Here is an 84,572-nt window from a genome sequence, read left to right as displayed (position 1 = left end):
CCGCCTCCTGTAGGATCGAGCGCCACCTTAAGGTGGCTCCGAAGGCCGCTCGCGAGCGGCCCGTAAATCAGCCGCTTTTAGCGGCTCACACATCGAAACCCCCCGGCTTTGCCGGGGGATTGTTAGTGTTCGAGGATCGCACAGAAAAGTTCCTGCAGGGTGGACCGTGATAGCGTCCCTCCAGGATGCTCGCCGAGTCTGTTTCTACCATCCTCCCTTCCTGGTTGGTCCGGCTCGATTCCCCACCCTCGAGCCGCGACCCTCTGGGGCTCCAGGCACACGCGATGACGCAGGCCGATCGGCTGTTACCCGGCCTCAACGTGTTCACGTCGCGGGCGCGCTACTACACCTTTCTTTGCTGGGCCCTCGACCGCGCGCAGGCGGCGGAATCGAAGCGTACACACCTCGAGCGCGTGCTCCGGCTCGAACGCCTCCTCGTCCTCTGCGAGGCCCTCCGGCACGAGGACGATCCCAAGGCGTGCAGCTATATCGGCCGGCGGCGCGGCCGGCGATTCGTGAGTGAACGTCGCGGCGCCGGGCTCTGGGAGCTGCCGACGAAGATCCTCAAGAACCAAGCATCGAGCGGCGCCTTGCGGCTTTATCGCACCTCGCTCGCAAGCCTCGGGCTCATCGAGGAGGACGATTTCGACGACGGGCTCGGGCTCCACCTGACGGTTCGAGGCAAGCAGCTCGCCGGGCGGATCAGCCGCGTCGACGAGGGGGTCGTGGCCTGGGCGCTCGAGGGAGGCGCGCGCACGCAAAAGCGCCGCAATACGATCGAGGGCTCGGCGGAGCGGCTCTGCTTGAGCCATCGCCCGGGGGTCCTCGAGCGGCGGTATCTCGTCGACGCGTTGCTCGGCAACGGGGGCGAGCAGGACGCCCTGTCGCGCCGGGACACCGTCCAGATCCTCTTCGAGCACGACCTTCTGAAGGGCGGCTCCACGGGTGACGATGCCACGGACAACGAACCCGTGACGGACGGCGACGAGGAAGCGGAGAAGGCTGGCGGCGCCCTCGAGACACACACGAACTGGAAGGTCCTCCGGCCCGCGCTCGAGCGAGCTCCTTCGAATCGATTGCACCCCATCCAGACCACGGGCGCCTATCAGCTCGTGGCCCTTGGCCTCAATGCGTTGTTCGCGTCGGCGCTCGAGCCCGTCGAGACGCGCGGGCGCATCTCCCTCTCGAAGTGGCGCAAGGAGATCGCCACGCATGCGGGCCGGGACTTCAACTCCGTTCGCGCTGTGACCTGGGCCGCCCGGCAGGATTCCCCCACGGACATCGCCGCCGAGCTCCTCGCGCCCGTGGAGCGTCCGTGGGCCGAGGTCGGCGTGCTCGCTACCCAGCTCTTGTTACGGCTCGGGCTCGAGGATCGATACGTGGAGTGGCTCGGCCTGGAGGCGCCGGCCCTCGTCGAGCGTGTCCTGCTTTGGGCGCGCGACGCGAACCGCGAGCGCGCGGGGGACATGATCGAAAAGCTCCTGCCCGAGCTCGTCGAGCATCACGTCGAGGTATCGGCGAAGAAGGGAAAGGGCGAGTGGATGGTGATGGAGGGGGACGTCGTCGTGCGGCGATCGCCGCGCCCGCTCCGGCTGCTTTTGCACTCGCTCCGCTTCGCCCAGCTCGGCCAGCTCGCCGCCGATCTCGATCTCGGGCCGGAGGACGTCGCCGATGAAGCGTGAGATCAAGCTCTTCGACGAGCTCGACCGTTTTGCCCGCGGCAGCGAGATCACCCACGCGCTCGGCCTCTCGTTCGGGTATGACGGCGACCTCGCGAACGAACGGTTGTGGAAGCCGCTCGTCGAGAAGTACGGGTTGCGGCACCCGCTCGTCATCGCCGGCGAAGTTGGCCGAAACGTCGACGAGGGGACAGCCCGCTGGGTCACGGTCCTTCGCGCGGGAAGAAAGCGCGGTGTCTTTCACCCCAAGCTCTTCCTCGCGGTGCGCGAGGACGCGGTCTTCGCGGCCCTCGGGAGTGCCAACCTGACGAAGGGAGGGCTCGGGCAAAACCTCGAGCTGCTCACGCCGCTCGTATTTTCGCAGGACGCAGAACGGCCCGTGCCGAAGGGCGTCCTCGCCGGCATTCTGGAGTTTCTCGGCGACGTCGTGGAGGGGCTCCCGGTGGCGGACGACTCCGCAGCTCGGGTGCGTGACGTCGTGACGCAAGCCCGGATCGTCCTGGAGGAGCTCCCGGAAGCGCCGCGTCGTGGCCCCGATCTGCGCTTCGTGCATTCGTATCAGGCGTCGATATGGGGTCAGGTGTGCGTCATCCACGATGATGACGCCGTGGAGCACGTGCTCGTCGTGAGCCCTTTCCTGGAGACCGACGCGGACGTCGCAGACGAGGCGGATTCTCTTTTGCGCCACGCGCTCGGAGGGGGGCTCCCTTGGGCGGCGCGCGCGGTCGTACCCCGGATGACGTTGTGCACGGTCTTGGAGCCGAACAAGCTCGCGCCTTTGCCGCGTCTCGCCCTCCAGGAGCTTGGAGCCAAGGTCGCGCTCCGAACCCAGTCGTTCAGCGAGGAAGAGCGGCCATTACACGGAAAGATCGTGGTCGTCTTCGGACGAAAGAGGACCACGATGCTCTGGGGATCACCGAATTTCACGAACGCGGCGCTCCTGCGGTCCGTCGTGCAGGGGGGGAACGTCGAATGCGCGCTCGTCCTTTCGGCCCCGGCCGCCGGTGCGAGCATGGAGTCGGTGCACGAGGAGTTCGAGATCGACAGGCTCTTTTTACGACATCGGGGAGCCTTGCCCCCGGCGTACGTCGCGCCTCCTCCGCCCGAAGTGCTTTTCGAGGTCGGCGAGGCGATCTACGACACGAGGACGCGTGTGCTTTCGGTCCACGGCGCGATCTGGAGCAAAAAGGTCCACCACATCCGCGTCTCCATCGAGGCGGAGGGCGTCGTGCTTCACGAGAGCGGGAGGCTCGGGGTCGGCACTTTTTCCATCCCGATCGAAGACGCTCCCCTCGAGGAGGAGGATCCCGAGACGGGAAAGCGGAGATTGCGCGCGGTTTCCCTCCGCATCGAGGCGCGGAGCGCCGACGGCCGGGTCCTCGACACGCGAATCATGCGGTACAACGTGAGGTTCGAGGAGGCGCTCGGGATTTGGAACAATCTGATCATCGAGACGGAGGTGTTCACGGCGGATGCGCTGCTCGCACAAGCCGCCACGCCGGAGCAACGTGTCGCCGCCGTCGACGCGCAGATCGCGGCATGGAAAGCCGCGCGACGGGAAGAGAAGAGCGCGCCGCAGCAGCACCAGGCGTCCCTCGATCAGTTCTTCCGGCAAGTCCGGGCGGGGCTCGACGGGCACTGGCGTAGGCTCGAGGCGCGCAAGATGTCGCGTTTCGCGCTGCGATGGTGGTCGACCAAGCTTTGCCGTTCGCTCGACTCCGCGTCCGCCGGCTCCATCGACGGGATCCGGCGGACGTATTTCGTGGCGAGGGTCGCCGAGCACGTAGCGCGCGTCGTCTCGGCCGTCGCAGATCGGCACGACGACGCGACGGCGGCGTTCGCCGCGCTCGAACCGGCGAAGCTGGCGGTTGCGCTCGAGGGCGTTCCGCTCGCGAGCGACGCCCGGCACGACATCCTGGACGAGGTGTGGAGCCTGCGCGTACGCGTGGTCGAAATGCTTCAGGAGCGCGCGTGATGGTGGATATCGACAAGCTCCTTTCTCACATCAGCCTCGCGCGCGACAATCAGATGCTGGCGGTGCGCGCCGCGCTCGACGCGCTCCTCGTGCGGGAGCAGAGCGGCATCGTGCTGGCGGACGAGGTCGGTTGCGGGAAGACGTACGAGGCGCTCGGGATCACGGCGCTGCTCTGGCGGCATTTTCGCGGCACACGACAGCCCATCCAGCGCGTGCTCGTGGTGGCCGAGCGCGCGCTCATGAGCAAGTGGCGCCGCGAGATCACGAGCACGAGCGGCGAGGCGGGCTTCCAGCAATACGTCTCGACGGCCGACTGGAAGGCCTTCAGCGACATGCTCCGCCACGTCGAGGAGATCGGAAAACGCTCGGACGGGAAGGGGAGCGGCGTACTCGAAGGCGGGAAGCACCAGGTCCCTCGAGGCCGCATGTATCTCGTGAAGCCGCTCCTGCTCACGGAGAGCAATTCGCACGACGCTTCCCCGATCGTCCGCTGGCTCCGGCAGACGGACTGGGACGTCGTCATCGTCGACGAGGCGCACCATTTCACCAACCTGAAGACCGAGCGCAGCCGCGTCTTTTTCCCCGAGCAGACCGCCGAGAGCCGGAGGGAAGGGCTTTCGGCGAGGTTCACGCTCGCGCTCACGGCCACGCCGTTCCAGCTCGAGATCAAGGAAATGGTCAACCTCCTGCGCATCGCGGGCGCTTGCGACGAGGACCTCGACCGGATCGAGGACGGACTTTCGCGATACGAGAGAGCGCTCGGGCATTTCCACAACAAGCGAAACTTCCTGCCCGCGCACGAGGGCAGGAGGGAGGTCGTGGAGCGCCTGAACGAGCTGCGGCTGCGTGACGCGTCCTGCGGGCAGCGCCCGGGGACACCGGGCTTGCAGCCGCTCTTGCGGCGTTACCTGATCCGGAACGTCAAGGACGAGAACCTCCGTCGTTATGCCCTGACGGAGAAACGGAACGGTGGGTACGTCGCCCGTGGATTTAAGAAGCTCGACGATATGCGTCCCGTGGTGAAGGAGAGCCCGCTCATCCCCCTCGAAGGGGAGGACACCTGGGTCTACCTGCACCTCCGGGACGTGCTCGTGGACGCCCAGCAAGCCTCGAAAAAGGAGAAGGAGGACTCCTCGTTCGTCGCGGGAGATCTCCGGCAGTGCCTCTCGAGTTACGAACAGCTCGGAGGGAGCTCGATCCTCAAAAAAGAAACGCTGCCTCGCGTCGCCGAGACCCGAGCGGCTCTCGACCGACTTCAAGCGACGGGGCACGTCCACCCGAAGATCGCCGCCCTCCGCAGCGTGGTGGAGGGGATCCTCGACCGGGAAATCGAGCGGGTGCGCAGGCAGCCCGGCGCGACGTTGAACAAGATCCTCGTGTTCAACACGCTGATGCGCACGGCCGGAGCGCTGAAGGCGGCGCTGGAGGAGGTCGTCGCCGATCAAGTCAAGCCGTTCGTCGAGGAGCAAGTGAGGGCCGCGGGCTGGGCGAAGCCCTCGGCGGCGCAGGCTGCGGTCCGAAGAGCCCTCGACGAGGAGCGCCGCCTGACACACGACGAGCTACGCAAGAAGTTCGGTCGAGACACCCTGGACAGGACGCGCGTGTTGCTCGACGCCTCAGCGGACGAGGCGCAGGACGACAAGGGGGATCTCATCGACGCCATGTTCCGGAGAGCGTCCAGGCATTGCGCGCAGCCGCTCTTCTTGCTGCACCTCGCGAGGTCGATGAAGCCGAGCCGCGGTGCGCGGCCGGCGGACGCGGACGTGCGGACATTCGTGCGGACACAGGTGGGCGACAGGCTGCGAGAGAAGCTCGACGAGATCGTACGCATCCTCGCGGGCACGGAGCAGGGAGAGGCGAGCGGAGAGGACGACCCCGTCGAGCAGGCGCGCCGAGCATGGGGCGGCATCAAAGAGGTGTACTCGGCGCATGACTATGTCGCGCGTTTCGATGGCGAGCAGGCGAGCGCGGAGCGCGAGGCGCGGCGCGAGAACTTCAACCATCCCTACGCGCCGCTCGTGCTGCTCGTGAGCCGCGTCGGCGAGGAGGGGATCGATCTCCAGAGGCACACCCGTTACGTGCTGCACTACGACGTGGAGTGGAACCCCGCGAAGATGGAGCAGCGCGAGGGACGCGTCGACCGCGAGGGACGAACGACGGCGAACGAGGGCCCGGTCGAGGTGCACTTCTTTCTGCTGAAGGACACGTACGAGGAGCGGATCTTCCACACGGTGATGCAGCGAGACGCGTGGTTTCAGGTGCTCATCGGGTCGAAACGCAAGGCGCTCCTGAAAGGGCCTGCGGAGGAGGACCCGGAGCAAACGGCAGCCGACGTGGATGCGGTTGAGGAGAAGGGGCGAATGACGCCCGAGGAGAGGGAGATGGTGATGATCGATCTGCGACCTCTCGACCCATCACAGCGCCCCCGGCGGGCCGAGCCTCGTACTATCGGGCTCCGGCGCTAGAACCTCCCTGTGAGCCGCCCCGTCTTCGCCGATCCCAAGACCGGCTTCGTCTTCCAGCGGATCTTCGGGACCGAGGAGCACAAGCCCGCCCTGATCGGCTTCCTGAACGACGTGTTTGGTCTCGACCATGCGCATCGCATCACGGACGTCTCGTTCTTGCCGGCCGAGCAGCGCCCCAAGGTGAGCGAGCTCAAGTACTCGATCGTCGACGTGAAGTGCGTCGACGCGCGCGGCACCACGTACGTCGTCGAGATGCAGGTGCTCAACGTCGAGGCCTTCGAGAAGCGCGTCGTCTACAACGTCGCGAAGGCGTACACGAACCAGCTCGAGGTCGGCGACGACTACCCCGAGCTCGACGACGTCATCGGCATCAGCATCTGCGACTTCGAGCTCTGGCCGCGCCTGGATGGAACGTCGGTCCCGATGCTCAGCCGGTGGCGCATGCAAGAGCAGACGAGCGGCGTGCGGGGGTTATCCGAGCTCCAGTTCGTCTTTCTGGAACTGCCCAAGTACGACACGTCGCGCGAGCCCGAGACGCTCGTCGAGAAGTGGGCCTACTTCTTCCGCGAAGCGCGCAACCTGACGATGATCCCGCCGTCGCTCCAGCACCCGCCGCTCGTCGCGGCCCTGGAGGCTGCACGCACGGCGAGCTTCACGCGCGAGGAGTGGGACGCGTACATCGCCTCGGGCATGGCCATCCAGAACGAGCGTGGCGCGCTCTCGCTCGCGCGCAGAGAGGGGCTCGAAGAAGGGATTCGTCAGGGCATCGTCGCCACGTGCGACGTGCTCGGCATCGGGATGGATGATGAGCGTCGAGCCCGGCTCGCCGCGCTCGACGCAGCCGGGCTCGAAGCGTTGCTCGCACATCTGCGTCGCGAGCGTCGTTGGCCTTGAATCAGCGGGCGGTCTGCTTGCGGATCGCCCGATCGATCACCTTGGCGATCTCCACGGCAGGCACGACGAGCGCCGACAGGACCAGGAGCAGCATCCACTCGTTCGGGGACATCGCGTAGGTCCGGAACACCGGCCGCAGGCTCGGCACCAGGATCGCGACCAGGTGGATCGCCGCGCTCGCCGCGCACGCGAGGAAGAGCGGGAGGCTCACGAGCGGCTTCGACGAGAATGCCGAGAGGATCGGGCTCCGGCAGCTCCACGCGTGGAAGAGCGGCGAGAGCGCGAGCAGCGAGAAGGCCAAGGCCCGCGTCTGGAGCAGGCCCTGCTCGTCTTGCGGCGACATCACGTAGAGCGCCACCGCGGCGGCGCCCATGATCCCGCCGACGTAGAGGATTCCGAGGTAGTCGCGGCGGTTCAGCAGGCCCTCGGCCGTGTCGCGCGGCGGCTCGCGCATGAGGTGCGGATCCGGCGGATCGATGCCCAGCGCCAGGGCCGGCAGGCCGTTGGTGACCAGGTTGATCCACAGGATCATGAGCGGCGTCAGCGGAGGCCACTTGCCGAAGAACGACACCACGAACACGGCCACGAGCAGGCCCATGTTCGACGACAGCAAGAAGAAGATGAACTTCTGGATGTTGCGGTAGATCGCGCGGCCCTCGCGCACGGCCTCGACGATCGTGGCGAAGTTGTCGTCCGCGAGCACGAGGTCGGCGGCCTGCCGCGCGACGTCCGTGCCCCCGAGGCCCATCGCCACGCCGATGTGCGACTCGCGCAGCGCCGGCGCGTCGTTCACGCCGTCGCCCGTCATCGCCACCACGTGCCCCTTCGCCTTGAACGCCCGCACGATGCGGAGCTTCTGCTCGGCCGTGGTCCGCGCGAAGACGCGCAGATGCTCCACGCGCTTCGTGAGCTCCTCGTCCGTCATCTTCGCGAGCTCGGAGCCCGTGATCGCCTCGTCGCCCTCGTCCCAGAGGCCGATCTCCTTGGCGATCGCCGTGGCCGTGAGCTTGTGATCGCCGGTGATCATCACCGCGCGGATGCCCGCCGCCTTGCAGGTCGCGACGGCCTCCTTCACGCCCGCGCGCGGCGGATCCATCATGCCCACGAGGCCGAGGAACGTGAGCTCTCGCTCGACGTCGCCGTCCTCCGCAGAGTCCTTGCGCACGCGGCGGCAGATCGCGAGCACGCGCAGCGCTTGCCCGCTCATCTCCTCGGCGACATGGGTGATCGTGCGCCGATCCTCCTCGGTCAGGCCACGAACGCCGTCGTCGGTCGCGTACTTGACGCAGAGCGGGAGCAGCACGTCGACGCTGCCCTTCACGTGCGCGATCTCGCGGCCGTTCTTGTCGCGCGTGATCACGGTCATGCGCTTGCGGTCGCTGTCGAAGGGCAACTCGTGGACGAACTGGTGCGAGGGAGCGACGGACTCGCGGGCGAGGTTGCCCTTGGCCGCGAGCGCGAGCAGCGCGCCTTCCGTCGGATCCCCGACGATGCGCCACTTCTTCGTCTCCTTGTCCTGGTCGAGGTGCGCGTTGTTGCAGAGCGCGGCCGTCGCGAGCGTGTACGTGAGCGGCGCCGGGAGCCTTTCGAGGTCGAGGTCGATCTCGCCCTCGTGCCGGAAGCCGCCGTGCGGATCGTAGCCCTCGCCCGTGACCTGGTAGCGCTTGCCGCCCGCGTAGACGACACGCACGGTCATCTCGTTCTGCGTCAGCGTGCCGGTCTTGTCCGAGGCGATGACCGTCGCTGCGCCGAGCGTCTCGACCGCCGGCAGCTTGCGCACGATGGCCCCACGCCGCGCCATGCGCTGCATGCCGAGCGCGAGCGTGATCGTGGTGATCGCGGGCAAGCCCTCGGGGATCGCGGCGACTGCGAGGCTCACGGCTTCCAGCAAGAGCTCGTGCCACGGCCGCCCGCCGCGGAGAAAGCCCCAGCCGAGGAGCACGGCCGAGAGCACGAGGCAGACACGCAGGATCGTCGTGCCGAACGATTCGAGGCGCTCTTCGAGGGGCGTCTTCGTCTCGCCGACGGAGCTGATCATCTCGCCGATCCGGCCGAGCTCCGTGCCGCTGCCCGTCGTGGTGACGACGGCGCGCGCCTTGCCGCGCACGACCGTCGTCCCCGTGAAGACCATGTTCACGCGATCGCCGAGCGGCGCGTCGGCCCCCACCGGCGAGAGCGCGTCCTTCATCGAGGCCGTGCTCTCGCCCGTCAGCGCCGCCTCTTCGGTCGCGAGGTCGATCGTCTGCACGAGCCGCGCGTCGGCCGCGATCGCGTCGCCCGCTTCGAGCTCGAGGAGATCACCCGGGACCACCTCCTCGGCCGGGATGACCCGGACCTTGCCGCCGCGACGCACGCGCGCAGCCGGCGCGCTGAGCTTCTGCAGGGCGTCGAGCGCAGCCTCGGCGCGGCGCTCCTGGTAGTAGCCGAGGAACGCGTTGAGGATGACGATGAGCAGGATCGCGATCGCGTCGCCAAAGCGGCTCAGGAACCCGCCCTCGTGGTCCGTGAAGCCCACGACGACCGCGATTGCGGCGGCGGCGAGGAGCGTCAGGACGAGCGGGTTCGCGAACTGCTCGAGCAGCCTCCGCAGCGTGCTCTTCCGTGGCGGATCGGGGAGCCGATTCTTGCCGTACTTCTCGAGCCGCGCCGCGGCCTCGGCTTCGTCGAGCCCATCGATCGAGCTCGCGCCGAGCCGACCCAAAAGGGTGTCGATGTCCTCTGTGTAAACGAGCCCGTCCTTCCCCTCCGTCGCTGGCGGCTTTGCCTTGCTGGCAGGCGCGCGCTGCTCCGGAGGGGGGCGGACGGATCCCGTGCCCGTCGTCCCAGCTTCACTCATGGCAGGTACTATTCGACTAGCGCTTCATGCGGGCTTGCTCGCGTTGCTCTTCTGCTTCGAGCTCGGCGAGCGCGGCGGCGAGCTCATCTTGCTCGGCCTGCGTCGGCGGGGCGGGGGCCGGGCCCGCGACGCGCACTTGCGCGGGGGCGACCTCCTTCGGCGGCTCGGGCGGCACGACGCCCATCTTGCGCTTCAGCGCCATGAGGTCGTCCTCGGCGCCTTGCGTGGCCTCGAGCTGACCGAAGCGGTGCGCGAGCGTGTCGCCCGTGTACTGCTCCTGGATCTCGCCTGCGGCCTCGGCCTCGGCCTCGATCTGGTCGATCTTGGCCGACATGCGATCGAACGTCTCGAAGGCGGAGGCGTTGTTCAGGCCGGAGAGCGTCTCCTGGATGGCCTTCTGCGCCTCTGCGCGCTTCTTGCGCGCGATGAGCACGTTCTTCTTGCGCTTGGCCTCTTCGATCTTGTTGTTGAGCAGGCGGAGCGCGGTCTTGAGCTGCTCGACCGCTTGCTTCTGCTTCTGCCACTGGTCCTTGTAGGACGCGGCGAGCTGGTCGTGCTCCTTTTTCCGGGCCAGCGCTTCCTTCGCGAGGTTGTCGTCGCCGGCCTTGATCGCGAGCATCGCGCGCCGCTCCCACTCGGCGGCGTTCGCGGCCTCTTGCTCGGCTTGCTTCGCGAGCCGCTTCTCGTCGGCGATCGAGACGGCCACCTGCTTCTTCGCCTCGATGAGCTGGTTGGACATGTCGATGACGACCTGGTTCAGCATCTTCTCGGGGTCCTCCGAGCGGCTGATGAGGTCGTTCAGGTTCGACTTGATGAGGGTGGCGAGTCGCGCGAAAATTCCCATCTCGATTGGCCTCTCGTCCGAGAACTGGTCTCGCGAGCTAGGTGAGCTAGGTGGTGGCGAGATCGTGAAGCGTCGGCACGTGCTGCGCCAACGCGAGATCGAGGTCGCTCAGCGTGGCCTCGAGCTCGTTAGGGTCGAGGTTGTCGAGGGGCAACGCGGCCGAGAGCACGACGGTGTGATCGGCGATGCCGTAGGCGGCGTGCATCAGGTCCGTCGCGTTGTACTCGAGCAACCGGCGGAACAGCTTGTTCTGGTGCTCGGGATCCTTGGGCAGCGGGCCGATCGACACGCGCACGGCGAGGATCGGCGGCGCCACGCGGATCGCGATCGGCGGCTTGTTCTCGCCTGCGGAGACGAGGTAGGTCTCGCCGTCCTTCTCGAAGGGGCGGCTCAGTTGCAGGAGGAAGTTCTCTACGTCCTCGGCGGTTCGCGGCATGGCCGGCCGGAGCGTACAGGCAGTGCAAGGCAGGGTCGAGGGGATCCGAACACTTTTCCGGCGCCCGCGCGAGCAAGCGTTTCCCGAGAAACAAGCGCCGCGTTTCTCCCTTCCAATCGCCGGGCCTTCGCTGGTACGGTCTTTGGTGCAGGTCAACGCTTGGGGGCTACGCTCGGATGACCCGAGCTTCGCCCCCAAACCCCCGGTCCGTGGCGATCCACCCTGGCGACATCCTCGCGGGCTACCGAGTGACCCGCCTCCTCGGCCGCGGCGGTATGGGCGAGGTGTGGGCTGCTCGCAGCGATACGACCGGGCGTGAGGTGGCCATCAAGGTGCTCCTCGCCCGCGCCGCCGTGAAGCCCGACCTCGTGCAGCGCTTCCAGCGCGAGGCCAAGATCGCCTCGGCCATCCAGAGCCCCTACGTCTGCAGCCTGCTCGACGTGGGCCAGACGCCCGACGGGGCGCATTTGCTGGTCTTCGAGCGGCTCGACGGCGAGAGCCTGGCCGACCGGCTGAAGCGCGAGCAATACCTGCCGTTCACCGAGGTCTTCCCGATCATCGAAGACGTGCTCTGCGGGCTCGGTGCGGCCCATGCCGCCGACGTGATCCATCGGGATCTGAAGCCCGGAAACATCTTCCTGGAGCGCACGGCGTTCCCCGAGCGGCCCGAGCGCGCGAAGATCCTGGACTTCGGAATCTCGAAGCTGAAGCGCGGCGACGGCGAGCAAAACGAGCCGACGCTCACGGCCTTCGATGCGACGCTGGGCTCGTTCGCATACATGGCGCCCGAGCAGGTGCGTGGCGCGGCGCGCGCGGACGAACGGGCGGACATCTACGCGGTCGGCGCGGTCGCGTTCCGCTCGCTCTCGGGGCGGCTGCCTTTCGAGGGGACGACGGCGGCGCTGCTCGTGGCGATGAAGCTCGAACGACAAGCGCCGAGCCTGGCCGAGGCGACCGGAGACCGCTGGCCCGCGGGGATCGAGCGGTTCCTCGAGCGCGCGCTCGAGCGCAAGCGCGAGAACCGGTGGAACTCGGCGCGCGAGGCGCTCGACGCATGGCGCACGCTCGCGCCGGGAGGACGCGCGATCCAGCCGCCACCGCCGCCGCGGGCGCCCGAGCCCTCGTCGCTCAACCTCGCGCCGCCCGATCCGCCGACGGTCGCGGACGAATCGGATGTGGCGGGGAGCCAGGACGATCAGCCCACGTGGGTCGATCATCCGCCCACGGAGACGGTGGACACGCCGCTGCTCGGGCAGGCGCCCGACGTTTCCTTCGAGCTGGGGCGAGGACGCAGGACCGGCAGGTGACGAATCGGGTGACGCCGTGAACGACGCGACCGTCCTTTCACGAAACAAGGTCGAAGTCCGCGGAGGCCGCATCAAGGCCGGCAAGGCGGGCTGGGTGGAAGTGGGCACCGAGCCGGTGATCGTCGGCCGCAACGCCCAGTGCAGCATCGTGCTCGACGACGCGAAGATCAGCGCCGTGCACGCCGAGCTCGTGGCCACCGAGCAAGGCGTGCGCGTGCGGGATCTCGGCAGCCGCAACGGCACGTTCGCGGGCGGCGTGCGCGTCGGCGAGGTCTTCCTGCTCGCCGCGTGCAAGCTCCGGCTCGGCGAGACCGAGCTCTCGTTCGAGCCCGCGCGGCCCGAGCGGATCACGGTGCCCGCGATCCCGGCCTTCGGGCCGCTCGTCGCGCAGAGCGCCGGGATGCGCGGCATCTTCGAAAAACTCTCCAAGGTCGCGCCGACGGACCTCACCGTGCTGATCACGGGCGAGACGGGCACGGGCAAGGAGGTCGTGGCGCAGGCGATCCACCAGGCGAGCGCGCGCGCGAAAAAACCGTTCGTCGTCGTCGACTGCGGCTCGATCCCGTCGAGCCTCGCCGAGGCGACGCTCTTCGGCCACGAGCGCGGCGCGTTCACGGGCGCGGTCGACAAGCGCCTCTCGCCGTTCGTGGAAGCGGAGGGTGGGACGATCTTCCTCGACGAGCTCGGCGAGCTGCCGATCGAGGTGCAGCCGAAGCTGCTCCGCGCGCTGGCGGAGCGCCGCATCAAGAGCGTGGGCGGCTCCTCGTACCGTGAGGTCGACGTCCGCGTGCTCGCGGCGACGCGGCGGGATCTCGTGCGGGCCGTGAACACCGGCGCCTTCCGCAGCGACCTCTACTTCCGTGTGGCGCAGGTGCGCGTGGAGCTACCCGCGTTGCGCCAGCGGCTCGAGGACATCCCGGTGCTCGTGCGCCGCATGCTGCGGGATCTCGGCGGCGACGAGGGTGCATTCGATCGGGTCAGTAACTCCACGCTCGAACGGCTCATGCGCCACGACTGGCCTGGCAACGTGCGCGAGCTGAAGAACGCGGTCGCGGTGGCGTACGCGCTCGCGGGCGAAGGCGAGGAGCTCGACGTCGCGGCGCACCTGGGAGCGCTGACGGAGATCCACGAGCCGCATGTCGCAGGCCCGCCGCCTTCGAGCGCAGGCGGACCGGTCTCGACCGGCGCAGGCGCATCGTTCAAGGGCAAGGCGTTCCAGGAGGCCAAGCACGACGTGCTCGCGCGGTTCGAGCGCGAGTACTTCGCAGCGCTCTTCGACGAGGCGAAAGGCAACATCTCGGAGATCGCGCGCCGCGCTGGCATGGAGCGCGCCCATGTCCGCACCTACCTCAAGCGGCACGGCATCCACGGCAAGACCGAGGGCGGCGACGCCTGAGAGGGCCTCACCCGTAAATCGTTCCCCGGTGCATCGGCCGCATCGCGGCCGATGCACCAAGGGTCCAGCGCTTGCGCAGGCCCCGGGTCCAGGGGCGGACAGCCCCTGGTCGGGCCCGGGGTGAAACCCCGGCGCTACGCGGCTCCATCGAAAACGACGGAAGCGCACAGGAATCGAACCTGCCCAGGACAGCGGAACTGCCCCGCACCGATTTTGAAGACCGGGGGTGGCACCAGCCGACCGCGCGCTTCCACCTGCCCTTCTAGCGGGTTTTGTCGCGTAGGGCTACCCTCGCGCCGTGCGTCGCTTCGTCCTTGGCACTGCGGGTCACGTCGACCACGGCAAGACCACCCTCGTCCGCGCCTTGACGGGCATCGACACGGATCGCCTGCCCGAGGAGAAGCGCCGCGGCATCACGATCGAGCTCGGCTTTGCGCCGTGGAGCCTCGGGGACGGCATCGAGGTCAGCATCATCGACGTCCCGGGCCACCGCCGCCTCGTGCACACCATGATCGCCGGCGCGATCGGCATGGAGGTTGTGATGCTCGTCGTCGCCGCGGACGAGGGCGTCATGCCGCAGACCCGGGAGCACATCGCGGCGTGCGAGCTGCTCGGCATTCGCCGCGCCGTCGTGGTCGTCACGAAGATGGATCGCGTGGGCGAAGAGCTCGCGCGCCTCGCGGGCGACGAGGCCGTCGAGCTCCTCGCCGGCCGCATGCTGGCCGAGGTCGTGCTCTGCTCGGCGCGCACGGGCGAAGGCCTCGATGCGGTGCGCGACGCGGTCCGGCGCGCTTTGACCGCGCTCCCGCCGCTTGCGGCCGCGCCGCGCGCGCGCATCGGCGTCGACCGCGTCTTCTCCGTGCGCGGCGCCGGCACCGTCGTCACGGGCACGCTCGTCGAAGGCAAAATCCCGCTCGGCGCGCCGCTCTTCGTCGTCGGCACCGGCCGCGCGGGCGAGCGCGGCGCCGAGGGCGCGGTCCACAAGACGAGCGCGCGTGGCCTCCACATCCACGATCGCGCCGTCGACGTTGCCGAAGCCCCGACTCGCCTCGCCTTGAACCTCGCGGGTTTGCCGCTCGAATCCGTGCACCGCGGCGACCTCGTCACCGACGATCCCAGTGTCGTCCCCACGCGCCGCCTCGACGTCTCGCTCCGGGCCACGGCCCCTGTGCGCAGCGGCATGAGCGTCTCCGTGTACATCGGCACCGCGCGCTCCTCGGGCAAGCTCGACCTCCTCGGCGAACTGCTCGAAGACGGCCGCCGCCTCGCCCGTTTGCGCCTCGCCGACGCGCTCGCTGTCGTCGGCGGCGACAGATTTGTCCTCCGCGGTTCCGACGTCGACGGCCCCGCGGGCGCCGTGCTCGGCGGCGGCGAAGTCCTCGACGCGCGCCCGCCCCAGAGCTTGCGCAAGCGTGGCCGCGCCGCGCGCCTCGCCGTCCTCGAAGCCCTCTTCGTCACGCGCGAGCCGCAGGCTGTCATGCGCGCGCTTGCCCTCGAAGCCTCGCCGCGCACGCTCCCGCGTGACGCCTTGCCCTCGCGCTTCTCCTTGCCTGCGGCCGAGCTCGAACGCGCGGCCGACAAGCTCGGCGACAAGGGCGAGCTCGCGCGCATCAAGCGCCTCGGCTGGGTGCCTCGTACCGCGCTCGTCGAGCTCGCCGTGGAGGCGCGTGGGCTCGTCGTTGCACATCAAAAGAAAAACCCGCTCGATCGCGGCATGGTCCTCGAAACCTTGCGGGCGCGCCTCGCCGCGCGGGCTGGGGCCGAGGCGGCCGACGAGATCATCAAGCTCGCGGCTTCGAAGAGCGGCAGCGTCGCGGGCGAGCCCATCGTCGTCGAGGGGGACGTCGTGCGCGCCCCGCAGATCACGGCTGCGTCGGCTTCGGGCGCGCTCGGCGCGCTCGGCGCGGCGCTCACGGCGCTGGAGAAGGCGCAGCTCAAGGGGTTGACCGAGTTCGGCGTCAAGGAGGCCTCGGGCGCGTCGCCCAAGGAAGTGAAGGCGATCCTGGCGAAGCTCGTGCGCGAGGGGCACGCGATCCACGCCGGCGAGCTTTGGTTTTTCCGGGCGGAGATCGACGCGCTGCGGACCAAGGTGAAGGATCACCTCGACAAACACGGCCGCATGTCGATTGCCGATTTCAAAGATCTATCGGGCCTCGGCCGGAGGCAGGCGATTCCGCTGCTCGAATTGTTCGATCGGGAGGGCATCACGCGGCGCGAGGCCGATGACAGCCGCGTGAGGGGAAAATGACGTTCCAGCGCCCAAAAATGCACTCCGTCGTATTTCTGTGCGTGAAAAACTCCGCGCGAAGCCAGATGGCCGAGGGGCTCGGGCGAGCCATCTTCGGAGACGGCATCCGCGTCCAGAGCGCGGGCAGCGAGCCCTCCCACGTGAACCCGTGGGCGATCGAGGTTTGCCGTGAGATCGGCATCGACATCAGCGGAAATACCTCGAAATTCGTGGGCGCGATCGAGCCCGACTCCGTGGACACGGTGATCCGCCTCTGCGACGAGGAGGTCTGTCCGGCGACCTTGGGCGACAAGCAGCACTATTACTTGCCGATCGAGGATCCCGCGAGCGACGATCCGAGCCTCGGCCGCGAGCAGATGCTCGCGCGCTTCCGCCGCGCGCGCGACGAGATCAAAGGGCAGCTCGAGTCCCTCGCGGCGATCCTCGACCGGACCTGAAGGACCGCCCGAGCGCGGCCGCGAGGAGCGTCAGGAAAAACCAGCCGGCGCGTTCGCCCGTGCCGTGTTGCATCTGGCAAGCGCCGCCGGAGAGGCGAACGGCTTCGTCCGCGGGGGCTTCCGCGTCTGCCTCCGCGTCCGGTGCCGCATCCGCGCCCGCGTCCGCCTCCGCATCCGGACCCGCGTCCGCTTCCGTCATGCATTGGCCATCCACACACGCCGCGCCGCCACAATCTTTGGGCGCTCCGCTCGTGCATACGCCTTCCGCGCAGATATCGCTGACCGTACACGCGTCCCCATCGTCACAAGCCGTCCCCGTGAACCGCGTGCATGCCCCATCCACGCTCGCGCCCGCGGCCATCGCGCATGCATCGCACACGCCGAGATCACACGCGCTGTCACAACATACGCCATCCACGCAGAACCCACTCGCGCACGCCGCGCCCGTCGTGCAGGCCTCCCCATTCTCGCTTTTCAGGACGAACACGTACGCCGACCCCGCGTTCGTCCCGGCGTCGTCCTCCAGATACGCGCCCACGAACGCCGTCTCCCCCTCCATGGCCACCGAAAACCCGAAGGCGTCGCCCGCCGTTCCGTCACCCGCCACGAGCAGGAGATCCAGGGCCCATCCAGCCCCATTCTCCGTGAACACGTAGGCCGCGCCCGCATTCGACCCCTTCGTATCGTCGAGGAGCGCGCCCAGGATCACTCGACCTTTCGTGATCGCCACGCTCGTCCCCAGCCGATCGTCCGACCCGAGCCCCTCCGGCACGAGCTTGCCCGTCGCCGCCCACGTGAGCCCAGCGCGCGCGAATGCATACGCCGCCCCCGCGTCACTCCCGACCGCATTCGCGAGCGGCGCGCCCACAATCGCCGCATCCCCCTCGATGGCCACCGCCGAACCAAACGCATCCCCCGCCTGACCATCCGCCGCGACGAACTTCTTTTGCTGGCTCCACACCGGCCCCGCGCCCACGAAAACATACGCCGCGCCCGCATCCGACCCCGCATCGTCCTCCCCCGGTGCACCAGCGATCACTGTCTGCCCCGACAAACCAACCGACGCCCCCAATCGATCCCCCGCCTGCCCATCCGCCGCGAGGATCTTCTTTTGCTGCGTGAACGCACCACCATTCTCGCCGAATACGTACACCGCCCCCGCGTCCACGCCTTTCGTGTCCTCGGTCGGCGCCCCCGCGACGAGCGTCCCGCCCACGAGCGCCACCGCCTGCCCCATCGTATCCCCCGGCTTCCCGTCGCTCCCGAACACCTTTTGCTGCTGTGTCCACACGCCGTTCGTTCGGGCAAACACGTACACGACGCCCGACGCCGGCGCCCCGCCGTCGCCCCTCGGCGATCCCACGACGGCCACGTCCCCGTCGACGTCCACCGCATGCCCGAACCATTTCCCCGGCCCGCCATCACTCGCCACGAGCTTCTGCTCGAACGCCCACCCGCCGTTCGTCCGAACGAACACGTACGCCGCGCCCGCATCCGTGCCTTTCGTGTCCTCGTCAGGCGCGCCGACGATCGCCGTGTCCCCCGAGAGCGCCACGGAGAAGCCAAAGAAGTCACTCGGATCGCCGTCCGGCGCCAAAAGCTCGATCACCTCGGTCGCGACGAGCGCCGCGGCAGTGCGAGTGACATGCTCCAGCGCCGCGGTACCCAGATCGCAGGCAGCGAGGGGCAGGAGCAGGGCAAGCCAAGCGGGGGCGTTCGATCGGGGCGCCTTGGGCATGGGTAGGCCGGTATCGTATCGCCCCCGCGCCGGAAGGGCGTGGACAATGCCGCCGCTCACGTGCGAAGGTCCCTGCCCGAAAGAAAGGGAGGTCATCATGGCGGAAGTGAAGCGGCTGGGAAGCCTCGGGAACGTCGCAGCGGTGCAGGAGGCCCTCGCGCAGGCAGACGCGTACAAGGAAATGCTCGAGCGCGAGGCCGCCGCGAAGGCCGAGGCCGAAGCCCAGCACGCCGCCGCAGAGGCGCACGTGGGCGCCCAGATCAGCGCGCTCGTCGAGGCCGCCTATCTGGTCGCATCCGCGGACGGGCGCTACACGAGCAGCGAATCCGATCGTCTCGTCGAGCGCGTCGGTGCACTCACGGAGAACAAGTTCGCCGCAGACCATCTCGCCGCCATGGCGAACGACGCCCAAGGCCGCGCCTCCGAGGGCATCGACGCCCGCGCCCACGCCATCGCCGAGATCCTGCCCGATCCGGAGCTCCGCCGCGCGACCCTGCTCGTCGCCTCGGCCGTCGCATGGCTCGACGGCGGCGTCGGTCAGAAGGAAGGTCTCGCGCTGCAGTCACTCGCCCGCGCCTTCGGCTTCTCGATCGACGAGCTGCACAAGATCATGGGCCAGGCCCACGGCTGATTGGGGGCGCCGCGCCGGGGCGCTGCCCCGGACCCCGCGGGGGCTGTTCGCCCCTCGACCCGAACCAGGGCAAGCCCTGGACTCGGGGTGGAAGAACTGCGCGATGCGCAGTTCTTCCAACGGGCCGATGGCAAGATCAAGGACGGCGTTGCCGGTCGAAATAGCAGCGCGGCTGTCTTGATGGGCAGGGTCGCTCCTGTTCGATGAACTGCGCATCGCGCAGTTCATCGACCCTGAGTCCAGCGCTTGCGCTGGTCCGGGTCCCGGGGCGGACAGCCCCGGGTGGGGCCTGGGGCAACGCCCCAGCTCAGCGCCTCCTCAACCAAACGCCGGCTCGAATGCGGCTGCGCGCTCGCGTCCCCAGGCTTCGCGCTCGGCCCTGCGCGTCTCGTAGAGGCCAAGCGACGTGATCGGGAAATAACTTCGGTACAGCGTGTAATGCAGGAGTGCCGTGCGGAAGAAGAGGCCGGCCGGCTCTTCTGCGGGCCACGTGCCGTCGTCGCGTTGCGCGGCGGCGAGGAACCGCGCGCCTCGATCGATCGCGTCCCAGTCTGGATCCTTCGCTTCGAGCAGCGCTGCGAGTGCCCAGGCTGTCTGGATGACCTGGCTCCGATCGTTCTCGCGGTATTGCCCGCGGAGCGCGCTCTCGTGGTGCTCGCCCCAGCCGCCGTCCGGACGTTGCCGCGCCTTGATCCACGTGCATGCCTTGCGAATGGCGTGGTCGTGCGGCGGTGCGCCTGCCGCGAGCAGGCCACGCACGCCGAACAGCGTGCCGTAGATGAAGCACACGCCCCAGGCTGCGGGGAACGAGCCGTCCGCGTGCTGGAGCGCGCGCAGGCTCGCTGCGGCGCGGCGGATCGCGGTGTCGACCTCGCTCCGTAGGATCTCCGGGTAATGCTTCTGGAATGCCGCGAGCGCTGCGATGCACGAGGCCGTGCATTCGGCGTACGCCGCTTCGCTCATCGAATCCCCGAACATCTCCGCGGGGTTCAGCCATTCGAGGGGCATCATCGTCCGGCGCGCCTCGTAGCTGCCGAACGAACCGTCTGGGTTCTGGCACCGGAGCACGAACCGCACCGCCGCTGCCATGTCCTCGGCCGAGGCCCGCGCGTGTGGTGATTCGAGCCGCGCGAGCATCGCCTCGGCTGTGCAATCACTCACCGGCCAGCCGTGCCAGACCCCGGCGAAGCAATACCCGCCGCGTGGATCGAGCCGGTCGTGCGCCGCCGCGTCCCCGACCACCTCGCGGATCTGTTGGTCCTCCAAGAATCGATCGGCTCGCGTGAGCGCCTCGGCGACGTCCACGTGCTTCGAGGCGGCCACGAGCGCCTGCGCCGCGAAGGACGTGTCCCACGTCGCGCTGCGCGCCCCGGCGACCCGCACGCCGTCCGTGTCGTCCTCCCAGATCCAGCCCTCGAACCGCTCGAGCGCGAGCATCGCGTCCGGATCCTTTGGATCGTTCATCCAGAGCGCCAGGATCCCGAGCAGCCCACTCACCGGCGACAATGCGGTGTGCCCACTCGCGCGCAGATCGTAACGCACCTCCTCGCGGAGCGCCGAGAGCAGGCCCGCCCGCGATTTCGGCGTCCGAAACCGATCGACGACCTCGAACGCCTGATACGCGAATTCGACCGCCAGGCTCGGCGGCGTCTGGAGCTCCGCCGCGCGCCTTTGCCGCCGTGCCGCCGCGAAATCGACCGCGCCAAACCCGCCCGGATACAGCTCGTTCCGCAGCGCCCGCGTGATCGCCGTCTCGGGCGCGCTCCGCCGCGCGGCGACGAGCAGCGACATGCCGAGGTAGATGTACCGCGTGTGGCAATAATACTTCGACGGGTGCAGGGCCCACGATCGCGGCAAGAGCCACGCCTCGGGCAGCACCTTCGGCACGCCCTCCCAGCCATAAAGACCCGAGAGCGCCAGCCACAACTTGCCCCAGCTCGGGATCGCCGCCGCGCCGCCCTCTTTCCGGATGAACCCGAGCCCCTTCGCGAGAAGCGGATCCTCCGCCGGCACGCCGAGCAGGCGCGCCGCCACGTACACGAGCGTCGTGACGAACAGGTAGGGCTGCGAGAGCTCGTGCATGCCCCACGTTCCATCGGGCAAACGCGTCCGCGCGAACTGGAGCAAGATCCGCTCCCGGCGCACCGGATCGATCGGCAAGCCCATCACGTGGCACGCCATGACGTACTGGGCCGCGAGCATCGGGTTCCAGATGACCTCGCCCTCCCACGACCCGTCCTCGGCCTGCTCGGCCACGAGCGCGCGCACGCCCCGCGCGAGCGCCGTCCGCGGCTCGAGACGCGCCTTTCCGAGCCGCGTCGCGCGCTCCGCCGCCGGATGCTCGAGCACCTCCGCGCGCCCGGCCGCCGCCTTCAGCGCCGCGCCATATCGATCCTCGGCCGACCGCGGGAAATCCCGCGTGGGCTCGGCCGGCGTGAGGTGCAGTGTCGCCCGCATGAGCCAGCGCAGCCGCATGCCGAGCTCGCCCGCGACCTCCGCCGCGTGCCGCGGATCCCGCCGCACCACGCCGTCGCGCACGATCGCGCTCGACGCGCGGAGCAGCGCCTTCAGGAACGATCCGCCGAAATGCAGCGGATTCGTGTCCTCGCACGAGAGGAAGCCCATCGTGCGCATCCGCTCCGCGGGTTGCTCGCGCCAGAGGTCGTAGATCCCGCTGCGGATCGCCGCCGTCTCGTCCGACGTATCGGCGAAGACCTCGTAGAGCGCGACGGCGAGCATCTCCGGCGCGCGGCTCTGGATCGTGCGCCCGCGGCTATAGGCGCGGAAGTTCTTCGCCTCGGCGAGCGCGATCGCGTCCTGGAAGCCGAGCGTCATGCCGAGCGCCGTCAGCGGATGGTGGTGGCCCACCGCGTCGCCCACGAGCGCGAGCCCCTCGCGGCCGTAATCGACGCGCGGGCGGATCTGGTTCGTCGCCCACGCGATCTCGCCGCTCTCGAGCGCCTTGCGGAATGCACCCCGCATCGCCTCGGGCAGGATGCGCGAGAACGCCTCCCAGAGCGTCGCCGCCTTGCTGCGCTGCACGCGCATCGAGAGAGGCACGTCGAGGCAGAGCCGCACGTGTCGATTGTCGATCCGATATGCGAGCGCAGGCCCCGGCCCGCCGAGGAACACGTGCCCGTGCCCTTCGAGCGGCATGCGCACGCCTTCGAGCAAAAGCCCCGCCATGCGCGAGTACGTCGCCGCGCTCCGGTCGATCGAGAGCGCCGCGTGGGCCACGCCGCTGCGGCCGCTCGCGCCCACGACGAGCCCGGCGCGGACCATCCGCGTCCCGCCGCCCTTTTGCTGGTACGAGAGGGTTTGATCGACGATGTTCGTCGCGCGCGACCCGGGCTGATAGTCGATCCGCGCCTCGCTCATCACGCGCTCGCGCAGCCGCTCGACGAGCCGGACGTGCTCGATCGCGTGGCCGACATTTCCGGCGCGATAGGGGAGCGCGATCGGGTTCGTGCCGTCGTCGGGGTACAGGACGAACCCGCGGCCCGACTCGTACGTCGTGCCGGCCTTGAGATCCACGCCGAGCCCGCGGAGGATCTCCACGGCGGGCGGGTGCAGCCATTCGCCGGCGAGCCGCTCGACCGCGCGTGGATTCGACTCGAGCAAGAGTACCTGGGCGCCTCGCTCCGCGAACGCGAGCGCCGACACGCAGCCGACCGGACCTGCGCCGATCACGGCGATGTCGTAGTCGAGCCTCTCTGCCTTCCCATTCATGCTAAGGACCTCGTTCGTCATTCACAGCCGCGGCATTCACCGGCGGCACCCCTGAACTGGTCCCCCCCTATCGAAGCGAGGGCGGCCCGGACGCCCGGACAAACCGTGCGTCACGACCACCCCTGGTCTCACGCGTTCACGGACGCGCGACGTGCGCCCCGCGCGATGCGGGGCCCTCGGGCACGAGCGCCCGACGGAAGAAATCGGCGTATGCGTCGTAAATCGCGCTCCGCACGCACGTGGGCACGAAGCCGAGCTCGCGCTCCGCCTTCGAGGTATCCGCGCGCCGCGGCGAGGACGCGGGCGCCGGCGCGCCGGGCGGGCGCTCGCCCCCGAGCATACGCGCCGCCGCGAGCTTTTGCGCGAGGGACGTCCGCGCGAGCAGCGCCGGCACGGCGAACGGCGGGCGACGCCGCGCGCTCGCTTCCTCGAAGAACGAGAGCAGATCGTCGATCGACACGAGCTCGGTCGCGACCACGTACTTCTGCCCCTTGCGCCCGTTCCGCATGGCCGCGAGGTGGGCCTCCACCGCGTCACGCGTCGACGTGAGCAGGAGCGCGCCGCGCGCGAATGCGCGGAGCCTTCCGTTCGCGTGATCCACGAGCGCCCGGCCGATCGCGCTCGGCCGATCGTCGAAGGGCCCGACGAGCGTCGTCGGCGCGACCACGACCACGTCGAGCCCGTCGGCCACGGCCTTCAAGCATTCGTGCTCCGCGAGCGCCTTCGTCCGCGCGTGCGGCGAGTGCGCGGAGAACGGGTCGAGCGGCGTCGCCTCGTCGATCGGCGCGCCGCGTGTATCGTCGTACCGCACGGCGTCGAGCGAGCTCGTCACGACGACCCGCCGCACGCCCGCCTCGCGACACGCGTCGAGCAGCACGCGTGTCCCAAGCACGTTCGTCTCGAAAAACGCCCGCTCGTCGCCCTCGGCCACCATGGCCGCCGCGTGATAGACCTCCGTGACGCCGCGCGTCGCCGCGCCGAGCGCGTCCGCGTCTCGCACGTCGCAGGTCACGACCTCGACGGGCAGCCCCGCGAGCGCCGCCGCGCCGCGCGCGCCTCGCACGAGCACGCGGACCTCCTTGCCCTCGGCGACGAGCCGCCGCACGAGGTTTTGCCCGAGGTGCCCCGCGCCGCCCGTCACGAGCACGCGCCCCTCGCGGGTCCGCGCGTCATTCCGGGACGCATCGTTACCTGACGACTTTTTCGCGCCCGCGCCGCCGCGAATCACGGTCATCGACGCGCGCCGCTCGGGCGGAACCGGCGGCCTCCGCGCGCGGAGCAGCGGCATCGCCACGCGACCCGTCCCGCCCGCGGGCGCGCTTGGCCTGGCCTCGGCCGCGCGGGCAAACAGGGCGGTGAGCGCGGAATCACTCTCGGCCGCGCGCCGCGCGCCGGCGAGCACCTCGGCCACGAGGCGTTTGTCGATCTTCGGCTCGCGCCCGCGGACGAGCGTGTCCTCGCCACGCTCCACCTCGCGCAGCGTGGCGATCGCCAGCGCGAGCGGCACCGCGCAGAACGCGCGCACTTCCGCGCCCTCGCGGCCCGGCCAGCAAAGCGTGTACTCCACCGCGGCGTCGAGGTGCCCGCGCGCGATCGTGCACACCTCGGACACGGCCGCGAGACCACCCGCGCGCGCCTCGGGCGAGAGCAGTGCGTCGCGACGAACCCCGTGCCGGGCGAGCACGTCTTCCGGCAGGAAACACGCGCCGCGATCGAGATCCTCGGCGACGTCTTTCAGCACGTTCACCATCTGCAGGCCGAGCCCGAATCGCGTCGCGCGGCTCCACGCCGCTTTGCGGACCTCCTCGCTCGCCGTGGGCACCGCGCGCTCGAAGAGCGCGGTGAGCAGCTCGCCCACCGTGCCGGCCACGAAATAACAATATCGCTCGAGGTCGGCCACGTCGCGGATGCGCGTCTTGCCTTCGGCGTCCGCGCGTCCCGCGTACTCGCGCATCCCCCGGCTCATCTCGAGCACCCACGGCCGGATCGCCTCCTGATCGGCCGCGGGCAGCGCGCGGTATACGCGAAACACCGCACCCGCGCCCTTGCAGAGCGCGCGATCGGCCTCGGACATCCCGATGGCCTCGTCCGTGAATCGGGCCTCGAATTCGGACAGAGAGCCCGCCTCGCCCCGCATGAGCGCGTCGAACGCGTCGAAGAGCGAAACGCGGGTCTCGGGCGCGATCGGATTCGCGTCCTCGATGCTGTCGACGATCCTGCAGAGCAGATACGCGGCGCAGAGGGAATCGGAGAGCCCCTCGGGCAACGACAGGATCGAGAGCGCGAACGTCCGCGAGACGCGCGGCAGCGTCCGTACGCAGAAATCGCGATCGGCGACCCTCTGCGCGGCGAGCGCCTCCAGAGCGGCGGCCATGGCCCCGCTCCCGTCTTCGGACAAACCAATCCGTAGCCCCGCGTCGCGGAGCCCAGAAACGTCATGCCTCGCCATTCCGTGCCGCTCCCTTACCGCCGGCGCCTCGTGGTCTCGGCTGTCAACGAAGTAATCGAAGAATCAGTGTCCAGTGCTTGTGTACTGCATTGCCGTCCTGACCGTTCAGCCCGATCGTTCGACTTTGCAGCGAGGCCGTACATGGCGCATGGAGGGCAATCGTGTCAAGGGGCGCCCGCCTACGTTCGCGTGCTTTTTCTTGCTGAGGCGGCGGGGCGCGAAGTCGACTTCGCATCGGTCTGCCTCTCTGGTGTTGCTTTTCGGCAACGTCGTGTTCTCGCCCGACCATTGCATGCGTGGACGGACATGAGCACGAGGGGAGCCTTGATCTGGGCTGCGCTCGTCGCCTCGCTCGCCTCCTGCGAGCGCGACGCGCCCACCATTTCCCGTGAACCCGAAGGCGCGCACCCGCAAAATGCGGCGTTCCTCCCGGTGCAGGCGGACGAGGCGTTCCCTGCGCTCGGCTGTTACCAGCGCGCGCGGGAGCGAACGCTGCTCACGCAGTACGACGCTTATCTCCTGTGCGCGGGCGCGACGTCGGATGCGCCGATCGCCTGCTACGAGCGCGCCTCGGCCGCACTCCTGCTCTCCGCGCAGGCGCTCGCGCTCTGCCGCTGCGCCGAGTCGGTCGCGCCGATCGAGTGTTATGAGCGCGCTTCGCGAGAGACCACGCTCACGCAGCCCGAGATCGTCGCGCTCTGCAGCGCGGCCTCGATGCAGCGGCTTTACCCGAATTGCACGCCGGTTCGCTGAGCGTCACATGCCGCAGCGCTCCCAGTGCGCGATCGTCGTCATCGCGCCCGCGCCTCCGGCGCCCACGCGCGTGTATTGCACGACGATCGGCACGTCCGACTCGATCACGGTCGCGAAATCCGTTCCGATCGGCAGCGGCTCCGGGCCTTCGAGCTCGTGCCAGCGGATGCGCCGGCTCCGTTCGGGCAGGAGCGTGAGCCGGTAGGGCCCGGCCGGCACGCGGTGCTCGAAGTACACCATGATCTCCACGTGCGCCTCGTGCGCGGAGGCATTGAGCAGCCAGAGCACGTCGTTCGTGCCATCGCCGTCCGCTCGCTTCGCCACGTGCCCCTCCGCGACCGACCACCGTTTGCACCCCGCCGGCTTGCTCATCCAGGTCCCCCTCGTCCGGGCGCTTCCGCCCCGAAAAACACCGCTGCAGAGCCCGTGCCGACGAGGCGCCGTTCCCTTCGCCCGGGCTTGCCTGTATGCTGCTCGCGAATGTTCGTCCGCGTCGGGATGGTCGCCCTTTCGCTCGTCCTCGGGACCGGTTGTCGGGACGAAAGCGCGTCCCCGACGAAAGCCCCCGAGACCGCGCCCTCCGCCGCACCGCCCGCGAGCGCGGCCCTCACGCCCTCGCGTGTTGAAAGCGCCGCGCCGTCACCCGCCGCGCCGAGCCTCCCTGCGCTCCCGTCCCGCAAAGTGCCGAGCAAGACGCTCGCGGACGGGAGCCTCCTCGGCGAGTTTTCCTTCGAGCGCGCGGCGGGCGACGAGGGCATGGCCTGGCTCGCCGCGGAGGACGCCTGCGTCGCCGCGGGCAAACACCTCTGCACGGCCACGCAATGGCAGGCCGCCTGCGAGGCCGATCCGGCCATCTCCGCCGTCGAGACCTGGACCCTCACGCCCGAGCGCGACGCGGGGTTTTTCGTGCGCGGTGGCGGGGTGGGGTGTGGCCGAAAGACCGTCGCTCCCGGGGCGCAGGCGAGCCCGTTCCGCGCCGGCGCCTGCTGCACGCCCGCGCTCGCCGCGGCCGGCCGCGACATCCAGCCGGCGATGCTCCGGGCCATGGCGAAAAACGTCCTCGACCTCGAGCGGACCTTGAATGCGCGCCGCGCCTCCGCGCTCACGGGCTTCTTCGACGAGCGCGTGCGCGTCTTCCTCAAGGAAAAATCACGCGCCGAGGCGGTCGCCGTCTTCGAGTACGAGTTTGGCAAATATGAAGATTACGCTGCCGTGCACGAGCTCTGCGATTTCTCGGTGCCGGCGGACAACGAGACCTATACCGCCGATTGCCGCAAGATCTCGCGGTTCGGCGGCAAGGTGGGACACGTGCTCACGCGTTACGTCTTCGTGGCCGGCTCGGGCAAGCTGCGCTCGATCACGGATCCGGCGATTTACCGCGCATTCGCCGAGCCCTGACGGGCTCTCTCAACCGTCCGGCCAGCGCACGTCCGGAAACCTCTCTTCATCCAGGCCGATGACCGATACGATTTCCACCAGCGCGCCGCTCGCGTCGATCCCCCAGTACGTCGGGACCACCTGATCTCCGCCGAGCCCGAACGCGACGAGGTTCCCGAGCGTCCCTTTCCACTCGGCATGACCGAGGCTCCCGCCCGGCGCGTCGCGGGTCGCTCGGAGCGCCTGCATGAGCTCGCCGCTGTTTCGCTCGGCGCGACCATCGTTGATGTATTCCTTGTGCACGATGCCGCCGCGGATGGATTGGCGCACCTGGGGCGGCGGCGTGTATTCGGCGAACACGCTCGCATCCACGAAGCAGCCCGTCGCGGCGTCGGACGGATACCCCGTGCGTACTCCGGGGCGGGACGGCGCGGGATTCTGGCCCGCGACCGCCGCCGTCTCCCATCGCGTCGGGCGGCCGGCGCCGAAGACGACACGCGCGAGGAGCAGCTCATTGGCACGGCCTCGCTCGTCGTCATGGAGGAGCAACTCGACGGGGTAACGCCCCGGCGGGACGGTGCGCGAAAGCACGTGGTTGGCCGAGAGGTTCGCGAGCGGATCACCCGCCATGAGTTTTCCTGTCGGCACCACGAGCATTCCGATGCCCAAGCGACGCGCGGGCACGGCGACGAGTTGGTCCGCCTCCTCGTCGCGCACACGCAGCGGCGCGCCCGCGAAGAGGTCGTGGAAATCGAGCTGCGACGGCGCAGGTACGCTCGCCTTGGGGCGCTCCTGGGACGCCGAGGAATGGCCCGGAGGCGTGGGCACCGCGGCCACGGCCGGCGAAGTTTCCCGAGGCGCGGGCGTGGACGAGGTACTGCATCCGGAGAGCGGGAACAGCACCAAACTTGTGGCGAGCGATAACGTCGGCGGAAGGGCGCGTCGAGGGGGAAACACGGCGGGCGAGGGTAGCTGGAAATGGGGGGATATCAACCGGCGGCGCGCGCGGCCCGCACGAACCTGCGCACGCGTTCTACGTCGACAGGCTCCTCGATGCGCCCGTTCTCCTTGATGCTCGATCCCACGATCACGCCGTCGGCCGCGCCGAGGAAGGCCGTCACATTCTCCTCGGTCGCGCCGCTGCCGATGAGCACCGGCGAATCCCCGGCGAGCGCCTTCGCCTCCCGCACCTTCGCGAGATCCGGCGCGTCCCCCGTCATCTTCCCGGACACGATGAGCGCGTCGGCTCCGGAAAAACGCGTCCATTCGATGTGCGTCGCGAGATCGATACCCGGGAACCGCACCGAATGTTTCTTGTCGACGTCGGCGAACAGCTTGATGTGTTCGGCGCCGAGCTCCTTGCGCCGCCGCAAGAGCTCCGCCGCACACCCCTCGTCCCACGACCCCGCCTCCCACACGCCCGCGCCCGCGAGCATGCATACCCGGACGAACTTCGCGCCCGCGGCGATCGCGATTCCGAGCAGCGCGACGCCGCCGTTGTGCACGAGGTTGATGCCGAGCGGCAAGGGCACGACCTGCCCCACGGCCCGCGCCACGACCGCGTGCGCCGCGATGCTCTCGGGCGCGATGTGGGATCCTGCGCGGAAGGGGATGTCCCACATGTTCTCCACGATGATCCCGTCCACGCCGCCCTCCGCGAGCGCGCGTGCGTCGCGGATTGCGTGTTCGAGGATCACGTCCATCCCGTAACCCGAATATCCCGGCGCGCCGGGCAGCGGCCAGCAATGCACCATTCCGAGGACGGGCTTTTTCGTGCCGAAGAGGTCCCCGAGATCCTGGAGCTTGAGCGCGTCGAGGCGCGCTTTCCACGGAGGCGTCATGTCTCCCTTCCGATCGTTGGGTTTTTGTTTGCGAACAAGAATGATTCCAGCTCGATTCCATGCCCCGAGAGCAGGAGGGAAAGCTCCTCCCGCCCCGGCAGCGATGTCGCCGCGCCGAGCCGGCTCACGACGAGCGCGCCTGCGGCATTGCCCAGCCTGCCTGCGTTTGCCACGGAGGCGCCGCGGCGCCACGCGTAAAGGAATGCCGCGACGAACCCATCTCCGGCGCCCGTCGTATCACGCACGTCGGCGGGAAAAGAAGGCAGGAACGTTCGTGCGGGCCCTTCGGCCACGACGGCGCCCTGCGCGCCGAGCTTGCCCACGACGAGCGGCACGCCCGCGGCGAGGAGCTCCGCGATGGCGGCCTCGCAGGAGGTGGCGATGGGGTTCTCCGGGGCAAACCCGCCGAGCGCGCCGAGCTCGCTTTGGTTGCCGAAGAGCACCGAGAACTGCGGGGCGAGCGCGAAGAGCTCCGCGGCCCGGGCGCGGACGAGCGGCAGGCAAATGTCGAGTGAAATGGGGATTTCGCGGCGAAGCGCTTCCTCCATCAACGCGAGCGTCGTCGTCCACTGCTCGCCTTCGAGAAGCGCGTGCCCTGCCACGTGCAGGTGCACGACGTCCTGGAACACCGCCGCGAAATCGGGGCACGAGACCACGGCATTCGCGCCGCGGAAGCTCAGGAACGTCCGCTCGCCGCCGGGGGAAATGGCCACGACGCAGTGCCCGGTGGCCACCGCCTCGTGTGTCTCGACGAACGAAAGATCGACGCCCGCCTCCTTGGCGGCCCGGAGCGCGATCTCCGCCCCGGGATCACTTCCGACCGCCGTGACGAGCCGGGCGCGCGCGCCGAGCTTCGCGAGCGCCGTCGCCACGTTCGCGCCCGAGCCGCCGCTGCTGTACCCGAGCGACGTCATCGGCACGTCGTCGCCCTCGTCCGGAAAACGCACGAGCGTGCTCGAGAGGTCTGCGTTCGCGTCGCCGACGACGAGGAAAACCATGCCGACAGACTCTAGCCCGGACGGTCTCCGAAAGCCATCATGGGCACGCCATATCGCGAGCTGACCGCAAGGTGGCTGGCGAAGGTCCTCGGCTAAGCTCCGCGGATAGAGATCCGCGAGGGGATCACGTGTAGGATGAACGAGGTTCGGCAGGGGAGCGGAACATGAAGATCCTGCAGGTCATTCACGGGTACCCGATGCGGTACAACGCCGGCTCGGAAGTGTACACGCAGACCCTCTGCCACGCGCTCGCGCCGCGCCACGAGGTGCACGTCTTCACGCGCGAGGAGGACTCGTTCGCCCCCGATTTCGCGCTCCGGCGCGAGCACGACGTGTCCGATTCGCGCGTCACCCTGCACGTCGTCAACATGCCGCGGAGCCGCGACAGGTACAGGCACGTCGAGGTGGATCAGCGGTTCGCCGAGCTCTGCGACGAGCTTCGCCCCGACGTGGTCCACGTGGGCCACCTCAATCACCTCTCCACGTCGCTCCTCGTCGTCCCGGCCACGCGACAGATCCCCATCGTTTACACGCTGCACGATTACTGGCTCATGTGTCCGCGCGGCCAGTTCATGCAGATGCACCCGGAAGATCCGAACAACCTCTGGGCCGCCTGCGACGGGCAGGAAGATCGAACATGCGCCGAGCGCTGCTACGCGCGGTATTTCTCCGGCGCGCCCGACGAGCGTGCCGAGGACGTCGCCTACTGGACGGGCTGGGTGTCGCGGCGCATGAAACACGTGCGCGAAATGGTCGAGCTCGTGGACGTCTTCGTTGCGCCTTCGCGGTATCTCCACGATCGGTACCGTGATCATTTCGGAATCCCGCCACGGAAGCTCACGTACCTCGATTACGGGTTCGAACTCGAAAGACTTCGGGGACGCCGCCGGGAGCGCGGCGAGCCGTTCACGTTCGGGTACATCGGGACGCACATCCCGGCCAAAGGAATTCACCATTTGATCGAGGCCTTCGGCGCGGTTCGTGGGGACGCGCGCCTGCGGATCTGGGGGCGACCGCGGGGGCAGGACACGGATGCGTTGCGGGAGCTCGGAAGGCGGCTGCCCGGCGACGCGCCCGGCCGCATCGAATGGCTTCCCGAATATCGCAACCAGGACATGGTGCGCGACGTCTTCGATCGGGTCGATGCGATCATCGTACCGAGCGTGTGGGTGGAGAACTCTCCGCTCGTCATTCACGAGGCCCTCGCGGCCGGCGTCCCCGTGATCACGGCGGATGTCGGCGGAATGGCAGAGTACGTCCATCACGAGGAGAATGGCCTCCTGTTCGCGCACCGCGATCCCTCGGCGCTCGCGAAGCAGATGCAGCGCCTCGTTGACGAGCCGGACCTCGCGCGGCGCCTCGGGAGCCGAGGGTACGTGCAGGATCCGGAAGGTCGCGTCCCCGACATCGATTCGCACGTGCGCGCGGTCGAGGCCATGTACGAAAAAGCCCTCGCGCGCAGGGACACGGCCCGGCTCGATCCGCGGCCGGGGCCGTGGCGCATCACGTTCGACACGAACCCGGACACCTGCAACCTGCAATGCGTGATGTGCGAGGAGCACTCCCCGCACAGCGACAAGCAGGACAAACGCCGGCTCCTCGGCAAACCTCGCCGGGTCATGCCGATCGAGCTCGTTCGCAAGGTGGTCGAAGAGGCCGCGGGCAAGGGCCTCCGCGAGATCATCCCCTCCACCATGGGCGAGCCGCTCCTCTACGAGCATTTCGAGGAGATCATCGAGCTCTGCCGCAAGTACGGCGTGAAGATGAACCTCACCACGAACGGGACGTTCCCGCGCCTCGGCGCCCGCGCCTGGGCCGAGCGTATCGTGCCCGTGACGTCGGACGTCAAAATCTCCTGGAACGGCGCCACGAAGGGGACACAGGAGCGCGTCATGATCGGCGCGCGATGGGAGAAGATGCTCGACGACGTGCGCACCTTCGTCGATGTGCGCGACACGCATGCCCGGACGAACCCCGACCGGTGCCGCGTCACGTTTCAGCTCACGTTCCTGGAGACGAACGTCCACGAACTCGCCGATATCGTGCGGCTCGCGATCGAGCTCGGCGTCGATCGCGTCAAAGGCCACCACCTCTGGGCGCATTTCCCGGAGATCGAAGAGCTCTCGATGCGGCGGAGCCCCGAAGCGATCCAGCGGTGGAACGCGGCCGTGCTCGACGCGCGTGCCGCGGCGTCGGCGAAGACGTTGTCCAATGGAAAATACCTCCTGCTGGAGAACATTTTCCTCCTCTCGGAATCCGCGTCGGAAGACCTCGCGCCGGGCGGGCCTTGTCCCTTTTTGGGGCAAGAGGCGTGGGTGAGCGCGGAGGGCCGGTTCGATCCGTGCTGCGCCCCGGACGAGCAGCGACGCACGCTCGGCGAGTTCGGGTCGCTGCGTGCCCAGGGGCTTTTGGAAATCTGGAACGGAGAACCGTATCGGCGCCTCGTCGCGACCTATCGAACGCGAGGCCTTTGCCTCGGCTGCAACATGCGCAAACCGGTGGGAACGCCATGACGATGGAATGGCAACGCGCGCGCGTGGCCGAGGAGGGCACGCACCACGTCGTCTCTGGCGAGCCCCTTTACGACGAGCGGTTCGACGAGGTCCTCGCGTTCCATGCGCCGGGCCTCGCGCCCGTGCGCCGCGCGGACGAGGCCTTTCACATCGACGTGTTTGGACGGGCCGCATATCCGCGGCGCTTCGAGCGCACGTTCGGCTTTTACGAGGGCCGAGCCGCCGTGCGCGGGCGGGATGGATGGCACCATATCCTGCCGGAGGGGACCGACCTCTATCACGACCGTCACGCCTGGTGCGGGAACTATCAGCACGATCGATGCGCCTTCCGTGACGATCGCGGGCTCTACGGCCACCTCGATCCCGGGGGTCGTCCGATTTCCGCGACGCGATGGCGTTATGCCGGCGATTTTCGCGAGGGCTCGGCCGTGGTGCAGGCCGAGGACGGGCGTTCGACCCACGTTCGCGCGGACGGCACGCTTTGGCATGGCCTCTGGTTCGTGGACCTCGACGTGTTCCACAAGGGGTTTGCCCGCGCGCGGGACGAATCCGGGTGGATGCACGTGGATCGGGGAGGGCGGGCCATGTACGCGCGCCGATTCGAGGCGGTCGAGCCGTTCTACAATGGCCAGGCGCGCGTCGAGCGATTCGACGGGGGACGCGAGGTCATCGACGAGCGAGGCGATACGATCGTGGAGATTCGGCCCGCCCGCGCGACCGATTTCGCCGCGCTCTCCGCGGACCTCGTGGGGCACTGGAGGACGGATACGCTCGCCGCGGCCGTGTCCCTCGGCGTATTCGACGGTTTGCCCGGCACGGAAAACGCTCTCGCGGAGCATTGCGGGACGCCCGTCGACAAGATGCGGCGTTTGCTCCGGGCCCTCGCGGAACTCGGCGTGGCCACGCGGCGACCCGACGGCGACTGGATCGCCACACCCAAAGGCGCGTTTCTCCGCGCGGATCATCCGCTCACGCTCACCGGCGCCGCGCTCGAATACGCGGGACCGCTCCGGGAGCGGTGGACCTCTCTCGCGAGGGCATTACGCGCCGAGGTCCATCGGCCCGACGACATCTTCCGCGAGGTCGCGCGCTTGCCGGAACGATGCCGCACGCACCACCGCATGCTGGAGAGCTACGCCCGGTACGATTACGAGCCCCTGGTTGCGTGTTTGCCCATTCAGGCCGGCGATGTCGTCGTCGACGCGGGCGGAGGCACGGGCACGCTTGCATCTCTCGTCGCCGCGACGTGGCCTTCGAGCCAGGTCCTCGTGCTCGATCTCCCGGGCGTCGTGGCGGCAGCCGAGCCGAGGGCCTCCGTTCGGTTCGTCGAAACGAACCTCTTCGAGCCCTGGCCTGTCTCGGCCGACGTCGTGCTCCTCGCGCGTGTGCTCCACGACTGGGACGACCCCGACGCGATCCGCCTTCTCGCCCGCGCGCGTGATGCATTAAAACCAGGCGGCCGCATTGCCATCGTGGAAATGGTGCTCGACGAAGTCGGACCCGGCGGTGGGCTCTGTGACCTCCACCTCCTTGCCGTGACGGGCGGCCGTGAGCGGACGCGCCACGATTTCGAGCGAATCCTCGACGCCGCGGGGCTCCAGCTCACGCGCGTGCAAGCGACGCCGTCCCTGCCGCAAATCCTCGTGGCGTCGCCCGCCTGACGGCTCTTGGTAGGCCCTTCCCACGGAGCCCCCATCCGATCCATCATCCGACGCATGAAGCTCTGCGGCTTTCGCATCAGCAATTACCACAACAAGGTCCGCCTCGCTCTCCTGGAGAAGGGCATCCCGCACGAAGAGGATCCGAGCTGTTTTCCCTCCCAGGATCCCGAGTATCTCGCGCGATCTCCCATGGGCCGGGTGCCCGTCCTGGAGACGCCGCACGGCGTCGTCTGCGAGTCGCAGGTGATCTGCGAGTACCTGGAGGAGGTGTACCCGGACAACCCTCTCTATCCGCGTGATCCGTTCGCCCGCGCCAAGGTCCGCGAACTCATCCAGATCTTCGAGCTCAACATCGAGCTCGTCGCGCGGCGTACCTACCCTTCTGCGTTCATGGGCGCTTCGCTCACCGACGAGGCCAAGGCCGCGATCAAGGCCGATCTCGCCAAGGGCGTCCGGGCCTTCTTGCAGCTCGCGAAGTTCGATCCGTTCGTCGCCGGCTCCGCGTTCACCCTCGCCGACTGCGCGGTGGCCGTGCACTACCCGCTCGTCTCGCTGGCCACCCAGCGCGTGTTCGGCGCGGACGTCTTCGCCGAGGTGCCCCAGGTCGTTGCGTACGTCGAGAGGATCGGCCAGCGGCCGCACGTCGCGCGGGTCCGCGAAGACAGCCGCGAGGCGTTTGCCCAGCTCATGGCAAAACGCCGCGGCTGAGCCCTCTTTCCAATCGACGACGGCGGGGGCGTTCGTGTTATAAGCCCCTCGCCATGCCTCTCGTCCCGCCGAAGAGCGCCCGCCCTCCGCGTGAAGCCCACCGCCTCGACGAACCCTCGCTCGCGCGCTGGCTCGCGGCGAACGTCGACGCGTGTCGCGGCGGCGGCGTGGTCACCGCGCTCCAGTTCCAGGGCGGTCAGTCGAACCCGACGTACTGGATCGGCTTTTCGGGCCCCGATGGAGACGTCGAGCTCGTTCTGCGCAAGAAGCCGCCGGGGGAGCTCCTGCCTTCGGCGCACGCGGTCGAGCGCGAATACCGCGTCATGCGCGCGCTCGCCGGCTCGGACGTACCCGTGCCCGACGCCCTCGCGCTCTGCGAGGATCCGGCCGTGATCGGCACACCGTTTTTCGTCATGCGCCACGTCCCGGGCAGGATCTTCTGGGATCCGCAGCTTCCGGGGACGAGCGGCCCGGACGAACGCCGCGCGATCTACGACGACCTCGTCCGCGCGCTCGCCGCCCTCCACCGCGTGGATTACGCGGCCGTTGGCCTTGGCGATTATGGCAAGGTCGGCGGGTTCGTCCCGCGCCAGGTGCAGCGCTGGTCGCGCCAGTACGAGGCCTCGCGCACGGGTGATGTGCCCGCGATGGAGGCGCTCATGGCCTTCCTCGGAAAGAGCGCGCCCAAGCATGACGAGACCACGCTCGTCCACGGCGATTATCGCATCGACAACGTGATCATCGCGGCGAACGAGCCTCGCGCGCTCGCGCTCATCGACTGGGAGCTCTCGACGCTGGGGCATCCGGTGAGTGATCTCGCGTATCTCTGCATGGGGTATCACCTCGCGCTGCCGGGGCGCGGCAGCCTCGTCGGTGCGGATTTCGGGGCGCTTGGCATTCCCGACGAGAAGGGGCTCGTCGAGATGTATTGCAAGCTCACGGGCCGGGGCGAGATCGAGGACTGGCCTTATTTCATGGCGTTCGGCATTTTTCGGTTGGCGGCGATCGCGCAGGGCGTCTACAAGCGCAGCTTGCAAGGCAACGCGAGCTCGGAGAGCGCGGGCGCTTTTGGGGCCGCGGTTTTTGCGCTGGCCGATCTTGGATGCAACATCGCCGGGGTTCGCGCGGGCTAGTCATCATGGGAGCACGGAGGAACATCATGCGGGGGTTTTTCGCGGCAATGCTCGGGATCGGTCTCCTCGGATGCGGGGCCTCGGAGGCCACGCTGGACGGCCCGGATGCGCCCACGCAGGCGTCGATGGAATGCGAGGGCCCGCAGCCGCCCGTCGTGCAGAACGTGCGCTGGCTTGGCCCCGCAAAGGACCCGGGCAAGGCGCCGCTCGCTGGCGTGGCCGTCGAGGTGAACAAGGCCTTTGCTTTCGAGCAAGGCGTGGAGATCACGGTGCGGGAGGTCAAATACACGCCCGTTGCCGCGGATCGGAACCTCGCCATGGCGCGGGTCACGGTGCGTCACGGGAGCGAGACGAAAGACGTCAGCCTCGGGCGTGAATTGCCGGGCGGGAAGGTGTGTTATCAGCAGGCGACGGGGGTCTGGGTCGGCCTCGTGGAGACCGTGCCGAACAAGGCCATGCTCCGCGTGGGTTTGCCCCCGGCCGAGCCCTGAATGTCTTTGCATCGGCCGCATCGCGGCCGATGCACCAACAGTCCAGCGCTTGCGCTGGTCCGGGTCCAGGGGTGGACAACCCCTGGTCGGGCCCGGGGTGAAACCCCGGCGCTACGCCATCAGAGCCGCCCGTCGACGACGCTCCAGCTCACGTTCGCGAAGAAGTCCTCGAGGTACTTCGCGCGCTCGGTGGGCTTGAGGTACGCGCTCCAGGCGTGCTCCCAGAGGTCGAGCACCACGATCGGGCGGTGGCCTGCGGGGTGGCCGACGTCGTGGCGGTCGATCCAGTAATTGTCGAATTGGCCGCGCGTGGGGTCGAAATACGTGATGGCCCAGCCGACGCCTGGCATCTTGGCGACGCCGAGGAAGTCCTTCTTCCAGTCGTCGAAGCTGCCGTACTGGCGCGCGATGGCCTCGGCGAACCGCGAGTCCTTGCCGTCCGTGGCCTTTGCCGTGAGGTTGTCGAAGTAATACTCGTGGAGCAGGACGCCGTTGATCTCCCAGCCTGCGCGGCGTTTCAGCTCGTTGTACTCGAACGTGCTCGCCTTGTTCTCGGCGACCATCGACGCGAGCGTCTCGTTCAGCTTGTTCGAGCGCGTGACGTATCCATTGTAAAGCGTGAGGTGGACGGCGACCTGATCGTCGGTGATGCCCTGCAGACCCTTGAGCGCCGAATAATCTTTCGCCGTGTACTTCGCCGGGATGATGGCCATGTTCGCCTCCTCTTTCGCGTCTTTTCGTAGGTGCGAAAGGGAAGCGGCGCAAGGAAGCCTCCAATGCGTCGGCAGCTCTCCAACACGTTGGCAGCCGTGCCGAAAGATCGGCCGCTTCAGTCTGCGGCCTTCGCGCAACGCACGCCCGTGCTGACGTGGCCCGTGGCGCGGTCGAATGCGTACCGTGTCGTCGTCTTAGCGGCGCTCGACACGAAATCCCAGGAGCCGCCGCGGATCACGCCCTTCGCGCCTGTGGGAACGAGTGGGTCCTTGCGCTCGGCTTTGGTGTAGGCGCCCGGATCGAAGGCGTCCGCGACCCATTCCCAGACGTTGCCGGCCATGTCGAGCGCGCCGAAGGGGCTTGCGTGATCGGGGAACGAGCCCACGGGCATCGTGCCTTTCGCTCGTCCTGGGCACTGGCCCGCCGCGCGCGAGAAATTGCCGAGCGTGCACGTGGCGGGCTCCTCGCCCCAGGGATAGAGACGCTCGTCCTTGCCACGCGCGGCGTATTCCCATTCGGCCTCCGTCGGCAATCGTTTGCCGAGGAATGCGCAGAGCTTTGCCGCCTGCCCTTGGTCGATGCAATTGATGGGGTGGCGCGCCTTCGCCGGATCGGGCTCCGTGCAGAAGGGCGCGAACTTCGTGGCGTCGGCCTCGTCCACGCCTGGCCCGTGCACGCCGCTCCGCGTGCATTTCCCCGCGGCCACGCAGCGCGTGTACTCCTCCGCTGCGACCTCGGTGCGGTCGATGTAAAACGGCTTCGAGATCGTCACGGTGTGCGCCGGTTTTTCGGTTTTGCCTTCCTTCGCGTGCCCCATCGTGAAGCTGCCTGCGGGCACGAGGACCATGTCCGCCGTCGGGCTCGGGAGCTCCACGTGGCCAAACTCGGGGCCCATGCGGGAGACCGTCGGAATGGGCTCGATCTCGCCTCGATTCTTGATCACGAAGGACGCCGTGAGCGCGGCCGCGACGAACATGAATGCGCCGGTCGCCGCGAAAAGAGAGCGCCGCGAGGAGACGGGTTTGCTCGTGCGGGCTTCGGTGATCTGGGGCGAGGTCGTGAGCGAATCGTGGATGTCTCCGCGGACCACGGTGGTGCCCGGCGCGTCGTCCTCGATGGGCGAGGGGAGCGCCTCGCGCAGCGCGTCCCAGAACAGCCGCGCCGAGGTGTATCGGCCGCGTGGCTCGATTGCGAGCGCCTTCTGGAAGACGGCCTCGATGGCGTGGCTCGTGCGTACGCCGTGGGTGCGGGGCGTGGGCCGGAGCGAGACGTCGGTCGTGGCGATGTAGAGCTGCGTGACGTCGTCGCCGACGAGCGCGCTTTTGCCCGAGCAGAGCTCGACGAGCACGAGCGCGAGCGCATACACGTCGGTCCACGGCCCGGTCGCGCCGAACCTCCGATTGAATTGCTCGGGCGCACCATAAAAGGGCGTGAAAATCGACGGCGCGTGCCCGGTCTGCTCCATCGCGCGGGTGATCGAGGCATTGTCGGCGATGACCTTGGCGATGCCGAAATCGAGCACCTTCATCGTGGGCGCGCCGGCGGGGGTGTGCGGGGCTGCGCCCCCCACGTCGCTCAGGAAGAGGTTCGCGGGTTTGATGTCTCGATGCGCGATGCCCTCGTCGTGCGCCGCGGCGAGCGCGAGCGCCGCGGGTTCGAGCAGCGCCGCGGCGTCGGCGAGGGGCATGCCTCCCTGTTTGTCCGCGTTCCGGCGCGCGAGGAATGCTTCGAGTGTCTCGCCGTGGAGCCATTCGAGCACGAGATACGGCGCCCAGACCCCGCTCGGGGCGACGGCCGCGCCGACGTCGAGGGCCTGGACGACCGAAGGTGTGGCGCGCGAGAGCTTGCGGAGCAGGCGCCCTTCTTCGAGGAAGCTCTGCTGGAAACGTTCGCGTTCGTCCGGGGCGAGGGTAGGGGGAATCTTCAGGCACTTGACGGCGACCGGCTCGCCGAGCCCGAGGTGCTGGGCGCGGTACACGATGCCGAACCCGCCTTCGCCGACGACCGCCTCGATGCGGAACTTGCCGTCGATGGTTTGGCCCACCCAGGCGAAGGGATCGGCGAGAGCAGCAGACGCCATGCAGGTGCCGAGGATAACGCGAAGGCGAGCACCGGGGGAAGGGGAAGCTTTCGCTTATTCGGTCTCGGACGGCGACGAACAGGCCCGGGGTCCACCGGTCCCCTCGGGGGGACGAAGGCGGAGGCTTCGGCTACCCTGAGGACCCATGCAGACGCGCTCACCGCTTCCCCCGGGACCCGAGGAGCCGCCTTTCCTCCAGGCGATGCGCTTCGGCCGCGACCCTTACGCCTATCTCGAAGACTGCGTCCGCCGCTACGGCGACGTATTCACGTTACGTTTGCCCGGCGACCCGCCGCGCGTGGTCAGCAGCGATCCCGCGATCGTGCGGCAGATCTTCGCGCTCAAGCCCGACGATTATGCCCAGGGCAAGCAATCGTTCCCGATGAACATCGGCGAGAACTCGCTGCTCTTCCTCGACGGCGATCGGCACCACCGCGAGCGCCAGCTCATGATGCCGCACCTGCACGGCGAGCGATTGCGCAGTTATGCCGCCTCGATGTGCGCGTGCACGGACCGCGTCGTCGATCGCTGGAAGCCCGGCGCCGAGCTCGCCATTCACAGCGAGCTGCAGGACATCACGCTCGACGTCATTCTTCGATGCGTCTTCGGCGCAGAAGACGACAAGCGCGCGGCGCGTATTCGTGGCCCGCTGCTCACGTGGCTCAATGGGGCCATGACGCCGGCGCTTTTTTTCGCCTCGGCGCTCCTCAATGCGAACCGCGTGCGCGCCATGCTCGACACGGTCGTGCGCCGTCGCCTCGCGGGCGGGCCCGTGCCGCGGCGGCCCTTGCTCCCGTGGGAGAAATGGGGCGCGGCCAAGGCCGAGGTGCTCGAATACCTGCGCGAGGACGTCGAGCGCTGCCGCAAAGAGGGCACCGCGGGGCGCTCCGACGTGCTCGCCTTGCTCTCGGAGGCCCGTTACGAGGACGGCGGGCTCATGGACATGGAGCACGTGCAGGACGAGCTCGTCACGTTGCTCGTCGGGGGCCACGAGACCACGGCGAATTCGCTCACCTGGGCGCTCTGGCACGTGCTCTCGCGGCCGGAGGTGCTCGCCGAGATCCGCGCCGAGAGGAAACGTGTCTTCGGGGACAACCCTTTCGATCCGGCGCGCGCGGGTGAGCTCGTTTATCTCGACGCGTGCATCAAGGAGGCGATGCGCATCACGCCGATCGCGCCGGCGGTGGGCCGCCATCTGAGGCGCCCGATGCGCATTCGCGAGTACGAGATCCCGTCGGACACGATCGTGTGGGCTTGCGTCGCCCTCGCGCACCGGCGCACGGATACGTGGGGCGACCCCGCGCGCTTCCGGCCCGAGCGGTTCCTCGAGCCCGGCGCGGCCCCGACGAACCATTTTTTCCCGTTCGGCGGCGGAAGGCGGACCTGCCTCGGGATGGCGTTCGCCGGCGTCGAAATGCGGATCGTGCTCGGGCGGATCCTCGAACGCGTGGAGCTCCGGATCACGCCCGGGTCGAATGCCCAGGCCGAGATCCGGGGGATCACGATCACGCCCTCGAAGGCGCTCGAGATCTCGGTGGAGCGGCGGCTACCCTCGCGGAGCTCGTAGCTCGGCCAATGCGCCGTGCAGGAACGCCGTGACGTTCTCGGCGCTCCACGTATTTCCCGGCAAGAGCCCTGGGGTCTTCGTCGTCAACGTCCCCTGCGCATCGATCGTCACGCGTCGCCCCGCGTCGAAGGACTCGCCCTTCACGCGGGCGACCGCGATCTCGCCCGGCCACGTGCGCTGCAGGAACGTCACGACTTGCGCGGCCATTTCGTCCAGGTTCTCGATCCGCGCGACGACGGCTCGATCCGCGGTGAGCACGATCTCGGTGATCTCACTTCCGGCCAGGTAAAACACGATCGACTTCGCCCGCGCTTCCGATCGCGCGAGCACGGCAAACTCCGGCGCCACGGCGACGGCCAGGGCTTGCATCAGGTCTTCCTTGAAGTGATACGTACCCGGCCGCTCGGCCGGCGTGAGCCAGCCGTGCTCGTTCAGCTTGGCCACGAGCCGCGGAAGGTTCTCCTCGGAGAACACGCGAAACAGCGATTCGTCGAGCCCCACGAGCTTCTTTGCATTCAGGAAGCCGACGAGGGCCGCGAGCTCCTCGATTTCGAGCGTATGAGCTTTCATCGTTTGCCCTAATCCCACAGGCCGTTCCAGGTGTCGGAGGCCCAATCCTTCGCGCCCTCCCAGGCGTCGGACACCGTCTCTTTGGTGGCCTCCCAGGCGTTCGAGACCCCGTCGATCCCGCCGACGACCCCATCCATGATGACATCGCCCGCGCCGTCGGTGAACTTCTGCCCGCCGCTGCGATCGGGCAGTTGGTCACGCCAGTACGAGATTCCGGACCGCTGACCGGAGAGCGGGCTCGACGTGTCGCGCCCCTCCTGGCCGAGATAATCGTATCCCGGGCCCTGGTTGTGATAATTGTACAGATATCCCCCGGCATCGTGTACGGCGCCGTGATACCCGATCGCCGAGTCGTTGCCGTCGACCGCCGCATTGCCCGGACCGACGAGCCCTCCGGTCGGATTGAGGAGCGCGCCGAATACGGGATCCATCCCCAGCGCATCGCCGGCGACCTGGCCATACCGGAGCTGCGAGGTGCTCCCCATGTGGTCCCCGTGGAGCCAGCCGTTGACCCCGGGGGGCGGATCCATGCCCTTCTCCGCGGCGATCCGCTCCTGCTCGGCGAGCGCGGCCTGATACCTCTGCCAATCCTGCTGGATCTGCTCGAGCGGCTTGCCGCGCGCCTCCGCGATTTGCCGGAGCGCCTCCTGGACATCGGGGTGGTTCGGGTCGTGGCGATGCTCCCAGAGCGTTTGCATCGCCTCCTTCAATTGCTCGGAGTTCGCCCCTTGCCATTCCTTGCCCACGAGCGTGGACAGATATTCGTCCGTGAAGAGCGCCGCCACCGCGTCGCCGGGTGCGAGAGGCCCGATGAGGACCGTGGGAAACCCCATGGCGACGACGCCATCGTGCCGCGTCAGATCGCCCTTGCGCGCCGCGGGTTTGCCGCCGATGAGCACGGTGGGCGCGCCCGTCTTGATCACGTCGGTCGGGCCCTCGCATTGGCAGAGGTCGTCGATCCGCGCGGCCGCCTGTCCCCCAATGACGACGGTCGGACACCCCGGCGGGAGAATCGGCCCCCCGACATGCGCCGGACAGGTGTGCGCATCACCAACACGTGCGGCAAGCTGGGTCATGGCTCGCACGCGATGGTATCAGAGGAGGGCCGGCGAGCGCAGCAAAAAGTAAATGAGTGGTTTCGAGGGGTTGGGGGCGCGGGAGATCCGCCCTGCACAAATCCCCCTTCCCCTCCCACCCCCGCTTCCCGTACTCTCCCCCACCATGTCCCTCGATCCCCCGGATCCCACTCTCTACGTCCGCGCCCCCATCATGACCGCCGAGGGGGGCATCACCCTCTGCCGCGCCCTCTTCGCGGCCTGCCCCAAGGACGCCTCCACGGCCCTCCTGAAATCCGCCGCCAAGATCAACACCGCAGCCGACAAAGCCCAAACCGCCCTCGCCATCCGCCAGAAAGCCCTCGGCAAAGTCTCCGACGACGCCGCGCGCCTCGTCGATCAAGCCGGCGACACCTCCTGGAGCGCCCTGCGCATGCGCCTCCTCGCATTCGCCGACCTCCCGATCGCCAAATACCAGGACGCCAAGCGCGCCGCCGAGCTCGTGACCATTCTCTTTGGGCCCGACGGTCTCTCCTTCCTCAAGGAGACCTATCCCGTGCAATGGTCCACCGCCGACACCATCCTCAAGCGGATCGACGAGGAGGGGCTCGAAAAGGACATCGATCGTATCGCCGGCAAAGTCTTCCTCGACAACGTCCGCGCCCAGCACGAGCAGTATGGCGCCATGGTGCAAGGCATCCTCCTCCGCGAGCAGGCCGAAGGCGTCAACCTCGCCGACCACGTCCGCGCCATGGGCCGCGCCATCGTCGAATACGCCACCAAGGTCTGCGCCTCCGTCGACGAGGACGACGAATCCAGCATCGCCTCCGCCCGCTCCGCCCTCCGCCCCCTCGACGCGTATCGCGAAGCCGCCGCCCGCCGCGGGAGCAACGAAAAACCACCCGCCGGCACTGAATCCATACAGCCAGACTGATCAAAACCACCCGCGCAAGGTCGATCGACCTCCCGAACCGCCTTCGAACCGCCCCCAAACCCCTCCCTCGACCCACCGGATTGTAAGGCAAACAAGATTCAGGCACTTCGGCGACCCCGAGGAAGTGCTTTCATCGACGCCGCCGAGGTCGAAGGACCTCTCCCATTGTCCTTCCAAGCCGTTCGGGGAGGTCCGTCCAGGTCGGGAAGCCCGTCGCATCCGGGCTCTTTGGCATATTCCGATGGATCGGCTCGAGTGAACCTTGGTAAGAGGGAAGCTCGGGCGGGCCATGAAGCTACGTTACGATGTGCTCCTCGGCGAGGCGCGGGACATCATCCTCTTCATCGGTGACGACGGCCGGATCCTCGAAGCGAATCCGGCAGCTTCCCACGCCTACGGATATTCGCAGGACGAGCTCCAGACGCTCACCATCCGCGATCTCCGCGACCCCGACACCCAGGCCGAGATCGGCCCGCAACTGGCGCGCGCCCTCCACGAGGGCTTGCTCTTCGAAACGTCGCATCGCCGCAAGGATGGGTCCACGTTCCCCGTCGAGGTGAGCACGAAGCACATCGACGAGGGCAAGACGCTCGTCAGCGTCATTCGCGACATCACCGAGCGAAAACACGCCGAAGCCGAGCTCGTCCGCGCCCGCGAGGAGCTCGAAGAGCGCGTGCAAGAACGGACCGCCGAGCTCGAACACGCAAACGCCAAGCTGCGCGAGCAGGTCGAGGCCCTCGAAGCCGCCCGTCGTATCATCGAGCAACAAGCCGAGGAGCTGCTCGACCGGGGCGCGCCAATTCTTTGCATCCGGGAAGGGCTGCTCCTTTCGCCCCTCGTCGGCCCTTTCGACGCACCACGCGCCTCGCGTTTTTCCGGGCGCGTGCTCGCCGCCATCGCCGAGCTCCGCGCACGGCTGCTCCTGCTCGACGTGACCGGGGTGCCCCGGCTCGATTCCGTCGCCGTGCGCGCCCTGCTCGACGTGATCGCCGCCGCAAAGCTCGTCGGCGCGAGCGTGATCGTGACGGGGATTCGCGCGGCCGCGGCAAGGGAGCTCGCGACGGGCGGGTTCGACGTGTCGGGGTTGTCCACCTATTCGACACTCGCGCGCGGGCTCACGGAGGCCTTGCGCAGGATGAGCGCAGAGGCCATCACGAGGCGCTGAATCCCGCAGGACCGCCGAGGAGACGGAAGGTGAACGACTACCTGGCCACGACGGACATCATTGATTGGCAGCATCCCGAGGTCGCCGCGCTTTCGGCCGCGCTGGCGAAGGGCGCCACCGGGCCGGTCGAGACCGCACGGCGCTGCTTCACCTGGGTGCGCGACGAGGTCCGCCATACCCTCGACATCCAGGCCGGGCCGCTCACGTGCACGGCCTCGGAGGTGCTGCGCCACCGCGTCGGCTTCTGCTACGCCAAGAGCCATCTGCTGGCAGCCCTCTTGCGCGCGAATGGCCTGCCTGCCGGGCTCTGTTATCAGCGGCTCGCCCACGAATCAGGCTTTTGCCTGCACGGCTTCAATGCCGTCCATCTGCCAGGTCTCGGCTGGTACCGGATCGACGCGCGCGGCAACAAGCCCGGCATCGATACCGTCTTCGAGCCGCCAAGCGTTCGGCTGGCCTACGCCGCGACGGCGCCCGGGGAGGCGACCGATCCGACCGTGTATGCGCATCCGCTGCCGGTCGTCGTGGCCAAGCTGCGCGCGCATGCGGACTGGCAAAGCTTCGCCGCGGATCTGCCGGATCAAACGCTTGCGACCGTATGAGGATCGAGAAGAGACATGAGGGGACGAAAAGATCGGATTGGAAACATCATCCGGATCAAGATCGACGACAACACCTTCGCATATGGTCGTGTCATCGACAGCGGCTTCCTGGAATTCTACGATCCGAAGATCGCCGCAAACGAATCAGGGGACGGCTGGCGCGAGCTTGCGGGCTCGAAGCCGATCTTCACGCTGTCCGTGCACAAGAGCTGGAAGAAGAACGAGAACTGGGTGGTCGTGGGAAACGAGCCGCGGGACGTCCCGGGAATTCCTTCGCAGTTCATGCAGAACATCGCCGATCCATCGGACATCAAAATCATCGATTCTGCCGGGCAAGCGAGACCTGCCAGCATCGAGGAGGTCCAGGGGATCGAAAGGCTCGCGGTCTGGGAAGACAATCACGTCGAAGACAGGCTGCGTGATCATCTCGTCGGCCGACCGAACGTCTGGGTCGAACAACTGAAACCCAAGCGTCCTTCCTGAGACGCCGAGGGCTTGCCCTCGGCGGAATCTTCTTCACCGCTTCCGCGCAATCGTGAGCCCGAGCTGGTCGAGCGCGTCCCTTAGCCCGCTCGCGAGATCCGCGCGGGAGCGCAATGTCCCGAGATCGACGCCGGCCTCGACCATCGCGCGCGCCATGTGCGGGCGTACGCCCACGAGGATCGCCGTGGCGCCGAGCAATTCGACGCCCCGCGCCGCGCCCATCAAATGCTCGGCCGTCTCCGCGCCGACCGAGGGCAAACCCGTCACGTCGAGCAGCACGACGCGTGATTGGTTCTCCACGACCGCCTGGAGCAGGAGGGGCGTGAGGTGCGCCGCGCGCGCGGCGTCGAGCGCTCCCACGAGTGGGAGCACGAGGATGCCCGGGTAGAGTGGGAGCACCCGCGCGGAGAGCTTCACGATTTCCTCGGCCTGCGCGCGCACGAGCTTCTCGCGCGCCGCGAGGTACGCGTCCGCGAGCGCCGCCGCGCCCATGTAGCTCACGCGGGCCCGGAGCTGCTCCCAGTGGACGCGCGCTTCGAGGTCGTCGCCAAAAAAGATGGCAAAATCCTCGGTGACCACCTCGAAGCCGATGAGCATGCCTCGCAGGATGTCCGTGATGGTCACGCCGAGCCCCGAGCGTTGCTCGCCGATCGCTCGGAGCAGAGCCGGGAACGCTTGCGATTCGCTCGCTCGAAGGTCCTGACCCATCGCCTCGAACGCGCGCTTGAAGGCCCCGCGCCGCGCCTCTTTCGGTAGGTCCCGGTAAAAGGGGATGTACGCGGCTTCCACGCGCGCGCACGACGCCGTGACGTTGTCCTCGAGCCGCTCCCAGAAGGCTTCGATCACGCGCTGCATGCACCTGCTCCGCCCGCCATGTTGCACGAGGGTGGGCAGCGAAGGAAAGGTCGCGTGGAGAGTCCCGTTACGTCAGGCGGGGACGTCGACCGGCGACACCATCGTGTCGATCAGCGAGATCAGTCGATCGTGGTCGACGGGTTTCGTGAGGTGATGATCGAAGCCGGCCTTCCGTGCGCGTTTTCGATCCTCTTCCTGCCCGTACCCCGTGATCGCGACGAGGATGGCCACGCGCGTCTCGCGCTGCGCGCGCAGGCGGCGCGCGACCTCGTATCCATCGAACCCCGGCAAGCCGATGTCGAGCAGGACGAGCTCGGGCTGGAACGATGTGGCGATCTGGAGCGTGCTCGGCCCGTCGTGCGCGACGCGGGTCTCGTGCCCCAGGTACCCGAGCATCAAGGCCAGGCTCTCCGCGGCGTCGACGTTGTCGTCCACGACCAGGATGCGCCGCGGCTCGCCTCGGCACATGAGCCCCCGCTCCTCGCTCGTCGGCGCGGGCAGCTCCTCCGCGGGCGCGGCGCGGTGGATCGGCAAACGCACGGTGAACTCGGCGCCCTGGCCCGCGCCGCCGCTCTGCGCCGCGACCTTGCCGCCGTGCATTTCCACGATCGTGCGTACGAGCGTGAGGCCGATGCCGAGGCCGCCCTGCGCGCGGTCGATGGCGCGGCTCGATTGCGTGAAGAGGTCGAAGACGTGGGGCAGGACGTCGGGGGCGATGCCCATTCCATTGTCCTCGACGCGGATCTGGACCTCGTCGCCCTGGACCTCGGCGGAGAGCCGGACCTGGCCCCGGCTCTCCGTGTACTTCGCCGCGTTGTTGAGCAGGTTCGAGAGGACCTGCGAGAGCCGGCCGAGGTCTCCTTCGAGCATGACGTTGCCCGGGGGCAGCTTGATCGAGAGCGTGTGCCCGGCCGCGTCGATGAGCGGGCGGCTCGTTTCCACCGCGCGGCTCACGATCGCGGCGAGGTCGATGCGCTCCTTGCGCAGGCCGAGCTTGCCCTGCGTGATACGAGCGACGTCGAGCAGGTCGTCGACCATGCGCGCAAGCTGCTCGGATTGGCGATCGATCATGTCGTGGAGCCGCTCGATGCGCGGGTTGTCCGAGCGTATGCAGTGGAGCACGCCCACCGCATTGCGGATCGTCGCCAGGGGGTTTCTGAGCTCGTGCGAGAGCATGGCCAGAAATTCGTCTTTGCGTCGGTCGGCGGCCCGGAGCGCCTCTTCCGTCCGCTGCCTTTCGTCGTGCAGCGCCGCCTCGGCCCTCTTGAACGCCGTGATGTCGACGAAGGCCCCGATCGAGCCGCGTAGCTCGCCGTTCGGGCCGAGCAGCGGGACGGCGCTGCCGAAGATGGTGATGCGGTCTCCGTCATCGAAGACGAGCTCCTCCTCCCAATCACGCGCGGGCTCTCCGCGCGCGGCTTTTTGGATGGGCAGATTTTCGGGGCGGAGCTCCTTGCCGTCGCGGAAGATGCGTATGTGCGGCACGGTGTCGCCTTCCGCCCCCGTCTTCGAGATGTTCGTCTGCGTGAGGGGCACGCGCATCATCTCGTACGCGGTGCGGCTGGCGGTGATGACGTGGCATTGCGGGTCGTGGGCGATCCAGATGGCGGCCGGCGTCGCATCCATCATCGCCTCGATCTCCTGGGCCCGCGCCCGCGCGCGCTCCTCGCTCTTCCGGAGGCCGTCTTCGAGTTGCTTGCGATCGCTGATGTCCATCACCGACCCGACATAGCCGCAAAAATCGCCCCGCGGGCCGAAGCGCGGGGTCGCCGAGTCGAGCGCCCAGCAATATTCGCCGTCCTTTCGTCGCAAGCGATATTCGAGCCGCATGGATTCGCGCAGGCGGGAGGCCGTGAGGAATTTCGTCCAGATCTCCTCGCGGTCGTCCGGGTGGACCGCGTCGAGCCAGCCGCGGCCCAGGGCGCGCTCCAGGGGTTGGCCGGTGAAGTCGTACCAGCGCTGGCTCAGGAAGGTGCAGGCGCAGTCCGTGCCCGTGACCCAGATCATCACCGGGGCGGTGTCCGCCATGTTGCGGAAGCGCAATTCGCTCTCGCGGAGGGCCTCCTCGACGCGTTTTCGATCCGTGATGTCCGTCGATACCCCGCAGACGGCGTAGGGGTTGCCGTGGCGATCCCGGAGGGGAAACTTGAGCGAGAGGAAGGTATGGACCTTGCCGTTGATGACCATTTCCTCCTCGCCCTCGAGAACACGCTCGGTGCGGAGCACCTCGAGGTCGTTCCGGCGGAAGACGTCGGCGCTTTCGGGATCGAGGAGATCGTGATCGGTCTTTCCGAGGATCTGGCTCTGGGGTAGGCCGAAGTTCGCCTGCACGCGCGGGTTCGCGAGGAGGAAACGCCCGCTCGCGTCCTTGACGAAGATGGCGGCGGCGGAGTTGTTGATCAGCGCCTCCAGCATCTCCTTGGTCTCGCGGACCTCGTGCTCGGTTCGCACGCGATCGGTGATGTCGCGCCACGTCGCCATGAATCCGTCGCCCATCCGGACCGCGCGCACGTCGTAGGCACGCTGCAAGCGCCCGTCAGGGTCGTCGTTCTCGTTTTCGTAATGGAGGGCCTCGTTGAAGAGGGGCTCGCCCGTCTCGACGACCCGCGCATAACGCTTGATGCCCCGCGCGGCGCGCGGAGCGGGGTAGAGCTCGCGGAGCGTCTTGCCGATCTGCGCCTCGCGCGGGATCCGGTGGAACTCGCAGGCGGCGGCGTTCACATAGTCGGTGCGAAAATCGACGATGGCGCCGGACGCATCGCGGACGGCCGAATAAATGCCCACCGCGTCGAGCGAGCTCTCGACGGTCGTCCGGAAGCGCTCCTCGCTCGCACGGAGCCGGGCTTCCTGGGTTTTTTCCGCCGTCACGTCGAGCGATACGCCGACCATACGCGGCCGCCCGGCGTCGTCCACGAGCACACGGCCGCGGGAGCGAATCCACCGGATGGTGTCGTCGGATCGGCGAATGCGGTATTCGGCAATGAAGTCTTTCCTCTCCGCGAACGCGGCCGCGAAGCGCGCTTGCGTGGGCGCGAGATCTTCCGGATGGACGGCCTTGCGCCAGGTTTCGCCCGACACCGGGCCCCCGTCCGGGTCGGGGCGCTCGCCGAACATGCGGTACACCTCGTCGGACCAGGAGCCGTGCTGCGCCCCCAGATCCCAGGACCAATGTCCTGCCCCGGACGCTCGGAGCGCGAGGTCGAGGAGCGCCCCGCTCTCGTCGTGCGGTCGGCAAGACGATCCCAACCCCGTGTCCATCCCGTCCTCCCGTGCTCGCCACGGCGCCAGCGACTCGACTGTGTCCGACGACATTACGTGACATATCGCCACCATGTCAACCAGCCGATGCAACAAGTCCAACCTTTGCGAGTCATAGATTTATTCAAATGGTCAGGGTTCTCCTGATTGCTCGGGTGTTCCTGAGCGCTTGCCCGGGTCCTCCACGGCTGAAACTCCCTCTTTTCGTCCACACGCCCCGCCCGGCGGCCCGCTGCATGCATCTGGCGGCCATTCGCAGGAGGCGATGCGCATGAAAAAGGTTCGCTCTTCTCTCCTCGCCGGACTCTCCCTGGCCGCCGCGCTCTCGATTCCAGCGCTATGCGCGGCGCCCATGGGCTGCAAGAAAGCCCCGACCTCGCAGCCGGAGCAAAGCGCGCCCGAGAAGCCCACCACGGAGCTCATGCAGCGCACGTGGGACGCGTGGAGCACCCTCGATCCGCAGAAGGCCGCCCCGTTCTACGCAAAGGACGAGGGCCTCGTCTTTTTCGATTTCGCGCCGCTCCAGTATCGAGGCTGGAATGCCTACGAGAACGGTGTGAAGAAACTTCTCGCGCAGTTCAGCACCATGAAAGCCAAGGTCCGCGACGACACCCGGATCGAGGCCCATGGCAACCACGCATTGGTCGCAGGTATCGTGCATTTCGACGTCACGTTCCAGGACGGGATGACGGAGTCCTTCGACGCGCGCTGGTCCGTGGTGTGGGAGTGGCGCGAGGGGCAATGGCTCATCATCCACGAGCACCTGTCGGTGCCGATCCACGACGGGCCACCGGAAGCAGAGCCCCCGCAGGGCGGGTAGTTCGATTCTGTCAGCGCCGCGCCGGGGCGCCGCCCCGGACCCCGCGGGGGCTGTTCGCCCCTCGACCCGAACCAGCGCAAGCGCTGGACCTTTCGGGGAAGAACTGCGCGATGCGCAGTTCTTCCCACAGGCCGGTGGGACGGCGTTGCCAGTCGAAACGACAGCGCGGCTGTCTTGATTGGCAGGATCGTTCCTGGTCTTGACTCGGCCTGTTCGATGAACTGCGCATCGCGCAGTTCATCGACCCCGGGTCCAGCGCTTGCGCTGGTCCGGGTCCAGGGGCGGATAGCCCCTGGTGGGGCCTGGGGCAACGCCCCAGCGCAGCGGCTTCATTCGGGATGAGCTGAATGCTCAATCGTCGCCGCGGCCGGCGCGAGACCGTTTGCGTTCCCCTGCGCGCTTTTTTTCGTCGAGGCGTCGCTCGACTGCGCCGCGGCTCGGGCGTGTGGGCTTGCGAGGCTTGGGCGCGATGAGTGCTGCTGCGACGAGTGCGCGGATCTTGTCGTGGGCGTCGGCCAGGTTTTTCAACTGGTCCCGCGTCCTCTGGCTTGTGACGCGCAGCTTGCCTTCGGCGTCGAGGCGCGTGCGCACCGACGCGAGCAGACGCGCTTGCGCTCCGTCGTCGAGGCCCACGATCGCGGCGAGATCGACCCGGACGTCTACCTTCGACTCCACCTTGTTCACGTTCTGACCGCCGGGGCCGGATGAGCGCGCTGTCGTGACGGTGAGGGCCGATGCCGGGATGTGAACACGATCGTTCACCACGATGGCGCCTTCCGGGGGCGTGCGGCTTTCTCGGGGATCCACGGCTCGTCTCCTTCTCTTGCGTGTTGCTGCGCGGAGGTAAGCACCAAGGCAGCCGTTCGTCGAGATACCGGGCTTGAAGCCGCGCATCATTGCCTGGAAGAGCGCTCACCGACGCGGGGGGTCTATTGCCAGGCGACACCTGCGTCCGGTAGAGTCCGGGCCCCGTTGAATTCCTGGGTGCGGGATGGAAGCGGGGACGAGGGCGGCGTGAGCGATCGGCAGGGGATCATCGTCGGGCTCGCTTCGGCACGCGGAGGCGTCGGGCGCGCGATGGCCGTCGCCAATGTTGGGGCGCTGCTCGCGCAGAAAGGGAAACGCGTCCTCGTCGTGGATCTGGCCGTCGACGAGCCTGCCCTGGAGCGTTATTTCCAGGGGCGGGGCGAGGGGCGGAAGGGCGCGGGCGTCGTCCATTTCTTCGAGGGCGTGCGTGCTGCGGCGCTGCCGCTCGTGTCCGGACGCGGGCGGGACGTCCCGCCCGAGGCGGCTGTGCGCGCGGGGATCACGCAGTTCCTCGACGGCGGGGCGGGGATCCGCGTGGTGCCCCTCAAGCTCGGCGGAGCGCCCGCCGAGATGTTTTACTGGCCCGCCGAAGGGGCGCGATCGGCTGTGACACGAGCGCGCGTGATCGAGGAGTGCTCGTGGCTGCTCGCGCCGCTCGCGCAGGCGCTTCGGGCCCGGTACGACGAGGTGCTCGTGAACATGCCCTCGGGGAGGACCGAAGCGACGGCGCTGCTCGCTGCGCACCTCGTGGACAAACTCGTGCTTCTCGTGGATGACGCGTCGCTGGAGGAGGCGATCGATCTCGGACGGTTCGCGCACGCGCGGCGCGCGCTCGTGGACGCGAGTCGGCCGCTCCCGCTGTTTCCGCTGCTCGTGCGCGTGGAGGAGGGCGCGAGTGGGCGCGCGTTCGTGCAGGAGGCGAAGGAGCAGCTCGAAGGGCTGATCTACGAGACGACGAACGTGATGGGCCGGGATCTCGGGCCTTACCTCGGGCTTGCGACGATCCCTTGGAACGAGCGCGCCGCGCGGGGCGCGGCGATCGCGGCGGAGATCGAGTCGGCCGCGGATCCGAAGAGCCTCGCGCACGCTTATCTGCGATTCGTGCAATGCCTCCGGCGCCAGAGCCCGCTCGACGTGGGCGAGGCGGCGCGGCCGAGCTCGCGGGATCTGTGGGCCGCGATCGAGGCGCGGCGCGGGCGATCCGGGCCGGATTCGTCGCCGCCGCCGTCGTCGCGGCTCGTCGTGGAGGACAGGGGCTCGTCGCCGCCCTCCGGGAACCTGCCGCAGAGCGTGCGGCTCATCGAGGGGGATCCGTTCGCCCGCGCGGCGGTGCTGCGGGCTGAGGGGAATTTTCGGGCGGCGAGGAAGGCGTACCTGGAGATCGCGCGCGGCGAGATCCGCGACGAGGGAGGATCACGGGACGCGGCGCGGGCGCTCCTCGCGCTCGGGGATCTCTCGATCGAGTCGGGGGATACGAGCGTCTCCGATTACGGCGAGGTGATCCGGCGCTTCTTCCCGCGGCGATTCGAGGACCCGGAGTTCCTCACGGCCGTGCTGCTCGCGTCGTATCGTCAGGGCAAATTCCACGCGGGCCGCGAGGCGTGGGCCGAGGCGTGCAAGCACCTCGGGATGGCGCTCGAGCTCGCCGAGGAGATGCGCCTCACGGGCGAGCCGCCGTGGCTCCGGGCCGTGCACGCCGATGCGGCCCATGCGGCGGGCGTCTGCTGCCAGGAGCTCGGCTGGGACGATACCGCGGCGAACCATTTTTCAATGGCCTGCGCCGCGGGCGTGGGCGTCACGGGCAGCGGCTATCGCGCCGTGGAGGCGGCGTCGCTCGCGGGGTCGGTGTTTTCGTTCGGGCGCATGGGCGCGTTGGATCGGGCGCTCGATGCGGCGAGGGAGCTCGCGCGAAAGGCGGCCGCGCCCGCCGCGGAGACGCTCTCCGCGTGGTTTGCCCTGGGGGCCGCGAATGCGGCGGCGACGCTCGCGCTCGCGGGTCATCCCGTCAAGGCCGCCACGGCGCTCGCGGGGCTGCGCGAGCGGCTCGCGGGCGCCACGGAGACGCCCTATTTCGAGATCGCCGCCGCTGTCGCCTGCAACGAGGTGACGGCGCTCGACGCCGCGGGGCGGCACGAGGAGGCGGACGCGCGGATCGCCGAGGTGCGCGCGCGTTTCGCGGGGAGCCTTCACCTGCCCATCCTGGAGGCGCTCTGCGCGGCGGAGTGCTCGCACGCGATCACGCGCGCCGCGCGCGGACAGGCGCGGGAGGCGAGCGAGACGCTTTCCGTCCTGCGGGATCGGCTGATGCGCGCGTGGCTCCGGCTCGAAGCGGGGCCGAGCCTGCTCGCGCTGGTCGCGGGGGTGTCGTATTCGCTCGCGCACGTGCTCGAGCGGGAAGGTCGCGTGGACGAGGCGCGCGCGGCGCTCGCGGAAGCGTCCTTGCGCGCGCGCTGGGACGATCCACGGAGGCCGCGGATCCTGGGGCGCGCTGGGCTTGCGCTCTTGCGGGTCGCGTCGATGCTGCAGGGGTTTGGCGTGCCGGCGAGCGAGGCTTCGTTCGAGGTCGCCCGGAAGCACCTGCGGGAGGCCGCGGAGCACGGCGGGTCGGATCCATTTCTGCTTGGTTGCGCCGGGATCCTCGCGCTTTTCCGCGCGGACGAGGAGGAGGCGCGCGGGTTTCTGGAAAAATCGTTCACGCGAGGCGGAGAAGCGGCGCTCGCGCGGGCGTGGGGCGCGGTGCGGGCGGCCATGAAGCCCCATGAGGGCTGGTTCGTCCGCGAGATCGGGGCGCGGATTTCGTCGCTCTCCGGCGAGACGCGCGACGCGCTCGGCGCGCGGGATCCCTCGGGCCTCGGCTGGATTCTCGCGCTCGCCGGCGCCCCCGTCGCCGCGCGGAAGGAGGGCGCTGCCCCAAGCGCGACGCCGCCGGAGGTCGCGTCGGGCGGGGGGCTCGGTCGGGCGAATACGCGGGCGATACGTACCCACGCGGCGGCAGTTTGTCGTCCAGACACATTGCTCTCCACGGAGCCTCCGGTCCCGTGGCTCTCGTGCCCGCTGCTCCTCCTCGAGCAGCAGGACGAGGGCGCGAGCACATCGGCGAGCGGAGCCTCGGGGCGCGCGCGGGGCGAGGTGCCCGAGGTCGCGCTGCCGGAGATCACGTTGCCTGTGCCGAGGACGGGGCCCGAGGGCAATCTCCTCGGGATGCTCGCGGCGCTGTACACGGGCACGTCGGCTTACCGTGCGGCATTGCGGCGGACGACCGTGCACGCGGGGGGCGTGGAGGAGGTGGCGGAGCTCGTGGATGCGTGGCGCGGCGAGGACGGCGAGCCGCTCGTGCGGATTTTCCCGGACGATCCAGCGGAGGAGGTCCTGCTTGCCCATGGGAGCGAGACCTCGCTCGTGCGTCGAGGGCACGTGATCGCGAAATCGACGCTGGAGGATTCGCCCTATGTCGCGCTCGCCGCGGTGCTCTCGGAGGGCCTCGGTGCGGCATTCGACGTCGTCATCTCGGGCGAGGAGGGGCGCGCGTGGATGGCGGTGATCTCGGCGGTTCCGCGCAAGCCGCGCGCGGGATGCGCGCGGGCCCGGATCGAGGTCGACCGGGTGCTCGTCGCGCGGGGGGATCTCGGGGCGATCCGGCGCGTGGTGATCTGGGACGCGCGCGGGGACGAGCATCGATTCACGATGGAGGGCACGACCCGGCTCTTGCCGTCCGCCGCGGCATTCGCGCAACGAGATGCGAGTGCTCCGGCGACGAAGCGGTAACCGTTAGGAGCGCCGAACCTGTTCGGCGCTGCGAGATCGCGAAGCGAACTCGCCTCGGGGGGTGAATCGTCCAGGCTTTGCCTGGATGCTGAGCATTGGTCTCATCGCAAACCGCCGCGCCGGGGCGCTGCCCCGGGCCCCGCGGGGGCTGTTCGCCCCTCGACCCGAACCAGGGCAAGCCCTGGACCGTTCGTGGAAGAACTGCGCATCGCGCAGTTCTTCCAACAGGCCGGTGGCAAGACCAGGAAGGTGCGTTGCCCGCTGGTGACGAGCACGTTGCCTGTTGAATCGTCAGCGCCGCGGTCTTGATGGGCGGGGTCGTCGCTGGTCTTGACCTGGCCTGTTCGATGAACTGCGCGTTGCGCAGTTCATCGACCCCGGGTCCAGCGCTTGCGCTGGTCCAGGTCCAGGGGCGGATAGCCCCGGTGGGGCCTGGGGCAACGCCCCAGCGAAGCGGCTCCCAGATGAGACCAATGATCAGGCCTGGATGAGAGGGGGACGCGAGGCGTCCCCCTCAGGAAGACGGCCAGCGATAGGCCTTGAGCCGCCATTTCGTTTTGGCGAAGCTCGATTCCTTCACGGAGTTCGACTGGTTTCCGCCGAGGAGCACGTAATGGGTGTTCGTCTCGCGAACCAGGAATCCGACGTGATTGCCGGAGGTCGACAAGGACGAATTTGCGGCGCTGGCATTGTAGATGACGGTGATCGCGCCCTGGCGCGCGGTCGTGGGCGAACCCCATTTCACCCAGCTCGCCGCGGCGGCGGAGTTCGTGCCCTTGATCCCGACCTTCTTGAGCACCCAGTTCACGAACGAGGCGCACCACGCGATCTCGTCCGACTTCGCGCGGAGCGTGGTCGTCGCGTGGTACTCGACGATGCGCGGATTGGCCGCCTTCCCCGAGGTCTCGCGGGTGCCCTCTTCCTTGCGCGCGATGGCCATCCACGAGGCGTTGCCTGCGCCGGGATTGGCCGGGGCCGGCTCGGGCTCGGAGGGTTTGGGCGTGGCGGGCGCCGGCCGCGCGGGCGTGGAGGGGGTGGGATCCGGGGCGCCGGCGGGTTGATACTGAAAGCTCGCGCCAATGGCCTTCGCGTCGGGATCGAGGACGGCGTCCCAGGTGCGCGGTCCGACGATGCCGTCGTCCTTGAGGCCACGCTTGCGCTGGAAATGGCGCACGGCGGCATCGGTCCGCGGTCCGAACTGGCCGTCGGGGCTCATGGAATACGCCCAGCGCTTGAGCTCGCGTTGCAGGACGCGGACCTCGTCGCGGAGATGCGGCGCCGCGTCGGGATATCCGGACGGCATTCGCAAGGTGGGGCGGAGCATGCGGCCGAGTGTAAGGGAAGGGCTGCGAAGAGGGAAGATGCGCCTTCAGGCCGTGCGGGCGAACCAGGCGACGATGGCTTCGAGGCGGCGCCGGTCCTCGTCGTCGAAGGCGGCGGGGCGGTCGGAGTCGATGTCGAGCACGGCGAGGAGCGCGCCCGAGGCATCGAGGACGGGGACGACGATTTCGGAGCGGGAACGGGCGTCGCACGTGATGTGGCCGGGGAAGGCGTGGACATCGGGGACGACGACCGTTCGACGCTCCTTTGCCGCGGCGCCGCAGACGCCCTTTCCGAAGGGGATTTCGAGGCAGCCGAGCGTGCCTTGATAAGGACCGACGCGGAGGAGGTCGGGGGCGACGACGCGGTAGAAACCGGTCCAGAGATGGCCGAAGCCGTGATGCAGGAGTGCGCTCATCGTGGCCATGGCCGCGATGGGATCCGAGAGGCCCGCGAGGACGGCTTCGAGCGTGCGGTCCAATTCGTCGTAGGCGCGGTCTTTGGGCAAGTCGCGGAGATCGGGGGTGGATTCGGCCATGGGACGCAGACGATACTACGAAGCGCGAGGGGCGCCACGGAGAGCGTGAAAGAGTGGATCTTCCACCCGGCGTCGTTTATACGCGAAATGGTAGCCGCCGATCCGTACCCGCACGGGCGCGGAGGGGGACGGCGGGCTCGATGGAGGCGCTTGTCATGTCGAAGAAGGTTTCCGCGATTCTTTCCGGGGCCGCGCGTATCGCGACGCTCGGTCTCCTCGCCGCGGCGTCTACGGGCTGCATCGTCGTGAAGATTCCGCCGCCGAAGAAGGGCGACGCGTTTCAGCCTCCGCCCTCCGCGGCGCTGTCGATCAAGCGCGGAGATACGCACCGCTTCCGCATGAACTGCGGCGCCAAGGCGACGTTCCGCTCGGACATCGCCAACGCCGAGCGTCTGGTCATCGAGTTCAAGGGCGAGAACCTGAGCCCCGTCGATCAGCAGACGACGGCGACGCTGCGCCTGAACTGGAACGGCGCGGGCGCGGCCCTCGACCTGCCGATCGGCATTGGCGACAAGGGCGACCGCAGCACGGGCGGCAGCCTGACGGTGACGGGCGACCCCGGCCGGCACGAGGTGACGCTGTCAATGGAGGACGCGCCCGATTGCGGCCCGGTCAACTTCCGCATCGGCTTCAAGTGAGCCTGCGCGGCACGAGCGGCCGCGCGTTTCTTCCCATCCCCCAGACAGACGGATCCTGAAGGCACGACGCGCCGAGGCGCGAACGGCCTTCGTCCGCGTCTCGTTCATTCCGAAGCACAAAAAACCGAAAGGTCCGGAGGACGTTCATCCTCCGGACCTTGTCGGGGCGAGTGGATTTGAACCACCGACCCCTTGACCCCCAGTCAAGTGCGCTAACCAGGCTGCGCTACGCCCCGAGCCGCTCTGCGTGGTGTGTGCCCCGCATCGCGAGGCGGCACCCTAGTCGAACTGTCGAGGATTGCAAGAGCCACGTTCGTCGCTTTTGTACGTCCGTCCCAAATTCGGGGGGGCGCCCTACGAACGCGCAGTCGCGGCAGCCCGGAGCGCGGCCGAAAGGGCCCGGACGTCGGGCACGGCGACGACGAGGCCAGGGTCGTGGCGAGCCCACACGGCGACGTCTCCGGCGGCGCACGCGACGACGGGCACGCCGAGCGCGCGCGCCTCACGCACGACGGTGGGCGCAGCCTCTGCCGCGGAGGCATGCAGGAGCACGTCGGCCGCGGCGATCCACGCAAGAGCTTCGTCCCGCGGCACGAGGCCGACGAACCGCGCGTCGGCATGATGCGCACGCGCGAGAGCTTCGAGCTCGCCCCGCAGAGGACCGTCTCCAACGACGACGATCGACATCGACGCGGAGGTCGCAGCCTCGATCGCGAGGTCGACGCGCTTCGAAGGGACGAGGCGGCCCGCGGCGACGACGAGTTTGTCCGCGGACGGAGGTGGAACGAGCGAGGCGCGGAGCATGCACGCGCGCGTCGTGACGTCGGGCAGATCGAGGAGGACGGGCTCGACGCGGGAGGCGCGTTCGAGGCGCGCAGCAAGCGGTGTGGGCAAGGCGCGCGAGAGGGCGTCGAGAGAGGACGCCGCGGCGAAGCGGAAGGAGGCGTCGCGATCGAGGAGCGAGCGCAGGATGAGGATGCGCGCGGCGGCGGGCATCGCGCAGAGGAGGCGCACGTCGGCGCCGTGGCCGACGACCTCGATCGGCGCGGGAAGACCGAGGAGGATCGGCACAGCCGAGGGGACGATCCAGTGCGCGATGGCGCGATCGACGGGGCCGATCGCAGAGGCACGCGCGCGCGCGGCGATGGCGAAGGGGAGCGCGTGAAGCAAGCGCGTGGGCTCGCGGCGGGCGCGATCGAGCGCGCCAGGCCATCCGAAGAGCGCGCCTCCGCCTGCCGGATGCACGTGGAGCGAGGGCGTCGTGGGATCCCGCGTGGGTTCGTCGAACGGCGAGCCGCCGGGCGCGACGACGTGCACCTCGTGGCCTTGCCGTGCGAGCGCGCGTGCCTCGGCGCGGACGAAGTGCCCCGAGGGATCGGCGTCGCTCGCGGGATAGGAGGTGGTGACGACGAGATGCTTCAAGGTCGAACAAAACGACGAAACGCCGGACTCCTCGGAGCGGCCGGCGTCATCGTCGATGGCCCGAGGCGCGCGGAGGCGCGCCGGGTTACCAGGAGGCGCGCGGACGCGCCGCCGGGCTATTGCATCACGTCCATCTTGGACCGCTTGCGGCGGCGGCGGGCAGCCTCGGACGCCTTCTTGCGGCGCTTGACCGAGGGCTTCATGTAGTGCCGGCGCCTCTTGAGCTCACGAAGGATGCCCTCCGCGGCCATCTTCCGCTTGAGGTGCTTGATCGCGCGCTCGATTCCCTTGTCGCCCACGGCGACCTCGAGCGGTTTGCACTGAATGGCGTCGGTAGGCATCTCTGAACGCGTCCTCTCGTTTCCGTCGTGCGGGCCCTGTTCCCCCGGGCCGCGCGGGGCGTTGTCGTCCTCGTTTTCCGGTTTCCCCGCAGCGCACAGGCACACGTGTACGTGAACCCGGTTCGCGAGGGGGCGACAGTATGTCAGTCGGTTTTTTGTCTGGCAAGGCCGTCCACGCGTGTTCGAGAGGCCCGTAGATCGTGCGCCAGGCAAAACTCGTGAGGTTGTCCACGATTTCTTCTGCCCCCTGCCGCCCCTAGGGGGGTCGCTGACGCCGGTAAGTGTAGGGATTTTCCTCAACTCAGGAGGCCTTGCAGCTGAGAAAGTTTCTAAGTATCCAGCGGACGTGCCGAACGCGTGCCCCGAGGCCGAAGCACGTTTCGCCGAGATGCTGGCGCGCGTCCGGGCCTCCGGCCTCAAGCTGACGCCGCAACGGCTGGCCATCGCGCGCGAGCTCGCGGGCGACCCGACGCACCCGACGGCCCAGGAGCTCTTCGAGCGGCTTCGCCCCGCGATGCCGACGATGAGCTTCGCGACCGTATACAACACGCTCGACGCGCTCGCCGCGGCAGGGCTCTGCGTGTCCTTGAGCCTGTCACCGGGCGCAGCGCGCTTCGACGCGAACATGACGCCGCACAACCACGCGGTGTGTGATCGCTGCGGGCTCGTGCGCGACGTGCCCTCGTGCGCGAACGGCGAGCCGATCACGGAGCTCGCGCCCTGCGTGAACGCGGCCGCGCCCGGGTTCTCCCTGCGCGCCGTGGAGCGCATCTACCGCGGGCTGTGCGAGGCCTGCGCCGCGGACGAACCCACGTTTGCCCGTACGCGCGCGGGCAAACCACGATAGTTTCACCACGCAGTTCCTCCCCATCGTTCCGAAGTACGAAGGAGACGAGATCCCATGGCGAACCTCGCAGGAAGCAAGACCCACCAGAACCTGAAGGACGCGTTTGCCGGCGAGTCGCAGGCGAACCGCCGCTATCTCTACTTCGCCAAGGTCGCGGACGTGGAAGGGCGCCCCGAGATCGCGGGCCTCTTCAAGGACACGGCCGACGGCGAGACGGGCCACGCGCACGGCCACCTCGACTACCTGAAGGCGGCCGGCGATCCCGCCACGGGCCTGCCGATCGGCAACACGGAGAAGAACCTCAAGGCCGCCGTCGCCGGCGAGACGCACGAGTACGAGACGATGTACCCGGGCATGGCGAAGACGGCCCGCGAGGAGGGCTTCGACGACATCGCCGAGTGGTTCGAGACGCTCGCGAGGGCCGAGAAGTCGCACGCGGGCCGCTTCGCGAAGGCCCTCGATACGCTCGACTTCTGATCGAGTGCGCCGCGGGGCGCGCGGGCGAGCGGCAACCGCTCGCTCTCCCGCGCGCCTGCCGCGCCTTTGGCGGCCCTTCCCTTTGCCCGGACGAACCGGAGACGAGAGCAAGCCGTGAGCGTCATCCCCCGCAAGCCCAAGGCCCCGCCGGCGACGAGCCCGCACGATCCGCGCTACTACGACGCGCGCGATCTCGAGGCGGAGCTGCGCCGCGCGTTCCAGATCTGCCACGAGTGCCGCATGTGCGTGAACTACTGCGGCTCGTTCCCGGAGCTGTTCAACCGGGTCGACAAGGCGATCGAGTCGGGCCGCGCCGAGGGCGCAGAGCTCATCGACGACGCGGACATCAAGGCCGTCAGCGACGCCTGCTGGCAGTGCAAGCTCTGTTATATCAAGTGCCCGTACACGCCTGACGAGAGCTCGTCGGAGATGCTCGACTTCCCGCGGCTCATGGCCCGCGAACGAGCGAACCGCGCCGCGCGCGACGGGATCACGTTCGTCGACAAGATCCTCGGCGAGCCGCAGGCGATCGGCGCCGTGGGCGGGGGCGTGATGGCGCCGATCTCGAACTTCGTCCTCGCGTCGAGCCTCGTGCGCAAGGTGCAGGAGAAGGTGACGGGGATCTCGGCGGAGTTCCCGCTGCCGCCGATGGCAAAGGTGACGTTCGGCGAGTGGTTCGCGGATCACGAGCCGGCCGAGAACGCGGGGAAGAACGGCGAGGTCGTGCTCTTCGCGACCTGCTACGGCGAGTACAACGTGCCGAACGTGGCGCACGCGACGGTGCGCGTGCTCGAGCACAACGGCGTGCGCGTGCGCTACCCCGGCGCGGGGGAAGATCGCGGCGCGATGCTGACGTGCTGCGGGATGCCGAACCTCGACGGCGGCGACGTGAAGGCCGCGACCGAGAAGATCCGGCACAACGTGGAGCTGCTGCTGCCGCACGTGCGCGCGGGCCGATCGATCGTCGTGCCGGGGCCGACGTGCGGCTACACGATGAAGAAGGAGTGGGCGGAGTACTTGCCGACGCCCGAGGCGAAGGAGGTCGCGGCGGCGACGATCGACCTCATGGAGTTCTTGGTGAAGCTCGGCCGCGAGAAGAAGCTCGTGCGCGAGTTCCCGGAGAAGCTCGGCAAGGTCGCCTATCACGCGGCCTGCCACCTGCGCGCGCAGAAGGTCGGTTTTCCCGGCGCGCGCGTGCTCGGCGTCGTGCCCGACACGGACGTGCGCGTGATCGAGCAGTGCTCGGCCGTCGACGGGACGTGGGGCATGAAGGCGGCGAACTACGAGACGGGGCGCCGCTACGCGCAGAAGCTCGTGCGCGGCGTGTCGGACACGGAGCCGGACATGGTCGTGAGTGACTGCACGCTGGCAGGGCTGCGCGTGGTGAAGGAGACGGGCAAGCACGTTCTCCACCCGATCGAGGCGCTCGCGCGTGCCTACGGGCTCTTGCCGGCCGAGGGCGCCGAACCCACGACGAAGGCCAAACGAGCCTGATCCTGGAGGAGAAGAGAGCGATGCGACCGATCGATCGGAGCGAGATCCTGCCCCTCGGCGACTACGAGCAGATCCGGGCGAGGTTCCGGGCGCGCGTCATCGAGGAGAAGCGGCCGCGGCGGGTGAAGCTCGGCGAGCAGATGTCGGGGGTGTTCGAGAACCGGGACTCGGTGCTCTTGCAGATCCAGGAGATGCTGCGCACCGAGCGCATCACGAGCGAGAGCGGGATCAAGCACGAGCTCGATACGTACAACGATCTGATCCCGGCCCCGGGCGAGCTGAGCCTGACCTTGTTCGTGGAGATCCCGGACGCCGTGGTCCGCGACCGCATGCTGATCGAGCTCCGGGGCCTCGAAGGCTGCGTGAGCGTGGAGATCGACGGCGTGCGCGCGCCCGCGAAGAGTGATCCGAAGGGCGTGATGCCGGACCGGACGACGGCGGTGCACTACTTCAAGGTGAAGCTCTCCGAGGACGCGGTCGCGGCGATCCGCGCGAAGACGGCGAAGGTCGCGGTGCGCGTGGATCATCCGCGGTACATGGTGCGGACCGAGCTCGGGCCCGCGTCGATCACGAAGCTCGCCGAGGATCTCGCTTGAAGCCATGATCGCCTTCGTGAGGCCGATCAAGTTCGAGGAGGTCGACGCCGCAGGCATCGTCTTCTTCGGGCACTACCTCGGCTTCGCCCACGAGGCGATGGAGCACTTCTTCGGGGGGCTCGACGGGGGATATCCGCACCTCATCGTGAAGCGGCGCGTAGGTTTGCCCGCGGTGAAGGTGAACATGTCGTTCAGCGCGCCGGCGCGGTACGGCGAGGTGCTGCGGATCGAGACGAGCACGGCACACCTCGGGAACCGAAGCGCGACGCTGCGGTACCGGATGCTGCGTGACGAGGGCTCCGTGCTCGTGGCGATGGTGGAGCACACGATCGTCACGACGAACCTCGACGTGATGGCGTCGTGCCCGATGCCGGACGACGTGCGGTCGATCCTCGCAACGCACCTCTCAGTCGAGGCCACGTCGCCTTGAGCCTGGGCGGCCGGCGCGTCGAGCTGCGCTTGCTCCGGGACCGCGCGCATTACGACGTGCTCGTGCAGCGCGTGCTCGCGTCGGCGCGCGTGAGCGTGTGGATCGCGACGGCGAACGTGAAGGAGCTGCGCGTGGAGGCGCCCGTGGGATCGCGGGCGCGCGCGCGGGGACGATACGTGTCGTTGCTGGATGTCTTGCGGGGCCTCGCGCAGAGCGGGGTGGAGCTCAGGCTGCTTCACGCGGGCGTGCCGTCACGCGCGTTTCGCGAGGAGCTCGCGCGGCACGAGGAGCTCTTCGCAGGTGGGCTCGCGATGCGACGCTGTCCGCGCGTGCACCTCAAGATGATCGCGGTCGACGGCGCGGCGCTGTACCTCGGATCGGCGAACCTGACGGGCGCGGGGCTCGGCGCGAAAGGCGAGGGGCGGCGCAATTTCGAGGCGGGGATCCTGACGGACGACGACGTGCTGCTCGACGAGATGCAGGAGGCGTTCGATCGGATCTGGTCTGGGAGAGAGTGCAAAGGCTGCAGGGTGCGCGACGTTTGCCCGGCGCCGCTCGATGGATCGGGGGGTTTTGCTACGCCGAGCGCAAAGGCGCCGGCGAAGAAGGCCGCGGGAAAAGGTCGTTCGCGGTTGCCGCGGGGGCCGCGATCGAGCAAGGGCGGGGCATGACGATGTCTCAGGGTCCGGATCCGGCCGCGCTCGATCGAGTGGCGCAGGCAGCGCTCACGCACGTGGCGGATGGCATGACGCTCGGCCTCGGCACGGGGCGCGCGGCGGAGGCGTTCATCGAGCGCCTCGGCGAGCGGGTGCGCCGAGGGCTCCGCGTGCGAGGCGTGCCGACCTCGAAGCGCTCGGAGGAACTCGCGAAGAGGCTTCAGATCGAGTGCGTCGGGTTCGAAGAGATCCACGGGATCGACGTGGCGTTCGACGGCGCAGACGAGGTGACGCCGGAGCTCGCGCTCACGAAGGGCCTCGGCGGCGCGCTCCTGCGTGAGCGCGTGGTCGCGTACGAGGCCGAGCGGCTCGTGATCCTGGTGACGCCGGAGAAGCTCGTGAACAAGCTCGGATCGAGGACGGCGATCCCGATCGAGGTGGTGCCGTTCGCGGTGGCCACGGCGTCGCGGCACCTGAAAAACCTCGGTGGTGAGCCTGTCGTGCGCAAGAAGGCGGACGGTTTTCCCTTCGTGACCGACAACATGAACTGGATTCTCGACACGCGCTTCGAGCCGCTCGACGACCCGGATCGGATGCACGCCGAGGTGCGGCGTATCCCGGGCGTCGTCGATACGGGCCTGTTCGTCGACTTGGCGGACGTGGTGCTGGTGGGCGGCGCGGACGCGGTTACCGAGATGCGGTGAGCGGGGGTTCGGGGGCGTAGCTCGGCTCGTCCGAGCGTAGCCCCCGAGCGTGGAACGACCCGAGGCGCGCTTCGAGGAGATCGAGGCGCAGATCGCCCGGGGCGCCTGGGGAGACACGCGCGGCGAGGCTCGCCGGCGCGTCGCCCTGGGCGAGCCCTTTGATTTCGTCGGCGACGCGGCGATAGGCCTCGCGGAAAGGGACGCCGGAGGCGGCGAGCTCGACGGCTCGGTCGGTGGCGAAGCACTCGGGCGTGATCGCCGCGAGCATTCGTTCGTGGTCAAAACGAAGGCCCTCGACGAGGCGCGGGAGGAGGCGGACCGTGGCGAGCGTCTCGTCGAGGCCACGCAGGACGGGCGATTTCGTGAGCTGTAGATCGCGGTGATATCCGGACGGGAGCGCGACGAGGGTCTGGACCTCGACGAGCGCGCCCTGAACGATCGAGCAGGCCGCGCGCATGAGCTCGACGACGTCGGGGTTGCGCTTCTGCGGCATGATCGACGAGCCCGTGGTGAACGCGTCGGGGAGGCGCACGAAGCCGAACTCGCTCGTCGTGAAGAGGGAGAGGTCCCACGCGAGCCTGCGGACGATCGCCATGACCTGCCACGCGGCAGCGAGGAGGGTGGCCTCGACGATGCCACGCGAGGTCTGCGAGCCGAGCGGATTCCAGGCAACGTCGGAAAAACCGAGCTCGCGCGCGACGCCCTCGCGATCGAGCGGGAGGTTCACGCCGTAGCCGGCGGCGGCGCCGAGCGGGGAGCGATCGGTGAGCGCGCGCGCGGCGCGGACGATGGTGACCGCGTCGAGGAGGCCTTCGGCGAAGGAGCCAGCCCAGAGGCCCACCGAGCTCGGCACGGCGCGCTGGAGGTGCGTGTAGCCGGGGAGCGGTGTTTTCTCCTCGCGACGCGCGAGCGCGACGAGGGCCGAGGCCGCGGCGACGACGAGCGCTTCGAGCTCGTCCATCGCGTCGCGCTCGTAGAGGCGCATCGCGACGAGGACCTGATCGTTGCGGCTGCGGCCCGTGTGCACCTTCTTGCCGGTGTCGCCGAGCATCGAGACGAGCGCGGCTTCGATCGCGGTGTGGCCGTCCTCGTCGGCCTCGGTGAGCACGAGCTCGCCGGCGTCGTTCTTGCGGACGAGCTCGGCGAGCGCGCGCTCCATGGCGTCGAGCTCGCCCTCCGAGAGCACGCCGATGCGACGGAGCCCGCGTACGTGCGCGCGCGTGGCCACGAGGTCGTAGGCGAGTAGGCGCTGATCGAGCTTCCAGTCGTCGCGGGAGGTGTAACGGAGCATGGCGGCGTCGGTGGCGCCGCCCTTGTCCCAGAGTCGTCCGCTCATTGTCCTTCCAGGGTCTCGTCCACGAGCGCGCGGAGCTCGGCGAGCTTCTTGGCGCGTTCGGGATCGACAGTCTTTTTCGGCGCCGAAGCGCGCATCGATCGTTCGAGCTCGGAGAGTGTCTCCTCGGCCGTGGGCGCGCGCTTGCTGCGGCCGAAGCTGAAGAGGCGCGACATCCATCCCTCGGCTTGATCGAGGACGAACGCGTCGCTCCGGATCCCGTCCGGATCCTCGCGCAGCCTGCGCACGACGGCCGCGTTCGCGCGAGCCCAGGTCTCGGACTCCGCGAAGCGCTCGCGCGGGACGGGATCGAGGTGCCGCGTGGCGACCCGGCCATCCGTGCCGAAGAGCTTGCAGAACATGGCGAGCGCGAGCGTGAGCTCGTTCGTGGTGAGGCGCGTCGCGGAGTGGACCTTCGCGCCGCCGCAGCCCTTCACCACGACGTGCGAGCCGTTCGCGAGCAGGACGCCGAAGCCGAGCAGCACACCCGCGAGATCCGTGACGGGCTCGCGCTCGGCCGTGGAGAGCCCGTCGTACGCGTCGGCCTCGGTCATGAACATGCAGGCCACGGAGCGGACGAGGGCCGTCGTGAGGACCACGGGATCACGCACCTCGCCCGTGCCCACCGCGACGACGTACGAGCCATCGGGGCGACGACCTACGCGATCGAGGCGCGCTTCGATCTTGCCGCCGGGGCCACAGGCGCCGCTGCCGCAGCCCGTGCTCATCGTCTCGCCTTCGGGCGTGATCAGCGTGAGCTCGACCGTGAGATCCGAGAGGCCCGCGAGCGCTTGCACGCGCTCGAGGAGCTTCGCCACCGCGTTCGGCGATCCATCGAAGGGATCGGGAAAATAGTCGGCGGTGGGGAGCACGAGGCCGCGCACGGGCTCGGTGCCTTGCTCGAGCAGGGCCGCGGCGCGATGGAGGATCCAGCGGACTCTCGGTTCGGCGGGTAGATCCATGCGATCAGTCTAGTGCGTGGGCGGCGTCGCGTCGAAAGTGTCGGGGATTCTTTCCCTTGATTCGTGGACCGCCAAGCCTCATGGAGGGGGCGGACGGATCGAATGACCGAACTGCATACACTCCCGGCTCAGGCCTCGCCGATCTCCACGCGCAAGGCCGACCACATCGACCTCTGCGCCACGGGCGACGTGGGGTTCCGCGCGAAGACGACGCTGTTCGAGGGCGTCGAGCTCGTGCACGACGCGCTGCCCGAGCTCGTGATCGACGACATCGACACGTCGATCGAGCTGCTCGGCAAGAAGCTCCGCGTGCCGCTCGTGATCGCGGCGATGACGGGCGGCACCGAGCGCGCGCGGGGCATCAACCGGGAGCTCGCGCGGATCGCGGAGGAGCGCGGCTACGGCTTCGGCCTCGGCAGCCAGCGCGCGATCCTGAAGGGCGAGCCGCGCGAGACGTACATGGTGCGGGACGTGGCGCCGACGACGCTCGTGCTCGGCAACATCGGCGGCGTGCAGGCCAAGAGCCTCGAGACCGCGAAGGTCATGGAGCTCGTCGAGGCCGTCGGCGCCGACGCGCTCTGCGTGCACCTGAACCCGGCGCAGGAGATCGTGCAGCCGGGCGGGGATCGTGATTTCGAGGGCGTGGTCGGGGCCCTCGAGCGGCTCGTCGCGGAGCTTGCCGTGCCGGTCGTCGCGAAGGAGACGGGCTGCGGGATTGGGCCGCGCGCCGCGAAGAAGCTCGCGAAGGCGGGCGTGCGGCACGTGGACGTGTCGGGCGCGGGCGGCACGAGCTGGGTCGCGGTGGAGACGGCGCGCGCCGCGGGACAGGAGCGATCGCTCGGCGTGATGCTGCGTGACTGGGGCGTGCCGACGGCGGCTTCGGTGCTGGTGACGCGCGAGATGCGGCCGCGGTTCAAGAGCATCATCGCGACCGGCGGCGTCACGAACGGCGTCGACGTGGCGAAGGCGATCGCCCTCGGCGCGCATGCGGCTGGGATTGCTCGTCCCGTTCTGCAAGCGCTTCTTTCGGGTGGCCGGGATGGTGCGCTCGCCTTCCTCGACCAGGTGGAGTCCGAGCTTCGCGCCGTCATGCTTTTGGTGGGCGCACGGGACGTACGGGCCCTTCGGCGAGTGCCGACCCTTCTTTCCCCGGATCTCGAGCGTTGGGCGGCCCTCGCGGCCGGCGGCCGGAAGAAATGAGCTTGGCCCGGCCATCTTAAGGGGCCTTCCTGCCGGCGAGCCGGGCGTGCTACCGTCCGGGTCGCTGGAGATCCCAGGGAGACGATGAGCGACAACGAAGGGCGATCCAAAGCGCCCAGCGAACAGCCTCCGGAAGACCTGAAAAGGGAGCGGGATTTGTTCATCCAGCAGTTCTTCCGCAAAGGCGCTCAGCTGACCGAAGAGGTCCTGAAGGAGAACGAACGTCTCCGCGAGCGCCTCTCGGAGCTCGAGAGCGAGAACGGGAGGCTCCGCTCGCACATCGCCAGCGACACGGCGATCCGGGATCTGGTGCGGAAGATCGAGGCGCTCGAGAGCGAGAAGAACGCGCTGCTCCAGCGCTCGGTGGCGATGGAGGCGGTGAGCGATCGCTACACCTCGCGCCATCAGGAAGTGGAGTCCGAGCTCGCGAGCCTCGCGAACCTCTACGTCGCGACCTCGCAGCTCCACTCCTCGACGAACGTTCGCCACGTGCTCCGCAACATCAAGGAGCTCCTGGCGCAGCTGCTCGGCGCGGCTCGGTTCGGTGTCTACATCGCCTCGGACGACAAGAAGGAGCTCGTGGCGGTGGCGACCGAGGGCCAGAGCTTCGCCGACATCGCGACCCTACCGGTGGACGACGGCCCGATCGGGCGTGCTTATTCCACCGGCAAGCTGTACTACGACGCCGAAAACGACGTCTCGAAGGGCACGGTCGAGCGCCCCGCGGCGGTGGTACCGCTGCTCATCGATGGCCAGCCCATCGGCGTCATCGCCATCTTCGGGACGCTTTCCCAAAAGACGGCCTTCGACGACCAGGACGGTGAGCTGTTCCGGCTCCTGGGCGCGCAGGCCGCCCTCGCGCTCGTCAGCGCGCGGCTGTTTACCGATGCAGGTCGCAAGGTGCCTTCCGTACAGGCGTTCCTCGACCTGGAGGACTGATCGATGGCCGAGTACTCCTGCCTGATTGTCGAAGATTCGCCCATGATGCGGCAGCTCTTGGTCTTCGCGCTCGCGCGGCTCAAGAACCTGCGCGTCACGGAGGCGGACGACGGCGTCGACGGCCTGCGCAAGCTCGCCTCGACGAAGTACGACGTCATCATCACCGACATCAACATGCCGATCATGGACGGGCTGAAGCTCGTCAAGCGTGTCCGGTCGGATCCGGTACACAAGGACACGCCGATCATCATCATCACGACCGAGGGCTCGCAAGAAGACCGGCAGCGCGCGCTGCAGCTCGGCGCGAACGCGTACATCACCAAGCCCATCCAGGCGCCCCAGGTGATCGCCAAGGTCAAAGAGCTCCTCGGCATCGAGTGAATCGGCTGCCCCCGGCCCTCCACGTCAAGATTTGCGGTTTCACGCGGATCGAGGACGTGGAGGCCGCCGTCTCCGCGGGCGCCGACATGATCGGCCTCAACTTCGTTCCTGGTTCGTCGCGTCGTATCGACGTGACGCTCGCGCGCGCGCTCGCGGATGCCGCGCGTGGGCGCGTCGAGATCGTCGGCGTTGTGGCCGATCTGGATCCGCCACGCATCGAGGAGCTTGCCCGAGAGGTCGGGCTCGATCGCGTGCAGCTCCATGGAGACGAGCTGCCCGAGGTGATCGACACGCTCGGGCCGCGCGCGTTCAAGGCGCTGCGCATCGGCAGCGCGGAGGACGTCGCGCTCGCGGCGCGATACGGCGGTGATCTCCTGCTCGTCGATGCGCGTGTCCCGGGACAAAAGGGGGGGACGGGCGTGCGCGTCGATCCGGCGCTCGTCGTCGAGCTCGCGCGCGCGCGTCGCCTCCTACTCGCGGGCGGGCTCGGGCCCGACAACGTCGCCGAGGCGGTGCGCGTCGTGCGCCCGTGGGGCGTCGACGTCGCGAGCGGCGTCGAGTCCGCGCCAGGAGTGAAGGATGAGCGCAAGATGCGCGCGTTCGTCCACGAAGCTCGGCGCGCCGCGCTGGAAGCCGCAGGAGCGGCGGACGGCGCGGACGACGCGTAAGTAGGAGGTCTTGGTGATGATGATGCGGAGAGGTTCGAGAGAGCTTTTGGCGGTTCTCGTCGCGGTGCCGTGCGTGCTCGCGACGGCGACGGCATCGGCGGCGACGCTGACGGTGGGTCCGGGCAAGACGCACGCGACGCCTTGTCAGGCGATCGCGGCAGCGAGCGACGGCGACACGATCGAGATCGACGCGGCCGGCACCTACGACGGCGATGTCTGCGGCTGGTCGAAGAACGGGCTCACGTTGCGGGGCGTCGGTGGCCTCGCGAAGATCGACGCGGCAGGGAAGAACTCAGGCGGCAAGGCGACCTGGGTCATCGCGGGGAACGACACGGTCGTCGAGAACATCGAGTTCAGCGGCGCCACGGTCCCGGATCAGAACGGCGCGGGCATCCGTCAGGAGGGCGCGAACCTCACGATCCGCGGCTGCTACTTCCACGACAACGAGAACGGCATCCTCGCGGGCGACAACGCGGCGAGCACGATCCTCATCGAGTACACGGAGTTCGCGAACAACGGTTTCGGCGACGGCCAGTCGCACAACCTCTACATCAACCACGTCAAGAAGCTCGTCTTCCAGCACAACTACTCGCACGCCGCGAAGATCGGCCACCTGCTGAAGTCGCGCGCGCTCGAGAACCACGTGCTCTACAACCGCCTCACAGGGGAGGACGGGACGGGCAGCTACGAGATCGACCTGCCGAGCGGCGGCCTGTCGTTCGTCATCGGCAACCTCATCCAGCAGGGGCCGAACACCGACAACAGCTCGATCCTGGCCTATCGCATGGAGTCGAACGGGGCGAACCAAAACACCGAGCTCTACGTCGTGAACAACACGTTCGTCAACGAGCGCCCGAACGGCGGCACGTTCCTGAACATCAACGCGGCCGCGGTGCCCGCGGTCATCCGGAACAACATCTTCGTCGGGCCCGGGACGCTGACGAACCAGGGCAACGCGATCCTCGGGAAGAACTTCGAGGGCGATCCGATGTTCGTCGACCAGGCCGCGTTCGACTACCGGCTGAAGGACGGATCGCCCTGCGTGGACGGGGGCGAGGCGCCGGGAATGGGCGGCGGGATCGATTTGACCCCCAAGTTTCACTACGTGCACCCGGCCGACGCGGCGGGGCGCACGACGGTCGGCACGATCGACATCGGCGCCTACGAGCTCGGCGGTGAGGGAGGCGCGGGCGGAAGCGGTGGAAGCGGCGGCGCCGGCGGGAGCGGAGGCGGAAGCGGAGGAAGCGGCGGAGGCGCTGGCGGAAGCGGAGGCGCTGGCGGAAGCGGAGGCGCTGGCGGAGGAGATGGTGGAGGCACGGACGGCGAGGAGGGGAGCTGCGGCTGCCGGGTCGTCGGCGGCGGTGATGCGTCCTTCGGCTGGATCACGGGCCTCGCGATCGGCGCGGCCGTCGCGGCGCGCAGGGGCCGGCGGCGCGTAGAAATCTCGCGTCGCTGATCGCGGTCTCGATCACGGCTCTCCACGTCCTCTCCGGTTCACGCGCTCTCGCGGGTTCACACGGGCTTCGGAGCGACGTCCATCGTTGCGACGTCCGCGGTTCGTCCTAGGATGCCGCTCCCCCGACCGGAGACTCGTATGCGCACGCTTTCCCTCGCCTTCGCCTCCGTGGCGATGTCCCTCCTCGCTGGGTGTGGCTCGGCCACGCCCGAGCCCATCACCAACACGGCGGGCCCCGTGCCCACCGTCGCGTTGCCCGCCGACAAGGGGCCGCCGCCCGTGGAGGTCACGCTGGAGAGCGTGGGCCTCGATGGCGCCGCGCTCGATAAATCGGTCGATCCTTGCAAGGACTTCTACTCGTTCGCCTGCGGCGGCTGGCTCAAGTCGACCGAGATCCCCTCCGACGAGGCGACCTGGGTGCGGAGCTTCAGCGAGATCGACAAGCGCAACGAGCTCGCGCTGAAGACGATCCTCGAGGACGCGGGCAAGGCGAAGAACCCCGATCCGACGACGAAGAAGATCGGCGACTACTATGCCGCGTGCATGGATGAAGCGGCCGTCGACGCCGCGGGCATCACGCCGATCAAGCCGCTCGTCGATCGCGCGCGGAAGGTCTCGTCGGCGAAGGACGTGACCGCGCTGGTCACCGACCTGCACGGAAAGGGCATCTTCCCGCTGTTCTGGATCTCGGGCGAGCAGGATCCCGGGGACGCGACGCGCGTCATCGCCACGCTCGATCAGGGCGGGCTCGGACTGCCGGATCGCGACTACTACACGAAGGACGACGACGATTCGAAGAAGTTGCGCGCGGAGTACGTCGCTCACGTCGAGCGCATGCTGAAGCTCGCGGGGCTCGCCGAGGCGGACGCGAAGAAGGCCGCGGCGGACGTGCTCGCGCTCGAGACCGACATCGCCAAGATCTCGAAGACGCGTGTGGAGCGCCGCGATCCGAAGGGCATCTACAACATGGTGAGCCGCGCGGATCTCGCCAAGAAGGCGCCGACGTTCCCCTGGGACGTGTACTTCAAGGCGCTCGGGATCTCGGACGTGAAGCAGGCGAACCTCACGTCGATCCCCTTCTTCGAGGGCCTCGACAAGCTGCTCACGTCGGTGAAGCCGAACGTCTGGCAGAGCTACCTGACGTGGCAGATCGTGCGCGCGTCGGCCGACGAGCTGTCGAAGCCGTTCGTGGACGAAGCGTTCTCCCTTCGCGCCCGCCTCTTCGGTCTGAAGGAGCAGAAGCCGCGCTGGAAGCGGTGCGTCGAGGCCACGGATCACGCGCTCGGCGAGCTCGTCGCGCAGCCGTTCGTGTCGCGCCACTTCGCGGGCGATTCGAAGCGCGCCGCCGAGCAGATGGTGCAGGAGATCAGCAAGGCCTTCGGCGTGCGCGTCAAGTCGCTCGACTGGATGGACGAGAAGACGAAGGAGCGCGCGCTCGCCAAGCTCTCCACCATGGCCTACCTCATCGGCTACCCGGCGAAGTGGCGTAGCTACGACTTCGAGGTCGACCGGAAGAGCTACGGGAAGAACGCGATGGCCGCGGGCGCGTTCGAGCAGAAGCGCAGGCTCGCCAAGATCGGCAAGCCCGTCGATCGCGAGGAGTGGCAGATGAGCCCTCCGATGGTGAACGCGTACTACGACGCGCAGAAGAACCACATGGTCTTCCCGGCCGGGATCCTGCAGCCGCCGTTCTACGACGTGAAGTCGGCGATCCAGGTGAACCTCGGCGGCATGGGCATGGTCGTGGGCCACGAGCTGACGCACGGCTTCGACGACGAGGGCTCGCAGTACGCGGGCAACGGCAACCTCGAGAACTGGTGGGAGCCCGCCGTCGGGGAGCTGTTCAAGAAGAAGACGACGTGCGTCGAGGAGCAGTACTCGACGTACGAGCCGCTGCCCGGCGTGAAGCTCAATGGCAAGCTCACGCTCGGCGAGAACATCGCGGATCTCGGCGGCATCAAGCTCGCGTTCATGGCCTACCGCGAGATGCGCAAGGGCGCGGCGAACATGACCGTCGCAGGCGGCTTCACCGAGGATCAGCAGTTCTTCCTCGCGCACGCGCAGGCCTGGTGCGCGAAGAGCCGCGACGAGTACGCGCGTCTCCACGCGAAGACGAACACGCACTCGGCGCCGCGGTTCCGTGTGAACGGTCCGCTCGTGAACACGCCCGAGTTCGCCCAGGCGTTCTCGTGCGCCGAGGGCACGCCGATGCACCCGGCGAAGATGTGTTCCGTTTGGTGACCTGCGCGCCGCGGGGCTCGCTGCACACGCCTTTCAGGAAGGACCTGCTCGCCCGGTAGGACGCGGGCGAGCAGGCTTCCCAGGTGCTCGGGGCAGGGTATTTCGGACAGTTCGGAGGGCGCTTCGTCGCAGAGACGCTGGTGCCCGCGCTCGAGGAGCTCGATCGCGCGCGGCAGGAGATCCTGCCGGCGCCGGCGTTCCAGGCGGAGCTTCACGAGCTCTTGCGGAGCTACGTCGGACGGCCGACGCCCCTGACGGAGGCGAAGCGGCTCGCGCGGCGGATCGATCCGGACGGAGGTGCGATCGCGGAGCTTCTGCTCAAGCGTGAGGACCTCTGTCACACGGGGGCGCACAAGATCAACAACGCGCTCGGACAGCTCTTGCTCGCGAAGGCGATGGGCAAGACGCGGATCATCGCGGAGACGGGCGCGGGGCAGCACGGTGTGGCGACGGCGACGGCGGCGGCGCTCTTGGGCCTGCCGTGCGAGGTCTACCAGGGCGCGCTCGACATGGAGCGGCAGGCGCCGAACGTCGCGCGCATGCGGCTGCTCGGGGCGCGCGTGGTGCCGGTGGAGTCGGGGTCGCGGACGCTGAAGGACGCGATGAACGAGGCGCTGCGCGACTGGGTGACGAACGTGCGCACGACGTACTACTGCGTCGGCAGCGCGGCGGGGCCGCACCCGTATCCCACGCTCGTCGCGTCGCTGCAGCGGATCATCGGCGACGAGGCGCGTGCGTCGTGCCTCGATCGCGGGGCGCTGCCGGACGTGGTGATCGCGTGCGTGGGCGGCGGCTCGAATGCGATCGGGATCTTCAAGGCGTTCGAGGGTGATACGAGCGTGTCGCTTTACGGCGTCGAGGCCGCGGGGCTCGGGCTCGACACGGACAAGCACGCGGCGACGCTCTCGCGTGGGCGCATCGGCGTGCTGCACGGGGCGAAGACGTACGTGCTCTGCGACGACGCGGGGCAGGTGAACGAGGCGCACTCGGTGAGCGCGGGGCTCGATTATCCGGGCGTGGGGCCGGAGCACGCGCGGCTCTGCGACACGGGGCGCGCGACGTACGTCTCGGCGACGGACACGGAGGCGCTCGACGCGGCGCGGGAGGTCGCGCGCGCGGAGGGCATCGTGGTCGCGCTGGAGACAGCGCACGCGTTCGCGGCGATCGGGCAGATCGCGCAGCGCGAGGCCGAGGCGAGGGGACGGCCTGCGCGGATCCTCGTGTGCCTCTCGGGCCGCGGCGACAAGGACCTGGACACGATCACGGCGTACGGCGGAGGGAAGTGATGCACCGGATCGATCAGCGCTTCGTCGAGCTCCGGCGCGCGGGCCGGAAGGCGCTTTGCGTGTACCTCTGCGTCGGAGATCCTTCGCTCGAGGCGTCGGGGTTTCTCGCGGTCGAGGCGATCGACGCGGGCGCGGACATCCTCGAGCTCGGCGTGCCGTTCAGCGATCCCACGGCCGACGGTCCGACGCTCGCACGCGCGGCGCAACGAGCCATCGCGGCGGGCGCGACGCTCGAACGGGTACTCGAAGTCGCGTCGCGCATTCGCGCTCGTTCGGAGGCGCCGCTCGTGCTGTTCACGTACTACAACCCCGTGCTCGTCGCGGGGGAGGCGCGGGTTGCGCGGCTCGCGCGGGAGGCGGGCGTGGATGCGCTGCTCGTCGTGGATTTGCCGCCCGAGGAGGCGGGGCCGCTCCGGGGCGCGTGCGCGGCCGAGGGGCTCGGCGTGGTGCCGCTCGTCTCGCCGACGAGCCATGCGGCGCGGGTCGAGGCGATCCGGCGCGCTTCCATGCCGCTCGACGGCGCGCCGCGCGCGTTCGTGTACTCGATCTCGATGACGGGCGTGACGGGGGCGAGCCCGTCGGATCTCGCCGCGGCCGCGCGGGATGCCGAGGCGATGCATCGATCGTTCGACCGGCCCGTGCTCGTTGGCTTCGGCATCGACAGCGGCGCGAGTGCGAGGCTCGCGGCGGGCGAGACGACCGGCGGTGCTGATGGCGTCGTCGTCGGCACCGCGCTCGCGCGGCGCATCGAGCAGGCCACGAGCGGCGACGAACAACGGCGCGTCGTTCGCTCCTTCGTCGGCGAGCTGCGACGAGCCCTCGACGAATCCGCGTAGAAGCCTGTCAGCCTGTCCCGTGCTTCAGGAGGACGCGGTTTCGGCCCGTCCGCTTCGCCTGGTAGAGCGCCTCGTCGGCGGCGGCGATGAGCTGCTCGGGCGTCTCCACTGGCAGATCCGGGTGCGCGGCGACGCCGACGCTGATCGTGATCTGCATGCGCGTCCCTTCGTGTTCGAAGGGCGTGGTCTCCACGACCGCGCGCAGCCGCTCGCCGAGGATGCCTGCGTTGCCGAGCGTCACGCCGCGGCAGATCACGCCGAACTCCTCGCCGCCGTAGCGCGCGAAGACGTCCTCGGTCCGTACCGTGTTCATCGTCAGCTTCGAGATCTTCGTGAGCACGTAGTCACCGGCGAGGTGGCCGTACGTGTCGTTCACGCGCTTGAAGTGATCGACGTCGAACATCACGAGCGAGAGCGGCGCGCGGTGCCGCTTCGCGTAGGCGATCTCGGTCTCGAGACGGCTCAGGAAGTAGCGCTTGTTGAACGCTTTCGTCAGCCCGTCGCGCAGCGCCGCATCGATCATCTGCTGCTGGAAGCTGACGTCGAGGTGGTCGTGGTAGGTGAACTTGAGGATCGTGGTCGATCCCAGGCGGATCTTGTCGCCGTCGCGCAGGATGCGCTGGCTGATGTTCTCGCCGTTCACCGAGGTGCCGTTCGAGCTGTTGAGATCTTCCAGCACCACGTCGTTGCCGGCGCGGACGAGCCGCGCGTGGCGACGCGAGATGCCGTCGTCGTTCAGACGCACCGTGGCGTTCGCCCCACGGCCCAGGACGGTCTCCGGAAACTCGACCTCGAACATCTCGCCGACGTTCGAGCCGACGAGCACGATGAGATAGGCGCGATCACGCTGCGATCGAGCCCTGAGCTCGTCCTGGAGCTCCTTCACGTGGGCGACCCGCGTGGCTTCGATATCGTCGTCAGGCGGCCCGCTGTTCATGCTGCCAAACTGCATCATAGCGCTGCACGTCGTCGCTTGGGAACGACTACCGTGCAGGGACAGAGTGGTTTCTCGGGGTGACAAGAAGCTGAACGAAAGCCAGCCGACTGGAGGGCCGACGGGTTCGCCGCGCCCTCACTAAGCCGCCTTCCCGAGGGGGACGGCGATCTGCTCGACCTCGACGCCGGCGATGCTGGTTTCGAGGAGCGTGACGTCGGCGTGCGAAAAGCCTTGCCCTGCGCCCTCGCCGCCCGGGGCTTCGCCGACGCTGCCCACGTTCACGATCCGTACGCCCTGGACCATGCGGTCGAACGGCACGTGCGAGCCGCCGCAGACGATCACGTCGGCCGGATCGTCGCCGAGCAGGGCCGCCATCTCCTCGTCCGTCATGTCGTGGCAGAACGGCTCGAACGGATCGACCGGGGATCCGTGGACGAGCAGGAGCTCGCTGCCGTCTTCGAGGTTCATGCGGTGGGTCGTGGGGAGCCGGCCGAGCCGCGCGAGGATGAGCTGGCCGAGCTCGGTGCGCACCTCCGAGAGACGCTCGAGCCGCGAGCGCTCGTAGGGGCTCTTCGGGACGACCTTGCTGATGTCGAGCGTCGCGAGCGCGCGATCGCCGGTGCCCTGGACCAGGATGGCCTGCATCTGCGTGAGCCGGCGCCACGTCTCGAGCGGATCGGGGCCGGGAAAGCAGAGATCGCCGGCGACGAGGATCTTCGAATAGCCGCGGCGCTCGGCCACCGCGAGTACGGCGGAGAGCGCATCCGCGCGTCCATGGATGTCGGACAGGCAGAGGAGACGCACGCAGCGGAGCATAGGAGGTGGGCGGAGCCTCGCCAAGGCGCATCGGGATCGAGAAGAGGGAAGTCGGTGGCGCGTCCGCCCCGCCTGCTCGGCGCGGGCCGAGGCTAAGGAGAAAAACGAGACCAGGCGCCGAACGCGCGTCGCTGCTACGTTGCGGCCTTCCGATGCTCCGGCGCTCCCGGCTCCACGCCCTCGCGCAGCGGATCGACAGGCGGCGCGCCGAGATCTACGCCGCGCGTTTCGCCGAGCGACTCGAGCCCGGCTCGGTCGGCTTCGCCCTCGCCGTGCTGCTCGCGAGCGCGTACCCGGGCCTCGCCTCCGCGCTCGAAGCGTCGCCCGAGATCGTGGCGACGATCGCGGCCGAGGGGCACCAGGCGGCGCGGGATCGCGCTGGGCTCGTCGCGAGGCTTCGGGCGCGGATCGGGGACGGCGACGACGGCGAGCGGGTGGCGCGTGAGCTGCGGAAGTTCGCGCGGGAAGAGCGGATTCGCGTGGCGCTGCGCGAGCTCTTGCCACCTTCGCTCGGAGGCGCCGACGTCGATGTGACGTCGCACGAGATCGCGGTGCTCGCGGAGGTGACGATCGACGCGGCCGTGAAGGATGCGATCACGCAGCTCTCGGCGAGGTTTGGTCCTCCGCGGCGCGAGAGCGGCGCGCCCGCGCGGTTCGTGGTGCTCGGCATGGGCAAGCTCGGCGGGGGCGAGCTCAACGTGGGATCCGACGTCGATCTCGTGTTCTTTTACGACACGGACGAGGGCGGGTGCACGCAGGGCGGCGGCGAGACGCTCCCGCTCCACGACTTCTGGACGCGTGTCGCGCGGCGCGTGACGGCGTCGCTCGAAGACGTGACCGCGGACGGGTTCGTGTGGCGCGTGGATCTGCGTCTGCGGCCGGAGGGTCGGAGCGGGCCGCTCGTCAACTCGCTCGCCGCGGCCGAGCGGTACTACGAGTCGTTCGGGCGGACGTGGGAGCGCGCGGCGCTCGTGCGCGCGCGGCCCATCGCGGGGGATCTCGACTTCGGTGACGAGGTGCTCGCCGCGCTCGAGCCGTTCGTGTGGCGGAGGCGCGTCGATCCGACGATCGCCGTCGAGATGACGAAGCTCGTGCAGCGGGCGCGGACCGAGCTCTCGCGCGAGCCGGGGCGGGATCTGAAGCTCGGATCGGGCGGCATCCGCGAGGCGGAGTTTTTCGTGCAGACGCTGCTCCTCATCTGGGGCGGCCGCGAGGCGCGCCTCCGTGTGAAGGGCACGCTCGATGGACTCCGACGCTTGCGCGCGGCCGGGTTCGTGACGGATCGCGAGGCGCGCGAGATCGCCGAGGCGTACCTCGCGCTCCGTCGCGCCGAGCACGCCGTGCAGCTCGGCACGGGCCTGCAGACGCACGTGTGGCCCGCGGACGCCGAGTCCGCGGGAAGGCTCGCGCGGGCGCTCGGGTTCGCGTCGGCGGAGGCGTTCGAGGTCGACCTCGCGAAGCATCTTGGCCGCGTGGAAGCGCGCTTCCGCTCGCTCGTGCCCGACGGCGCGCCCGCGCCTTCCCCGTGGGCCGAGGCCCTCGCCGCGCTCGACGACGGCGACGCCGCCGCGTTCGAGGCAGCCTTCCGCCGCGTCGCGCAGGTCTCCTTGCCCGGCGCGACGCCCGAAGCGACCGACGCCCTCGAGACCGTCGAGCGCTGGGGCGACGTCGCGCGGGATCTCTTCGATCTCTCGCGCCGCCCGGACGCCGTGCTCGGCGCGCGCAGCCGCGAGGCGTACCCGCGCCTCGGCGAGGCGGTTCTCGACGCCGTGGCCGACGCGGCCGATCCCGAGCAGGCCGCGCGCACGCTGCGCAGGCTCTTCGCGCGGCTCCGTCATCCCGGCGTGTACCTGCGTTTCCTCGGCGACGAGCCGCGCCTCGTGCGAAGGCTCGTGGAGGCGATCGGAGGCAGCGCGTTCCTCGCCGAGGCGCTCGTGCAGCACCCCGAGCACGGCGATCGCATCCTGTTCGCGCGTGGTGTCCCGACGCCCGCGTCCGCGCGCGCGGAGCTCGACCAGGCCAAGCGCGAGGCCGCGGCGGTGGACGAGGATCCCGACGAGCAGCTCGTCGGCGCGCTCCGCCAGGCGAAGGCGCGTGTCGTGATCGACGTGGGCCTCGCGGATCTCGCGAGCGAGCTTGGCCCGCGCGAGGTCGGGTACGTGCTCTCGGAGCTCGCGGATGCCTCGCTCGAAGCGGCGACGCGGCATGCGCTCGGCACGCCGGAAGGCGAGCCCGTACGAGGCCTCTCCGTGCTCGCGGTCGGCACGCTCGGCGGACGCGAGATCGGCTACGGCTCGGACCTCGACGTCCTCTTCCTCTTCGATCCGGAGAAGGCCCCGGCCGGCACGGATCCCGACGCGTTTTTCGCGCGCTCGGCGCGCCGCGTGATCCGCTTGATCTCGATCCTGCACCCGGCCGGGCCCGGCTACGAGCTCGACACGCGCCTCCGGCCCTCGGGCAACCAGGGCTTGCTCGTCACGTCGATCGACGCCTTCGCGCGGTATCACGCGAAGGGGCCGGACACGCCGCATGTCGAGGCCGCGGCCTGGGAGCGCCTCGCGCTCTTGCGGGCGCGCGCCGTCGCGGGTGACGTCGAGCTCGGGGCGCGGGCGATCGAGATCGCGCACGCGGCGGCGTACGCGATGCCCGGTGATCCGGCGCAGGTCGCCGAGGAGCTCCGCCGCCTGCGCGGCCGCATGGAGCAGGAGCTCTCGCTGGAGCGGCGTGGGCGGTACGACCTCAAGCTCGGGCGCGGCGGGCTCTTCGAGATCGAGCTCTGCGTGCAGTTCTTGCAAATGCTGAGCGGCGCGGATCCCGGCGTACGCACCACGGAGACGGCGCTCGCGATCGAGGCACTCGCGGCGTCGGGCAAGCTCTCGCCGGAGCAGGCCGAGGCGCTGCGGGACGGGTATGCGTTTCTGCGCAAGCTCGGCGGACGCATCCGGATCGTGCATGCTGACGCGTCGCACCTGCTCGAAGAGAGCGCGCCGGGCCTCTGGCCGCTGGCGCGGCGGATGGGGATCCGGGATCGACCGGGAGCGCAGGCCGCCGTCGAGCTGCTCGCGCGGTACCAGGAGGTCACGGGGCGCGTGCGCGAGGTCTACGAGACCGTGCTGCGCGGGAGCTGAGGCGCCCGGGAGGCGGTCGGATCGCTTCGGATCGCCTCCCTGGAGCCCGGGTTGCCGATCCGGATCGTTCGGATCGCCTCCCTGGAGCCCGGGTTGCCGATCCGGACCGTTCGGATCGCCGATCCGCTTGCCCGGTACCCGATCCGGATCGTCTGGATCAGCATTCGGGCGCCCCGGTACCCGATCCGGATCGTTCGGCCCACGTACCGCGATATCCTCTCGGTCGATGGGCCTCGTCTACCTCTTCTCCCTCGTCGTCGGTCTGGGCATCCTGCTCGTGCAGATCGTAGCGGGGGGCAAGGGCGACGCCGACGCCGGCGACGCGCACGATGCGAGCAGCGGCGGCGGCAAGGATCTCGCAAAGGACCTCTCCGACAAGTCGCTCGCCACGACGCCCGCGGGCACCGGCGCGGGCGACATCCTGGCCTTTTTCCTCTCGCTCCGGTTCTGGGTCTTTACGTTGCTCGGCTTCGGCATGTCGGGCTCGCTCCTGCACCTCTTCGCGCTCGCGGGGCCCGTGGTGATCTTCGTACTCGCGGCGGCCTCCGGCCTCTCGTCGGGCCTCTTCGCGCAGCTCGCGTTTCGTTTTGTGGCGCAAGGATCTGCGTCGACGTCGGCGGACGTCACCCGCGCCGGCGGCTCGATCGGGCGCGTGCTCGTGCCCGTCGGCAAGAACAAGGTCGGCAAGATTCGCATCGTCCTGAAGGGTCAGAGCGTCGACATCCTCGCGCGCAGCGACGGCGAGGAGATCGCGCGCGGCGACCATGTCCTCGTGGAGGACGTGGAGGGCGACGTGGCGCGTGTATCGCGGCGGCCCTCCGAGCTCGCTTGAGGTCCCAGGAAATCGCGTGATCGCGTGTTCGATCACGCCCGGGCGCGGCGTCATGCCTGCTACGCTCGGCGCATGGGGTACAATCTTCTCGGCAGTGCGCTCTTCGCGTCGATCGACGCGCAGCAGCGGCGCACGCGCCCTCCGACCGACGTGGGAGCGGGCGCGGGGACGCCCGACCTCGATCAAGCCGTCTTGGTGCTGCTCGCCGCGGGCGGCATCATCGTGCTCTTCGGGATCTTCGTGGCGATCCTCCGGCAGTTCTTGTTCATCTGCCGGCCCAACGAGATCCTCGTCTTCAGCGGCCGCAAGCACGTCCTGCCCGACGGCACCGTGAGCGGCTATAAAATCCTGCACGGCGGCCGCGGCTTCCGCGTGCCCTTCCTCGAGAGCGTGGCCCGCATGGACATGCGGCTCTTCCCCGTCGAGGTCCAGGTGCACAACGCCTACTCGAAGGGCGGCATCCCGCTCAGCGTGCACGCGATCGCCAACGTGAAGATCGCGAGCAACGACACGGCCGTGCGCAACGCCGTCGAGCGCTTCCTCGGCACGACGCCCACGCAGATCTCCATCGCCGCGCAGCAGACGCTCGAAGGCGTTTTGCGCGAGGTCATCTCGCAGCTCACGCCCGAGGAGGTGAACGAGGATCGGCTCAAGTTCGCCGAGACGCTCGTGGAGAACGCGCGCGACGACTTCGACAAGCTCGGGCTCGAGCTCGACGTGCTCAAGGTCCAGCACGTCTCCGATGATCAGCACTACCTCGCGAACCTCGGCCGCGGCCGGATCGCAACGATGCTGCGCGACGCGGCGAACGCCGAGAACGCGGCGAACCAGGCCGTGGCCGAGGCGCAAGCAGCAGCGCGGCAGGCGGCCGAGACGGCGGCGAAGCGCGCCGAGACAGTGATCGTGCAGAGCCGCAACAACTACCGCGCCGAGATCGCCAAGCTCGAAGCCGAGGCGAAGCAGATCGAGAACGAGGCCGAGATCGCGGCCGAGACCGAGCGCGCCGTGGCCGAGCAGGAGCTCCAGGCCCTGCGCGCCGAGCTCGAAAAGCTCCGCCTCAACTGCGACGTCATCCTGCCGGCCGAGGCAAACCGCAAGGCGCAGGAGCTCAAGGCGCGCGGCGAGGCGGCGCCGACGGTGGAGAACGGCAAGGCGACAGCCGAGGCGCTCCGGCTCGTGGCGCAGGAGTGGGCGGCCGCGGGGCAGCTGGCGAAGGACGCATACGTGCTCCAGCAGCTCCGGCAGCTCGTGACGGCCGCGGCGGCGCGCGTGGCGCAGACGCAGGTCGGTGAGGTCAACGTGGTGGCGGGCAACGACGTCGAGGCGTTCAGCGCGCTCGTCGCGGCATACCCGGCCGCGGTGACGCGGGTCCTTCAGGAGACGGGGCGCGCGATGGGCATCGACATCCAGCAGATCCTCGGATCGCACGGGAGGGCTTCGTGATCCCGATCATCATGGTCCTCGGCCTCACCGCGTTCGTCGTGGTGGGTTTCGTCATCTACACGCTGAAGAACCTCCTGCTCGTGAGCTCGCCGAACGAGGTGCTCGTCCTCTCGGGCGGGTCGCATCAGGTGGGCTCGCGCGAGGTCGGTTATCGGTCGGTGCGCGGCGGCCGCGCCGTGCGCATCCCGCTGCTCGAGCGCGTCGACCGCATGGATCTGAACAACATCCCGGTCGACATCTCCGTGAAGGGCGCCTACTCGAAGGGCGGCATCCCGCTCAACGTGCAAGGCGTCGCGCACGTAAAACTGCCCGGCGAGGAGCCGCGGCTCTCGAACGCAGTCGAGCGTTTCCTCGGCAAGTCGCGCGACGAGATCGCAGCGATCGCGCGCGAGACGCTCGAAGGCAACGTGCGCGGCGTGCTCGCGCAGCTGACGCCCGAGCAGGTCAACCAGGACAAGACCGCGTTCGCGGACAAGCTGCTCGAAGAGGCCGAGCACGACATGCAGCGCATGGGCCTCGTGCTCGACACGCTGAAGATCCAGAACGTCGCCGACGACGCGAACTATCTGAACTCGATCGGCCGCATGCGTGGCGCGAGCGTGCGCATGGACGCGAGCATCGTCGAGGCCAGGACGCAAGCCGAGTCGGCCGAGCAGAAGGCCGAGAACTGGGCGAAGAGCGAGGTCGCCAAGATCGACGCAGACCTGGCGATCGCGCGGCAGGAGACGCAGAAGCGCATCAAGGACGCGATGAGCCGTCGCGAGGCCATGATCCAGGAGGCGAAGGGTCAGGTCCTCGCGCAGATCGCGCAGGTCAAGGCAGAGATCAACCGCCAGAAGGCCCGCGCGCTCCAGGTCGAGCGGCAACTGCTCGCCGACGTGATCCAGCCGCACGACGCCGAGCGCCGGAACCTCGAGGAGCAAGCGCGCGGCGACGCAGCGAAGATCATCGAGCTCGGCAAAGCCGAAGCCGAGGCGCTGCACCGCATCGTCGACGAGATCCGCAAGGCGGGGCCAGGCGCGCTGGAGATCCTCGCACTCCAGCAGATGATGCCGCTGCTGCCGCACATCGCAGGCGCCCGGACGCCGACGAAGATCGGCACGCTCTCGGTGCTCCCGTCAGGCGACGACGGCTCACTCGCGCGCAAGGCAATCGCCATGACCGAGCAAATCCGCGCAGCCACAGGCCTCGATCTGACCGACGTCGCGCGCCGTCTCGGCACGAGCGCGCCTGCGCCTGCACTCGCCGCCCCGTCCGCGCCGCCCCCGCCTCCGCAGGTCCCCTCGCGGAGCACGCCTCCGCCAGGCCGCACGCCGCGCGCCTGACAGAGGTTTCCTGGGGACGCATCGCTGGGGCGTTGCCCCAGGCCCCACCAGGGGCTGTCCGCCCCTGGACCCGGACCAGCGCAAGCGCTGGACCCGGGGTCGATGAACTGCG

Annotated in this window: 67 protein-coding genes, 2 tRNA genes and 1 pseudogene; 43 read left to right on the top strand and 27 right to left on the bottom strand. The window is 68.9% G+C overall.

Going from position 1 to position 84,572, the window contains the following annotated elements; genetic code table 11:
- Positions 1-284: 284 nt before the first annotated feature.
- From KEG38_RS45070 to KEG38_RS45055, 4 genes are read left to right on the top strand one after another with little or no spacing between them, the layout of a single operon-like run.
- Positions 285-1,682, top strand: coding sequence for a hypothetical protein (locus tag KEG38_RS45070; RefSeq protein WP_272426924.1), 1,398 nt, complete (start codon positions 285-287; stop codon positions 1,680-1,682).
- On the top strand, positions 1,672-3,654 hold the full coding sequence (locus tag KEG38_RS45065; RefSeq protein WP_272426923.1) for a phospholipase D-like domain-containing protein: 1,983 nt from the start codon (positions 1,672-1,674) through the stop codon (positions 3,652-3,654). Before KEG38_RS45070 ends, KEG38_RS45065 begins: the two co-directional genes overlap by 11 nt.
- A complete protein-coding gene (locus KEG38_RS45060; protein ID WP_272426922.1) occupies positions 3,654-6,119 on the top strand; it encodes a helicase-related protein in 2,466 nt (821 codons plus the stop codon). The genes KEG38_RS45065 and KEG38_RS45060 overlap by 1 nt, the downstream gene beginning before the upstream one ends.
- A 9-nt stretch (positions 6,120-6,128) precedes the next feature.
- Complete coding sequence (locus tag KEG38_RS45055) at positions 6,129-7,013, top strand: Rpn family recombination-promoting nuclease/putative transposase (protein ID WP_272426921.1); 885 nt, start codon at positions 6,129-6,131, stop codon at positions 7,011-7,013.
- Between the two features lies 1 nt (position 7,014).
- Here the strand turns inward: KEG38_RS45055 and KEG38_RS45050 are convergent, their stop codons facing one another.
- Genes KEG38_RS45050 through KEG38_RS45040 form a run of 3 tightly spaced genes read right to left on the bottom strand, consistent with a single transcriptional unit; the run spans position 7,015 to position 11,129 of the window.
- Entirely contained in the window at positions 7,015-9,849 is a 2,835-nt protein-coding gene (locus tag KEG38_RS45050) for a cation-translocating P-type ATPase (RefSeq protein ID WP_272426920.1), read from the bottom strand.
- 16 nt (positions 9,850-9,865) lie between these two features.
- The gene (locus tag KEG38_RS45045; RefSeq protein WP_272426919.1) at positions 9,866-10,693 is read right to left on the bottom strand and encodes a PspA/IM30 family protein; all 828 of its coding nucleotides are present in this window, start codon (positions 10,691-10,693) and stop codon (positions 9,866-9,868) included.
- Between the two features lie 46 nt (positions 10,694-10,739).
- Positions 10,740-11,129, bottom strand: coding sequence for a CesT family type III secretion system chaperone (locus KEG38_RS45040; RefSeq protein WP_272426918.1), 390 nt, complete (start codon positions 11,127-11,129; stop codon positions 10,740-10,742).
- 209 nt (positions 11,130-11,338) lie between these two features.
- Here KEG38_RS45040 and KEG38_RS45035 point away from each other — a divergent pair, with 209 nt between their 5' ends.
- Positions 11,339-12,436: a serine/threonine-protein kinase gene (locus KEG38_RS45035; protein ID WP_272426917.1), complete on the top strand. Its 1,098-nt coding sequence runs from the start codon at positions 11,339-11,341 to the stop codon at positions 12,434-12,436.
- A 16-nt stretch (positions 12,437-12,452) separates the two neighbouring features.
- Positions 12,453-13,832, top strand: coding sequence for an FHA and sigma-54 interaction domain-containing protein (locus KEG38_RS45030; protein ID WP_272426916.1), 1,380 nt, complete (start codon positions 12,453-12,455; stop codon positions 13,830-13,832).
- 157 nt (positions 13,833-13,989) lie between these two features.
- On the opposite strand, the gene KEG38_RS45025 is transcribed toward KEG38_RS45030, so the two are convergent.
- Positions 13,990-14,084: transfer RNA gene (locus tag KEG38_RS45025), tRNA-Sec, on the bottom strand.
- Between the two features lie 46 nt (positions 14,085-14,130).
- On the opposite strand from KEG38_RS45025, the gene selB reads away from it, so the two are divergent.
- Positions 14,131-16,080, top strand: a complete 1,950-nt coding sequence (selB, locus tag KEG38_RS55845) for a selenocysteine-specific translation elongation factor (RefSeq protein WP_272426915.1) — start codon at positions 14,131-14,133, stop codon at positions 16,078-16,080.
- A gap of 17 nt (positions 16,081-16,097) precedes the next feature.
- Positions 16,098-16,517: an arsenate reductase ArsC gene (locus tag KEG38_RS45015; RefSeq protein WP_272426913.1), complete on the top strand. Its 420-nt coding sequence runs from the start codon at positions 16,098-16,100 to the stop codon at positions 16,515-16,517.
- On the opposite strand, the gene KEG38_RS45010 is transcribed toward KEG38_RS45015, so the two are convergent.
- Entirely contained in the window at positions 16,471-18,255 is a 1,785-nt protein-coding gene (locus KEG38_RS45010) for an FG-GAP repeat protein (protein ID WP_272426911.1), read from the bottom strand. The genes KEG38_RS45015 and KEG38_RS45010 overlap by 47 nt on opposite strands.
- Before the next feature lie 97 nt (positions 18,256-18,352).
- Between KEG38_RS45010 and KEG38_RS45005 the strand changes: the two genes are divergently transcribed.
- On the top strand, positions 18,353-18,886 hold the full coding sequence (locus tag KEG38_RS45005) for a tellurite resistance TerB family protein (protein WP_272426910.1): 534 nt from the start codon (positions 18,353-18,355) through the stop codon (positions 18,884-18,886).
- A gap of 318 nt (positions 18,887-19,204) precedes the next feature.
- Here the strand turns inward: KEG38_RS45005 and KEG38_RS45000 are convergent, their stop codons facing one another.
- Both KEG38_RS45000 and KEG38_RS44995 read right to left on the bottom strand, forming a co-directional pair.
- Positions 19,205-22,615, bottom strand: a complete 3,411-nt coding sequence (locus KEG38_RS45000) for a squalene/oxidosqualene cyclase (RefSeq protein ID WP_272426909.1) — start codon at positions 22,613-22,615, stop codon at positions 19,205-19,207.
- Positions 22,616-22,751: 136 nt separating this feature from the next.
- Entirely contained in the window at positions 22,752-24,989 is a 2,238-nt protein-coding gene (locus KEG38_RS44995) for a squalene/phytoene synthase family protein (RefSeq protein WP_272426908.1), read from the bottom strand.
- A gap of 381 nt (positions 24,990-25,370) precedes the next feature.
- Here KEG38_RS44995 and KEG38_RS44990 point away from each other — a divergent pair, with 381 nt between their 5' ends.
- A complete protein-coding gene (locus KEG38_RS44990) occupies positions 25,371-25,817 on the top strand; it encodes a hypothetical protein (RefSeq protein WP_272426907.1) in 447 nt (148 codons plus the stop codon).
- A gap of 3 nt (positions 25,818-25,820) precedes the next feature.
- On the opposite strand, the gene KEG38_RS44985 is transcribed toward KEG38_RS44990, so the two are convergent.
- Entirely contained in the window at positions 25,821-26,189 is a 369-nt protein-coding gene (locus tag KEG38_RS44985; protein WP_272426906.1) for a sensory rhodopsin transducer, read from the bottom strand.
- 108 nt (positions 26,190-26,297) lie between these two features.
- Between KEG38_RS44985 and KEG38_RS44980 the strand changes: the two genes are divergently transcribed.
- Complete coding sequence (locus KEG38_RS44980) at positions 26,298-27,215, top strand: hypothetical protein (protein ID WP_272426905.1); 918 nt, start codon at positions 26,298-26,300, stop codon at positions 27,213-27,215.
- 9 nt (positions 27,216-27,224) lie between these two features.
- Here KEG38_RS44980 and KEG38_RS44975 read toward each other — a convergent pair whose 3' ends face one another.
- From KEG38_RS44975 to KEG38_RS44965, 3 genes are all read right to left on the bottom strand, one after another.
- Entirely contained in the window at positions 27,225-28,031 is an 807-nt protein-coding gene (locus tag KEG38_RS44975) for a DUF4241 domain-containing protein (RefSeq protein ID WP_272426904.1), read from the bottom strand.
- Between the two features lie 152 nt (positions 28,032-28,183).
- The gene (locus KEG38_RS44970; RefSeq protein ID WP_272426903.1) at positions 28,184-29,035 is read right to left on the bottom strand and encodes a BtpA/SgcQ family protein; all 852 of its coding nucleotides are present in this window, start codon (positions 29,033-29,035) and stop codon (positions 28,184-28,186) included.
- On the bottom strand, positions 29,032-30,033 hold the full coding sequence (locus KEG38_RS44965; protein ID WP_272426902.1) for a carbohydrate kinase family protein: 1,002 nt from the start codon (positions 30,031-30,033) through the stop codon (positions 29,032-29,034). The genes KEG38_RS44970 and KEG38_RS44965 overlap by 4 nt, the downstream gene beginning before the upstream one ends.
- Positions 30,034-30,197: 164 nt before the next feature.
- On the opposite strand from KEG38_RS44965, the gene KEG38_RS44960 reads away from it, so the two are divergent.
- The 5 genes from KEG38_RS44960 to KEG38_RS44940 are packed head-to-tail and all read left to right on the top strand — an operon-like array spanning position 30,198 to position 36,539.
- Positions 30,198-32,546, top strand: coding sequence for a glycosyltransferase (locus KEG38_RS44960; RefSeq protein ID WP_272426901.1), 2,349 nt, complete (start codon positions 30,198-30,200; stop codon positions 32,544-32,546).
- Positions 32,543-34,207 carry a methyltransferase gene (locus KEG38_RS44955; protein WP_272426900.1) on the top strand — a complete coding sequence of 555 codons (1,665 nt, stop codon included), beginning with the start codon at positions 32,543-32,545 and terminating at the stop codon, positions 34,205-34,207. The genes KEG38_RS44960 and KEG38_RS44955 overlap by 4 nt, the downstream gene beginning before the upstream one ends.
- Before the next feature lie 54 nt (positions 34,208-34,261).
- Positions 34,262-34,915: a glutathione S-transferase family protein gene (locus KEG38_RS44950; protein ID WP_272426899.1), complete on the top strand. Its 654-nt coding sequence runs from the start codon at positions 34,262-34,264 to the stop codon at positions 34,913-34,915.
- A gap of 53 nt (positions 34,916-34,968) precedes the next feature.
- On the top strand, positions 34,969-36,048 hold the full coding sequence (locus KEG38_RS44945) for a phosphotransferase family protein (RefSeq protein WP_272426898.1): 1,080 nt from the start codon (positions 34,969-34,971) through the stop codon (positions 36,046-36,048).
- Positions 36,049-36,074: 26 nt separating this feature from the next.
- Positions 36,075-36,539 (top strand): hypothetical protein, encoded by a 465-nt coding sequence (locus KEG38_RS44940; protein ID WP_272426897.1) that lies wholly within the window; start codon positions 36,075-36,077, stop codon positions 36,537-36,539.
- A gap of 119 nt (positions 36,540-36,658) precedes the next feature.
- Here KEG38_RS44940 and KEG38_RS44935 read toward each other — a convergent pair whose 3' ends face one another.
- Together KEG38_RS44935 and KEG38_RS44930 are read right to left on the bottom strand one after the other, a co-directional pair.
- On the bottom strand, positions 36,659-37,252 hold the full coding sequence (locus KEG38_RS44935) for a superoxide dismutase (protein ID WP_272426896.1): 594 nt from the start codon (positions 37,250-37,252) through the stop codon (positions 36,659-36,661).
- 116 nt (positions 37,253-37,368) lie between these two features.
- Positions 37,369-39,333 carry a bifunctional serine/threonine-protein kinase/formylglycine-generating enzyme family protein gene (locus KEG38_RS44930; RefSeq protein WP_272426895.1) on the bottom strand — a complete coding sequence of 655 codons (1,965 nt, stop codon included), beginning with the start codon at positions 39,331-39,333 and terminating at the stop codon, positions 37,369-37,371.
- Positions 39,334-39,478: 145 nt separating this feature from the next.
- On the opposite strand from KEG38_RS44930, the gene KEG38_RS44925 reads away from it, so the two are divergent.
- Positions 39,479-40,900 carry a cytochrome P450 gene (locus KEG38_RS44925; RefSeq protein ID WP_272426894.1) on the top strand — a complete coding sequence of 474 codons (1,422 nt, stop codon included), beginning with the start codon at positions 39,479-39,481 and terminating at the stop codon, positions 40,898-40,900.
- Here KEG38_RS44925 and KEG38_RS44920 read toward each other — a convergent pair.
- A complete protein-coding gene (locus KEG38_RS44920; protein WP_272426893.1) occupies positions 40,880-41,470 on the bottom strand; it encodes a hypothetical protein in 591 nt (196 codons plus the stop codon). The genes KEG38_RS44925 and KEG38_RS44920 overlap by 21 nt on opposite strands.
- 8 nt (positions 41,471-41,478) lie before the next feature.
- Positions 41,479-42,546: a PAAR domain-containing protein gene (locus tag KEG38_RS44915; RefSeq protein ID WP_272426892.1), complete on the bottom strand. Its 1,068-nt coding sequence runs from the start codon at positions 42,544-42,546 to the stop codon at positions 41,479-41,481.
- 145 nt (positions 42,547-42,691) lie between these two features.
- Between KEG38_RS44915 and KEG38_RS44910 the strand changes: the two genes are divergently transcribed.
- From KEG38_RS44910 to KEG38_RS44895, 4 genes are all read left to right on the top strand, one after another.
- Positions 42,692-43,459: a hypothetical protein gene (locus tag KEG38_RS44910; RefSeq protein ID WP_272426891.1), complete on the top strand. Its 768-nt coding sequence runs from the start codon at positions 42,692-42,694 to the stop codon at positions 43,457-43,459.
- Between the two features lie 289 nt (positions 43,460-43,748).
- Positions 43,749-44,624, top strand: coding sequence for a PAS domain S-box protein (locus tag KEG38_RS44905; RefSeq protein WP_272426890.1), 876 nt, complete (start codon positions 43,749-43,751; stop codon positions 44,622-44,624).
- A gap of 29 nt (positions 44,625-44,653) precedes the next feature.
- Positions 44,654-45,226 carry a transglutaminase-like domain-containing protein gene (locus KEG38_RS44900; RefSeq protein ID WP_272426889.1) on the top strand — a complete coding sequence of 191 codons (573 nt, stop codon included), beginning with the start codon at positions 44,654-44,656 and terminating at the stop codon, positions 45,224-45,226.
- A 15-nt stretch (positions 45,227-45,241) separates the two neighbouring features.
- A complete protein-coding gene (locus KEG38_RS44895) occupies positions 45,242-45,709 on the top strand; it encodes an Imm26 family immunity protein (protein ID WP_272426888.1) in 468 nt (155 codons plus the stop codon).
- A gap of 33 nt (positions 45,710-45,742) precedes the next feature.
- Here the strand turns inward: KEG38_RS44895 and KEG38_RS44890 are convergent, their stop codons facing one another.
- A complete protein-coding gene (locus tag KEG38_RS44890; protein ID WP_272426887.1) occupies positions 45,743-46,564 on the bottom strand; it encodes an STAS domain-containing protein in 822 nt (273 codons plus the stop codon).
- A 72-nt stretch (positions 46,565-46,636) separates the two neighbouring features.
- Positions 46,637-49,822: a PAS domain S-box protein gene (locus KEG38_RS44885; protein WP_272426886.1), complete on the bottom strand. Its 3,186-nt coding sequence runs from the start codon at positions 49,820-49,822 to the stop codon at positions 46,637-46,639.
- 271 nt (positions 49,823-50,093) lie between these two features.
- On the opposite strand from KEG38_RS44885, the gene KEG38_RS44880 reads away from it, so the two are divergent.
- Positions 50,094-50,642, top strand: coding sequence for a YybH family protein (locus KEG38_RS44880; protein WP_272426885.1), 549 nt, complete (start codon positions 50,094-50,096; stop codon positions 50,640-50,642).
- A gap of 351 nt (positions 50,643-50,993) precedes the next feature.
- Here the strand turns inward: KEG38_RS44880 and arfB are convergent.
- Positions 50,994-51,407, bottom strand: a pseudogene (gene arfB / locus KEG38_RS44875) (alternative ribosome rescue aminoacyl-tRNA hydrolase ArfB); the annotation flags it as partial.
- 249 nt (positions 51,408-51,656) lie between these two features.
- Between arfB and KEG38_RS44870 the strand changes: the two are divergent.
- A complete protein-coding gene (locus tag KEG38_RS44870) occupies positions 51,657-55,214 on the top strand; it encodes a nucleotide-binding protein (protein ID WP_272426883.1) in 3,558 nt (1,185 codons plus the stop codon).
- Positions 55,215-55,728: 514 nt separating this feature from the next.
- Here the strand turns inward: KEG38_RS44870 and KEG38_RS44865 are convergent.
- Positions 55,729-56,538, bottom strand: a complete 810-nt coding sequence (locus tag KEG38_RS44865; RefSeq protein WP_272426679.1) for an NlpC/P60 family protein — start codon at positions 56,536-56,538, stop codon at positions 55,729-55,731.
- A 45-nt stretch (positions 56,539-56,583) separates the two neighbouring features.
- Positions 56,584-57,072, bottom strand: coding sequence for a free L-methionine (R)-S-oxide reductase MsrC (gene msrC, locus KEG38_RS44860; protein ID WP_272426680.1), 489 nt, complete (start codon positions 57,070-57,072; stop codon positions 56,584-56,586).
- Positions 57,073-57,227: 155 nt separating this feature from the next.
- Between msrC and KEG38_RS44855 the strand changes: the two genes are divergently transcribed.
- Positions 57,228-57,710, top strand: coding sequence for a hypothetical protein (locus KEG38_RS44855; RefSeq protein WP_272426681.1), 483 nt, complete (start codon positions 57,228-57,230; stop codon positions 57,708-57,710).
- Positions 57,711-57,871: 161 nt separating this feature from the next.
- Here the strand turns inward: KEG38_RS44855 and KEG38_RS44850 are convergent.
- From KEG38_RS44850 to rpsU, 3 genes are all read right to left on the bottom strand, one after another.
- A tRNA-Pro gene (locus KEG38_RS44850) sits at positions 57,872-57,946 on the bottom strand.
- Between the two features lie 118 nt (positions 57,947-58,064).
- The gene (locus KEG38_RS44845; RefSeq protein WP_272426682.1) at positions 58,065-59,132 is read right to left on the bottom strand and encodes a glycosyltransferase family 4 protein; all 1,068 of its coding nucleotides are present in this window, start codon (positions 59,130-59,132) and stop codon (positions 58,065-58,067) included.
- A gap of 116 nt (positions 59,133-59,248) precedes the next feature.
- The gene (rpsU, locus tag KEG38_RS44840) at positions 59,249-59,473 is read right to left on the bottom strand and encodes a 30S ribosomal protein S21 (RefSeq protein ID WP_136928365.1); all 225 of its coding nucleotides are present in this window, start codon (positions 59,471-59,473) and stop codon (positions 59,249-59,251) included.
- Between the two features lie 346 nt (positions 59,474-59,819).
- On the opposite strand from rpsU, the gene KEG38_RS44835 reads away from it, so the two are divergent.
- From KEG38_RS44835 to rpiA, 7 genes are all read left to right on the top strand, one after another.
- On the top strand, positions 59,820-60,320 hold the full coding sequence (locus KEG38_RS44835) for a Fur family transcriptional regulator (protein ID WP_272426683.1): 501 nt from the start codon (positions 59,820-59,822) through the stop codon (positions 60,318-60,320).
- A gap of 54 nt (positions 60,321-60,374) precedes the next feature.
- Entirely contained in the window at positions 60,375-60,797 is a 423-nt protein-coding gene (locus KEG38_RS44830) for a rubrerythrin family protein (RefSeq protein ID WP_272426684.1), read from the top strand.
- A 114-nt stretch (positions 60,798-60,911) separates the two neighbouring features.
- Entirely contained in the window at positions 60,912-62,291 is a 1,380-nt protein-coding gene (locus tag KEG38_RS44825; protein ID WP_272426685.1) for a heterodisulfide reductase-related iron-sulfur binding cluster, read from the top strand.
- 20 nt (positions 62,292-62,311) lie between these two features.
- Positions 62,312-62,887, top strand: a complete 576-nt coding sequence (locus KEG38_RS44820) for a DUF3501 family protein (RefSeq protein ID WP_272426686.1) — start codon at positions 62,312-62,314, stop codon at positions 62,885-62,887.
- 4 nt (positions 62,888-62,891) lie between these two features.
- On the top strand, positions 62,892-63,317 hold the full coding sequence (locus tag KEG38_RS44815) for an acyl-CoA thioesterase (RefSeq protein WP_272426687.1): 426 nt from the start codon (positions 62,892-62,894) through the stop codon (positions 63,315-63,317).
- Positions 63,314-63,988, top strand: a complete 675-nt coding sequence (locus tag KEG38_RS44810; RefSeq protein WP_272426688.1) for a phospholipase D family protein — start codon at positions 63,314-63,316, stop codon at positions 63,986-63,988. The genes KEG38_RS44815 and KEG38_RS44810 overlap by 4 nt, the downstream gene beginning before the upstream one ends.
- On the top strand, positions 63,985-64,677 hold the full coding sequence (gene rpiA, locus KEG38_RS44805; RefSeq protein WP_272426689.1) for a ribose-5-phosphate isomerase RpiA: 693 nt from the start codon (positions 63,985-63,987) through the stop codon (positions 64,675-64,677). Before KEG38_RS44810 ends, rpiA begins: the two co-directional genes overlap by 4 nt.
- Here rpiA and argH read toward each other — a convergent pair.
- Positions 64,661-66,013, bottom strand: a complete 1,353-nt coding sequence (gene argH / locus KEG38_RS44800) for an argininosuccinate lyase (RefSeq protein WP_272426690.1) — start codon at positions 66,011-66,013, stop codon at positions 64,661-64,663. The genes rpiA and argH overlap by 17 nt on opposite strands.
- Positions 66,010-66,972, bottom strand: a complete 963-nt coding sequence (locus KEG38_RS44795; protein WP_272426691.1) for a hypothetical protein — start codon at positions 66,970-66,972, stop codon at positions 66,010-66,012. The genes argH and KEG38_RS44795 overlap by 4 nt, the downstream gene beginning before the upstream one ends.
- A gap of 102 nt (positions 66,973-67,074) precedes the next feature.
- Between KEG38_RS44795 and fni the strand changes: the two genes are divergently transcribed.
- The 8 genes from fni (at position 67,075) to trpA (ending at position 75,979) form a co-directional block, all read left to right on the top strand.
- Positions 67,075-68,172: a type 2 isopentenyl-diphosphate Delta-isomerase gene (gene fni / locus KEG38_RS44790; protein ID WP_272426692.1), complete on the top strand. Its 1,098-nt coding sequence runs from the start codon at positions 67,075-67,077 to the stop codon at positions 68,170-68,172.
- Positions 68,173-68,256: 84 nt separating this feature from the next.
- The gene (locus tag KEG38_RS44785) at positions 68,257-69,111 is read left to right on the top strand and encodes a GAF domain-containing protein (RefSeq protein WP_272426693.1); all 855 of its coding nucleotides are present in this window, start codon (positions 68,257-68,259) and stop codon (positions 69,109-69,111) included.
- 3 nt (positions 69,112-69,114) lie between these two features.
- Positions 69,115-69,492, top strand: coding sequence for a response regulator (locus KEG38_RS44780; protein ID WP_136928355.1), 378 nt, complete (start codon positions 69,115-69,117; stop codon positions 69,490-69,492).
- Positions 69,489-70,160, top strand: a complete 672-nt coding sequence (locus KEG38_RS44775) for a phosphoribosylanthranilate isomerase (RefSeq protein WP_272426694.1) — start codon at positions 69,489-69,491, stop codon at positions 70,158-70,160. Before KEG38_RS44780 ends, KEG38_RS44775 begins: the two co-directional genes overlap by 4 nt.
- A gap of 16 nt (positions 70,161-70,176) precedes the next feature.
- A complete protein-coding gene (locus tag KEG38_RS44770) occupies positions 70,177-71,616 on the top strand; it encodes a right-handed parallel beta-helix repeat-containing protein (protein WP_272426695.1) in 1,440 nt (479 codons plus the stop codon).
- Between the two features lie 138 nt (positions 71,617-71,754).
- Positions 71,755-73,857 (top strand): M13 family metallopeptidase, encoded by a 2,103-nt coding sequence (locus KEG38_RS44765; protein WP_272426696.1) that lies wholly within the window; start codon positions 71,755-71,757, stop codon positions 73,855-73,857.
- A gap of 83 nt (positions 73,858-73,940) precedes the next feature.
- Positions 73,941-75,143, top strand: coding sequence for a tryptophan synthase subunit beta (trpB, locus tag KEG38_RS44760; RefSeq protein ID WP_272426697.1), 1,203 nt, complete (start codon positions 73,941-73,943; stop codon positions 75,141-75,143).
- Positions 75,143-75,979, top strand: coding sequence for a tryptophan synthase subunit alpha (gene trpA / locus KEG38_RS44755; protein ID WP_272426698.1), 837 nt, complete (start codon positions 75,143-75,145; stop codon positions 75,977-75,979). The genes trpB and trpA overlap by 1 nt, the downstream gene beginning before the upstream one ends.
- A 7-nt stretch (positions 75,980-75,986) precedes the next feature.
- Here trpA and KEG38_RS44750 read toward each other — a convergent pair whose 3' ends face one another.
- Both KEG38_RS44750 and KEG38_RS44745 read right to left on the bottom strand, forming a co-directional pair.
- Complete coding sequence (locus tag KEG38_RS44750; RefSeq protein WP_272426699.1) at positions 75,987-76,916, bottom strand: GGDEF domain-containing protein; 930 nt, start codon at positions 76,914-76,916, stop codon at positions 75,987-75,989.
- A gap of 138 nt (positions 76,917-77,054) precedes the next feature.
- Complete coding sequence (locus KEG38_RS44745) at positions 77,055-77,720, bottom strand: metallophosphoesterase family protein (protein ID WP_272426700.1); 666 nt, start codon at positions 77,718-77,720, stop codon at positions 77,055-77,057.
- A gap of 164 nt (positions 77,721-77,884) precedes the next feature.
- Here KEG38_RS44745 and glnE point away from each other — a divergent pair, with 164 nt between their 5' ends.
- The 4 genes from glnE (at position 77,885) to KEG38_RS44725 (ending at position 84,460) form a co-directional block, all read left to right on the top strand.
- On the top strand, positions 77,885-80,860 hold the full coding sequence (gene glnE / locus KEG38_RS44740) for a bifunctional [glutamate--ammonia ligase]-adenylyl-L-tyrosine phosphorylase/[glutamate--ammonia-ligase] adenylyltransferase (RefSeq protein ID WP_272426701.1): 2,976 nt from the start codon (positions 77,885-77,887) through the stop codon (positions 80,858-80,860).
- Positions 80,861-81,086: 226 nt separating this feature from the next.
- A complete protein-coding gene (locus tag KEG38_RS44735) occupies positions 81,087-81,692 on the top strand; it encodes an NfeD C-terminal domain-containing protein (protein WP_272426702.1) in 606 nt (201 codons plus the stop codon).
- A 72-nt stretch (positions 81,693-81,764) separates the two neighbouring features.
- Complete coding sequence (locus KEG38_RS44730; RefSeq protein WP_272426703.1) at positions 81,765-83,135, top strand: flotillin family protein; 1,371 nt, start codon at positions 81,765-81,767, stop codon at positions 83,133-83,135.
- Positions 83,132-84,460, top strand: coding sequence for a flotillin family protein (locus KEG38_RS44725; protein ID WP_272426704.1), 1,329 nt, complete (start codon positions 83,132-83,134; stop codon positions 84,458-84,460). Before KEG38_RS44730 ends, KEG38_RS44725 begins: the two co-directional genes overlap by 4 nt.
- The last annotated feature ends 112 nt before the right edge of the window (positions 84,461-84,572 follow it).

It is taken from the genome of Polyangium jinanense (genome assembly GCF_028435265.1).
GTDB classification, from domain to species: Bacteria; Myxococcota_A; Polyangia; order Polyangiales; family Polyangiaceae; genus Polyangium; species Polyangium jinanense.
This window is presented reverse-complemented; position numbering and strand designations above follow the sequence as displayed.

Bases quoted from the DNA above. Each gene is read 5' to 3' on its own strand.
- KEG38_RS44905 (WP_272426890.1), top strand. From the start codon at position 43,749: ATGAAGCTACGTTACGATGTGCTCCTCGGCGAGGCGCGGGACATCATC.
- rpsU (WP_136928365.1), bottom strand. From the start codon at position 59,473: ATGCCTACCGACGCCATTCAGTGCAAACCGCTCGAGGTCGCCGTGGGC.
- KEG38_RS44795 (WP_272426691.1), bottom strand. From the start codon at position 66,972: ATGGATCTACCCGCCGAACCGAGAGTCCGCTGGATCCTCCATCGCGCC.
- KEG38_RS44940 (WP_272426897.1), top strand. From the start codon at position 36,075: ATGCGGGGGTTTTTCGCGGCAATGCTCGGGATCGGTCTCCTCGGATGC.
- KEG38_RS44960 (WP_272426901.1), top strand. From the start codon at position 30,198: ATGAAGATCCTGCAGGTCATTCACGGGTACCCGATGCGGTACAACGCC.
- KEG38_RS44995 (WP_272426908.1), bottom strand. From the start codon at position 24,989: ATGGCCGCCGCTCTGGAGGCGCTCGCCGCGCAGAGGGTCGCCGATCGC.
- KEG38_RS44945 (WP_272426898.1), top strand. From the start codon at position 34,969: ATGCCTCTCGTCCCGCCGAAGAGCGCCCGCCCTCCGCGTGAAGCCCAC.
- KEG38_RS44780 (WP_136928355.1), top strand. From the start codon at position 69,115: ATGGCCGAGTACTCCTGCCTGATTGTCGAAGATTCGCCCATGATGCGG.
- KEG38_RS45045 (WP_272426919.1), bottom strand. From the start codon at position 10,693: ATGGGAATTTTCGCGCGACTCGCCACCCTCATCAAGTCGAACCTGAAC.
- KEG38_RS45010 (WP_272426911.1), bottom strand. From the start codon at position 18,255: ATGCCCAAGGCGCCCCGATCGAACGCCCCCGCTTGGCTTGCCCTGCTC.
- KEG38_RS45015 (WP_272426913.1), top strand. From the start codon at position 16,098: ATGCACTCCGTCGTATTTCTGTGCGTGAAAAACTCCGCGCGAAGCCAG.
- KEG38_RS45005 (WP_272426910.1), top strand. From the start codon at position 18,353: ATGGCGGAAGTGAAGCGGCTGGGAAGCCTCGGGAACGTCGCAGCGGTG.
- KEG38_RS44855 (WP_272426681.1), top strand. From the start codon at position 57,228: ATGTCGAAGAAGGTTTCCGCGATTCTTTCCGGGGCCGCGCGTATCGCG.
- KEG38_RS44735 (WP_272426702.1), top strand. From the start codon at position 81,087: ATGGGCCTCGTCTACCTCTTCTCCCTCGTCGTCGGTCTGGGCATCCTG.
- KEG38_RS44915 (WP_272426892.1), bottom strand. From the start codon at position 42,546: ATGACCCAGCTTGCCGCACGTGTTGGTGATGCGCACACCTGTCCGGCG.
- glnE (WP_272426701.1), top strand. From the start codon at position 77,885: ATGCTCCGGCGCTCCCGGCTCCACGCCCTCGCGCAGCGGATCGACAGG.
- rpiA (WP_272426689.1), top strand. From the start codon at position 63,985: ATGACGATGTCTCAGGGTCCGGATCCGGCCGCGCTCGATCGAGTGGCG.
- KEG38_RS44830 (WP_272426684.1), top strand. From the start codon at position 60,375: ATGGCGAACCTCGCAGGAAGCAAGACCCACCAGAACCTGAAGGACGCG.
- KEG38_RS45050 (WP_272426920.1), bottom strand. From the start codon at position 9,849: ATGAGTGAAGCTGGGACGACGGGCACGGGATCCGTCCGCCCCCCTCCG.
- KEG38_RS44920 (WP_272426893.1), bottom strand. From the start codon at position 41,470: ATGAAAGCTCATACGCTCGAAATCGAGGAGCTCGCGGCCCTCGTCGGC.
- KEG38_RS44910 (WP_272426891.1), top strand. From the start codon at position 42,692: ATGTCCCTCGATCCCCCGGATCCCACTCTCTACGTCCGCGCCCCCATC.
- KEG38_RS44925 (WP_272426894.1), top strand. From the start codon at position 39,479: ATGCAGACGCGCTCACCGCTTCCCCCGGGACCCGAGGAGCCGCCTTTC.
- KEG38_RS44770 (WP_272426695.1), top strand. From the start codon at position 70,177: ATGATGATGCGGAGAGGTTCGAGAGAGCTTTTGGCGGTTCTCGTCGCG.
- KEG38_RS44785 (WP_272426693.1), top strand. From the start codon at position 68,257: ATGAGCGACAACGAAGGGCGATCCAAAGCGCCCAGCGAACAGCCTCCG.
- KEG38_RS44980 (WP_272426905.1), top strand. From the start codon at position 26,298: ATGTTCGTCCGCGTCGGGATGGTCGCCCTTTCGCTCGTCCTCGGGACC.
- KEG38_RS44820 (WP_272426686.1), top strand. From the start codon at position 62,312: ATGCGACCGATCGATCGGAGCGAGATCCTGCCCCTCGGCGACTACGAG.
- KEG38_RS44890 (WP_272426887.1), bottom strand. From the start codon at position 46,564: ATGCAGCGCGTGATCGAAGCCTTCTGGGAGCGGCTCGAGGACAACGTC.
- KEG38_RS44815 (WP_272426687.1), top strand. From the start codon at position 62,892: ATGATCGCCTTCGTGAGGCCGATCAAGTTCGAGGAGGTCGACGCCGCA.
- KEG38_RS44970 (WP_272426903.1), bottom strand. From the start codon at position 29,035: ATGACGCCTCCGTGGAAAGCGCGCCTCGACGCGCTCAAGCTCCAGGAT.
- KEG38_RS44950 (WP_272426899.1), top strand. From the start codon at position 34,262: ATGAAGCTCTGCGGCTTTCGCATCAGCAATTACCACAACAAGGTCCGC.
- KEG38_RS45065 (WP_272426923.1), top strand. From the start codon at position 1,672: ATGAAGCGTGAGATCAAGCTCTTCGACGAGCTCGACCGTTTTGCCCGC.
- KEG38_RS44895 (WP_272426888.1), top strand. From the start codon at position 45,242: ATGAGGGGACGAAAAGATCGGATTGGAAACATCATCCGGATCAAGATC.
- KEG38_RS44730 (WP_272426703.1), top strand. From the start codon at position 81,765: ATGGGGTACAATCTTCTCGGCAGTGCGCTCTTCGCGTCGATCGACGCG.
- trpA (WP_272426698.1), top strand. From the start codon at position 75,143: ATGCACCGGATCGATCAGCGCTTCGTCGAGCTCCGGCGCGCGGGCCGG.
- KEG38_RS45070 (WP_272426924.1), top strand. From the start codon at position 285: ATGACGCAGGCCGATCGGCTGTTACCCGGCCTCAACGTGTTCACGTCG.
- KEG38_RS45000 (WP_272426909.1), bottom strand. From the start codon at position 22,615: ATGAATGGGAAGGCAGAGAGGCTCGACTACGACATCGCCGTGATCGGC.
- KEG38_RS44865 (WP_272426679.1), bottom strand. From the start codon at position 56,538: ATGCTCCGCCCCACCTTGCGAATGCCGTCCGGATATCCCGACGCGGCG.
- KEG38_RS44985 (WP_272426906.1), bottom strand. From the start codon at position 26,189: ATGAGCAAGCCGGCGGGGTGCAAACGGTGGTCGGTCGCGGAGGGGCAC.
- KEG38_RS44955 (WP_272426900.1), top strand. From the start codon at position 32,543: ATGACGATGGAATGGCAACGCGCGCGCGTGGCCGAGGAGGGCACGCAC.
- KEG38_RS45060 (WP_272426922.1), top strand. From the start codon at position 3,654: ATGGTGGATATCGACAAGCTCCTTTCTCACATCAGCCTCGCGCGCGAC.
- KEG38_RS44750 (WP_272426699.1), bottom strand. From the start codon at position 76,916: ATGAACAGCGGGCCGCCTGACGACGATATCGAAGCCACGCGGGTCGCC.
- msrC (WP_272426680.1), bottom strand. From the start codon at position 57,072: ATGGCCGAATCCACCCCCGATCTCCGCGACTTGCCCAAAGACCGCGCC.
- fni (WP_272426692.1), top strand. From the start codon at position 67,075: ATGACCGAACTGCATACACTCCCGGCTCAGGCCTCGCCGATCTCCACG.
- KEG38_RS44765 (WP_272426696.1), top strand. From the start codon at position 71,755: ATGCGCACGCTTTCCCTCGCCTTCGCCTCCGTGGCGATGTCCCTCCTC.
- argH (WP_272426690.1), bottom strand. From the start codon at position 66,013: ATGAGCGGACGACTCTGGGACAAGGGCGGCGCCACCGACGCCGCCATG.
- KEG38_RS44965 (WP_272426902.1), bottom strand. From the start codon at position 30,033: ATGGTTTTCCTCGTCGTCGGCGACGCGAACGCAGACCTCTCGAGCACG.
- KEG38_RS45040 (WP_272426918.1), bottom strand. From the start codon at position 11,129: ATGCCGCGAACCGCCGAGGACGTAGAGAACTTCCTCCTGCAACTGAGC.
- KEG38_RS44935 (WP_272426896.1), bottom strand. From the start codon at position 37,252: ATGGCCATCATCCCGGCGAAGTACACGGCGAAAGATTATTCGGCGCTC.
- KEG38_RS44990 (WP_272426907.1), top strand. From the start codon at position 25,371: ATGAGCACGAGGGGAGCCTTGATCTGGGCTGCGCTCGTCGCCTCGCTC.
- KEG38_RS44930 (WP_272426895.1), bottom strand. From the start codon at position 39,333: ATGGCGTCTGCTGCTCTCGCCGATCCCTTCGCCTGGGTGGGCCAAACC.
- KEG38_RS44880 (WP_272426885.1), top strand. From the start codon at position 50,094: ATGAAAAAGGTTCGCTCTTCTCTCCTCGCCGGACTCTCCCTGGCCGCC.
- KEG38_RS44885 (WP_272426886.1), bottom strand. From the start codon at position 49,822: ATGGACACGGGGTTGGGATCGTCTTGCCGACCGCACGACGAGAGCGGG.